A 102,184-nucleotide genomic window follows, 5' to 3' on the forward strand; every position below is an offset into this window, starting at 1 on the left:
GCAGCCGCGCCCCCCCGCCCCGCAGACCGTGCGCACGGACTTCCTGGGGACGGGCCCCCGCCAATGAACCCGCGGGGGGGGGGCCCCGGCCGGGGCCGCCACCCGGACCCCGTGCTCCGCGTACGCACCGAGCGCGTGCGCTACACCGAGCGGGCACCCCGCGCCGGGCGCGGGGCCCGGTCCGTCCGGGCGCCCTGCGCCTGGTGCGGCAGCCGGGCGACGGCGTCGGCGCCGAGCGGCCGGTCCGTGAAGAAGCGGGTCACGAGCGCGGCGACCTCCTCGGACCGCTCCAGGACGACCCAGTGGTCGGAATCCGGGACGGTGAGGAAGCGGCTCCCCTCGATCGTCGCGGCGAACTCGCGCTGCCGCTCGGGCGTGGTCACCGTGTCGTGCTCCCCGGCGAACACCAGCGCCGGCACACCGGACAGCCCGCCGGAGAAGTCCGGGCGGTCCCCCAGTGCGCGCCGCAGCGACTCGGCGGCGTGCGGCGAGTGGGCGAGCGCGTGCAGGAAGGAGCGCCGCACATAGCGCCGGGCGAGCTCCCTGCGGTGCACGTGCCGTTCCGGGTCGAGGCACATCAGCCCGTCGGCCGCCAGCGCGGCGAAGCCCTCCGCGTCGCCCTCCGCGAGCGCCTGGGTCGCCCGGTGCCAGTAGGCCCGGCGGTCCTCGTCGATCCGGGTGGGTACGCCCCCGAGGACGAGCCGGGCGATGCGCCCCGGGTCGTGCTGCGCGCAGCCGAAGGCGACGGACGAGCCGTAGGAGAAGCCGAAGAGGTTGATCCGGGAGGCCCCGAGGTCGTCGATGATCCCGGTGACCGCCGCGCGCAGGACCGGCGCGCCGGGACCGGGCGGCAGGGGGTCAGCCGACCCCATGCCGGGGAGGTCGGCGGTGACCACGTCGGCCACCGGGCCGAGGTGTTCGTCCATCTGCGGCCAGCCGAACATGCCCTGCAGCGCGCCGCCGATGACCAGCACCGGTTCGGTGGCGGGTGCGCCGCCGGCGGCGGGGTCGCGGGGCAGCAGACGGTAGGAGTACCGCAGTCCGTCCACCGCCAGCGAGCGGATGATCTCCTCGGGCACGGTGCTCCTCGCTTCCGGTCAGGCTCTGGTGAGGACGAGGGCGGCGTTGTGCCCGCCGAAGCCGAGCGACGTCTTGACGGCGCAGTCGAAGGAGGCGCGCCGGGCCTCCTTGCTCACCACGTCGACGGGGATCGCCGGGTCGGGGGCGTCCAGGTTGCCGGTGGGCGGGACCGTCTGGTGCTGGAGCGCGAGGACGGTCAGCGCCGTCTCGATGCCGCCGGCGGCGCCCAGGGTGTGTCCGGTCATGGCCTTCGTCGAGGTGACGAGGGGGTGCGCTCCGAGGACGCGGCGCAGCATGGTCGCCTCGATGAGGTCGTTGGCGACGGTGGAGGTCCCGTGGGCGTTGACGTGGCCGATGTCGGAGGCGTCGATGCCCGCGTCGGCCAGGGCCGTGCGCAGCGCGCGCTCGATCCCGAGCCCGTCCGGATCGGGGGCGACGGCGGAGTGGGCGTCGCTGGACGCCCCGTAGCCGGCGATCCGGGCGCGGACCGCGGCGCCCCGGGCCCGGGCGTGCTCGGGGCGTTCCATGACGAGCAGGCCGGCGCCCTCGCCGACCACGAAGCCGTCGCGGTGCGTGTCGAAGGGGCGGCAGGCGGCCTGCGGATCGTCGCGGCGGGTGGAGACGGCACGCATCTGGCAGGCGCTGGCGATCAGCAGCCGGGAGCGGACCGATTCGGCGCCACCCGCGACGACGACGTCGCAGGCTCCGGTGCGGAGCATCTGGTGGGCCGTGCCGATGGCCACGGTGCCCGACGAACAGGCCGTGGACACCGCCTGGCTCGGGCCGTGCACGCCCAGGTCCATGGCGACGCTGCTGGCGGCGCCGTTGACGACGCTGAGCGGGGCGAGCTTCGGCGAGACGCGGCGCGCCCCGCGCTCGGTGAGGGTGGTGTGCTGCTCGTCGTAGAAGGGCAGGCCGCCGTGGGCGGATCCGATGACGACGCCGACCCGTCCGCTGTCCCAGACCGAGGGGTCGAGTCCGGCGTCGGCGACCGCCTCCCGGGCGGCGATAACGGCGAGTTGGGAGAAGCGGTCCATCAGGCGCTGCGCGGCGACCCCCAGGGCGGCCCTGGTGTCCAGCCCGTCGACGGTGTACATGAAGTCGCAGGGCAGTCCGTCGAGTTCGGGAAGGTGCGGGACCGAGGGGGCGACCGCCGTGTCGCACACCCCCCGCCAGGCCGCGTCGGCCCCGACCCCGGCGGCGGTGACCAGGCCGACACCGGTGACCGCGGCGCTGAACGGCTCGACGCCCGGCCGGGCCGGCCTGCGGGCGAACGGCCCCGGGCCGGTCACGCGCCGGCCTTGCCGTGGACGGCCGCGACCAGGTGGGCGACGGTGTCGCGGGAGGACAGGACGACGTCCTCCAGGTCGACGTCCATCCGGTCCTCGATGAGGAGCCGGAGCTCCTCCAGGGCGAGCGAGTCCAGCCGCAGCTGTCGGAGCGGCACCTCGGGCCGGATGGCCGCCGGGTCGGTTCCGAACCTGGTGACGAGCAAGGCGCTGATCTCTTCCGAGGTGCTCATGGGGACGCTCCTCCGCTCTCGGTACGCGGTGACGCCGACCGCGTGGGGGGTGAGATGGCCATCGGGGACGCCGGCTGAGTCGGGAGGGACCCTTTATACGCCTTCCGCACCGCCGCTCCCGACCTCGTTCCCCCGTGAGGAGGGGGGACGGCCAGGTGTGCGATTCCGCCACGCCGCCGCACCCGGCGGCCCGATGGGCACGGGCGTACGGGCATACGGACAGGAGTGCCCGGCGGGGGTACGGGGACGGCCGCGGCGACCGGGCGGGGCGGCACGGCAGGCCGCCAACAGGGCTCCCCGCGCGCAGCCTTGACCCGCGGCGGGCGCCGCCCGCATCCACCGTCCTGCTGCACCACGAGCCGACGCGGTGCACCGCGGCCGTCGGCGTGCTGCACCGCGAGCGCCCGCGGCCGCGGCCGGCCGTCACCCGCCATCGGGGTGACCACCCGTCCGGCGGGATGCCCGGCACCTCCAACTCCATTGGAGTGAGCGGAAATTGGACACGTGCGGGCATCATTGTCACGCCCCGGGCGGCTGGATAGCCTGTGCGGGCTCAGCGGCCCCCGGTCCATCCCCACCGGGTCGGACGGGCCCTTCCTCCCCCACAGACCTGGAGCAGGTATGCCCCGACGTCCCGCCGGCCGCACCCGAGGCCGCGCCGCCGTTCTGGCCTCTCTGACCGTCACCGCCCTCGTCGTCCCCGGCCGTCCGGCCGGCGCCGCCCCCGCCGAGGCGGACTCCATGAACCGGGCCTTCGACCGGGCCGCCGAGGAGTACGGCGTACCGCGCGACCTGCTCGCCGCCGTCGGCTACGGCGAGACCCGTCTGAACGGCCACGCCGGGCTCCCCAGCCAGGACAACGGCTACGGCGTGATGCACCTCGTCAGCAACCCCGTCAACCACTCCCTCGAAAAGGCCTCGGCGCTGACGGGCGAGTCGGCGGCGGAGCTGCGCAAGGACACCGGCACCAACATCCTGGGCGGCGCCGCCGTGCTGCGGGACCACGCCGACGCGCTGGGCCTGGACACGGCCGACCGGACGGACATCGACGCCTGGTACCCGGTCGTCGCCCGCTACAGCGGGGCGCAGAGCCCGGTCGCCGCGCTCTACGCGGACACCGTCTACACCTTCCTCGCCCAGGGGCTGCGCGCCACCGTGGCGGGGGGTGAGCAGGTCACGGTCACCTCCCGGCCGGTCTCCCCCGAGAAGGGCGACTTCGCCAAGGCGGACATCACCGCCCAGAGCCCGGACTACCCTCCGGCCCTCTGGGTGGCCGCCGCCTCCGGCAACTTCGCGACGGGCCGGACGGCGACGGTGGACAAGGTGGTCGTCCACGTCACCCAGGGCTCGTACGCCGGGACCATCAGCTGGTTCCAGAACGCCACCTCCAAGGTCAGCTCCCACTACGTGGTCCGCTCCTCGGACGGCCAGGTCACCCAGATGGTGCGCGACAAGGACACCGCGTACCACGCCAAGAGCGCCAACGCCTCGTCACTCGGCATCGAGCACGAGGGCTTCATCGACGACCCGGCCTGGTTCACCGACACGATGTACCGCTCGTCGGCGGCGCTGACGGCGTACCTGTGCGACCGCTACGGCATCCCGAAGGACCGGTCGCACGTCATCGGGCACAGCGAGGCTCCCGGCAACGACCACACCGACCCGGGCGCCAACTGGAACTGGACCTACTACATGCAGCTCGTCGGCGGCTCCGCCGGCCAGGCCGACGGGCTGAGCTTCACGTCGTACACGGTGCAGAAGCAGGGCTCGACGGGCTCCCAGGTGAAGGCGCTCCAGACGCTGCTGAACCGGCAGGGTTACGCGGCCGGCGCCGAGGACGGCGTCTTCGGGGCCGCGACGGAGAGCGCGGTGCGCGCCTTCCAGACCGCGCGCGGTCTCGGCGCGGACGGCGTGGTCGGCCCGAAGACCTGGACGGCGGTGCTGTCCGCGGGCACCACACCGACGCTGGCCGGCGGTGCGTCGGGCGACGCGGTGAAGCGGCTCCAGCGGTCGCTGACCGCGGCGCTGGGCAGAACGGTGTCCGCGGACGGGACGTTCGGTACGGGCACCGGCCAGGCCGTCCGCGACTACCAGAGCACGCGGAACCTGACGGTCGACGGCACCGTGGGCGCCGGCACCTGGGCCGCGCTGCAGTCCGGGCGCTGACCGCGCCGCACTCCGCGTCCAGCTGCCCGGCCCGGTCCCCCTCCGCCCCGGGGACCGGGCCGGGCGGGTAAGAGGCGGGCGGGTACGGGACGGGCAGGCACAGGGCGGGCCGCTGCGGAAGCGTCGCGGCACGCCCGGCGCGAGCGGCCGGGCGGGCGGCCCGCCGGGGTCAGGCGGCCGGGACCAGCGCGGGGCCGCGCTCGTGGTGGATCGGGGTGTGCGCGCCCTTCAGGGGCAGGCCGCTGCCGCCACGGCGTTCCGCGACGATCTCGGCCGCGATGGAGAGCGCGGTCTCTTCCGGGGTACGGGCGCCGAGGTCCAGCCCGATCGGCGAGTGCAGCGCGGCCAGTTGGCGTTCGGTGACCCCGGCCTCGCGCAGTCGCTCGTTGCGCTCCAGATGGGTCCGGCGCGATCCCATCGCACCGACGTAGGCGACGGGCAGCCGCAGGGCGGTCTCCAGGAGCGGGACGTCGAACTTGGCGTCGTGCGTGAGGACGCAGAGCACCGTCCGCGCGTCCACCTCGGTGGCGGCGAGATAGCGGTGCGGCCAGTCGACGACGATCTCGTCGGCGTCGGGGAAACGGGCCGCCGTGGCGAAGACGGGGCGCGCGTCGCAGACGGTGACGCGGTAGCCGAGGAAGCGGCCCGCCCGGACCAGGGCGGCGGCGAAGTCGATGGCCCCGAAGACGATCATCCGGGGCGGTGGGACGCTCGACTCGACGAGCAGCGTCACGGGGCTGCCGCAGCGTGATCCCCCGGCCCCGACGACGACCTCGCCGGTGCGGCCCGCGTCGAGCACGGCCCGGGCCTCGGCGACGGCCGTGCGGTCCAGCTCCGGGTGTCCGCCGAGTCCGCCCTCGTACGTACCGTCCGGGTGGACGAGCAGGGGACGGCCCAGCAGTGCGGCGGGCCCTTCGGTGACACGGGCGACGGCCGCCGCGCGGCCCTCGGCGGCCGCGGCGACCGCGGCGGCGAACACCGGGCGCGCGGGGTCGTCCGCGCGCACCGGGGTCACCAGGATCTCGATGACGCCGCCGCAGGTCAGGCCGACCGCGAAGGCGTCGTCGTCGCTGTAGCCGAAGCGCTCCCGGACGGTCCTGCCGTCCTCGAGCGCCTGCCGGCACAGCTCGTACACCGCGCCCTCCACACACCCCCCGGAGACCGACCCGACGGCCGTGCCGTCGCTGTCCACGGCGAGGGCGGCACCCGGCTGCCGGGGCGCGCTGCCGCCGACGGCCACCACGGTGGCCACGGCGAACGAGCGTCCCTGCCCGACCCACCGGTGGAGGTCCTCGGCGATGTCCAGCATGGCGTGTCTCCTTCTGACGGGGGTGCGGAGCGCGGCGGGCGTCAGCTGACGCCCAGCCAGCTCTCGATGGGGTGGAGGGCGAAGTAGACGGCGAAGACCAGCGTCAGGACCCACATGAAGACGCCGACCTCGCGGGCCCTGCCCTGGGCGGCCTTGATGGCCGTGTACGAGATGACGCCCGCGGCGACACCGGTGGTGATGGTGTAGGTGAACGGCATCAGCACGACGGTGAGGAAGACCGGGACGGCGACCGAGCGGTCCGCCCAGTCCACGTGCCGGGCGTTCTGCATCATCATGGCGCCGATGACGACCAGCGCGGCCGAGGCCACCTCCGCCGGCACGATCGCCGTGAGCGGGGTGAAGAAGAGGCAGGCGGCGAAGAAGAGCCCGGTGACGACGGAGGCGAGCCCGGTGCGGGCGCCCTCGCCGACGCCGGTCGCCGACTCGACGAACACGGTCTGTCCGGAGCCGCCGGCGACCCCGCCGATCGCGCCGCCCGCGCCGTCGATGAACAGCGCCTTCGACAGGCCCGGCATCCGGCCCTTGTCGTCCGCGAGTCCCGCCTCGGTGCCGACGCCGATGATGGTGGCCATCGCGTCGAAGAAGCCCGCCAGCACGAGGGTGAAGACGATCAGGCCGACCGTCATCACGCCGACGTCCCCCCAGCCGCCGAACTCGACGTTCCCGAAGAGCGAGAAGTCGGGGGGCGAGACCGCGCCGCCGCTCAGCTCGGGCGGGCCGCTGCTCCACGCCTTCGGGTCGATGTCGGCGACGGCGTTCACGACGACCGCGACCAGGGTGCCGACGACGATGCCGATCAGGATGGCGCCGGGGACGTCGCGCGCCTGCAGCATGAAGATGAGCAGGAGCGTCACGGCGAAGACGAGCACCGGCCAGCCGGCGAGTTCGCCGGTGGGGCCGAGGGAGAGCGGGGTGGCCTCCCCCTGGTGGACGAAGCCGGCCTTGAAGAGGCCGATGAGGGCGATGAAGAGGCCGATCCCGATGGTGATGCCGTGTTTGAGCGCGAGCGGGATGGCATTCATGATCATTTCGCGCAGGCCGGTGACGACGAGCAGGCAGATCACCACCCCGTAGATCACGCACATGCCCATGGCCTGCGGCCAGGTCATGGCGGGCGCGACCTGGGAGGCGAGCACGCCGGAGACGCTCAGTCCGGCGGCGAGGGCCAGCGGCACCCTGCCGACGAAGCCCATCAGCAGGGTCGTGGCGGCCGCCGCGAGGGCGGTGGCGGTGATCAGCCCGGACCGGCCGAGCAGCCGGCCGTCGACGTCCTCGCCACCGAGGATGAGCGGGTTGAGCAGGAGGATGTACGCCATGGCCATGAAGGTCGTGACGCCGCCGCGCACTTCGCGTGCGACGGTCGACCCGCGGGCCGATATGTGGAAGTAGCGGTCGAGCCAGGAGCGTCCGGCGGGGACGCGCGGGCCGGGGCCCGGGTCCTCCGTGTTCGTCCTGGGTTCTGCGGACTGCTGGGTCATGGTGCCTGACTCCCAAGGTTCACAGGGGCACCCGCGTGGAGCTGTTGGTGAATGCGGGATTTGGGATGACTGCGAGGCGCACGACCCGGGGGACGGCCCGAGGCGAACTCTTCGTACGGATGGTGCGGGTGAAGCGCGTGATTCCGGTGATGCGGACGGTGCGGTGGAGCGGGGCCGCTCGGGACGGTGCGCGGCGCGTGGACACGGGACGTCCACGGCGGACACGCACCGCCCGGAGGCCGGGTCAGGTGCCGGTGATGTGCTCGGGGCGCACCGGTGTCCTGTCGAGCTGGAGGCCCGTCGCGTTCCGGATCGCCGCGAGGACGGCCGGGGTGGACGACAGGGTCGGGGCCTCGCCGATGCCGCGCAGCCCGTACGGCGCGTGGTCGTCGGCGAGTTCGAGCACGTCGACCGGGATGGTCGGGGTGTCGAGGATGGTGGGGATCAGGTAGTCGGTGAAGGACGGGTTGCGCACCTTCGCCGTCTTCGGGTCGACGATGATCTCCTCCATGACGGCGACCCCCAGCCCCTGGGTGGTGCCGCCCTGGATCTGGCCGACGACCGACAGCGGGTTCAGCGCCTTGCCGACGTCCTGGGCGCAGGCGAGCTCGATGACCTTGACCAGGCCGAGCTCGGTGTCGACCTCCACGACCGCGCGGTGCGCGGCGAAGGAGTACTGGACGTGGCCGTTGCCCTGTCCGGTGCGCAGGTCGAAGGCCTCGGTGGGCCGGTGGCGCCACTCCAGCTCGACCTCGACCGCCTCGTCCTCCAGCACCTCGGCCAGCGGCGCGAGCACCTCTCCCCCGTCGGTGACGACCTTGCCGCCCTCCAGGAGGAGTTCGGCGGTGGCCCAGGCGGGGTGGTACGTGCCGAACTTGCGGCGGCCGATCTCCAGGACCTGTTCCCGGACCGCCTCGCAGGAGTTCTTCACGGCGCCCCCGGTGACGTACGTCTGCCGGGAGGCGGAGGTGGAGCCGGCCGAGCCGACCCGGGTGTCCGCCGGGTGGATGGTCACCTGGTTGACGCCCAGTTCGGTGCGGGCGATCTGGGCGTGCACGGTGACGCCGCCCTGTCCGACCTCCGCCATCGCGGTGTGCACGGTGGCGACCGGTTCGCCGTTGATGACCTCCATGCGCACCCGGGCGGTGGAGTAGTCGTCGAAGCCCTCGGAGAAGCCGACGTTCTTGAGACCGACGGCGTATCCGACGCCCCGCACGACGCCCTCGCCGTGGGTCGTGTTGGAGAGTCCGCCGGGCAGGGCCCGCACGTCGACGGAGGTGCCCTCCGTGCCGGCGGAGAGCCACTGCTGCTCGGGAGGCAGCGGCCTGGCCTTGACCCGGCGCAGCAGTTCGGCGACGGGTGCCGGCGAGTCGACGCGCTGTCCGGTGGGGAGCAGGGTGCCCTGCTCCATGGCGTTGAGCTGCCGGAGCTCCACCGGATCCATGTCCAGGGCGGCGGCGAGCTTGTCCATCTGCGCCTCGTAGGCGAAGCAGGCCTGGACCGCGCCGAAGCCGCGCATGGCCCCGCAGGGCGGGTTGTTGGAGTAGAGGGCGATCGCCTCGATGTCGACGTCCTCGACGGCGTACGGTCCGACCGCCAGTGAGGAGGCGTTGCCGACGACGGCCGGGGAGGCGGAGGCGTAGGCGCCGCCGTCCAGCACGATCCGGCACTTCATGTGGGTGAGTTTGCCGTCCCGGGTGGCCCCGTGCTCGTAGTGGAGTTTCGCCGGGTGCCGGTGGACGTGGCCGAAGAAGGACTCGAAGCGGTTGTAGACCATCTTGACGGGCTTGCCGGTGCGCAGCGCCAGGAGGCAGGCGTGGATCTGCATCGACAGGTCCTCGCGTCCGCCGAAGGCGCCGCCGACGCCGGAGAGCGTCATGCGGATCTTGTCCTCGGGGAGGCCGAGGACCGGCGCGATCTGGCGGAGGTCGGAGTGCAGCCACTGGGTGGCGACGTACAGCTCCACGCCCCCGTCCTCGGACGGCACGGCGAGGCCGGACTCGGGGCCGAGGAAGGCCTGGTCCTGCATGCCGAAGACGTAGTCGCCGGTGACGATCACGTCGGCCCGTGCGGCGGCCGCGTCGGCGTCGCCCCGGACGACGGGCTGGCGGTGGACGATGTTGGGGTGCGGGACGTGTCCGATGTGGTGGTCGGTGCGGCCCTCGTGGACGAGCACCGCGTCGGGGGCGGTCGCGGACGCCTCGTCCGTGACGACCGGCAGTTCGGCGTAGTCGATCCGGATCTTCGCGGCGGCGCGGCGCGCGGTCTCGGGGTGGTCGGCCGCGACGAGCGCGACCGGTTCGCCGTGGTGGCGGACCTTGCCGTGGGCGAGTACGGGGGTGTCCTGGATCTCCAGCCCGTAGTTCTTCATCGCGGCGGGCAGGTCGTCGTAGGTCAGGACGGCGTACACACCGGGGGTGGCGAGGGCCTCGCCGAGGTCGATCGACCGGATCTCGGCGTGCGCGACGGTGGAGCGGAGCGTGTGGCCCCACAGCATGTCCTCGTGCCACATGTCCGAGGAGTAGGCGAACTCGCCGGTGACCTTGAGGGTGCCGTCGGGGCGCAGGGTGGACTCCCCGACGCCGCCCCGGGTCTCGGAGCCCTGGGTGATCCTGGTGGGGGTGCCGGCCGGTACGGACGCGGCTCGTGGGTGCAGCGTCATGGCTATCGGACCGTCTCTTCCTGACGGGCGGCCGCGAGGCGGACCGCGTCGAGGATCTTCTCGTAACCGGTGCAGCGGCAGAGGTTGCCGGAGAGCGCCTCGCGGATGTCCTGGTCGGACGGCGAGGGGTGCGTCTCCAGCAGCTCGTCGGCGGCGACCAGCAGACCGGGGGTGCAGAAGCCGCACTGCACGGCTCCCGCGTCGATGAACGCCTGCTGGACCGGGGAGAGGTCGGCGGCGCCGTCGGGCCTGGCCTGCCAGCGGCGGGCGGCGTCGACCGAGGTGCCGCAGGAGTCCGCGGCGCAGCCGGTGCCGGGGTGGGCGTCGTCGCGGTGCCGGGCGTAGTCCGCCAGCCCCTCGACGGTGACGATCTCGCGCCCCTCCGCCTGGCCGGCGGCGACGAGACAGGAGCAGACCGGCACGCCGTCGAGGCGGACCGTGCAGGACCCGCATTCGCCCTGCTCGCAGGCGTTCTTGGAGCCGGGGAGGCCCATCCGCTCGCGCAGCACGTACAGCAGGGACTCGCCCTCCCAGACGTCGTCGGCTTCCTGCTTCCGGCCGTTGACCGTGAAATTCACCCGCATGATCAAGCAGCTCCTTCGAGGGTGCGTCCCGCTCCGCGGTACTGCTCCCAGGTCCAGCCCAGCGTGCGGCGGGCCATGATGCCGACGGCGTGCCGGCGGTAGGCGGCGGTGCCCCGTACGTCGTCGATGGGGTTGCAGGCCCCGGCGGCGAGCTGGGCGAACCGCGTGGCGACGGAGGGGGTGATGATCTTCCCGCTCTCCCAGAACCCACCCTCCTCCAGCGCGGCGTTCAGGAAGTCCTCGGCCTCCTTCGCCCGGACCGGGGTCGGGGCGGCGGAACCGATCCCGGTGCGCACGGTGCGGGTCTCGGGGTGGAGCGCGAGGCCGAAGGCGCAGACGGCGATGACCATCGCGTTGCGGGTGCCCACCTTGGAGTACTGCTGGGGGCCGTCGGCCTTCTTGACGTGCACGGCCCGGATCAGCTCGTCGGGGGCGAGGGCGTTGCGCTTGACGCCCGTGTAGAAGGCGTCGATCGGGATCATCCGCGTCCCCCGTACGGACGCGGCCTCGACCTCGGCGCCCGCGGCGAGCAGCGCCGGGTGGGCGTCGCCTGCGGGTGAGGCGGTGCCCAGGTTGCCGCCGACGCCGCCGCGGTTGCGGATCTGCGGCGAGGCGACGGTGTGCGAGGCGAGGGCGAGCCCGGGCAGCTCGGTCCGCAGGTGCTCCATGACGGCGCTGTAGGGCACGGAGGCCCCGAGGCGTACGGTGTCCGGGCCCGTCTGCCACTCGGACAGCTCAGCGATGCGGTTCAGGTCCATGAGGTGTCCGGGCCGCCGGTGGTCGAAGTTGATCTCGACCATCACATCGGTGCCACCCGCGATGGGCACAGCCGTCGGGTGCTCGGCCTTGGCGGCGAGCGCCTCCTCCCAGCTGGCGGGGCGAAGGAAGTCCATGAGTGGCTCTCTTCTTCTCGATCGGGTCGTACGGCCGGGGCTGGGGACGGCCGGCCCGCCGGCCTTCGACAGGGGTCGTCCCTGTGTTGTTGACGTGGTGTGTGGCCCAGTACACAAGGCTTGCTCCACTCGGTGCAGTCACCGAAACCATGAAGGAACTGGCTGGTCCCCGTACGCGTCTTGTAGATTCGAACGAATGGCGGGTCCCGGTAACCTCACCGCAACTCACAGGTGACCTCCGCCGTCCCCCCGCACCCACGAACAGATCGGCGGCAATCGACGATGCGGCTGCGCGCACTGCTGGACACGGAGGCGCTGGGCCTGAGGCTGCTCGGCGGCGAGGACGAACTGGACCGTCCGGTCCGCGGCGTCATGACGACCGACCTGCGCGATCCCAGCCGCTACCTCTCCGGCGGCGAACTGGTCCTCACCGGGCTGGTCTGGCGCCGGGACGCGTCGGACTCGGAGCCGTTCGTCCGGCTGCTGACGAGCGCAGGGGTGGCGGGGCTGGCCGTGGGCGAGGCGGAGCTCGGGGCGGTCCCCGGCGATCTGGTCGAGGCGTGCCTGCGGAACCGGCTGCCGCTCTTCGCGGTCGACGAGACCGTGGCGTTCGCGACGATCACCGAGCACGTGGTGCGGCAGGTCTCCGGCGAGCGGGCGGGGGACCTCGCGGCGGTCGTCGACCGCCACCGCCGGCTGATGACCTCGGGTCCGGCGGGCGGCGGCCCCGAGGTGGTCCTGGATCTGCTCACCTCCGACCTGGACCTGCGGGCCTGGGTGCTGTCCCCCACGGGGCGGCAGATCGCCGGGGCCGGCGAGGCCCTGGCGCCGCGGGTGGGCGCGCTGCTGGCGGCCGGGCACCTCGCGGCGAGCCGCACCGGCCGTCCGGGGCCGCACCGGGCGGAGGTGGACGGCACGGCCTATTCGCTGTTCCCGATCCGGAACACCGGACGGGGAGCGCCTCCGGTGTCCTCCCGCGACCTGCGCGAGTCGGTGCTCTCGGACTGGCTGCTGGCGGTGGCGGCGGACTCCGGGGACTGGCCGGCCCCCCGGCTGGACCTGCTCCAGGGCGTCACCCAGCTGATCGCGGTGGAGCGGGACCGCCGCGACGCCGCGCGCGCGGTACGCCGCAGACTCGCCCAGGAGATCCTGGAACTGGTCCAGACGGGCGCCGCCCCCACCGAGATCGCCGCCAGGCTCCGGGTGGCCACGCCGGTCCTGCTGCCGGGCGCGGGCACGGCTCCGCACTGGCAGGTCGTGGTGGCCAGGGTCGAGTGGGCGGGGGACGACGCACAACGGCCGGCGGACCGGGCCGCCCGGTCACTGCTGGAGGAGATCCTCGTCGACCCGGCGGTCACGGGTCCCGACTCCGCGGACCGGATCGCCGTGGCGTGCACGGGCGAGGAGGCCGTCGCCCTGGTCCCGCTGACCGTGCCCGCCCCTCCGGGACCCGGGGACGAGGACGACGAGGACGACGACGCCGCCGCGGCGGAGTCCGGCGCCCCGGAGGAGCGGGACGCCGCCCTGCACGCCGACGCCCTGCTCGACGCCGTCCGGGCGCCGCTCTCCGCCGGCCTCGGTGAGGACGGCCGGCTGAGCCTGGGGGTCAGCGCGGCGGTGCACTCCCCCGAGGGGCTGCGCGGCGCACTGGAGGAGGCCCGGCACGCCCGCCGGGTCGCCGCGGCGCGGCCGGGCCCGGTCAGCGCGGCCGGCCACCACGAGCTCGCCTCGCACGTCCTGCTGCTGCCCTTCGTCCCGGACGACGTGCGCCGCGCCTTCACCGCCCGGCTGCTGGACCCGCTGCGCGACTACGACCGGCGGCACCGCGCGGAGCTGATCGAGACCCTGGAGGCCTTCCTGGACTGCGACGGCTCCTGGACCCGCTGCGCCGCCCGGCTGCATCTGCACGTCAACACACTGCGCTACCGCGTCGGACGGATCGAGCAGTTGACGGGACGTGACCTTGCGCGGCTGGAGGACAAGCTCGACTTCTTCCTCGCCCTGCGTATGAGCTGACGTCCGGGGCGCGCCGGGGCCCCTCCGGGCTCCGGATGATTGTGAAATCTTTCACCTGACATCGATCCCACCCCTTGGCCCGGCGTGCCAATCCGTGCTGAGATGCGCGCAGACCCTGGCCGACCGGCCCCGCCGGCAGGCCTCCACAGCTCGATGGCGCGCTCGGGGAGGGCAATGTGGCGCACACCGCCATGCCTGGTTCCGGAACGACAGCAGATGACGGTCCGCCGCTCCAGACCGCGGTATGGCGGCTGCGCTCACGGGCCTGCTGGACGGACGCGGCCGCGCTCCTCGGGCCGCGGGCGGCCACCGACCCGGCCGCAGCCCTCCAGCGGACTTCCCTGCTCACCGAGCGGTGCCTGTACACGGGCACCGGCTGGACGGACGCCGAGGACGCGCTGCGCACGGCGGAGGCGCTCGCCCAGGACGACTCCGAGCGCGGGGCCGCCGCCTGCGAGCGGGGCTACCTCGCCTACGCCTCCACGCTGCTGCGGGCGCGCGACCGGGCCGACGAGGCCAGCGTGGCGCTCAGCAGGGCCGCGGCGCTGCTCCCGCCGTCGGCACCTGGCCGCCCGCTGCTGGACTTCCGCCGGGGCCTGATCGCACAGAACATCGCCGACTCGCCCCAGTCGGCGCGGGCCGCCTACCGCAGGGCGCACGCCGGTGCCACGGCCCGGGGTGACGAGCTGCTGCTCTCCTTCACCTGGCGGCACCTCGCCTCGCTCGCCCTGCGCGAGGGGGAGCTGGCCGAGGCGCGGCACGGTTTCGCGGAGTCCCTGCGGATAAGGGAGGAGCTGGGCTATCTCGTGGGCACGGCGCCGGCGCTCATCTCGCTCGCGGACGCCGAACCGGAGCCCGAGGAGGCCGCCCGGCTGCGCGCGGAGGCCGGCCGGCTGTTCCGGCTGCTGGGCGGCGTACCGACCTGGCTCGCCCCGCGGCTGGACCCGCCGCCCGACCCGGAGACCGCCGGGGCGAACTGACGCACCCCCGCGCCGGCCGGGACGGGACGAGCCGAGGGCCGGGCCACCGGGCGCGGGCGGGCCGGGAGGGGCCAGGGTTCCGGCCGCCGGGCACCGTCGAGCCGGGGCGGGACGGGGCGGGCCGGGGTTCCGCCCGCCGGGCCGCGCGTACCGGCGGTTCAGGCCCGCCCCGTCCCGTCCTCAGACGTCCGTGCCGCGGAAGTGCCCGCGCACGAGCGACTGCGCCGCGCCGAGGTCCCGGGCGATGAGCGCGTCCAGCAGGGCCGTGTGCTCCGCGGCGTCCGCCTGCAGGCCGGCGGGGCCGTCGGCCAGCGGCCACTGGGAGCGCCGGTGGAGGTCGTCGGCGACCGACACGAGCTGCTGGTTGCCGGACAGCGCGAGCACGGCGCGGTGGAAGGCGCGGTCGCTCTCGGCGTACGCCGCCCGGTCGCCCACGGCGGCCGCCGCGACCGTGGCGTCGGCGTACGGGCGCAGCGCGCACCAGCGGGCCGCCGGGACGGTGCGGGCGAGCCGCAGCATGACGGGGACCTCGACCAGGGCGCGCACCTCCGCGAGCTCCGCCAGCTCCCGGGGGCCCCGCTCGCTGACCCGGAAGCCGCGGTTCGGCACGACCTCGACGGCGCCCTCGGCGGCCAGCTGCTGCATGGCCTCGCGCACCGGGGTGGCCGACACGCCGAAGCGGGCGCCGAGCGCCGGGGCGGAGTAGACCTCCCCGGGAGCGAGCTCCCCGTCGGCGAGCGCGGTGCGCAGCGCGTCCAGGATCTGGCCGCGCACCGAGTGCCGCTGGACCGCGCGGGGTGCGGGCGGCTCGCCGTGGGTGTGTTCGCCCCGCGCCTGTTCGGGCACGCGGACGTCGTACGGGGTGCCCGCGGACGCGTGCGGCCGCGCGTCGCCGCGCGCTCTGCCCTGTTCCACGGGTACCTCCTCGGGCCGGTGGGCCGACTCGCGGGTGCCGGGCCACCCGTGCACGATAGGCGGAGCGGGCGTCAGTTCAAACACCGGACACTTCGGGTAAGGTAAGGCTAACCTGCAAGAAGATCGTGATTCGGTGGTCCCTGAATGACCGTGCCCGCCCTGCTCGCCACCACCGCCCCGTGCCCGCTGACGGCGGCCTACGCACGTCTGGCCGAGGTCTTCCCCGGTCTGCGCGTGGAGGTGCTCACGGACGGCGCCGTCACGCCCTCGGGCGGCGGCTGGGTCGGCGCGGCCGAGCTGGCGGCGGGCGGCGCCGCCCTGGACGACTTCCTCGCCTGGGACGAGGCGCAGGTGCTGCGGGACCACGGCGTGCGGGCCCGCCCCGACGTGGTGGCGAGCTTCGGGCTCCACCGGTACGCCTGGCCCGCCTGCCTCCTGGTGACCCTGCCGTGGTTCACGCACCGCCGGGTGCCCCGGATCCCCGTCCCGGACGTGGGCTTCCACCGCGGCCTGGGCCATCTCACCCTGCGCGTCAGCGAGTTCGCCTGCCTGCCGGACGATCCGGCGGCCGGGGCGCCGGGCGCGCGGGTCGTCCCCGACGAGGCGGCTCTGCGGGCCGAGGTCCTCGACGCGGTGGCGGAGCACCTCGGCCCGGTGCTCGACGGCTTCCGCCCGCGCATGCGCCGCGGGAAGCGGGCCCTGTGGGGCATGGCGACCGACGAGATCGTCGAGGGCCTCTGGTACGTCGCCCACCTCCTCGGCGAGGAGGGCCGCGCGATGAGGGAGCTGGAGCAGCTGCTGCCCGGCACCACCAAGCCCTACGTGGGCACCGCCGGCTTCCGTGAACTGACCGGCCCCGGCGGCGAACCGCTCCCCACGCGCGACCGGGCGAGCTGCTGCCTCTTCTACACCCTGCGGCCCGACGACCCGTGCGTCACCTGCCCGCGCACCTGCGACGCCGACCGGGTGCGGCGGCTGACGCCCGCCACCTGAGCCGCGCCGCCTTCACACCACCCGGCCGGGCGACCTCGATTCGAACGCAACTCGGCCCGCACGCCCGGGCATTCGAAAAGATTCCGCCCAACGATGAGCCCTGTCACCACGATGGCGTTCACTTGTCCCGAAACCCCCCTGAGCGCGGCGGTTCTTCCGTCACGATGGCGCCCGAAACGCCCTACGTGACGCAAGGGACCGCGCATGAGACTGACCGACATATCGCTTGACTGGCTGCTTCCGGGAGCCGTACTGCTCGTGGGGGTCATGGCGGCGGTGACGGTGGTCGCGCGCGGCAAGCGCGCCGCTGGGAAGGCCGCGGCCGACGACAGCTGGGAACGCAGCGAGGAGCGCCGCCGGCGCAAGGAGGCGCTCTACGCCACCGCCTCGTACGTCCTGCTGTTCTGCTGTGCCGCCGTCGCCGCCGCCCTCTCCTTCCACGGGCTCGTCGGCTTCGGCCGGCAGAACCTCAGCCTCTCCGGGGGCTGGGAGTACCTCGTGCCCTTCGGCCTCGACGGGGCAGCGATGTTCTGTTCGGTGCTCGCCGTCCGCGAGGCCAGCCACGGTGACGCGGCCCTGGGCTCGCGACTGCTGGTGTGGACGTTCGCCGGTGCCGCCGCCTGGTTCAACTGGGTGCACGCACCGCGCGGCATGGACCACGCGGGCGCCCCGCACTTCTTCGCGGGCATGTCCCTCTCGGCGGCGGTGCTGTTCGACCGCGCGCTGAAGCAGACACGCCGTGCGGCGCTGCGCGAGCAGGGCCTCGTGCCCCGCCCGCTGCCGCAGATCCGGATCGTCCGGTGGCTGCGCGCCCCCCGGGAGACCTTCGGCGCCTGGTCGCTGATGCTCCTCGAGGGCGTACGCACCCTGGACGAGGCGGTGGACGAGGTGCGCGAGGACCGCCGGGAGAGGGAACAGGACCGGCACCGCAGGAGGGACCAGGCGAAGCTGGACCGGGCGCACATCAAGGCCCTGAACCGGCAGAACCGGGTCTGGGGGCGCGGCGGCCGCAACGGCCGTCCGGTGGACGTCCAGGCCATCGCCCCGGCACCGGGCGGCGGCCCACCGGCCGTCGCGGAGCCCGCCATAACGGAGCAGGGACAACTGCCGCTGCGCCCCCGACCGTCCCTGCAAGCCGCCAACGGCCAGAAATCCAGGAGTCATCCGGCACAGAAGACGAGCGGTGACCCCGCGACCGCCGACCTCACCGACGAGGACGACGCCCAGGCCCTGCCCCGGCTCGATTCGCTGGAGCAGAAACTGAAGGACCTGGAGCAGCAGTTCGGCTGAGCGTCAGGACCTCCCGGCGTTCAGCTCGAACCAGACGACCTTGCCCAGCGCCTGGGTCACGACTCCCCAGGAGTCCGCCAGGCTCTGGACGAGGAGCAGTCCCCTGCCGTGCGTACCGTCGTCGGCGTTCGGTACGTACGGCGCGGACTCCTGTCCGCTCATGAAGTCACGCACCTCGACCCGCAGTCGTGCGGCGGCAGTGGTCGCGGTGACCACCGCGCCGTTCCTCGTGTGGATCAGCGCGTTCGTCACCAGTTCGCTGAGCAGCAGCTCCGCCACCTCGGCCTCCTCCGGCCGGCGGCGGTGGCGGAGGAACTCCCGCAGCGCCGCGCGCGCTTCCCCGACGGCCGAGAGGTCGGCATGCCCGAGTCTGCGGTGCAGCCGCACCGGCGGGCTCTCCTGTCGTCTCGTCATGTCCCCCGTGTACACGCTGGATCGGCCTCCCCGACTCCGTTGCGCGACGTCGCGTCCCGACGCCTCCACGGGATGCATGCCCCCGCGGCGCGGCGGTCACGCGTCCCCGGGTGTCACGGCACGACGGGGCGCCCGGCACGGTGCGCCGGCCTGCCTTTCTCTCGTACTCACGGTTAACTTCCGAAAAATTCACACGTGTTGGCGTTGACGAAGGGGGATCTACGCGCGTCATCATGGTGGGTATGCGAATCCCCCCACGGATCACCACGCTCGGCGGCGCGGCCGCCCTCCTGTCCGTCCTCCTCGTCGGAGGGCCGGTCTCCGCATCGGCCGCGACGGCTCCCTCGACCGCCGCGGTCGGCAGCGTCTGCTACTCCGCGCTGCCCTCCCAGGCACACGACACGCTCGACCTCATCGAGGCGGGCGGTCCCTTCCCGTACGACCAGGACGGCACCGTCTTCCAGAACCGGGAAGCGCTGCTGCCGAGTCAGAGCACGGGCTACTACCACGAGTACACCGTCATCACGCCGGGCTCGTCGGACCGCGGCGCCCGGCGCATCGTGACGGGTGAGGACGTCGAGGAGGACTACTACACCGCCGACCACTACGCGTCCTTCGACCTCGTCGACCACGGCTGCTGATCCCTTCCCCCGGACCGGTCCGCGCCGTAGTCCCCCACCTGCGGCGCGGACCACCGGTCCGGTGTCCGGTCACCGGACCGGCACCGGGAGAACACTCGCTTGTACGCTCCACCCATGACCGTGACGTATGTGATCGACGGCTCCGGGATCACCGGCCTGGACGGCTTCTGGGCGGCGATGGGCGAGGCGGTGAACGGCCCCGGCGGCTATTTCGGGCGCAATCTCGACTCGTTCGCCGACTGTCTGCGGGGCGGCTTCGGCACCCCCGCGGACGGCTCGTTCGTCATCGAGTGGCGCGACCACGCCCGCTCCGCCCGCGCGCTGGGCCACGAGGAGACCGCCCGCCGGCTGGAGGGCCTGCTCACCCGGGCCCACCCCACCCACCGGGCGCACGTCGAGCGGGAGCTGGCCGAGGCCCGGGCGGGCCGGGGTCCGACCCTCTTCGACGTACTGGTCGGGATCATCCGGGAAGAGGCAGGTCCGGAGGCCCTCCGGCTGGCCTGAGACCGCGGTGCCCGGGTGTCAGTTCCCCGCATCCGCCGCCGCGAGGGCGGCCCGGGCCCCGTCCGGGTCCGTCCGCACGTGGTGCCGCCCGATGGGCAGCATCAGCGGCCTGCCGGAGACCGGGTCCTCGATGACACGGCTGTCCAGGCCGAACACCGCCGCGACCGTCTCCCGCGTCAGCACCTCCTGCGGGGTGCCGGCGGCGTGGATGCGCCCGTCCGCGAGGGCGACGAGGTGATCCGCGTACCGGGCCGCCAGGTTGAGGTCGTGCAGGACCATCACGACGGTCGTCCCGCGGGTGCGGTTCAGGTCGGTCAGCAGGTCGAGCACCTCGATCTGGTGACTGGCGTCGAGGAACGTGGTGGGCTCGTCCAGCAGCAGGAGGTCGGTCTGCTGCGCCAGCGCCATGGCGATCCAGACCCGTTGGCGCTGGCCGCCGGACAGCTCGTCCACCGCCCGGTCGGCGAGTTCCGCGGTCTGCGTCGCCTCCAGGGCGGAGGCCACGGCGGCGTCGTCCTGCTCGCTCCACCTGGTGAAGACGCCCTGGTGGGGATGGCGTCCGCGGCCCACGAGGTCCAGCACCGTGATGCCCTCGGGCGCGACGGGCGACTGCGGCAGCAGCCCCCGGGTGCGGGCGAGTTCCTTGGCGGGCGCCCGTCTCCCGGACCGCCGAGCCGGCCGCCGCGGTCCCCTCAGGGCCTCGGCACGTTCCGGAGGTTGGACCGGGCCATCTGCAGCATCCTGCCGACCCCGCCGTCCAGCACGATCCTGCTGGCCGAGAGGGCGAACCCGGTGACCATGTCGGCACTGATCCTCGGCGGGATGGAGAGCGCGTTCGGGTCGGTGACCACGTCCACGAGCGCGGGCCCCTTGTGCTTGAGGACGTCCTTGAGGGCGCCCTCAAGCTGCTTGGGCTTCTCCACCCGGACCCCGTAGGCACCCGCCGCCCGGGCGATCGACGCGAAGTCGGGGTTCTTGTTGGTCGTGCCGAACGACGGCAGACCGGCCACCAGCATCTCCAGCTCGACCATCCCGAGGGAGGAGTTGTTGAACAGCACGACCTTGACCGGCAAGTCGTACTGGACGAGCGTGAGGAAGTCGCCCATCAGCATGGTGAACCCGCCGTCGCCCGACATCGACACCACCTGGCGGTTCCGGTCGGTGAACTGGGCCCCGATGGCCTGCGGCAGCGCGTTGGCCATCGAACCGTGGCTGAACGAACCGATCACCCGGCGCCTGCCGTTGGGCGTCAGGTAGCGGGCGGCCCACACGTTGCACATGCCGGTGTCGACCGTGAACACCGCGTCGTCGTCGGCGAGGTCGTCCAGCACCGAGGCGACGTACTCCGGGTGGATCGGGACGTGCTTCTCGACCTTGCGGGTGTACGCCTTGACCACGCCCTCCAGCGCTCCGGCGTGCTTCTTCAGCATCCGGTCGAGGAACCTGCGGTCGGTCTTGGCCCGCACCCGCGGGATCAGGGCGCGCAGCGTCTCGCGCACGTCGCCCCAGACCGCGAGGTCGAGCGTGGACCGCCGGCCGAGGTGCTCGGGACGCACGTCGACCTGCACGATCTTCACGTCGTCCGGGAGGAACGCGTTGTACGGGAAGTCGGTGCCCAGCAGGATCAGCAGGTCGCACTCGTGGGTCGCCTCGTAGGCGGCGCCGTAGCCGAGCAGCCCGCTCATCCCCACGTCGTACGGGTTGTCGTACTGGATCCACTCCTTGCCGCGCAGCGCGTGGCCGACCGGGGACTTCACCCGCTCGGCGAACTGCATGACCTCGGCGTGCGCGCCGGCCGTTCCGCTCCCGCAGAACAGCGTCACCCGTTCGGCCGCGTCGATCATCGCGCAGAGCTTCTCGATCTCCTCGTCGCCGGGCTTCACGGAGGGGCGTGAGGTGACCAGGGCGTGCTCGACCGTCTTCGCCGGAGCTGGCTGCGAGGCGATGTCACCGGGCATCGAGACGACGCTGACGCCGCCGCGGCCGATCGCGTGCTGGATCGCCGTCTGGAGCAACCGCGGCATCTGCTGCGGGTTGGAGATCATCTCGTTGTAGTGGCTGCACTCCTGGAAGAGCAGCTCGGGGTGGGTCGCCTGGAAGTAGCCGAGGCCGATCTCGCTCGACGGGATGTGCGAGGCGAGGGCGAGCACCGGGGCCATGGAGCGGTGGGCGTCGTACAGGCCGTTGATCAGGTGGAGATTGCCCGGGCCGCAGGATCCGGCGCAGGCGGCCAGCGTGCCGGTGATCTGGGCCTCGGCCCCGGCCGCGAAGGCCGCGGTCTCCTCGTGCCGGACCTGGATCCACTCGATGGCGGGGTTCCGCCGGACGGCGTCGACGACGGGGTTGAGGCTGTCGCCGACGACGCCGTACAGCCGCTGGACCCCCGCCCGGACGAGGATGTCGACGAACTGCTGCGACACGTTCTGCTTCGCCATGGGACCGCGCCCTCTCTGCCTCCGGCTGTGGGTGCGTCCATCAACCCACGGTGCGCGCCGTCACGCCTCCCAGACTGCGGCGCCCGTGCGGTCGTCGGCGTACCCCTTCGTCCTGAGCTGGATGTCGGCCAGGTAGGCGGGCAGTCCGGGCGGGGCCCCGGCGGACCAGCGCCGCGCAAGCTCCCCGGCGAGCTCCGGCTCGGCCCGCATCGGTTCGGCCAGGCCGTTGCCGCAGAGCAGCAGGGTGTCCCCGGGCAGGGCCTCGGAGGCGTGGAAGCGGAAGGGCTCCGCGGGTGGCGGCGCGGCGCGGGAGGCGGGTGTGGTGATCTGCAGGTCCATCGTCAGCCGGTCCCCGTCCGGGCCCCGTTCCTCCGGCGCCCCGCCGGCCGCGGGCCGCACCGGGTCGAGGTCCTGCCAGGCCCCGTCGCGGAGCCGGAGGACGCCGCCGGGTCCGACGCCGAAGAAGACCCGGGTGCGGCACTCCGGGTCGGCGGACAGCAGCAGGCAGCCCAGGCCGGCGCCGTGGGCGGACGGTTCGAGGCCGAGTTCGGCGGCGCGGGCGCGCAGCTTGCCGTGGGTCCGGTCGGTGAGCCGGCGCAGCCCCGACCTGAGCTCGCCCGTGCGGCCCGCCCGTATGTCGTCCGAGAGCCGGGCGTGGCTGCGGGCGACCGCTGCGCCGATCAGGCGACAGGCCTCGGCCGCCGGACGGTCCCGCCCGGCGCCCCTCCCGCCCGCGCCCACCGCGACCAGGACCAGGGCCGCGTCCCCGGTGCCGAACCGTGCGGTGAGCAGGGCGTCGCGCCGGGGCTCCCCGCGGAAGCGCGCCGAATCCCCGCGCACGGACGCGGCCCGCAGGGTGTACGCCCCGTGGCGGGCGCCGTCCAGGACCGTGTCGGGGACGAGGGCGTCGAGCTCGTCGGCACGGCACTCCGGCAGCGCGGCCGGTTCGGCGTCGTAGGTGGGCGGCCGGTCCCCGACGTGGCCGACGACGGGCCGTTCCGGCGGCCCGGGCTCGGCGGCGGGCGGTCCGGACGGCGGCGCGGCGGCGGGCGGTCCGGGCGGACGCACGGCGAAGGTCCGCGGCCGCGGGGGGCCGGCGGGGGCCTCCCAGGGAGCGCGCCCCACCGCGACGGTGGGCGGGCGCAGGGACGGACCGGGCGCGGACTCCGTCTCCGGCGGACGCGGACCGGGCGCGGACTCCCCCGTCTCCGGCGGGCGCGCATCGGGAGCGGACTCCGCCGGCGGACGCGCATCGGGCGCGGGCTCCGTCTCCGGCGGACGCGCAGCGGGCAGCGGCACCGGCGTGGCCCGGCGGTCCGGCCGGTCCTGCTCCGGGGCGCCGGGAGCGGGCGGCGGGCCGCCCACCGCGCCGGAGGCCGAGGCGAACCGGGCCTCCAGACTGTCGCCGGCGCGGCCCGGTCCGGTGTCCGGCGCGGTGCCGTCGTACAGCCTCCGCCACCAGTCGTCCTCGTGGGCTTCGGGCGTCTCCCCCTGCTGACTCATCTCCCTATTGTCGACCGCGAGCGGCGCACGAAACCGGGTCGCAGGGAAATCCGGCGCGGAGCCGGCGGGGCTGAGCGACCCGCCGGACGTCCCCACCCCCCACGGGAAGGTCGCCCGGCGGGCCGGTCCCGGTGGTCCTCCCACCAGCCGCGGGGCGGTCGTCACCGCGGTGGCGTCAGAGTGCCAGAGAGACGGGGACGACGGTGCATGATGGGCCCGGCGGGTTTACGCCGTGGCTGTTTCCCGCCACGGCGCGTCCCGCCCGACGGGCGCGGGAACGCCTCGCACCGATCCGGGAGGGCCGAGGATGCTGTCAGCGATAGGTCTGGACGCACGGCAGGAGGCGGCCTACCGGGCGCTGGTCGCGACGGGCGCCGCGGAGCTCTCCGGCCTCGCGCGACGGCTCGCCCTGCCGGAGGCGGACACCGAACGCGCGCTGCGCGGCCTCGAACAGCAGGGCCTCGTGGCCCAGTCGTCGGCCCGGGCGGACCGCTGGGTCGCCGCCCCGCCGGGGGTCGCCCTGGGCGCGCTGCTGACCCAGCAGCGCCACGAGCTCGAACAGGCGGAGCTGGCCTCGGCCCTGCTCGCCGAGGACTACCGGGCCCGGGCGGCGGAGCCCGCGGTGCACGACCTGGTGGAGGTGGTGACGGGCGCGAGCGCGGTGGCCCACCGGTTCCACCAGCTCCAGTTGGGCGCCGCGACCGAGGTCTGCGCCCTGGTCACGGGGAAGCCGGTCGCCGTCACCGGCGTGGAGAACGAGTCCGAGGAACGGGCGGCCCGGCGCGGCGTGGCCTACCGGGTGGTCGTCGAACGCGACGTCCTCGCGCTGCCGGACGGGATCGTGGAGCTGTCGGCGGCGCTGGGCCGCGACGAGCAGTGCCGGGTGGTGGACCGGGTCCCGACCAAGCTCGTGATCGCGGACGGCGCGCTGGCCATGGTCCCGCTGAGCGGGGACGGGGCGGAGCCCGCCGCCCTGGTGGTCCACGCCAGCGGCTTGCTGGAGTCCCTGACGGGCCTCTTCGAGGCGGTGTGGCGGGACGCCATGCCGCTGCGGATCGGCGGCAGCACGGTCAGCGAGGAGAGCGTCTCCGGCGCGGACCCGACCGATCTGGAGATCCTCTCCCTGCTGCTCGCCGGACTGACGGACGCGAGCGTGGCCAAGCAGCTCGACCTGGGGCTGCGGACGGTGCAGCGGCGGGTGAAGGGACTCATGGAGCTCACCGGGGTCACCACCCGGCTCCAGCTCGGCTGGCACGCGTACGAACGCGGCTGGGTGGCCCGGGCACCGCGCTGAGCGCCCCTGGACCGGGGCGCGTGCCCCCGAGGGGCCCGCCGACGGGCGGGACCGGGCGGACTCCGGCACCCTGGTCGAATGACTGTGTGGCAGCTCGTTGCCGTCGGGGCGGTGATGCTGCTCGGCCTGGTCGGCGTCCTGGTGCCGGGCGTGCCCGGGCAGGCGATCGTCTGGGCGGCGGTGCTGTGGTGGGCGCTGGCGGATCCCGGCCCGGTCGCCTGGGGCGTGCTGATCGGCACGACGTGCCTGCTGCTGCTGAACCAGGCCCTGAAGGCGCTGCTGCCCGCACGCCGCCCCCGCGAGTCGGGGGCCCCGCGCAGGACGCTGACGGCCGGTGGGATCGCGGCGATCGCCGGCTTCTTCGTCGTCCCGGTGGTCGGCGGGTTCCTCGGGTACGCCGGCACCGTCTACGGCGCCGAGCGCCTGCGCCTCGGCAGCCGGGCCGCGGGCTGGACCTCGCTCAGGTCCGTGCTGCGGACGACGGGGTACTCCGTGCTCGTGGAGCTCTACTGCTGCCTCCTGGCGGTGGGGGCCTGGCTCGGTGCCGTCGTCCGGGGCTGAGGCCGACGGGGCGCCCGGACGGCTGTCCGGGCGCCCCGCGGCCGTCCACCGTCAGAACGCCCTGCCCCGCTTCAGCTCCATGGCGGCGCGGCCCTCCGCTCCCCTGCGCTTCCATTCCCGCAGGGTCTCGGTGCGCAGCCGGGCGTCCGTCTTCGCGGCGATGCGGTGGTTCTCCCGGAGCAGCTTGCGGTAGCTGTCGAGGCGCCGTGCGGGCAGCGCCCCGTCCTCGATCGCGCGCGTCACGGCGCATCCGGGCTCGGACGCGTGGGCGCAGTCGTGGAACCGGCACCGCGCCGCGAGCTCCTCGATCTCCGAGAAGACCTGTCCGACGCCGGCCTCCGCGTCCCAGAGGCCGATCCCCCGCAGTCCGGGGGTGTCGATCAGGACGCCACCTCCGGGCAGCACGAGGAGGTTGCGTGTCGTGGTGGTGTGCCGGCCCTTCTCGTCGACGTCGCGCGTCTGCTGCACCCGCATCACGTCCTCGCCCAGCAGGGCGTTGGCCAGGGTCGACTTGCCGGCTCCCGAGGTGCCGAGCAGCACGCTGGTGCCGCCCCCGACGATCGCGCCGAACACGTCGACGCCCTCCCCCGTGGCGGAGCTGACGGGGAGCACCTGGACCCCGGGGGCGATGCGCTCGACGTCCTCGACGAGGTGCGACAGCGTGGTCGCGTCCGGTACGAGGTCGGCCTTGGTGAGCAGCACGAGCGGATGCGCCTCGTGCCGCACGGCCCGGGGCGCCTCGCCGAGCAGGGCGGCACCGGCGGTGCTGGACATGGCCAGGGCCAGGAACCGTTCCAGCCGGCCGAGGTCCGGCTCGACGGCCAGCGGGACGCAGATGACGATGTGGTCGATGTTGGTCGCGAGGACCTGCCCCTCGGAGCGCTGCGAGGACGTGGAGCGCACGAAGGCGGTACGACGCGGCAGGAGCGTACGGACGAACCGCGGATCGCCGTCGGGGTCGACGGCGACCCAGTCCCCGGTGCAGACGATCCGCATCGGATCGCGGGGCACCACGAACGCGGTGTCCGCCCGCACGACGCCCGTGGAGGTGACCACGTCGCACAGGCCGCGGTCGACCCGCACCACACGCCCGGGCAGGAGTCCCTGCTCGGCGTACGGGGCGAAGGCGCCGGCCCATGCGTCGTCCCAGCCGTACGCGGCCAGCGGGTGCGACGGGGTGGAAGCCTGGAAATCGGAGAAAGACAAGGGAAACCCTTCACAAGGGCGGCCCCGGCGACGCGCGTTCAGGCGCGGGAAGAGGAGGTCAAGGTCAGCCGGCGGCCACAGGGGTGGGAACGATGTGCTTCGGGTCGTGGGCGGTGCCCACCTCGACGACAGTCATCAATGTCCTCACCTCCTGGTTCCTCGATCTGCGCACACCCTAGCGGCAGGGTGTCCGGGGCGGTCAACAGGTTTTCCCGGGGCCGGATGCGCGCCCGGCGGATTGCCATGGTCTGGAAGTGATACTCCACGATCAGGTGATACGTATGCACCCGTACCGGTCTCATGCCGTTAGGGTGCCGGACATGACCACACCCAACACCGCCATCGCACCTTTCACACCTGCCCAGTTGGGCACACAGAGCCTGATCGGCTGGAGTGGGGCCAATCCGGCGACCGGCCGCGAGACCGCCTTCCTGCTCACCTACTCGCTCGGCGACGGATCCGACGGGCCGGAGGCGGGCGAGCGGGCCATGCGCACGGCCCTGGAGCGCAGCGGGCTGCGGATCGGGGGCGAGACGCTGGACGCCTCGGACCTCCCGAACCTCCCGGTGAAGCTGCTCGTCCAGGCCGGCCAGGCCGTCCTGACGCTGCCTCACTTCAACGCCCAGTACCCCGTGCCGGCCGAGTGGCTGGCCGTGGCGCAGTCGGAGGGCCAGGTGCACGGGATGTTCGCCACGCGCCCCTGGCCCGCCGCGGTTCCCGGGCAGCCGGTGAGCGAGGAACTGCTGAGCTCCTTCGTGGGCGACTCCGAAGTCATCGGCTCCTCCGCCCACTGCCTCATGCCGGTGCGCTCGCTCGGCTGACCCCGCCCGTTCCCCGTACACACGGCGATGCCCACCACTCCACGGGGGTGGTGGGCATCGCCGTGCGGGCGGGCCGCACAGCCGAATGCGGGCGGTCCGTGGGCGTGATGCCCCGGGCCGCCCGCATTCAGTGGTGTCAGTTGTTGCCGACGCCGTTGCCCGAGAGAACCGGGATGTCGCTCAGGATGTGCGACAGCGGCTCGTCACCCTTGGCCTGGGTGGAGTTGTCGGCGCACTGCTGGTTCTGCGGGTTGGACAGGACGTTGATGTCCTGGACCGCGACCGGCACGACGCCGACCAGCGAGCCCACGTTGGCCTTCACCGGGAGGGCGATGCAGGGCTTGTTCAGGGAGCCCTGCACGAGGCTGAGCTGGGGGCTCTGGTCACCCTTGGTGGAGCTGTTGCCGTACTCCGCCTCGGCACCGTTGCCGTTGACGGTCGTGGTGCCGTGGTCGTCACCGATCGCCATCGCCGAGGGGGCCGCGGCGGCGGACAGACCGAGGAGGGACACAGCCACAGCGGCGCCGGCCATCATCTTCTTCATTGCGCTTCACCTTTCGGAGCGTCCCGTTGTGGAACGTACTGATCAACCGAAAACGGAGGATTAGGTTCCGCTGTACCACTCGAACGGGTCATCACCGGCTCCAGGTGGACGCGGCCCTACCTGCCGCCCTGCTCCGCGCGTGCCGCGGGCACGAAGACCTCGCGACCTCGCCGCCCGCGGGGGCCCGCGGCCGGCGACGGGGGGCCGTCGGCGGGGCCGTGTCCGGCCTCGCGCCGCGCCGCGTCGCGCCATTCGGCGAGCAGCCGGTCGTAGATGGGCGTGGAGCTCTCCGGCGACCGGTCACGGCCGCGCGCATGGTGACTGTCGTACGGGTCCATGCAGGGCACCTACCCGGCCGGGCGGGCCACGTCGGCCGGGACCGGGGCAACCGGCCCAATTACCGCACTATCGGGCTAATGAGCCGCCCACCGGGGCAGCCGGCCCGGGACACACGTGTGGGGCCGGTCCGTCCGGTGCCCCGACCGCAGAACGGTCGGCGTACGGAAGGACCGGCCCCACACGTGCTCACTGACTACGCACTACGACGAGGCGGGAAACGGTGCACCCTGACCGAACGGTCGCAGGGGAGCCGGAACGATGCGGGATCAGTTGTTGCCCGCGCCGTTGCCCGAGAGCACCGGGATGTCGTTCAGGATGTGCGACAGCGCCTCGTCACCCTTGGCCTGGGTGGAGTTCTCGGTGCACTGCTGGTTCTGCGGGGAGGACAGGACGTTGATGTCCTGGACCGAGACCGGGACGAGTCCGAGCAGCGAACCGACGTTGGCCTTCGCCGGCAGGGCGATGCAGGGCTTGTTGAACGAGCCCTGGATGAGACCGATCTGCGGGCTCATGTCGCCGTGGGTGCTGCTGTTGCCGTAGTACTGGTCGGCACCGTTGCCGTTGATCGACGTCGTGCCGGTGTCGTTGCCGACCGCCATGGCCGAGGGGGCGGCAGCGGCGGAAATGCCGGCGACGGAGGCGGCGACTGCCGCGGACGCCAGGATCTTCTTCATCATGAACGTGTGCCCTTCTGGATTTTCTGTTGCCCGCCTGTCCGGAGCATTCTGAACAACTCCGTCCGTACGGTTCCGGTTTCGCCACTTCACCCGAACGATCTACCGCACCGGAATGCCGACCCGCGCACGGGAGCCGTCCGGCGGAGCGTCCGGGAGGAGCGGCAGGCCGCGGATCAGCCGCCGAGCGGGAGCCCGCCCATGAGGGGTCCGGCCGCCTCGGCCACACCCGAGACCGCCTCGGCCGACCTGCCGACCGCGCCGTCCTCCGTGACCTGACCGGCGGTCTGCCCCACCGCGTCCACCACGGGGTTCACCACCTGGTCGGGGACCGCGGGGACGGCGGTGGTCAGTTCGTTCACCCCGCCGGTGAGGCTGATCCGGGGGGCGGTGGGGGTGGTCGCGGCGAAGGCGGGCGAGGCCGCCCCGAGGGCGGCCACGGAACCTGCGACGAGGGCGACGGTCTTCGCGTACTTCACGTTCTCAAATCCCTTCTCCGGCGGCTTCTGCCGCCTCTGCACGGGACAACGACCGACCGGTGCACGGGGAAACGACGGCCCGTGGCATTTCCCCCGGGCGCGGAAAAGGCCCTGGGGCGCCGCATGGCACCCCAGGGCCCTTCACACGACGGACCGCAGGCCCGTTCGGCGAGGAATCAGCCGTTGACGCAGGTGTTGCCGAACGCCGGGTTCAGCAGACCGATGACGTTGACGGTGTTGCCGCAGACGTTGACCGGGATGTGGACCGGAACCTGGACCACGTTGCCGGACAGGACGCCCGGGGAGTGGGCGGCGACGGCGCCGGCGCCCGCGTCGGCCATGGCCGGGGTGGCGGCACCCAGCGCCATGAGGGATCCGGCGGCGACGGCGGCGACCTTGGTGTACTTCACGTTCATACCTTTCTGCAGCGGAGTCCTGGACGGACACGTCTTTCGTGCCGCACGGGCGCCTCGGTGAGCGCACCCGTGACTCCGGATTCGTCATACGTAACGATGTGCGGGCGCATTCGAAACGCCATGGAAAGCGTTTCCGGAAAAACCGCCCGATTGACACGGGCCCGGGCCGCACGATGGAGGAGTGTCGGCGGCCCGGACCGGTCAGGGTGGCGCGGTCAGCTGTTGCCGGCGCCGTTGCCCGAGAGGACCGGGATGTCGCTCAGGATGTGCGACAGCGCCTCGTCACCCTTGGCCTGGGTGGAGTTGTCCGCGCACTGCTGGTTCTGCGGGGAGGACAGGACGTTGACGTCCTGGACCGCGACCGGCACGAGGATGCCGACGAGCGAACCGGCGTTGGCCTTCACCGGGAGGGCGACACAGGGCTTGTTGAGCGAGCCCTGCACGAGGCTGAGCTGCGGGCTCTGGTCACCCTTGGTGGCGCTGTTGCCGTACGCGGCGTCGGCACCGTTGCCGTTGACCGACGTCGTGCCGGTGTCGTCGCCGATCGCCATGGCGCTGGTCGCCGAGAGACCGAGGATGGAGGCGGCGACGGCGCCCGTCGCCAGAACCTTCTTGATCACGATGAACCCTTCTCGTACCGAGTGCCCCGCAGCGGAGCACCCTGATCAACTCATCGCGAGACGTTTGGTTGCCCCCGTCCGGCACCGTTCACCCGAATGCCGTAAATGCCCTGTCGAACGCACACCCGTACGTGACCCTTACGGGTGGTTACAGAATTTCCACCGATCTCCAAGTTTCCCCCGCAACCGTCGCGTCGTTAGGCAGTCGTCCGCGTCGATGGAATGACCGCCATCAGGGTCACCGCCCACGCGATTTTCCCGGAGAAGGGCATGTAATGCGACAGGTTCTGAACAAAAGCATGATCGTCATGGCGGCGGCGTCGGGCATCCTGACCGCCGCGGGCGGTTATGCGCACGCCGACGCCTCGGCCGACGGAGTCGCCGCGAACTCGCCCGGTGTCGGTTCGGGCAACGCCGTGCAGGTCCCGGTGCACGTCCCGGTGAACGTCTGCGGCAACACCGTCAATGTCGTCGCCCTGCTGAACCCGGCCTTCGGCAACGCCTGCGCGAACGTCAGCTCGCACGAGCAGCAGGACGACGACGCCTACGGCGACGGGCACGGCGACTCCCAGGGCCACAAGGGATCCGGATCCGGCGCGAGCGCCGACGGCAAGGCCGTCGGTTCCCCCGGTGTCCTCTCCGGCAACCTGGCCCAGGTCCCGGTGGACGTCCCGGTGAACGCGTGCGGCAACAGCGTCGATGTCGTCGGTCTGCTGAACCCGGTGTTCGGCAACGACTGCGTGAACGACAGCGGTCACGACCAGGGCCACCCCCCGGTGAAGCCGCCGGTGCCCCCGACCACGACCCCGCCGTCGGAGGAGCCGCCGACCGTCACCCCGCCGACCGAGGAGCCGCCGAAGGTCACGCCTCCGACCTCCGAGACCCCGGCTGAGGAGCCTCCGGCCGGCAACCCCGGCCCGAACACCCCTGACACGCAGCTGGCCCAGACCGGTGCCGCCGACATGGGCATCGCCGCCGGTGCGGCCGCGGGTCTGCTGCTGGGCGGCGCGGTGCTGATGCGCCGCACCCGCGCTTCGCGCAACCAGTAGTCCGCACGCGCAAGGGCCGTCCCGCAGCCTGGGTGCTGCGGGACGGCCCTTCCGTACGAGTGGGGTGCGGTGGCGGCCGCCGGCCGGTCAGGGGTAGAAGTGCGTCAGTGACTCGGCCACGCAGGCCGGCTTCCCGGACCCCTCCAGCTCGAAGGTGAAGGCCCGTGTCATCTGCACGCCACCCCGTGCGACCTCGCTCACCGCGGTGACGCGGGCGTGCAGGCGGACCCGGCCGCCGACGGGGACGGGTGCCGGGTGGCGCACCCGGTTCACCCCGTAGTTCAAGGCCCGCCCCACGCCGGTCACCTGGAGCAGTTCGCCGAACATCGGGATGCCCCAGCTCAGCACCATGAAGCCGTGGGCGATGGTCCGTCCGTACGGACCGGCCGCGGCGCGTGCGGCGTCGGTGTGGATCCACTGGTGGTCCCCCGAGACGTACGCGTAGGCGTCGATGAGCTCCTGGGTGACCTCCTTCCACTGCGAGCGTCCGAGGTCCCGCCCGCCGAGGGCGAGGATCTCCGGGATGCCGTGCGCGGTGAGCGGCATGGGCGGTGCTCCGTTCTGCGGTTACGGGCGGATCAGGCGGTGACCGGCGCGGTGCGCGGCGGGGCGGCCGGCTCGGCGGCCTGCTCGTCGTGGTCGGGACGCTTGAGCAGGAGGAGCATGCAGCCGAGGGTCAGGGCCACCTGGAAGACGGCGTAGGCGATGACGGCGGTGATGGAGCCGGTGCGGTTCAGCAGGAACTGGCCGATGATCGGGGTCGTGCCGCCGAGCAGGGTGCCGCAGAGCTGGTAGCAGAGCGAGATGCCGGTGTAGCGCAGATGGGCCGGGAAGCGGCTGGCGAGCATGCCGGCGAGGGCCGCGTAGTAGAGGCAGTGCGGGACGGTGGCGACGGCGACGCCGAGCATCGCGAGGCCGTATTTCTCGGTGCTGATGAGGACGAACATCACCGGCATCAGGATCAGTTCCGGGACCAGCATCACGACGACCGCGCGGGACCAGCTCTTCATCCGGGTGGCGAGGACGGCGCCGAAGGGCTGGACGAGGATCTGGGTGACGTTGGCGACCAGGATGATCGTCAGGAAGGAACTGCGGTCGAAGCCGAGCGAGGTGGTGGCCCAGGACAGGGCGAACGTCGACTTGAAGTAGGTCGCGGACAGCCCGATGGTGCAGGCGCCGATGCCGAGGACGATCAGCATGGGGTGGCTGCGCAGGACCTCGGTCAGCGGGAGCCTGGCGACTTCCTTCTTCTCGATGAGCTTGGCCATGGCCGGGGATTCGGCGACCTTCAGCCGGACCAGCAGGCCGACCATGACGAGTGCGGCGGAGGCGAGGAAGGGCACGCGCCAGCCCCAGGAGACGAAGGCCTCGTCGGGGAGCCGGCTGATGGCCAGGAAGCTCAGGGTGGACAGGGTGTTCCCGACCGGCGAGCCCTGCTGGGCGAAGGCGCCGTACAGGACGGACTTGCCCTTGGGCGCGTGCTCGGAGGCGATCAGGACGGAGCCGCCCCACTCACCGCCGAGGCCGATGCCCTGGATCATGCGGATGCAGACGAGCAGGATCGGGGCGGCGATGCCGATGGAGGCGTAGCCGGGCAGCAGTCCGATCGCGGTGGTCGAGACGCCCATCATCAGCAGCGTGATGACGAGTGTCTTCTTGCGGCCCAGCCGGTCGCCGTAGTGGCCGAAGACGATGCCGCCGAGGGGGCGGGCGAGGAAGCCGACCCAGAAGGTCGCGAAGGCGACCAGGGTGCCTACGGGGCCTTCGAGTTCGGGGAAGAACACCTTGTCGAAGACGAGCGCCGCCGCGGTCCCGTAGATGTAGAAGTCGAACCACTCGATGGTGGAGCCGATGAAGGCTCCGAATCCCGCGCGGTTGGCGGCCTTCGTTCGCTCGCGTGCGGATGCGGTGGTCGCACTCATGGGTGGCTCCCGTGAACTTCGTCGGTCAGGCGGATGCGGACGGATGGAGGCATGGCGGATCCGGCGTCGTCGGGGACGCCCTGGACCGCGTGGTGGCGGGTGGTGCCGGAAGGAGGGAACTGCCGGGGCGGGACGGGGTGGTGGCGGGGTGCGGGGGCCGGTCAGGCGGCGATGCGCTCGAAGACCGCGGCGAGGCCCTGGCCGCCGCCGATGCACATCGTCTCCAGCCCGTAGCGCGCCCGGCTGCGGTGCATCTCGCGGCTGAGGGTGGCGAGGATGCGGGCGCCGGTGGCGCCCACGGGGTGGCCGAGCGAGACCCCGGAGCCGTTGACGTTGATGCGCTGCTCGTGGTCCTTCTCGCCGAGGCCCAGCTCCCGGGTGCAGGCGAGCACCTGGGCGGCGAAGGCCTCGTTGATCTCGATCAGGTCGAGGTCGGCGAGGGTGAGTCCGGCCCGTCCGAGGGCGGCGTGGGTGGCCGGGACGGGGCCGATGCCCATCGTCGCGGCGGGGACACCCGCGCGGGCGAAGGAGACCAGGCGGACGAGCGGGGTGAGCCCGAGCCGTTCGGCGGTGGCGGCGCTGGTGACCAGGCAGGCGGCGGCTGCGTCGTTCTGTCCGCTCGCGTTGCCGGCGGTGACGGTGGCCTCCGGGTCGCTCCCGGCCATGAGGGGGCGCAGTGCGGCGAGTTGTTCGGCGGTGGTGTCGGGGCGGGGGTGCTCGTCGGCGGTGACGACCGTCTCGCCCTTGCGGCCGCGCACGGTGACGGGGACGGTCTCCGCGTCGTAGCGCCCCTCCCGCACCGCGCGGGCGGCGCGGGCCTGGGAGCGCAGGGCGAGGGCGTCCTGGTCGGCGCGGCTGACGGAGTAGGCGCGGCGGAGGTTCTCCGCGGTCTCGATCATGCCGCCGGGTACGGGGTGGTGGACGCCGCCCGCGGTGACCCGGCCCCGGGCCAGCGCGTCGTGGAGCTGGAGCCCGGGCCCCTTGATGCCCCAGCGTCCGTCGTGCGTGTAGTAGGGCGCGGCGCTCATGACGTCGACGCCGCCGGCGATGACGACCTCGCTGAAGCCGGCCCGGATCTGCATGGCCGCGTCCAGGACCGCCTGGAGGCCGGAGCCGCAGCGGCGGTCGGTCTGGAGGCCGGTGACGGTGTCGGGGAGGCCGGCGTCCAGTGCGGCGACCCGGCCGATGGCGGGGGCCTCGGCCGTGGGGTAGGCGTGTCCGAGGATCACCTCGTCGACCCGGTCGGGGTCGACTCCGGTGCGGGCGACCACCTCGGCGATGACGCGTGCGGCGAGCGCGGCCGGGGTCTGTCCGGCGAAGGCTCCGCCGAAACGGCCGATGGGGGTGCGCAGCGGCTCGCAGATGACGACATCGGTCCGGTCGGACACGGCGGAACACCTTTCGGCGGGTTCGGGTGTGTGGGGTGACCTTCGCACTGGACCACTGAGTCGGTCCAATATCGAGTTACCGCACGTTCAAGACGCCAGGCGTCTCAATCGTGCGTCAGGGCGTCGGCAGCGCCTCCTCGGCGACCGCGAGGACCGCGCGCAGCGCCGCGGAGGGGTTGTCGGTGCGCCAGGCCAGGGCGGCCTGGCGCCGGATGGGCGGCCCGGCGAGGGGGCGGTAGACCAGCCCGTTCTGCTGGATGTGGCGGACGGAGGAGACCGTGAGCGTGATGCCGACCCCCGCGGCGACGAGGGCCAGGATGGTGTACGAGTCGGGGGCCTCCTGCACCACCCGCGGGTTGAAGCCGGTGGCCTCGCAGGCCTGGACCATCACGTCGCGCACCGTGGAACCGGCGTTCGCGGGGAAGGAGACGAAGGGTTCGTCGGCGAGGACCCCGATCGGGATGCTCTCCAGCCGGGCGAGCGGGTGGTCGGAGGGCAGTGCGCACAGCAGCTCCTCCTCGCCGATCACCCGGCAGGCCACCCCGGGCTGGGTGACCGGCAGCCGCACGAACCCGAGGTCGAGGGAGCCGTCGGCGACCCGGGACAGGGCGACGTTCGCGTAGGTCTGGCCCTTCATGACGAGCTCGATCCCGGGGTGGGCGGCGCGTACGGCCCGGGTGAGCAGCGGCAGCGTCTCGTGGCTGGAGGCTCCCGCGAAGCCGATGGTGACCCGGCCGTACTCCCCACGGCCCGCGGCCCTGGCGGCCCGTACCGCCGTGTCGAGGTCGTCGAGCACGGTCCGTACGGGTCCGAGGAAGGACTCACCCGCGCTGGTGAGCCGCACCGAGCGGGTGTTGCGCTCGAAGAGCTGGACGCCGAGTTCCTTCTCCAGCTGCCGGATCTGCTGGCTGAGCGGGGGCTGGGCCATCTGCAGCCGCTTGGCGGCGCGGCCGAAGTGCAGTTCCTCGGCGACCGCGGTGAACGCGGTCAGATGGCGCAGTTCCATCGGGATTCCATTCATTAATCCAGGGTCTTGATCCGACCTTAATTTGGTATTGGACGGCAATCAATGGTCGCTGACACGGTGGGGGCGACCAACACGCACTCGCCGAGGAGCACCGTGGAGCGGACCGATACGGCCGACGGGCCCAGCAAGGTCATGTCGATGAGGGAGGCGGTCGCCGCCTTCGTGCACGACGGGGCGACCGTCTGCCTGGAGGGCTTCACCCACCTCGTCCCGACCGCGGCCGGGCACGAGATCATCCGTCAGGGGCGCAGGGACCTGACCGTCGTGCGGATGACGGCGGACATCGTGGTGGACCAGATGATCGCCGCGGGCTGTGTGGCGCGGCTGGTCTCCTCCTTCGTGGGCAACTCCTCCGCCGGTTCGCTCGGAGAGCTGCGGCGCCGGATCGAACGCGGCGATCCCGCTCCGCTGGCCTTCGAGGAGTACAGCCACTACGGGATGGTCTGCCGCTACCTCGCGGGGTCCCAGCGGCTGCCGTTCTACCCGTTGCGCAGTTACGGCGGCAGTGATCTGCCGGGCGTCAACAGCGCGCTGCGCAAGGTGACGTCCCCGTACCCGGGGCCGGACGGGGAGCCGGAGCAGATCTACGTCGTACCGCCCGTCAACCCGGACGTGACGATCGTCCACGCGCAGCGGGCCGACCGCCGGGGCAACACCCAGATCTGGGGACTGACCGGCATCCAGGCCGAGGCGGTGTACGCGGCGGACCGGGCGATCGTGGTCGTCGAGGAGGTCGTCGAGGACGAGGTGGTCCGCTCGGACCCCAACCGCACGCTGGTGCCCTCCCACGCCGTGGACGCGGTCGTCGTCTGCCCGCGCGGGGCGCATCCGTCCTTCGCCCAGGGCTACTACGACCGCGACAACGCCTTCTACCGGGCCTGGTCGCACATCAGCGGGGACCCGGAGCGGTTGCGGGCGTGGCTGGCGGAGTGGGTGTACGGGACGGCCGACCACGCCGAGTACGTCGACAAGCTGGGCGAGGAGTTCTGGGCGGGCCTCGCGGTCGGCGAGGCCCTGAGCGAACCGGTGAACTACGGGAGGCGACTGTGAGCGGGTCCCGGGACGAGGAACGGAACATGACCACCACCGCACCGGGGGCCGTCACCCCGTCCGAGCTGCTCTCGGTCGTCGCCGCCCGCGAACTCGCTTCCCGCCGCACGGTGTTCGCCGGGATCGGGCTGCCCACGCTCGCCACCGAGCTGGCCCGTCTGACGGTCGCCCCGCAGATCGAGGTGGTGTACGAGTCGGGGGTCTGCGGGGCGCACCCCTCGCACCTGCCGGAGACCATCGCCGACGCCGTGATCGTCTCGGGCGCGGAGGCCGTGCTGTCGATGCCGGCCCTGTTCGGCTGTGTGCTGCAGGGCGGCCACATCGACGTGGGCTTCCTCGGCGCCGCGCAGATCGACCGGTGGGGCAGCCTCAACACCTCGGTGATCGGGGACTACGGGAGTCCGGCGGTGCGGCTGCCCGGGTCGGGCGGCGCCGTCGAGGTGATGGCCAACTCCCGCGAGGTCTTCGTGGTGATGCGCCGTCACGATCCGCGCTCCTTCACCGGGACCCTGGACTTCTGCACCACGCCGGGCCCCGACCGCGCACGCGCCGAGGGCATCAGGCCGCTGGGCGCGGGGGTCACCCGGGTCATCACCGAACTGGGCATCCTGGCCCGCTCCGGCGTGGGCGAGGAGCTCCAACTGGTCGCCGTCCACCCCGGTGTGACGGTGGACCGGGTGCGGGAGGCCACCGGCTGGGACCTCCGGGTCGCCGACGACGTCGGGACCGTGCCCCCGCCGACCGGGGCGGAGCTGCGCCTGCTGCGCGAGGACGTCGACCCCGGACGGGTCTACCTCCGCTGAAGCCGGCCGCCCGTACCCGCCGGCCCCCACCGCGGCTACCGTCGCTGCCATCGACCCGCACCTGCCGAGAGGACGTCACCGCCATGCGTATCAGGATCGTCGGCGCCGGAGCCATGGGCCGGGGCATCGCCCAGTGGGCCGCGACCGCCGGGCACACCGTGGAACTCTGCGACGTCCGGCCCGAGGCGGTGGCGGCGGCGGTGGACTTCGTCCGGTCGATGCTGGAACGCGCGGTCGAGAAGGGCCGGATGTCCGCCGGGGACTCCGCCGCCGCCCTGGAGCGGCTGGTCCCGCTGGACGACCCGTGGGCGCCGGGTCCGGAGGTCGAACTGGTCGTCGAGGCCGTGCGCGAGGACCTGGACACCAAGGCCGAGGTCTTCGGGAGGCTGGAGCGGGTCCTGCCGGAGTCCGCGGTCTTCGCGACCAACACCTCCTCCCTGTCGGTGACCCGGATCGCCGCCTCGCTGCGGGACCCGGGCCGGCTCGCCGGGCTGCACTTCTTCAACCCCGTGCCGCTGATGAAGATCGTCGAGGTGGTCCCGGGCGCCGCCACCCGTCCAGGGATCCCGCCGTTGCTGACGGCGCTGGTCGAGGGCTGCGGCCACCGTGCGGTGACCGTGGCCGACACCCCCGGTTTCCTCGTCAACCACGCCGGACGGGGGCTGGTCACGGAAGCCCTGGCGCTGCTGGAGGAGTCGGTCGCGGATCCGGCCGGGATCGACCGGATCGCCCGTGACGTGCTGGGGCTGCGCATGGGTCCCTTCGAGCTGATGGACCTCACCGGGCTCGACGTCACGGCGGCGGTGATCGACACCGTCTGGCAGGGCTTCCGCCACGAGGACCGGCTCCGTCCGTCCTTCCTCACCCCGAACCGGGTCACGGCCGGGCTGCACGGACGCAAGACCGGCCGGGGCTGGTTCGGGTACGGCCCCGATGCGCCGTCGCCGGCCCCGGAAGCGCCGGTGACGGGTGACCCCGGCCGGCCGGTGTTCGTGGCGGGGACGGAGGGGGACGAGCTGCGGAGCGCGCTGGGCGTGGCCGGCGCGGTGATCGAGACCGGCACCGGCCCCTCGGCGGAGGCGCTGGTGCTCGTCCCCGTCTGGGGGACCACCGTGGCCGCGGCGGTGGCCGCGGCGGGGCTGCCCGCCGCACGCACCTTCGGGGTGGACCCGCTGCCTCCGGCCGGGCGCCGCCGGGTGCTCGCGGTGACGCCCGCCTCCGACCCGTCCGCCGCGCGGGACGCCCGCGCGGTGCTGGCCCGTCCGGCGGACGGCGGGGAGCCGTTCGCCGTGTCGGTGGTGCGGGACACCGCGGGTTCGGTGGCGCAGCGGCTGCTCGCCTCGGTGGTCTCCGTCGCGGCCTCGATCGCGGAGCGCTCCCTGGCGGCCCCGGCCGACATCGACCTCGCCGTGACCACCGGCCTGGGCTACCCGGTGGGGCCGCTGGCCTGGGGCGACCGGATCGGAGCCGCACGGATGCTGGACCTCCAGCGGTCCCTGCACGCCACGACCGGCGACCCGCGCCACCGTCCGGCCCGCTGGCTCACCGAGCGCGCCCAGCTGGGCCTGCCGCTGACGGAGCCGGGCACCGCGCCCGCCGACTGCGCGGGTCCGTGACCGGTCCGGGGGCACGACCGTTTCGTACACGACCCGGTCGCGCCCCCGGCCTACGGTCGTCCCATGACTCCTCGACTCGACGCGATCTCCGTCACCACCGCCGACCTTTCCGCCTCGCTGGCCTTCTACCGACGGCTGGGCCTCGACGTCCCCGCGGACGCCGGGGCGGCTCCCCATGTGGAGGTGGCGCTCCCCGGGGGGCTGCGCCTCATGTGGGACACCGAGGAGACCGTCCGCTCCTACGACCCGGACTGGACGGGGCCGGGGGGCGGTGAGCGCCTCGGGCTCGCCTTCCTCTGCGACGGCCCCGGGGAGGTCGACGCCGTGTACGCCGATCTGACGGGCGCCGGGTACACGGGGCACCTGGAGCCCTGGGACGCCGTCTGGGGCCAGCGTTACGCGGTGGTCCTGGACCCCGACGGCTGCGCGGTCTCGCTGTTCGCCGCGCAGGCTCCGTAGCCGGCGGCGGCCGGTACCGGACCGGGGGTCACGGGAGGGCCCTCAGGTGGTCGCCGAGGGTGATGCCCGCCAGGTCCCGCATCTCACGGGCCAGATGGGCCTGGTCCGTGCAGCCCGCGGTGTACGCGGCCTCGGCCCGGGGGACGCCCGCGCTCACCAGGGCCAGGGCGCGCTGGAGCCGCAGGATCCTGGCCAGGGTCTTGGGCCCGTACCCGAACGCGGCCAGCGAGCGGCGGTGCAGCTGGCGGGGGCCGAGTCCCACGGCGTGCGCGGTGGCGGTGACGGAGCTCCCCCGCCGCAGGCGCGCGGCGACGTCCGTCAGGAGCGGGTCGGGAGGCTCGCCGAGGGCCGCCCGGCGCAGGGCGACGGCCTCCAGCGCGGCGGCCGGGTCACCGGCCTCCGCGGTCCGCCCGGTCAGCTCACGGACCTCCGCGGCCGGCCAGAGCGCGTCGAGCGGAACCCGTGTGTCGCGGAGCTCGTGGGCCGGCACGCCGAGCAGCGCGGGTGCCGTACCGGGGGCGAAGCGGATGCCGGCGCAGCTGCCGGCCAGCGCCGCGGGCGGGGTGAAGGCGTGCGTGTCGGGGCCCGCCACGAGCAGCCGGCCGCCGGCCCACAGCAGATCCATGCAGCCGTCCGGCAGGACGGGCCGGCCGGGGTCACGCGGTCCGCTCCAGGTCCAGAGGACCGCTCCGGCGAGCCGCGACGCCCGCTCCTCGTACCGTGCGCCGGTGCCCACCGGACTACGGGGCGTCCTTGTCGCGGCTCCCGCCGTGCAGACGGGACTTCACGTCGTCGGGGGGCAGGAAGCGGGACCAGCGCTCGGGGAACTCCGAGGGCATGGAGACGTCCTCGTCCTCGTCGTCGGCGTACGCGTCCCAGTCCGCCGCCCGGGAGCGCGCCACCAGCTGTGCCGCCTGGGCCGCCCTGATCCGGTCGCTGGTGGCGCGGGCCGCGGAGGTCGCGAGCGAGGGCCAGACGCGGTCGATCGCGGCGTTCACCGCGGCGCCGACCAGGACGGCGAAGGCGGAGATGCCTATCCAGAGCAGGACGGCGATGGGCGCGGCCAGTGAGCCGTAGATGGTGGGCCCCTCCACCGTGCTGGTGAGGTAGATCCGCAGCAGGAAGCTGCCCAGCACCCACATCCCGAGCGCCACCAGCGCCCCGGGCACGTCCTCTATCCACGGCGAGCGGACGGGCACGGACACGTGGTAGAGCGTCGTCAGGAACGCGATGGACAGCAGTATCACCAGCGGCCAGTACATGACCGCGAGCATCTCCGTGCCCCAGGGGACGAACTCCACCACCCGGTCGGGGCCGACCACCAGCAGCGGCAGGACGACCGCGCCGAGCAGCAGCGCCACCACGTACAGCAGGAAGGCGAGCAGCCGCGTCTTGACGATGCCGCGGTGGCCGTCGAGGCCGTACATCACGGTGATGGTGTCGATGAAGACGTTCACCGCGCGGGACCCGGACCAGAGCGCGATCGCGAAGCCGAGGGAGATGACGTCGGGGCGGGCGCCCGTGGTGACGTCGGCTATAAGGGGTTTGGCGATGTCGTTGACGCCCCGCTCCGACAGCACCGTCTGCACCGCGCCCAGGATGTTGCGCTCGATGGAGGCGACCGTGGTGGTGGACGTCCAGTCGTCGACGTATCCGAGCAGGCCGATCAGGCCGAGCAGCAGAGGGGGCAGGGACAGCAGGGTGAAGAACGCCGCCTCGGCCGCGAGACCGAGGATGCGGTACTCGATGCACGAATTGACCGTGTCCTTGAGCAACTGCCACGCCATCTGCCGCTTCGAGACGTTGCGGTAGAGGACGCGGGCCCGGTGGAGCCGGCCCGGTGGCCGTTCGGGTGTTTCCTTTGCTGCCTGCACCTCCTTACCGTATCGGCATGGCAGCGAGCACCCACACAGTGACCAACCAGGTACCCCCGCTGGTCGGCTATGACGTCTTCGCCGGCGACCGGGCGCTGACGGAGGCGGTCGAGCGGCACCTCGCCCCGGACGTCCTCGACGAGGCCCGGGAGGAACTCGGCACGCTGGGCCGGTCCGCCGGCTCGGTCCAGGCCCAGGAGTGGGGTGCGCAGGCCAACGAGAACCCGCCGCGGCTGCGCACCCACGACCGGTACGGCCACCGCGTCGACGAGGTGGAGTTCCACCCGGCCTGGCACCGCCTGCTGGGGCACGCGGTCACGTCCGGGCTGACGGACGCCTGGGGCAGGCGGGGCGGCCACGTGCGGCGTGCGGCCGGGTTCCTGGTCTGGACGCAGGCCGAGGCGGGCCACGGATGCCCGCTGTCGATGACGCACGCGGCGGTCCCGGCGCTGCGCACCGACCCGGCGCTGGCCGCGGAGTGGGAGCCGCTGCTGACCTCGCACGTCTACGAGCAGGGGCTGCGGTCCGCGTCGCACAAGGCCGGTGCGCTCTTCGGGATGGGCATGACCGAGAAGCAGGGCGGCACCGACGTGCGGTCCAACACCACGCGCGCCGAGCCGCTGGCCGCCGACGGGGAGTACCTGCTCACCGGCCACAAGTGGTTCTGTTCGGCGCCGATGTCCGACGGCTTCCTGGTGCTGGCGCAGGCGCCGGGCGGGCTGAGCTGCTTCCTCGTCCCGCGGGTCCTCCCCGACGGTGCGCGCAACCCCTTCGCGATCCAGCGCCTGAAGGACAAGCTGGGCAACCGGTCCAACGCGTCCGGCGAGGTCGAGTTCGACGGGACCTGGGCCCGCCGGGTCGGCGAGGAGGGTCGCGGGGTGCGCACCATCATCGAGATGGTGGCGGCGACCCGGCTGGACTGCGTGGTCGGTTCGGCCGCGCTGATGCGCCAGGCGGTGGCGCAGGCGGTCCATCACAGCGCCCACCGCAGCGCGTTCGGCGGGCTGCTGATCGAGAAGCCGCTGATGCGCAACGTGCTGGCCGATCTGGCCCTGGAGTCGGAGGCCGCGACCACCCTCGCGCTGCGGCTGGCCGCGGCCTACGACGCGGACACCGAGGAGGAGCGCGCCTTCCTGCGGATCGCGGTGCCGGCCGCCAAGTACTGGGTGACGAAGCGGTGCTCCGCGGTGGTCGGCGAGGCCCTGGAGTGCCTCGGCGGCAACGGGTACGTCGAGGAGTCCGGGATGCCGAGGCTGCTGCGCGAGGCCCCGCTCAACTCGATCTGGGAGGGCTCGGGCAACGTACAGGCGCTCGACGTGCTGCGCGCGCTGCAACGGGAGCCGCGCGCGCTCGACGCGTTCCTGCGGGAGGTCGGGAAGGCGCGCGGCGCGGACCGCCGGCTGGACGCGGCGATCAAGGACCTGCTGACGGAACTGGCCGACCTGGAGGGCGCGGAGGCGCGCGCCCGGCGGCTGGTGGAGCGGATGGCCCTGGTGCTGCAAGGCTCGCTGCTGCTGCGCTGGGCGCCGCCCGAGGTCGCGGACGCGTTCTGCGCCTCGCGGCTGGGCGGGGACTGGGGCTCGGCCTTCGGGACGCTGCCGCACGGTCCGGACCTGGCCGTGATCGTGGAGCGGGCGCGGGCCGGGGAGGTCTGAGGGCCGGCCCGGCAGGCGGCAGGCGACGGAGGGTGGTGCTGCGCCGACACGGCACCACCCTCCACGCCTGTGCACCACCGCACGGCGGGTCGAGGACTCACCGCGCGGCGTTCCTCCACTCTTGTACGGTCCTCGCGCCCTCACCAGAGTTGCAAAGGGTTGCAAGCATTGCGTGGAGTGCGGGTCAACGGGCCTCCCGCACGGCAGTATGGGGCCGTCGGGCCGGGTTCCGCCGTGCGGAACGGGCCCGCTTCCGTCGGGGGGACCGGCATACCTGTTGGGGGGACCGACATGGAGTCACACACCGCCGCGCCCAGGGGGCGGGAGAACACCCCGCGCCCCGCGGTGACCGAGCGGCTCGTCCACCGGGCGAGGGAGGCCCGGATGGCGGGTGAGCGCTCACCGGTGGCACCGCGCGCGGAGATCGACGCGTCCTGGGACCGCGTGCTGCGCTGCGGGGTCGATCCCGAGCAGTTACCGGGGGACGGACTGCTGGAGTCGGACGAGATCGAGCACCGGCGCAGGAGCACGGCGCTGGGCGAGGTGATGCCCGTGCTGCGGGACGGGCTGGCCGCCATCGCGGACGCCGCGCAGCAGATCATGGTCGTGACCGACACGGAGGGGCGCGTCCTGTGGCGGCAGGGGCACCCGGGGGTGATGCGCCGTGCCAACGACATCTGTCTGGAGGAGGGTGCCGCCTGGACGGAGTCGGCGACGGGGACGAACGCCATCGGCACCGCACTCGCCACGCGCGCCCCCGTCCAGGTGCACTCCGCCGAGCACTTCATCCGCGTCCTGCACACCTGGACCTGCGCGGCGGCCCCGGTGCGCGACCCCCGGGACGGCCGGCTGATGGGCATCGTCGACGTCAGCGGCCCGGCCTCGACCTTCCACCCGGCGACGCTGGCCCTGGTCGGTTCGGTCGCCGCGCTCGCGGAGAGCGAGCTGCGCAGCCGGCATCTGGTGGCGATCGAGCGGCTGCGCTCGGTGGCCGCCCCGCTGCTGTGCCGGCTCGGCGGCCGGGCGCTGGTGGTGGACACCCACGGGTGGCTGGCCGCCGTCAGCGGTATGCCGCCCGTGGACCGGCTGCCCCTGCCGAAGTCGCTGGAGCCGGGCACGGTGTGGCTGGCCCCGCTGGGGATGTGCAGGGTGGAGCCGCTGCCCGGCGGCTGGCTGGTGCAGGTCGCGGAGGACACCCAGGAACGCCCGCCGCGCCGGGTGGTGCTCGACCTCGGCCGGGAGCAGGCGCTCGCGGTCCATGTGGCGGGCCCCGTCGGCAGCTGGTCCCGCCGGCTCTCGCCCCGCCACGCCGAGCTGCTGTACGCGCTGGCACTGCACCGTGAGGGGCGGACGGCGGCGGAGCTCGCCGAGGACGTCTTCGGCGACGGGAGCAGGACGGTGACGGTGCGGGCCGAGATATCGCGGATCCGCCGTCATCTGGCCGAGGTGCTGGCGCACCGCCCGTACCGGTTCCGCGAGGGGGTCGAGGTGGAGGTGGTGCACCCCGACGTACCGGCCGATCTGCTGCCCCGTTCGACGGCTCCGGTGGTGATCGGGGCGCGCATGCCCGCGGGGAGGCGCTGAGCGGCCCCGCTGCGGGCGGGGTGCGGCGGACGTGGTTCGCTGGCCGTCATGAGCGACTCGACGCACCCCGCCCCCGCCCTCGCCGACGTGACCGTCTGGTCCCTGGAGCAGACGTCGGCCGCCGAGCTGAGCCCCGCCGCCGCGCCCGCGGAGGGGGTGACGGTCACGCGTTCGCGGACGCCGCTGCCGGAGTTCAGCCGGTTCCTCTACACGGCGGTGGGCGGGGACGTCCGGTGGACCGACCGGCTGGGCCTGACGTACGCGCAGTGGCGGGAGATCCTGGAGCGCCCGGGGGCGGAGACCTGGGTGGCGTACGAGCACGGCACCCCCGCGGGTTTCATCGAGCTGGACGCCCAGGAGGACGGGGCCGTGGAGATCGCGTACTTCGGTCTGATCCCTGCCTTCCGCGGCCGGCGGATCGGCGGGCATCTGCTGTCGTACGGCACGGCCCGGGCATGGGACCTGGCCGAGCGGCACCCGGGGCGCACGCCCACCCGGCGGGTGTGGGTGCACACCTGCTCGAACGACGGGCCGCACGCGATGGACAACTACCGGCGGCGCGGTTTCCGGCTGTTCGACACCAAGGTCGAGCAGGAGCCCGAGGTGCCCGCACCCGGCCCCTGGCCCGGTGCGCACGCCTGAACACAGCCACCGTGTCGCTTTGTCGACCGAGCCGGAGTGATCAAGGCCACAGCGTCCCACATATCGGTACGATCGCGTCCACATAATGGATCGTGGTGGACTGGCCCGAGATCCGCGTGACACGCTTCCGTCATGTCCGGAACTGGAATTGCCTTGGTGAGTCGGCGGCACGTCGACCTCGGCCGCATGTCCAGCGCCATCTGTCCGGTCCGCTGAGACTCTCCAGCACCGCGCTCTCCTGACGTAGCTCCCCTCCCTGCGCACCGCCGCGCCTCACGCGGGTGTGCGGCCCGGAGCCGCCCTCCCGCAGTCCCGAAGGACGTATAGCCATGGCCGCCATCCCCGAGAAGCCCGCTGCCGCCACGCCCCGCCGCAAGGCCGGACGTCACCGTGGTGAGGGTCAGTGGGCCATGGGTCACTTCACCCCCCTGAACGGGAACGAGCAGTTCAAGAAGGACGACGACAGTCTCAACGTGCGGACGCGCATCGAGACGATCTACGCGAAGCGCGGGTTCGACTCCATCGACCCGAACGACCTGCGCGGCCGGATGCGCTGGTGGGGGCTCTACACCCAGCGCCGCCCCGGGATCGACGGCGGCAAGACCGCCGTGCTGGAGCCGGAGGAGCTGGACGACCGCTACTTCATGCTGCGGGTGCGCATCGACGGCGGACGGCTGACCACGGCCCAGCTGCGGGTCATCGGTGAGATCTCCGAGGAGTACGCCCGGGGCACCGCCGACATCACCGACCGGCAGAACGTCCAGCTGCACTGGATCCGCATCGAGGACGTCCCGGCCATCTGGGAGAGGCTGGAGGCCGTCGGGCTCTCGACGACCGAGGCCTGCGGCGACTGCCCCCGGGTGATCATCGGTTCCCCGGTGGCCGGTATCGCCGCCGACGAGATCATCGACGGCACGCCCGCGGTCGACGAGATCCACGAGCGCTACATCGGCAGCAAGGAGTTCTCCAACCTGCCGCGCAAGTTCAAGACCGCGATCTCCGGCTCGCCGGTCCAGGACGTGGTGCACGAGATCAACGACATCGCCTTCGTCGGCGTGGACCACCCCGAACACGGCCCCGGCTTCGACCTGTGGGTCGGCGGCGGGCTCTCCACCAACCCGCGGTTCGCCGAGCGCCTCGGCGCCTGGGTGCCGCTGGACGAGGTCCCCGACGTGTGGTCCGGTGTCATCGGGATCTTCCGCGACTACGGCTACCGCCGGCTGCGCACGCGTGCCCGCCTGAAGTTCCTGATGGCCGACTGGGGTCCGGAGAAGTTCCGCCGGATCCTGGAGGAGGAGTACCTCAAGCGCCCGCTGCTGGACGGGCCGCCGCCCGCCCAGCCGTCCGCCCGCTGGCGCGACCACATCGGGGTGCACGCCCAGCAGGACGGCCGCTTCTACGTCGGCTTCGCCCCGCGCGTCGGCCGGGTGGACGGCTCCACCCTGGCCAAGATCGCCGATCTGGCGGAGGCGCACGGCTCCGGCCGGGTGCGCACCACCGCCGAGCAGAAGATGATCGTCCTGGACGTCGAGCAGGACCGGGTCGCGTCGCTGACCGCCGGGCTGGAGGCCCTGGACTTCCAGGTGCACGCCTCGCCCTTCCGGCGCGGCACGATGGCGTGCACCGGCATCGAGTTCTGCAAGCTGGCGATCGTCGAGACGAAGGCGCGCGGCGCCGCGCTCATCGACGAACTGGAGCGCCGCATGCCGGACTTCGAGGAGCCGCTCTCCATCAACATCAACGGCTGCCCCAACGCCTGCGCCCGCATCCAGACCGCGGACATCGGCCTCAAGGGCCAGCTCATGCTGGACGCCGACGGCAACCAGGTCGAGGGCTACCAGGTGCACCTCGGCGGCGCGCTCGGGCTGGAGGCCGGCTTCGGCCGCAAGGTCCGCGGCCTGAAGGTCACCTCGGCCGAACTCCCCGACTATGTCGAGCGGGTGCTGGGCAACTTCCAGGAGGAGCGCGAGGACGGCGAGCGCTTCGCGACCTGGGCCGCCCGGGCGAGTGCGGAGTCGCTGTCATGAGCGGACGAGCGGCCCCGTTCTACTGCCCGTACTGCGGCGACGAGGACCTGCGTCCGCACGAGGCCGGCCACGGTGCCTGGGAATGCGCGTCCTGCAACCGGGCGTTCCAGCTGAAGTTCCTGGGCCTGCTGGCCCAGGGGCTCCGGCGTGACGATGCGGGAGGGGACGGGACATGACGGAGACCCTGCAAGCGGCCGAACTCACCGACGAGGCCCTGAAGGAGCTGGCCGAGCGGGCCGGACGCGAGCTGGAGGACGCCTCCGCCTCGGACGTCCTGGCGTGGGCGGCCGGCACCTTCGGCCGGCGCTTCTGCGTGACCTCCTCCATGGAGGACGCGGTCGTCGCCCACCTGGCCTCCCGGGTGCTGCCCGGTGTGGACGTCGTCTTCCTGGACACCGGCTACCACTTCGAGGAGACCATCGGCACCCGGGACGCGGTCGAGGCCGTGATGGACGTCAACCTCATCACGCTGACGCCGCGCCAGTCGGTGGCCGAACAGGACGCCGCGTACGGGCCGAGGCTGCACGACCGTGACCCCGACCTGTGCTGCGCCCTGCGCAAGGTGAAGCCGCTGGAGGAGGGGCTGACGGCGTACGCGGCCTGGGCGACCGGGCTCCGCCGCGACGAGTCGCCCACCCGGGCGGCCACCCCGGTCGTGGGCTGGGACGAGAAGCGCCGCAAGGTCAAGGTCTCCCCCATCGCCCGCTGGTCCCAGGACGACGTGGACGCCTACGTCGCCGAACACGGCGTGCTGACCAACCCGTTGCTGACGGACGGCTACGCCTCCGTCGGCTGCGCGCCCTGCACCAGGCGGGTGCTGGAGGGCGAGGACGCGCGGGCCGGCCGCTGGGCCGGGCGCGGCAAGACCGAATGCGGGCTGCACGGCTGATGACGACTGATCAGGAGATATCGATGAGCGTGACGGAGACGGGAGCGACCGTCTGGCTCACCGGTCTGCCGAGCGCGGGCAAGACGACCGTCGCGTACGAGCTGGCGGGCCGGCTGCGCGCCGACGGGCACCGGGTCGAGGTGCTCGACGGTGACGAGATCCGGGAGTTCCTCTCCGCGGGGCTCGGTTTCTCGCGCGAGGACCGGCACACCAACGTCCAGCGGATCGGCTTCGTCGCCGAACTGCTCGCCGCCAACGGCGTGAAGGTCCTCGTCCCGGTCATCGCCCCCTACGCCGACAGCCGCGACGCGGTGCGCAAGCGCCACCGGCAGGAGGGCACCGCGTATCTGGAGGTGCACGTCGCGACGCCGGTCGAGGTGTGCTCCGAGCGGGACGTGAAGGGCCTGTACGCCAAGCAGGCCGCGGGCGAGATCAGCGGTCTCACCGGGGTCGACGATCCCTACGAGGCCCCCGAGACACCGGATCTGCGCATAGAGTCCCACCGGCAGACCGTGCAGGAGTCCGCAGCGGCGCTTCGTGCGCTGCTCACCGAGAGGGGCCTGGCGTGAGCACCGTCGCCACCGTGCCGGGAGGCACCGTCAACCCGTACGCGCTGAGCCACCTGGACTCCCTGGAGTCGGAGGCGGTGCACATCTTCCGCGAGGTCGCGGGGGAGTTCGAGCGGCCGGTGATCCTCTTCTCCGGCGGCAAGGACTCGATCCTGATGCTGCACCTCGCGCTGAAGGCGTTCGCGCCGGCCCCCGTCCCCTTCACGCTGCTGCACGTGGACACCGGGCACAACTTCCCCGAGGTCCTCGACTACCGCGACCGCACGGTCGAGAAGCACGGGCTGCGCCTGCACGTGGCGTCGGTCCAGGAGTACATCGACGCGGGCAAGCTCCGTGAGCGCCCCGACGGCACCCGCAACCCGCTGCAGACGGTCCCCCTCACCGAGGCCATCCAGCAGCACCGCTTCGACGCCGTGTTCGGCGGCGGGCGGCGCGACGAGGAGAAGGCCCGGGCCAAGGAGCGGGTGTTCTCGCTCCGCGACGAGTTCTCCCAGTGGGACCCCCGGCGCCAGCGCCCCGAGCTGTGGCAGCTCTACAACGGCCGGCACGCCCCCGGCGAGCACGTCCGGGTCTTCCCCCTCTCCAACTGGACCGAGCTCGACGTCTGGCAGTACATCGAGCGCGAGGGCATCGAGCTCCCGGAGATCTACTTCGCCCACGAGCGCGAGGTCTTCAGCCGTTCCGGCATGTGGCTCACCGCGGGCGACTGGGGCGGCCCCAAGGAGCACGAGACGGTGGAGACCCGCCGGGTGCGCTACCGCACGGTCGGCGACATGTCCTGCACCGGCGCGGTCGACTCCGACGCCACCACCCTGGACGCCGTGATCACCGAGATCGCCGCCTCCCGCCTCACCGAGCGCGGCGCCACCCGCGCCGACGACAAGATGTCCGAGGCCGCGATGGAGGACCGCAAGCGCGAGGGCTACTTCTGAGGGCACCGGGTGCGGACGGGCCGGGGCCGCGTCCCCGGTTCAGCCCCACCCGCCGCCGCTCGGCACGGCTCCCCCGCCGCGCCTCCCCCGCGCCCTGCCCGCCCTGTGCCGCACGGCACCGGACCTCGCTCCCCGACCCGGCCTGATCCACACGAGAGGCCCGCCATGACCACCACCACCGAGCAGCTCTCGGCCACCACCCTGCTGCGGTTCGCCACCGCCGGATCCGTCGACGACGGGAAGTCCACCCTCGTCGGCCGGCTGCTGCACGACTCCAAGTCGGTCCTCACCGACCAGCTGGAGGCCGTCGCGCTGGCCTCCACCAACCGCGGCCAGGAGGCGCCCGACCTGGCGCTCCTCACCGACGGGCTGCGCGCCGAGCGTGAGCAGGGCATCACCATCGACGTGGCCTACCGCTACTTCGCCACGCCGCGGCGCCGGTTCATCCTCGCCGACACCCCCGGCCACGTGCAGTACACCCGGAACATGGTCACCGGCGCGTCCACCGCGGAGCTGGCCGTCGTCCTGGTCGACGCCCGCAACGGCGTGGTGGAGCAGACCCGCAGGCACGCCGCGGTCGCCGCCCTGCTGCGGGTCCCGCACGTCGTCCTCGCCGTCAACAAGATGGACCTCGTGGACTACGCGGAGCCCGTGTTCGCCTCGATCGCCGAGGAGTTCACCGCGTACGCCGCCTCGCTCGGCGTCCCGGAGATCACCGCGATCCCGATATCGGCGCTGGCCGGCGACAACGTCGTGGAGCCCTCCGCCCACATGGACTGGTACGGCGGCCCGACCGTCCTGGAGCACCTGGAGACGGTGCCGGTCAGCCACGACCTGACCGCGTGCCACGCGCGTTTCCCCGTGCAGTACGTGATCCGCCCGCAGACCGCGGAGAACCCGGACTACCGGGGCTACGCCGGTCAGATCGCCGCCGGGGTGTTCCGGGTCGGTGAGACCGTCTCGGTGCTGCCGTCCGGGCGGACCACGACGATCGAGGGGATCGACGCGCTCGGCGAGAGCGTGGAGCTCGCCTGGGCCCCGCAGTCGGTGACGCTCCGGCTGGCCGACGACATCGACGTGTCGCGCGGTGACCTGATCGCCCCGGCGGACGACGCCCCCGCCGTCACGCAGGACGTCGAGGCGACCGTCTGCCACGTGGCCGACCAGCCGCTCACCGTGGGCCAGCGGGTGCTGCTCAAGCACACCACCCGTACGGTCAAGGCGATCGTCAAGGACATCCCGTCGCGGCTCACGCTGGACGACCTCTCCCAGCACCCGGCCCCCGGCCGGCTGGTGGCCAACGACATCGGCCGGGTCGTGGTGCGCACCGCCGAGCCGCTGGCGCTCGACGGCTACGCCGACTCACGGCGCACCGGATCGTTCCTGCTGATCGATCCCGCCGACGGCACGACGCTGACGGCCGGGATGACGGGTGCCTCGTTCGCCGCCGCCCATGACGGCGGGACGGACGCGGACACCTCCGCCGAGGACGCGGAGTGGGACTTCTGATGACCGGCGACTTCTTCTCGACCTTCGCGAAGGAGGGCGGCCGCGTCGGCAGCGGCGCCCTGGGCAGTGGCCAGGGCGGGGTCGGGCGATGTGCGTGATGACGTACGCGCACTGCCTGCGCGCCCGCTCGCACCACCCGCACCGCCCGTGCGGACGAAGACCCGCCGACCGCCCGGCCGCGCCACCCGACTCCCGGGGGGCGTGAGCACCGGGCCGACGAGAGGAAAGCCTCCCGTGCCTGCCAGCCGTACCACCTTCCGCCGTGGCCTCGCCGCTGCCGCCGCCCTGCCGCTGCTCGCCCTGGCGGCCACCGCCTGCGGCTACGGCTCCCAGGCGGAGGGGGACGACGCCGCGAAGCCGAACGCCTCCGCCGGGGGGAAGAAGCTCTCGGCGGACACCGTGAAGATCGGCTACTTCCCGAACCTCACGCACGCCACCGCCCTGGTCGGTATCCAGGAAGGGCTCATCGCCAAGGAGCTGGGGGGCACCACGGTCACGCCCTCGACGTTCAACGCGGGGCCCTCCGAGATCGAGGCGCTGAACGCCGGTTCGATCGACATCGGCTTCATCGGCCCCTCGCCCTCGATCAACGGCTACAGCAAGTCCCAGGGCCAGAGCCTGCGCATCATCGGCGGTTCGGCCTCCGGCGGCGTGAAGCTCGTCGTCGACCCGAAGAAGATCAAGTCCGTGGACGACCTCAAGGGCAGGAGGATCGCCACCCCGCAGCTCGGGAACACCCAGGACGTGGCGTTCCTGCACTGGATCGCCGAGAAGGGCTGGAAGGTCGACGCGCAGAGCGGCAAGGGCGACGTCTCCGTGGTCCGCTCGGACAACAAGGTGACTCCGGACGCCTTCAAGGCCGGTTCCCTGGACGGCGCCTGGGTCCCTGAGCCGACCGCGTCGAAGCTGGTCGCCGAGGGCGGCAAGGTCCTGCTCGACGAGTCGACGCTGTGGCCGGACGACAAGTTCGTCATCACGAACATCATCGTGTCGCAGAAGTTCCTCTCCGCGCACCCGGACGTCGTCGACGCCGTGCTGCGGGGCACGGTGAAGACCAACAAGTGGATCAACGCCAACCCGGCCGAGGCGAAGGCCTCGGCCAACGCGGCGCTGGAGAAGCTGAGCGGCAAGGCGCTGCCCGCCGAGGTCCTGGACCCGGCGTGGGAGTCCATCCAGATCACCGACGACCCGCTGGCCGCCACGCTCCAGGCGCAGGCGGACCACGCGGTGGGGGCGGGCCTGCTGGAGAAGCCCGACCTCAAGGGCATCTACGACCTGAGGCCGCTGAACAGGATCCTCGCGGCCGAGGGGCAGCCCGAGGTCGCCGACGCCGGTCTCGGCGCCGAGTGACCACCCGACCGCACCAGCTTCCCTGAAGACTCCCAGGAGGTGACGACCATGGCGACCACCACCCTCACCAAGGCCGAGGACCGTGCAGCGGTCGAGCACGCCGCTCGTCTCCGGCACGTGTCCAAGTCCTTCGCCGGACCCGCGGGGCAGCAGCTCGTCCTGGACGACATCACGCTCGATGTCGCTCCGGGTGAGTTCGTCACCCTCCTGGGAGCCTCCGGCTGCGGCAAGTCCACACTGCTCAATCTGGTGGCCGGGCTCGACCGCCCGACCTCGGGGTCCATCGAGACCCCCGGCGGGCGGCCCGCCCTGATGTTCCAGGAGCACGCCCTCTTCCCGTGGCTCACCGCGGGCAAGAACATCGAACTGGCCCTGCGTCTGCGCGGTGTGCCGAAGCCGGACCGCCGCCCGGAGGCGGAGCGGCTGCTCGAACTCGTGCGCCTCGGCGGGGCGTACGGGAAGCGGGTGCACGAGCTCTCGGGCGGCATGCGCCAGCGGGTGGCGATGGCCCGTGCGCTCGCCCAGGACAGCCGGCTGCTGCTGATGGACGAGCCGTTCGCCGCGCTCGACGCCATCACCCGTGACGTGCTGCACGACGAACTGACCCGGATCTGGCACGAGACGAACGCCTCCGTCCTCTTCGTCACCCACAACGTGCGCGAGGCGGTGCGGCTCGCCCAGCGCGTCGTCCTGCTGTCCTCGCGTCCCGGCCGGATCGCCCGGGAGTGGACGGTCGGCATCGAGCAGCCGCGCCGCATCGAGGACACCGCCGTGGCGGAACTGTCCGTCGAGATCACCGAAGAACTGCGTGGGGAGATCCGCCGCCATGGCCAGCACTGAGACGAAGGCCGACGACCTGGCAGGGCTCGAAGCGGGCCTGGACGCCCTCGACGCCGTACAGGTGCGCCGGACCCCGGCCCGCGAGGTCCTGCTCGGCAAGGTCCTGCCGCCGGCCGTCGCGGTCGTGCTGGTGGTCCTCGTCTGGCAGGTGCTGGTCTGGGCGAAGGTCACCGACGACTACAAGCTGCCGCCGCCGGCCGCGGTCTGGAACAGCCTGACGGACATGTGGCTGCAGGGCACCCTGCTGGAGGTCGTCTGGACCAGTGTGTCGCGCGGCCTGTTCGGCTTCGTGCTGGCCGTCGCCATCGGCACCCCGCTGGGCCTGCTGGTCGCGCGGGTGAAGGTGGTGCGCGCGGCGATCGGCCCGATCCTGTCCGGTCTGCAGTCCCTGCCCTCGGTGGCCTGGGTGGCACCGGCCGTGATCTGGCTCGGGCTCAACGACTCGATGATGTACGCGGTGATCCTGCTCGGCGCGGTCCCCTCGATCGCCAACGGCCTGGTCTCCGGGGTCGACCAGGTGCCGCCGCTGTTCCTGCGCGCGGGCCGCACGATCGGCGCGACGGGCCTGCGCGGCACGGTCCACATCGTCCTGCCGGCGGCGCTGCCCGGTTATCTGGCGGGTCTCAAGCAGGGCTGGGCGTTCTCCTGGCGCTCCCTCATGGCCGCCGAGATCATCGCCTCGTCGCCCGATCTGGGCCTGGGGCTCGGCCAGTTGCTGGAGAACGGCCGGAACAACTTCGACATGCCGGGGATCTTCCTGGCCATCCTGCTCATCCTGTTCGTCGGCATCGCGATCGACCTGCTGATCTTCAGTCCGCTGGAGCGGCGGGTGCTGCGCAGCCGTGGCCTCCTGGTCAGGAGCTGATGCCCGTGGCCGCCCCGGTCCTCCTCGTCGTCGCCCACGGCAGCCGCGATCCGCGGCACGCGGCGACCGTGCACGCGCTCACCGCGCGCGTGCGGTCGCTGCGGCCCGGCCTGCGTGTGGAGACCGGCTTCCTGGACTTCAACGCTCCGACCGTGCCCCGGGTGCTGGAGCACCTGGCCGCGGACGGGGAGACCGGGGTCGTCGCACTGCCGCTGCTGCTGACCCGGGCCTTCCATGCCAAGTCGGACATCCCGGCGGTGCTCGGGGAGGCCCGGAGCCGGCTCCCCCGGCTGCGGATCCGGCAGGCGGACGTCCTCGGTCCGTCGCCGCTGCTGAACGAGGCGCTGGAGGGGCGGCTGCGGGAGGCCGGGATCGCCCCCGGGGACCGGGCGTCGACCGGGCTGGTCCTGGCCTCCGCGGGCTCCGGCGATCCGGAGGCGGTCACCGTGATCGACGGGGTCGCACAGCGGCTGCGGGACTCCGGCTGGGGAGCGGTGCGGCCCGCGTTCGCCTCGGCGGTCACGGCCGGCGGCCCGCCCCGCACCGCCGACGCGGTGCGCGCCCTGCGGGCCGGGGGCGCGCGGCGGGTGGCGGTGGCCCCGTACGTCATCGCACCCGGCCGCCTCCCGGACCGTATCGCCGCGGGCGCCGAGGAGGCCGGGGCCGAGGTGCTGGCCGGTGTGCTCGGTCCGTCCCCCGTGCTCGCCCGGCTGCTGCTGGACCGGTACGACGAGGCGTGTGCTCCCGTGTCCGGGGCGCTGAGCGCCTGACGGACGGGGTGGTCAGGACTCCGCGTCGACCAGGGCGGTGAGTTCGGCCACGGTCATCGACCCGGCGGCGCGCCGTTCCCGGGCGAGGGTGTTCACGGTGCGCCGCAGCACGTCGTTGACCGGGGTCGGTATGCCGTGCAGCCGGCCGAGCAGGGCGATCTCGCCGTTCAGGTAGTCGGCCTCGATGGTGCCGGTGCCCCGGGTGAGGCTCTGCCAGGACGAGCCGCCGGTCCGCCGGGAGCCGTCGTACGGGTCGAAGCGGATCTTCCCGTCCCGGGCGGTGGCCTGCTCCGCGCTCCCCACGGGATCCACCCCGGCTGCCGCGAGCACCGCACGTCCCTCCGTCCGGGCCCGGTCGAACAGGGCGAACGCCTCGGGGCCGTCGAGCACCCCGGTGGCCGCCTCGATCGCGTTGGCGAGGTTGGAGAGCAGCTTCGCGTACTTCCAGCGCATCACGTCGGGGACGACGGGCGCCTCCAGCCTGGCCCCGCTCCAGTCCGCGGCGATCGCCCGCACGGTGTCGTCGGTCCCGGACGGGTAGCGGCCGAGGTGCAGGATGCCGGTGAGCGGGGCGCCGGCGGCGACGACCCGGCCCGGCTCCAGGAAACCGGCGGGGAGGTAGACGCAGCAGCCGTAGACACGGTCGAAGCGGCGCAGGGCCAGGCGTTCGCCCTCGACGCCGTTCTGCGCGCAGACCACGGGCAGCCGCTCCCCCGCCGTTCCGCCGCCCGCCACCGGCCGGGCGCTCCACGCGTCGAGCGCCGCGACGGCGTCCTGTGTCTTCACGGCGAGCACCAGCACGTCGTCCGGCCGCAGGTCCAGTGCCGCCGGGCCGTCGACGACGGGGAGGCGGTGGATCCGGGTGCCGTCGGAGGTGGTGAGGGTCAGTCCGTTCTCGCGCAGGGCCGTGTACTGCGTGCCCCGGGCGACCAGGACCACGGAGTGGCCCGCCTCGGCGAGCCGCCCGCCCAGGGCGCCGCCCACGGCACCCGCTCCCACGATGATGTAGCGCATGCCCGTGAGCCTGGCACAGCGCCCGCCTCCACGGAACCGGGTACGGCAACGGGTACGGCAACGGGCCGCGCTCGGGAGAGCGCGGCCCGCCGACGGGTGGTGCGTGGGGTGTCCTAGAAGACGCTGACGCCGTAGGCGCTGAGCGCCTCGGTCACCGGCTGGAAGAACGTGGTGCCACCGGAGCTGCAGTTGCCGCTGCCGCCCGAGGTGAGGCCCAGCGCCGTGGAGCCGGAGAAGAGCGGGCCGCCGCTGTCACCGGGCTCGGCGCAGACGTTGGTCTGGATGAGGCCGGAGACGATGTCGCCGCCGCCGTAGTTCACCGTGGCGTTGAGGCCGGTGACGCTGCCGCTGTGCACGCCGGTGGTGGAACCGCTGCGCCTGACGGACTGGCCCACGCTGGGGTTACCGGCGGACGTGATGTCCTGGTAGCTGCCGTTGTAGAGGTAGACCCGGCCGTCGGCCGCCGCCGAGTTGGAGTGGCGGATCAGCCCGTAGTCGTTGCCCGGGAAGCTGGATCCGGCCCTCGTGCCGAGGGTGGTGCTCTGGCCGGAGTTGGTGTACCAGGTGCTGCCGATCTCGGTGCAGTGCCCGGCGGTCAGCGCGTAGTAGGTGCTGCCGCTGCGGACGTTGAAGCCGAGGGAGCAGCGCCCGCCGCCGGCGTAGATGGCCTCGCCGCCCGCGATGAGCTTGTTGAACGTGCCCTCGGTGTGCTTGATGTCGGCCTTCGCGCCCGAGTCGGTGACCGACTTCTTGATCGTGGCGATCTCGGAGGCGGTGACCGAGCTGTCGACGGTCACGACGACCTTGCCGGTGCTCGCGTCGGTGTACCAGGCGGTACCCGCGACGTCGGCGGCACGGACCGACGAACTGGCGTCGGCCAGTTCGGCCTTCGTCACGGTGGTGTCCGGTGCGGCCTGGGCGACCGCGGTGGGTGCTGCAAGCGCCACGGCGGTGACCAGGCCAGAGGTGGCGGCGATGAGGCGAGCGCGTCTGGAGAGGGAGCCGAGGGGAGCAAAGCGCTTGAAGGTCACAGGATCCTCCGTCTTTGGGGGGTGTCCGGTCCGCTGGGTGGGCGGACTGAGTCGCACGGCTGTCCTCGACCGGGGTTCTGGTCGTGGACCTGCCAACCGCACGCCGAGAATCCTTGACTCCGCTTGCGTCCCTGACAAGGCCGCCTTCCGGACCCGGACGGAGAGTGGCGGATAACGGACCATGAACGCCGTCGTGCCCGCGGGTGTCCTCCGAACGCCGGCGTCCGCTCATCGAACGGAGGGGGTCTGCGAATTGCAGCAAAGCGTGAAGCGGGCGGAGGACATCGGCACCTGTCTACGCGCATCGCGTTCACACACACTCCGGGCGCCCGGCAGAAGCGCGTACGAGAGTGCCGCCGGCCCGCACCGGGCACCCCCGCACCCCGCGCGTTCAGGCGCTTTACCAGCGTTTTGCCGAGGGCTCCAGTTGGCCGGAATTCGCCCTTCCGGCGAGAATCGGCCGGACCCCGGACACGGAGAAGACCGGAGCGGCACTCTTGCGACGCCGCTCCGGCGTGTGCTGCGGGAGGGTCCCGACGAGCCGGCGGGGCCCCGGGCTCAGACCTCGGAGAGGGATTCGGCGACGAACGGCGTGGCCTGGTGGAAGTAGAGCAGCCAGCCGTTTTCGGTCAGCCGCCACAGGGAGCTGCGGTGCGAAGACCGCCCCCGGGACTCCGTGTCGAAGGTGAGGTGCACCAGGTCGGCGGCGAGCTGTTCGCCCCTCATCCGGGACGCGGTGAGGGGTCCGGGGCGCGGCGCGCCGGGAGCCGTGAGCATGGCGATGATCGTGTCCCGCACCCAGAGCCGGCCGCTGGAACCGATCTCCCGGAAGTCGGGGTGCAGCAGCGTGTCGAGAAGGTCCGCGGAGGCCCGGACCGCGGGATCGAGGAGGCGGAGCTCCCCCTCGATGGCGGTGGCCACGGCCGGCGAGGGGTCAGTCACGCGTCATCTCCACGAGCTTGAGCACGGTGTTCCAGTTGCGGCTGGTGGCGACCAGGCCCCGGGTGACGGCGGGGCGTCCGAGCGCCACCGCCAGCTTGGAGCGCCCGAGCCCGTCGGGCGCGTACAGGTAGAGGGCGCGGTCCCCCAGCCGGAACTCCTCGGGAAGGAAGTCCTCGGCGTCGAGCGGGGCGAAGCGCGCGGCCTCGACGGCCCGGTCGAAGTAGGTGACGTGCAGCTGCCTGCCTTCGAGCGTGGCGGCGGGGAAGGGGCAGGCGTCGGCCACGGCCGCGAGATAGGCGGCCGAGCGGACGAGGCAGTCGACCGGGAAGCCGAACCGGTCCTCGATCGCCCGCTCCAGCTCCGCGGCCAGGGCGCCCTCGTCCTCCGAGGCGCTGCGGAAGGCGGCGTTGCCGCTCTGCAGGTGGGTGGCGACGCCCTCGTGGCCCAGCTCCCCGAGCAGCTCGCGGAGCTCCGCCATCGGGACCCGGCGGTGGCCGCTGACGTTGATCCCCCGCAGCAGCGCCGCGTACCTCGTGCTCATGCGCCCACTGTAGGCCCTGACTTCCGGGGCGCGCCGTACGCCCGCGGGGCGGGGCACGCGGTGTCCGGTGCGTGCGACCGCCCGGCGGAAGAGCGTCCATGCACGGGGCGCACCCGGACGGTTCCGACGACGCGGCGGGTGTCACGGGCCGGGCGCCGCGGGCGTCACGGGCCGGGCGTCATGGGCGCCGCGGGCGTCACGGGCCGCGCGTCATGGGCGCCGCGGGCGTCACGGGCCGCGCGTCATGGGCGCCGCGGGCGTCACGGGCCGGGCGAGATCATGGGGACGGGCCCGGGGGCGGGCCCGGACGGCAGGAGGCCGCCGCGCCCCGTGGGGGAGGGCGCGGCGGCCTGGTGCTCGCTCAGCCGGTGGGGCCGGTCACTCCACGATCTTCAGGAGCTTGTTCGCCGTGCCCTCGGTCGCGTCGGAGATCGCGTCCGGGGTGGCTCCCTCGGTGAGCGCCGTGGCGACCTGGTCGGGAGTGGCGTCGGGGTGTCCGCCGAGGTAGACGGCCGCGGCGCCGACGACGTGCGGGGTCGCCATGGACGTGCCCGAGATGGTGTTGGTGGCGTCGTCGCTGTCGTTCCAGGCCGACGTGATGTCCGAGCCGGGAGCGTAGAGGTCCACGACGGAGCCGTAGTTCGAGAACGAGGACTGCTCGTCGTCCACCGTGGACGAGGCGACGGTGATGGCCTCGGGGACACGGGACGGGGAGCCCTCGCCCGCGTCGCTCGACTCGTTGCCCGCGGCGACCCCGAAGGTGACACCGGAGGCGATGGCCTTCTCCACGGCGGCGTCGAGCGCCGGGTCGGCGCCCCCGCCCAGGCTCATGTTGGCGACCGACGGGCCGTCGTGGTTCTCGGTGACCCAGTCGATGCCCGCCACGACCTGCTCGGTGGTGCCGGAACCCGAGTCGTCCAGGACCCGTACGGCGACGATCTTCGCCTTCTTGGCGACACCGTGCGCGGCACCGGCGATGGTCCCGGCCACGTGGGTGCCGTGCCCGTTGCCGTCGTCCGCGTCGTCGTCGTTGTCCACGGCGTCGAAGCCCGAGGTGGCCCGGCCCTCGAAGTCCTCGTGGGTGACGCGGACCCCGGTGTCGATGACGTACGCGGTGACGTCACCGCCCGCGGCGTCCGGGTAGGTGTACGCGTCGTCACCGGCCGTCTCGGCCTGGTCGATCCGGTCCAGCCCCCAGGACGGCGGGTTGTCCTGCGTGGCGTCGATGTGGAACTTCTTGTTCTGGACGACCTTGGAGACGGCCGGGTCGGCGGCGAGCCGCCCGGCCTCGGTCTTCGAGAGCCCGCTGGCCGAGAAGCCGTTGATGGCCGACGAGTAGTTCCGCTGGAGCGTGCCGCCGTACTGCTTCGCCAGCGCGGCCTTGTCGGCCTTCTGGTCCAGCATCACGATGTAGCTGCCGGCGACGGCCGTCGCCGCGTCGGCGCCGTAGACGGTGCCCGTCGCGGGCGCCGTGGCGGCTCCGGCGAACGGGGTGGCGAGCAGGGTTACGCCGGCGGCCGCTGCCACGGCGGTGATCGAGGCGGTGAGCTTGAACGAACGGGTGCGCTTGTGAAGTGCCATGAAGAGGGGTCTCCTCGTCATTCTTTGTGGGGGGACGGGCCCTCGGCCGGAAGATCTCCGGGGGCTCGCTCGAAACACTGCTCGATTGACGCGCCCAGATCAAGAACTTCATGTAGCCGTCACGCACCCGGCAATCTTTCGACACAGAAAACCCGTGCAGTCCACCCCATGCAGGACAAAACGCCGATCGGCCTTTGCCCATGGGAACCCTCGCCTGTCGCCCGGACGGGTGAACATGCCCCGTTCCGGCCCTCCCGGCCTCGCACTCGGACGGTGCCGACGAGGGCGTCCGGCCGGCGTCAGCGCTGGTAGCGGGCCAGCACCCGGTTCCCGTCCTCGACCAGACGCTTCTTCAGCTCCCCGGTGCCGATGGCCCCGCTGTAGTACTCCTGGAGCGCCGGCGTGGCGACCTTGTCCTTCCACTCCGGGTAGCCCCGCACCGACTGGGCGGGAGCCGGGCGGAGCGCACGGGCGAGCGCGGTGCCCGTCGCCCAGCCGTTCTTCTCGGTGCGCAGGGCGGGGTCCGCCAGCGCCTCGGTGCCGGTCGGCAGCATCCAGTCGCCCTCTGCGAGTCGGACCATGTTCGCGGGGCGCAGCAGGAAGTCGATGAACCGCACGGCCTCCTCCCGGTGCGGGCTGTCCTCGGCGACGGACAGGGTCTGCGGGCTGACCCCCTGGGCGAGCCCGTCGTCGCCCGCCGGTGTGGGCAGCACCGTCCACCCGAAGCCCTCGGGAGCCTGCTCGACGACCTGCTGGCGGTAGGAGAAGCCCAGCGGGACCATGGCGTACCTGCCGCCGAAGAAGCCGGGCAGGGTGTCCGAACCCCCCATGCCGAGGGCCGGGCGGGCGGCGCTGCCGTCGGAGACCACCTGGTCCCGGACCGTGCCGGGCATGACGCCGTCGCCCTCGCCGAACCGGATCGCCACCTTGCCGTCGGCGCCGCGGTGGAAGAGCCGGCCGCCGGAGGAGAGGCCCAGGTTGAGAGTGACGGAGACCGGTTCCTTGAGCGGCCAGGCGATCCCGTGCGTCGCCTTGGTGGTGAGCTTCGCGGTCGCCTGCCGGAACTCGGACCAGCTCCAGGGCTTCCCGGGGGTCGGGATCCGGACACCCGAGGACGCGAGGAGCGCGGTGTTGGCGATCAGGACCCTGGGCTCCTGGAGGAAGGGGACCCCGTAGACCCCGCCGTCGAAGGTGGTGGACGCCCAGGACCGCCGGGGGATGTCGCGGGCCAGCCGGTCCGGCAGCAGGTCCCGCAGATCGGCGAGGTAGCCGCCGTACGCGAAGTCCGCGAGGTCGTCGGAGGCGTCGTGGATGATGTCGGGCGCCTCGCCGCCCTCGAAGGAGGTGAGCAGCTGGTCGTGGACGTTGTCCCAGCTGCCCTGGACGTAGTCCACCTGGATGTCCGGATGGGCGGCGTTCCACTCCCGTACGAGCCGCTTGTTGATGTCCACGGACTCCTTCTGCCAGGCGAGCGACTGGAAGCGGAGCCGGATCGTGCCGTCCGTGTCCGTGCCGCGGCCGCCCTCGCCCGAGCAGCCGGCCAGCAGGAGGGCGAGCGCGGTGGTCACCGCGGTGGCCAGGGCGGGCAGGCGCCGGCGGCGCATCAGCTCTTCACCGCCCCGGCCGTGAGGCCGCCGGTGAGGCGTCGCTGGATGACCGCGAAGAGGACGAGGGAGGGGAGGGTCGCGAGGAACGCGGCGGCGGCCAGCGGTCCGAGGTCGGCCACCCCCTCCGCGCCGAGGAAGTGGGTGAGCACGACGGGCAAGGTCTGTTTCTCCGGGGTCTTGAGCAGGACGAGCGCGAAGAAGAACTCGTTCCATGCGGTGATGAACGCGAAGAGTGCGGTGGCGACGATGCCCGGGGCGAGGAGCGGGGCGGTGACCGAGACGAGGATCCGCACCCGGCCCGCCCCGTCGACGGCGGCGGCCTCCTCCAGCTCGGGCGGCACCGCGCGGACGTAACCGGCGAGCATCCAGAGCGCGAAGGGCAGTGACCAGACGACGTACACCAGGATCAGCCCGCCGAGGGAGTTGATCAGGCGCAGGTTCTTGAGGACCAGGAACAGCGGGATGATCACCAGGACGAACGGGAAGGCCTGGCTGACGACGACCCATCCGGTGGCCGCCGCGGACAGCCGGCCCCGGTGGCGGGCCATCACATAGGCCATCGGCGTGGCGATGAGGACGGCGATCAGGGCGGCGCAGAGCGCGGCGGTCAGCGAGTTGGCCGCGGCCCGGAGCAGCGGCTGTTCGTCGAAGGCCTGCCGGAAGTTGTCCAGCGTCGGGTCGGCGGGGATCCAGGTGGGGTGCAGCGAGCCGAGCTCTCGGGCCGGTTTGAAGGCGGTGGACAGCAGCCAGAGGAGGGGGAACCCCAGGAAGGCGAGGTAGCACAGCAGCGCGGCGTACTGTCCGGCGCGCGCGGTCCTGCCGGGACGGAGGCTCACGCGTCCTCACCTCCCCGGAGCCGGCCGGCGAGGTACACGGCGAGGAGCACCGAGACGACGGCGACCATCACACATCCCATCGCGGCGGCGTAGCCGAACTGTCCGTAGCGGAAGGCCTCTTCGTAGGCGAAGAGCATGGGCAGCCGGGTGCGGCCGCCCGGTCCGCCGCTGGTCAGGACGTAGACCAGGGCGAAGGAGTTGAAGTTCCAGATCAGGTTGAGCGCGCTGATGGCGAGCGCCACCGGTCTGATGGCGGGCCAGGTGACGGTGCGGAAGCGGCGCCAGGCGCCGGCCCCGTCGAGGGCGGCCGCCTCGTGGAGCTCGTGCGGGGTGTTCTGCAAGCCGGCCAGCAGGGCGACGGTGGTCTGCGGCATGCCGGCCCAGACGCCGACGACGATCACGGCGGGCAGCGCGGTGGCGAGCCCGGTCAGCCAGTCCCTGCCGTCGCCCAGTCCCAGGTCGCGGAGGGTCTCGTTGAGGATGCCGGCGTCCGGGTGGTAGACGAGGCGCCACATGATGCCGACGACGACTTCCGGCATGGCCCAGGGGACGATCGCGAGCGCCCTGGCCAGCCAGCGCATCCGCAGGTCCGCGTGGAGCAGCAGTGCGAGGCCGAGGGCCAGCACGAACTGCGGGACGGTGACCCCGACCGCCCACAGCAGGCCGATCCGGAACGAGTCCCAGAACAGGGTGTCGTGCAGCAGGTCCTGGAAGTTGAGGGCGCCGACCCACCGGGTGGAGCGGGTACGGCCCGACTGGGCGTCGGTGAAGGCCAGCCCGATGCCGTAGAGCAGGGGGCCGACGCTGAGGATCAGGATCGGGATCAGCGCGGGCAGCACCAGGAACCAGGTGGCCCCGTCGCGCCGGCGGCCCCCGGCCGGTCCGCCCCGTCCCGGCCCGCCCGGTCCGTCCGGCGCGCCTGCGCGCCCGGACCGCGCCGTTGCGGTCGCCAGTGTCATGAATTCGACCCCTTTGCCTCTTCGGATCGGTTTCATCCCTGTATCGCGGCCCGCGCGGCCCCCGTCATCGTGCTGACGGGCCGCCCGTTCGTCAAGGTGGGCTGCGGGAATGAGAAAATCGGGCCATGGACGAGATGCGCGCACGCGAGGTACTCACCGCCGCCGGACTGCCCGGTGCGGCGGAGCTCCTGGCGCTGGGCGAGAACGCGGTGTTCGCCGTCGGCGACCTGGTGGCCAAGATCGGCCGGGACGCCACGCACCACCCGGAGCTGCGGGAACGCGCCGAGCGCGAGGTCGCCGTCGCCCGGTGGCTGGCCGCCTCGGGCGTCCCCGCGGTCCGGGCCGCGGAGCCCGGGACCCGCCTGGTGGAGGGACACCCGGTCACCCTGTGGCACCGGCTGCCGGACGCCGTCCGCCCGTCCGAACCGCGCGATCTGGCCCCGCTGCTCACCCGGGTGCACGCACTGCCGCCGCCCGAGGGCTTCACGCTCCCCCGCCGCGAGCTGCTGGGCGGCGTCGAGCGCTGGCTGCGGCTCGCGGGCGACGCGATCGACCCGGCCGACGCGGACTACCTGCGCGGCCGGCGCGACGGCTTCGCCAAGGCCGCGGCGGCCCTGGCACCGCACCTGCCGCCGGGGCCGGTCCACGGCGACGCGCTCCCCCGCAACGTCCATGTCGGTCCGGACGGCCCGGTGCTCGTCGACCTGGAGACCTTCTCCGCCGACCTGCGCGAGCACGACCTGGTCGTCCTCGCGCTCTCCCGCGACCGGTACGGCCTGCCCGCCGACGCCTACGACGCCTTCACCGAGGCCTACGGCTGGGACGTACGGACATGGGAGGGATGCGCGGTGCTGCGCGGTGCGCGGGAGACGGCGAGCTGCGCCTGGGTCTCCCAGCACGCACCGGCGAACCCCCGGGCGCTGACGGAATTCCGGCGGAGGGTGGCGTCACTGCGCGAGGACGACGCCGAGGTCCGCTGGTACCCCTTCTGACCGCCGCTCGGGGCAACCGGTCGCACCGGCGCCGCGCGAGGCCGCTGCGGACCGGCCCCGGCTCCGGGGCCGACGGGCCGGTGTCACCGGCTCCGGACCGACGGGCCGGAGGCGTGCGCCGCCTCCTCCTCCGCGGGCTCCCGCCGCCGCGGGACGAGCGGCCAGGCCGGTTCGACGACCGCGGCCGGGTCCGCGGTGCGCCGCAGGTAGGCCTGGAGGGAGAGCGACTGCTCGGCCGCCGCGCGCACCTGGAGGGTCTGCAGGTCGTCCAGCGCCATGGCGCCGACGGGCTGGTGCGCCTGCCCCATGCTCCGCACCACCCGGGCGGCGGCCAGGGCGTCCGCCCGTGCGTCGTGCGCGTCGTCGAGCCGCACCCCGTAGTGGGCGCACAGGGCGTGCAGGGCACGCTTCCCCTTGCGGTACCGGTCGACGTGCTTGTCGATCACCAGCGGGTCGATGACCGGCGAGGGCGTGCCGCCCAGCCGCTCGCTGACCGACTCGACGGCGTGCCGCCGGCACTCCCGGTCGAGCAGGGACAGGTCGTAGCGGGCGTTCATCACCACCAGCGGCGTCCCGGAGCGCAGCCCCTCGGTGACGGCACGGGTGATCTCCTCGACCGCGGTGGCGGCGGGCATCCCCTGCTCACGGGCCCGGCGGGTCGAGATGCCGTGGATCGCCGACGCCTGTTCCGGTATGGCGACGCCGGGATCGAGCAGCCAGGTGCGCTCCGCCGACACCGATCCGTCGGCCTCCAGCCGGACGACCGCCGCGGTCACGATGCGGTCGGTCTCGACGTCCGTCCCCGTGGTCTCCAGGTCGAACGCGAGCAGCGGCCCGCTGATCCAGCTCATCCCGTACCTTCCCTTCCGTGGTGCGTTCCCCCGAGTGACGACCACCTTCGCACGCGGCACTGACAGCGCCGGAGGGGACGTCAGGAGACGGGCCTGGAGTCGGTCCAGACCGACTCGAACTCCTCGCGGTAGGTCTCGAAGAGGCCGTGCTCGCTGTCCTGGCCCGCTCTGACCACGGCACGGCCCCCGCCGCGCAGCACCAGGACGGGCGCCTCCATGCCGCGGGCGCGGCGCAGGTACGGCTGGACGACCCCGACCGCGTCGGGCCCGTCCCCGTCGACCAGGTAGGCGGTGAAGCGCGGGGTCTCGTCGAAGACCTGGATCTGGAAGGCCCCCGGGTCGCGGAGCCTGGAGCGGACCCGGCGCATGTGGAGGATGTTCATCTCCACGGAACGGCTGAGTTCGCCCTTCTTGAGGCCCAGCTCGCGCTCCCTGCGCCTGACCGCGCTGGACGCCGGGTTGATGAACAGCAGCCGCACCCGGCAGCCCGACTCGGCGAGCCGGACCAGCCGGCGTCCGGAGAAGTTCTGCGTGAGGAGGTTGAGCCCTATGCCGATGGCGTCCAGCCGGCGCGCACCGCCGAACAGGTCCTCCGCGGGCAGCTGGCGTTGCAGCCGCACCCGGTCCGGATGGACGGAGACGACGTCGGCGTAGCGGTCGCCGACCAGCTCCTCCACGGCGTCCACGGGCAGCCGGTCGGCGGACGGGACGGCCGCGCCGCTGCCGAGGATCTCCAGCAGCCGGGCGGACGCCCGCTCGGCCTGGGCCAGGACGGCCTCGTTGAGCGCGCGGTTGCGGGAGACGACGTTGCGGGCCACCTCCAGCTCGTCGAGCGCCAGCTCGACCTCGCGGCGGTCATCGAAGTACGGCTCGAAGCAGGGCCAGTGCTGGACCATCAGCTCGCGCAGCTGCGGGAGCGTGAGGAAGCTCAGGACGTTGTCGTCGGCCGGGTCGAGCAGGTAGCCCTTGCGGCGCGACACCTCCCGGACGGCGACGGCGCGCTGCACCCACTCCTGTCCGGCGGGCCCGGCGGCGGCCACCACCCAGTCCTCGCCGTGCACCGGGTCGTAGATCGGCCGGATCACCGCGGAGACCACCGCGCGCAGCCGCTGCTCCACCAGATTCAGCCAGATGTACGCACGCCCGGCCCGCTGGGCGCGTGTGCGCACCTCGTTCCAGGCCTCCGCGCCCCAGTCCAGCTCGGCGCCGATCTCCATGGGCTGGGCGAGCGAGACGGCCCCCGGCGGGGCATCGGTCGGTTCCCCCTCGTGACCTGGGTCACCTGGGGGCAGCTCGAACCCTCCCGAGCTCACCCGCGTACCGCCTTCCACTCCCCCACCAACGATCAAGGAAGGGTACTCCGGGAGCGGGAGCCGGTGCAGCAGGATGCACAGGCTCCTTACTCAACTCCCCTATGTCGCAGGCTCGTTCCTTGCGGTGAGATCGGGTGGAGTGAGATGGTTCATAGTGATTGCGCACCCCCTGGCACGCCGCACGACGGGCACAGGAGCAGCCCGGCGGCCCGGACCCCCTGTCCGGGCGACACCGCGGTGTCCCAGGTTGACCGGCCCGGCGGGATCGCACGACGGCACCCGGCCGCACCGCTCGACGTACTAGGTCCAGGACCGTCTTTCGGGGAGTATCGGGGCGAAAACCCCCAGCACCCGGATCAGAAGTGGAAGAGTCCTATCTATGCAGGTCTGGCCGGGACACGCGTATCCGCTCGGCGCCACGTACGACGGCGCCGGAACCAACTTCGCGGTCTTCTCGGAGGCCGCCGACCGGATCGAGTTGTGCCTGCTGCACGACGACGGTTCGGAAACGGCGGTGGAGCTCCGGGAGACCGACGCCTTCGTCCGTCACGCCTATCTGCCCGGGGTGATGCCGGGGCAGCGCTACGGCTTCCGGGTTCACGGGCCCTACGAGCCCCGGTACGGGCAGCGCTGCAATTCGGCGAAACTGCTGCTCGACCCGTACGCCCGGGCGGTCTCGGGGCAGATCGAGTGGGGCGAGGCGGTGTACGGCTACCCGTTCGGCAGGCCGGACGAGCGCAACGACCTCGACTCGGCCCCGCACACGATGAGCTCGGTCGTGGTCAATCCGTACTTCGACTGGGGCGACGACCGCCGCCCGCGCACCGACTACCACCGCACGGTGATCTACGAGGCCCATGTGAAGGGCCTGACGATGCTCCACCCGGGCCTGCCCGAGGAGCTGCGAGGGACCTACGCCGGGCTCGCGCACCCCGCGGTGATCGCCCATCTGACGGAACTGGGGGTGACCGCGATCGAGCTGATGCCGGTGCACCAGTTCGTCCAGGACCACCGGCTCGCGGACGCCGGGCTGGCCAACTACTGGGGCTACAACACCATCGGCTTCTTCGCCCCGCACAACGCCTACGCCTCCTGGGGCGACCGCGGCGAGCAGGTGCTGGAGTTCAAGCAGGCGGTGAAGGCGCTCCACCAGGCGGGCATCGAGGTCATCCTCGACGTGGTCTACAACCACACCGCGGAGGGCAACCACCTCGGCCCGACGCTCTCGTTCCGCGGTCTGGACAACGCCTCGTACTACCGGCTGACCGAGGACCAGCAGTACTACATGGACACCACCGGCACGGGGAACTCCCTGCTGATGCGGTCACCGCACGTGCTCCAGCTGATCATGGACTCGCTGCGGTACTGGGTGACCGAGATGCATGTGGACGGGTTCCGCTTCGACCTGGCGGCGACCCTGGCGCGCCAGTTCCACGAGGTGGACCGGCTCTCCTCGTTCTTCGACCTGGTGCAGCAGGACCCGGTGGTCAGCCAGGTGAAGCTGATCGCCGAGCCCTGGGACGTCGGCGAGGGCGGCTACCAGGTGGGGAACTTCCCGCCGCTGTGGACCGAGTGGAACGGCAAGTACCGGGACACCGTGCGGGACCTGTGGCGGGGCGAGCCCCGGACCCTCGCGGAGTTCGCGGGGCGTCTCACCGGCTCCTCCGACCTCTACCAGGACGACGGCAGGCGCCCGCTGGCCTCGATCAACTTCGCCACCTGCCACGACGGCTTCACCCTGCACGACCTGGTCGCGTACAACGACAAGCACAACGACGCCAACGGCGAGGGCAACCGGGACGGCGAGAGCCACAACCGCTCCTGGAACTGCGGGGTGGAGGGCGAGACCGAGGACAAGGAGGTCCTGGAGCTGCGCAGCCGTCAGATGCGCAACTTCATCGCCACCCTGATGCTCTCCCAGGGCGTGCCGATGCTGAGCCACGGCGACGAGTTCGCGCGCACCCAGCGCGGGAACAACAACGGCTACTGCCAGGACAACGAGCTCTCCTGGGTCCACTGGCCGGACCCGGCCGCCGCCTCCCACGCGGAGGACGGCGACGAGGACGCCGCGGCCACGGACACCGGGCTGCTGGAGTTCACCCGGTCCATGGTCTGGCTGCGCCGCGACCACCCGGTCTTCCGGCGGCGGCGCTTCTTCCACGGCCGTCCGGTGGAGGGCACGCACGACGAGCTGTCCGACATCGCGTGGTTCACCCCGCGCGGGGACGAGATGACCCAGCGGGACTGGCAGGCCGCGCACGCCAAGGCCATGACGGTCTTCCTCAACGGCCACGCGATCTCCGAGCCGGGGCCCCGGGGCGAGCGGATCTCCGACGACTCCTTCCTGCTCCTGTTCAACGCCGGCGCCGAGACGCTGGAGTTCACCGTCCCGACGCATCACGGCCGGCAGTGGCAGGTCGTCGTGGACACGGCGATCCCGGACGGGGTGCCGCCCGGTGCGGGACCGAAGGTGTCCGCGGGTGAGCGGGTGACGCTGATCGGCCGCAGTCTGACGGTGCTCAAGCGTCCGGCGTAGGCCGTCGGGGTGACGGACACCGGCCCGGTGGGCGGGCGGGCCGGTGCCGGAGGGCCGGAAGGTGGGAGAGAGGCGCCCGGGTGGGTACGTACGAGTCCATGACGCCCACCGCCACGTACCGGCTCCAGCTCCAACCGGACTTCCCGTTCGCCGCCGCCGCCGAGGCCGTGCCGTACCTCGCCGGGCTCGGCGTCTCGCACCTGCACCTGTCCCCCGTGCTGGAGGCCGTGCCCGGCTCGGGGCACGGCTACGACGTCGTCGACCCCGGCACGGTGCGGTCCGAGCTCGGGGGTGAGGAGGGCCTGCGAGAGCTGGCCGGCACGGCACGCGCCCACGGTCTCGGCCTGATCCTCGACATCGTGCCGAACCACATGGCCGCGGCGCCCCGGTACAACACGGCGCTGTGGGAGGTGCTGCGGGAGGGGCCCGGGTCCCCCTTCGCCCGCTGGTTCGACATCGACTGGGCGGCGGGCGGCGGGAAGGTGCTGCTGCCGGTGCTGGCGGACCGGATCGGCGAGGTGTCGGACGCCTTCGAGCCGGGCACCCGGGACGACGGCTCCCCTGTGCTCCGCCACGGCGAGCTGGAGTTCCCGCTGCGCGAGGGCACCGCCCACCTCCCGCTGCCCGAGATGCTGGCCGCGCAGCACTACCGCCTCGCCTGGTGGCGGCTGGCCAGGACCGAGCTGAACTACCGCCGCTTCTTCACCGTCTCGGATCTGATCGGCGTCCGCGTGGAGCATCCCGAGGTGTTCGCCGCCACCCACGGCAAGGTCCTGGAGCTGGTCCGCGACGGGGTCGTCGACGGGCTGCGCATCGACCACCCGGACGGGCTGGCCGACCCGGCGGCGTATCTCGGGCGGCTCGGCGACGCCACCGGCGGGCGGTGGACGGTGGTGGAGAAGATCCTCACCGGTTCCGAGGCGCTGCCCGCCGGCTGGGCGGTCGCGGGGACGACCGGGTACGACGCGCTGCACCGGATCGACGGGCTGTTCACCGATCCGGCGGGTGCGGCGGATCTCCTGGGCCGCTACCGGGAATTCGCGGGGCCCGCGGGCGACCGCGGGGGCTACTGGACCGCGACCGTCCGGCGTGCGGCGTACCGCGTGGTCACCCATGAGCTGGCCGCCGAGACGGAGTGGCTGACCCGTCTCGCCGCCGAGGTCTGCGCGGCGGACCCCGCCCTGCGGGACCACGCGCCGTGGGCGCTCCGCACGGCGGTGCGCGAACTGCTGGTACGAGTGCCCGTGTACCGGCCGTACGTCACGGCGGGCGGTCCGCTCACGGAGGCCGCGGAGTCGGCGCTCCCGTCCGACGCGGTGCGGGACGCCAAGGCCGCGTTCACGGTCCCCCAGGAGGCGGATGCCGTCGACGTGGTGCGTGAGCTGGCCCTGGGCCGCCTCGGTGACGGTCCGGCGCAGGCGGCGTTCTGCGCCCGGTTCGCCCAGACGGCGTCGGCGCTGCACGCCAAATCGGTGGAGGACACGGCGTTCTACCGGTACGTCCCGCTGATCTCGGCGAACGAGGTGGGAGGCGACCCGGGGCGGCCGGCGGTCGGCCCGGAGGAGTTCCACGCCTTCTGCACCCGGGTCGCGCGGGACTGGCCGGCCACCGGCACGGTGCTGACCACTCATGACACCAAGCGCAGCGGGGACGTCCGGGCCCGCATCGCGGTGCTGTCCGAGTGCCCCGGGCGGTGGTCCTCACTGGTGGCGGAGCTGTCCGGGGCGGCACCGGTGGCGTCCCCCGACCCGCAACTGGCTTGGCAGGCCTGGCAGTCGGCGTACGGCTGCGCGGGGCTGCCCGCGGGCGAGACGGCGGGCCGGCTGGAGCCGGCGCTGCTGAAGGCCGTGCGGGAGGCCGGCCTGTTCACCAGCTGGACCGAGCCCGACCCGGCGTACGAGCGCGCGGTGACCGACTTCGTGGCGGCCGGTCCGGGCGCCGGCTCGGGTGCGGTGCGGTCGCTGCTGACCGGGTTCTCGGACGCGCTGGCCCCCTTCGTGCGGGCCAATGTGCTGGGTGCGGCGCTGGTGCACCTGACGATGCCGGGGGTGCCGGACCTCTACCAGGGCACGGAGCGGGAGTACATCGCGCTGGTCGATCCCGACAACCGGCGGCCGTTCGCCGGGGCGGCGGCCGGTGACGACGAGAAGGCCGCGCTGACCACCGCCGCGCTGCGGCTGCGCAGGGAGCGCCCGGAGCTCTTCGGGGAGTCGGGGACCTACGCCCCGCTGGCGGCAGACGGTCCGGCCGCCGCGCACTGTCTGGCGTTCGCCCGGTCCGGTGAGGTCGTCACGGTTGTGACCCGGCTGTCGCTGCGGCTCGACGAGGAGGGCGGCTGGCGCGACACGGAGCTGACGCTGCCCGGGGACGGTCCGTGGCGCGATCTGCTGGCGCCGGGACGGGAGTTCACGGGGCCCGTGGTCGCCGTGGCGGAGCTCTTCTCGGACCGGCCGGTGGCGCTGCTCGTCAGGGCTGCGGGCGCCGGGCGCTGACGGGGAACGGCCGGCGGTGGGGCCGCGCGCGGGTGTGCGGGCGTGCGGCGACGGCCTCAGGCCGGGGGCACCGGCGACGAGGCGGTGAGCAGGAAGGAGATCCGGCCGAAGCTCACCTGGTCGCCGTCGCGCACCACGACGGAGCCGACGACCCGCTGTCCGTTGACGCACGTGCCGTTCGTCGAGCCGAGGTCGCGCAGGATCCACCGGCTGCCGTGCGCGGTGAGCTCGGCGTGCATCCGGGACACCGTCTCGTGGCTCAGCCGGAGGCCGTTGCCCGGGTCGCGGCCGATGCGCAGCGGGTGCGGACCGGGCACGGGCAGCAGGAGTTTCGGCAGCCGCTCGGACTGCCACGCCCTGCGCAGCCGGGCCGGGAAGGCGGACACCCCGCCCACCGCGCGCAGCAGGCCGCGGGACCAGCGTCCGCCCGTGTCGAGGTCGGAGGTGAGCGCCTCCAGCTCCTCGGAGCGCCGGGCGGTGAGGGCGAGTTCCATGCGGCGGAGGAAGGTGTCGTGGGAGAGCTTCCCCTGTGCGGCGCCGTCTCTGAGCACACCGAGGGCGCGGTCGCGCTCGGCGTCCGAGAGCCGCGCGGGACACGTGGAGTGCTCGAAGGAGGACGTCACGGGACGATTGTCGGCCCGGGAGCCCCGGAGTGTCCAGACGATGCCCGTTTCCGCCCCCGCTGACCTGCGCGGCAGGGGATGAATGCCGCCCGCCGGAGGCCTGGTGGTTGCTATCCTCCGGCGCCGCCGCCGAACGGCGCGGCACCCCCGTCGAGGAGACTCCGTGACCCCTGCACCATCGGAACCGACCGTCCGTCCGCTCACCGGAGCGGACGAACTCGGTCTCTTCCGGCGCCTTTCCTACGTGCTCGACCACGAGCTCGCCGCCCAGGACGGTGTGGAGCGCATCCGGGCGGCGACGGACCTCGGCGACGTCCCCATGGCGACGTCGTTCGCGCGCCTGGGTCACGTCACCTTCGAGCGTGCCTTCGACATGGTGGGGGACCACTGAGAAAGCGGTGGACGCGAGGGGTCCTGGGGCCGTACCGTCGGCGCCCGGACACCCGCCCGGACAGGGAAGGAGGCGAGACCCGTGCGCGACCCCGGCACCACCCGCAGCACCACGATCACGCGCTCCCCGTCCGCCCGCAGGGCGGTGTCGGACTCGGTCTGACCGGGAGCGCTCGCCCCTCGTCACCGAGTCCCGGAGGACTTCCCATGACCGACCCGGTCATCCGTCCGCTCGTCCCGAGCGACACCCGTCTCTTTCACACGCTCCACGATCCCGGTCTCGTCGGCCGGTCCGCGTTCGGGCACCGCTGGGCCACCGTGGCCGACGGCGGTGAGTACCGCCCCGAGTGGACCTGGGTCGCCCTGCGCGACGGCGTCGTCGTCGCCCGGGCCGCCTGGTGGGGCGGTCCCGAGGACACCGAACCCGTCCTGCTCAACTACTTCGACTTCGCCGAGGGTGAGGACGCGGCGGGCACCGAACTGCTGCGCCGCGCCCCCTGGTCCGTCGAGTACGAACTGATCGTCCCTCCTGCCTGGCGTGCGGCCCCCGAGGTGCGGAAGGCCGCCTCGGCACGGATCGCGGCGGCCGAGGCCGCCGGGATGAAGCCGCTGGTCGAGCGCTACCGGTACGAGTGGACACCCGCGGACGGGCTGCCCGAGCGCCCCGGCCGGCTGGTGTTCCGCGAGGAACCCGACGACGCGGTGGTCCTGGACGTGCTGCGCCGCGTCCACTCCGTGACGCTGGACGCCCACGCGCGGCGCACCATCGCGGGCCCGGGCGGGCTGGAGCAGGCCGCCCGGGAGGAGCTGGACTTCTTCAACTGGTGCCCCTCGCCCCGCTCGTGGTGGCAGCTCGCCCACACCCCGGACGGCGCGCTCGCGGGCATCCAGGTGCCCGCCCGCAATCCGGGCGGCCCGTGCATCGGCTTCATCGGGGTCGTTCCCGAGGCGCGCGGACACGGCTACGGCTACGACCTGCTCGTCGAATGCACCCGCTTCCTCGCCGAGGAGGGCGCCACGGTCGTCGCCGGTGCGACGGACCGGGGCAACGTGCCGATGGCCGCCGCGTTCGCCCGGGCCGGCCACCGCATCACCCAGGAGCGCGTTCACCTGGTGTGAGGGCCGGATCCCCCGTGCGCTGGGCGCGGATCACGTCGCGGTACCAGGCGTACGACTCCTTCGGGGTCCTGCGCAGGGTCGCGTAGTCGATGTGGACCAGCCCGAACCGCTTGCTGGCGCCCTCGGTCCACTCGACGTTGTCGGTCAGCGACCAGGTGAAGTATCCGCGCACGTCGACGCCCGCGTCGATGGCGGTGTGCAGCGCCTCCAGGTGCCCCTCCAGGAAGGCGATGCGGCGGCCGTCGGCGACGGGTTCGTCGACGGCGCAGCCGTTCTCCGTGATGTAGACGGGCGGCAGCCGGTCGCCGAAGCGGTCCCGGAGCTGACCGAGCGTCTCGGCGAGTCCCTGCGGGACGACCGGCCAGCCGAAGTCGGTGGTGTCGTACCCCTCGATCTCCCTGATGCCGAAGGGCAGGCCCGCGGGCATGGAGTAGCCCGAGAGGGACCCGGGTGCGTCGGGCCGGGGCGCGCCGACGAGGGTCGGGTTGTAGTAGTTGACGCCGTACCAGTCGAGGGGGGCGGAGATGACCGCGAGGTCGTCCTCGACGGGTCCGGGCATCAGGGCGGCGAAGCCCTCGTCGGGGTAGCGGCCGGTGAGGACCGGGTCGGCGAACAGCCAGTTGGTGAGGGTGTCGTAGAGCTCCGCGCCCGCACGGTCCTCGTCCGTGTCCCCCGCCGTCCAGACGGGCGAGTGGGAGAGCGCGATCCCGATGTTGCCGGCGCCCGCGGCCCGCAGCGCCCGTACGGCCAGGCCGTGGGCGAGCAGCTGGTGGTGGGCGGCCGGCAGCGCGTCGAAGAGGAGGGTGCGGCCGGGGGCGTGCTCGCCGAGGGCGTAGCCGAGCATCGTCACCTCGGCCGGTTCGTTGATGGTGATCCACATGGGGACCCGGTCGGCGAGCCGCTCGGCGACCATGCCCGCGTACTCGGCGAACCGGTAGGCGGTGTCCCGGTTGAGCCAGCCGCCCGCCTCGTCCAGCGGGAGCGGGGTGTCCCAGTGGTAGAGGGTCGGGGCCGGGGTGATGCCGTGGGCACAGAGCTCGTCGACCAGCCGGTCGTAGAAGTCCAGTCCGGCGGGGTTGAGCGAGCCGCTGCCGCCGGGGACGACCCGCGGCCAGCTGACGGAGAAGCGGAAGGCGTCCGCGCCGAGTCCCGCGAGCAGGGCGACGTCCTCGCGGTAGCGTTCGTGGAAGCCGGTGCCGCGCGTGGTGTCGGTGCCGTCCTTGATGCGGCCGGGCTGGGCGGCGAAGGCGTCCCAGCCGGAGGGCCCCTTGCCGTCGGCGTCGAAGGCCCCCTCCGTCTGGAAGGCGGAGGCGGAAGCGCCCCACAGGAAGCCCGGTGGGAAGGTCGGCACGGTCATCTTCGGCCTCCAGCAGCCGTGGGAGGGACGCGGTGGTACTGCCCGGGCTCATCGTGAATGGGCGGAACCCGGTAGGGCAATGATCAGGACCAGACCCTGATCGCCGGTCGCGGGCCCGCTCCGGTGCCCGGGACCGCGCGTGCGAGTTCCGCCGATCCCGGTGCCTCCGGCGAGCCACCGGGTTCCTGGACGAGGAGTGCTGAATGCAGTTCGAGGTGTGGGCCCCCGGGGCCGGGTCGGCCGCGCTGTGCACGGCGGGCGGACGCCGGACGATGGAGCGCGACGCGCTGCGCCCGGGCTGGTGGACGGCGGAGGCGGAGGCCTCCGGCGGCGACCGCTACGGCTTCTCGCTCGACGGCGGTCCGGTCCTGCCGGATCCGCGCTCCCGGCGCCAGCCGGACGGCCCGGACGGCGAGAGCGCGGTCGTCGACCAGGACGCTTACGCCTGGCGGACCGTCTGGGCGGGGCGCGGGCTGCCGGGCGCGGTCCTGTACGAGCTGCACGTCGGCACGTTCACGGAGGCGGGCACCTTCGACGCCGCGGCCGGACGGCTCGGTCATCTCGTGGACCTCGGTGTCACCCATGTGTCGGTGATGCCCGTCTGTCCGTTCCCCGGAACCCACGGATGGGGGTACGAGGGGGTGTCGCTCTGGGCGGTGCACGAGCCCTACGGCGGTCCGGACGGATTGAAGCGCTTTGTCGACACGGCGCACGGGCTGGGGCTCGCCGTCGTCCTGGACGTGGTCCACAACCACCTGGGCCCCTCGGGCAACCACCTCCCCGCCTTCGGCCCGTACTTCACCGACACCCACCACACCCCCTGGGGTTCGGCCGTCAACCTCGACGCACCGGGCTCGGACGAGGTGCGCGCCTACCTGCTGGGCAGCGCACTCGCCTGGCTGCGGGACTACCGGCTGGACGGGCTGCGTCTGGACGCCGTCCACGCGCTGGCCGACGGCAGGGCGCTCACCTTCCTGGAGGAGCTGTCCGCCGCCGTCGACGCGCTCGCCGCGGAGCTCGGCCGGCCGCTCGGGCTGATCGCGGAGTCCGATCTCTGCGACCCCCGGACGACCACCCCGCGCTCGGAGGGCGGCATCGGGCTGCACGCCCAGTGGAACGACGACTTCCACCACGCCCTGCACACCGCGCTCACCGGCGAGTCCCAGGGCTACTACGCGGACTTCGCGACCGCCCCGCTGGCCGCCCTCGCCAAGACCATGACCAGGGCCTTCTTCCACGACGGGACGTACTCCAGCTTCCGGGGCCGGGGGCACGGACGGCCCGTGGACACCGCGCGGACGCCGGCCCACCGGTTCGTCGGCTACGCGCAGACCCACGACCAGATCGGCAACCGCGCCCTCGGCGACCGGCTCGCCGCCGGGCTCTCCCCGGGCCTCCAGGCGTGTGCGGCGGCGCTGGTGCTCACCGGGCCGTTCACCCCGATGCTGTTCATGGGCGAGGAGTGGGGGGCCCGCACCCCCTGGCAGTTCTTCACCGACCACACCGACGAGGATCTCGCCCGGGCCGTGCGCGAGGGCAGGAGACGGGAGTTCGCGGCGCACGGCTGGGCCGAGGAGGACATCCCCGACCCGCAGGACCCGGCCACCCGGGCCCGCTCCTGCCTGGACTGGAGCGAGCCGGAGCGGGAGCCGCACGCGCGGCTGCACGCCTGGTACCGCGAGCTGATCGCGCTGCGCCGCACCCTGCCGGACCTCTCCGACCCCGACCTGGCGTCGGTGCGGACGGCGTACGACGAGGCGGCCCGCTGGATCGTCTGCCGCCGGGGCGATCTTCGGATCGCCGTCAACCTCTCGGACGTGCCGGCCGCCGTCCCGCTGGGCGCCGGCCGGCACCGGGCCGGCGGGGGCAGGGTGCTGGCCGCCTGGGAGCCGGCCTCCGCCCCCGGCGCCGACGGAGTGCTGCACCTGCCCGCGGAGTCGTGCGTCGTGCTGGCCGACGACTGAACGGCGCCCCGGGGGCGGGCCGCCGTCCTACTCGACGAGCGCCATGCCGCGGTCGGTGGTGTTCAGCCGCCGGCCGCCGCTCTCCGTGACCGTGACGATGTCCTCGATGCGGACGCCGAAGCGGCCCGGGAGGTAGATGCCCGGCTCCACGGAGAAGCACATCCCGGGGACCAGCGGCCGCTCCTCGCCCTCGATCATGTACGGCGGTTCGTGGGTGGTGACGCCGATGCCGTGGCCCGTGCGGTGGATGAAGCGTTCGCCGTAGCCGAACTCGGTGATGACGGCGCGTGCCGCCCGGTCGACGTCCTGGCAGGCCGCTCCGGGCCGTACGGCACCGCAGCCGGCCTCCTGCGCCTCGCGCACGACGTCGTGGACCCGCTGCTCCTCGGCGGTGGGTTCGCCGACGTGGACCGTGCGGGAGGTGTCGGAGCCGTAGCCGTGCTTCAGCCCGCCGAAGTCCAGGACCACCATGTCGCCCCGCTCGATGGTGCGGTCGCCCGCCTCGTGGTGCGGGTTGGCGCCGTTGGGTCCGGAGCCCACCACGGTGAAGTCGACCTGGGAGTGCCCGTGCTCGATGAGGAGCGCGGCCAGGTCGGCGGCCACCTCGCTCTCCCGCCGGCCGGAGAAGCGGACCTTCAGGATCTGCTCGTACGTCGCGTCGGCCGCGGCCCCCGCGGCGGTGAGCCGCTCCAGCTCGGCCGCGTCCTTGACCGCGCGCAGCATCGGCAGGGCCTCGGTCAGCGAGGCGTACGACGTGTCGGGGAGCAGTTCGTGCAGGGCCAGCAGGTGCAGCGCCCAGGCGTTGTCGCTGATCCCGAACCGGCCTGCGGCGTCGAGCAGTCCGGCGGTCAGCGTGTAGGGGTTCGCGGCGTCGGTCCAGTCCCGCAGGGTCAGGGCGGGGGCACCGGCCGCACGTTCGGCGTCCGCCGCCTCCAGGGCCGGGACGACGAGGACGGGGTCCTGGCCCGCCCGCAGGACGAGCAGCGTCAGGCGTTCCGTGTCCGCGGTGGGCCGGTAGCCGGTGAGGTGGACCATGTCCGGGCCCGGTGCCACGAGGACACCGGCCAGGCCCGCGGCGTCCGCCGACTCCGCGGCGCGGGTCATCCTGGCCCGGTAGTCCTCGGCGGTGAAGGGCGGGGGGTGTTCGGTGCTGGGCATGGGTGGTACCTCCTGGCGGGGCGACGCGGCACACAGCATCCTGCCCGTCCGCCCGGACGGACGCGAGCGGTTCCGGGACGTGCCGCGTGCGGCTCAGCCGAGCCGGACGACGAGGTCGGCCCGGTCGCGGTGCCGTTCGACGAGCCGGGCGTTGCGTTCGTCGGAGCCCGCCGCCCGGCGCTCGGCGTGTGCGCGCGTCCGGCCGAACCGCACGTGCCGGTCCACCAGTCGGCGCATCCGCAGGGCGGGGTCGGCGTCCAGGAACCACACCTCGTCCAGCAGGGGGCGCACCGGCGCCCAGGGGCCCTCGTCCAGCAGCAGGTAGTTGCCCTCGGTCACGACGAGGGGGACGTCGGCGGGCACGCGCACGGAACCGGCCACCGGCTCCTCCAGGGCCCGGTCGAAGGCGGGCGCGTACACCGCGTCGGGGCCGTCGGGGCGGCGCAGCCGTCGCAGCAGGGCCGCGTACCCGGCGGCGTCGAAGGTGTCGGGGGCGCCCTTGCGGTCCGTCCGTCCGAGGCGCTCCAGCTCGGCCCCGGCCAGGTGGAAGCCGTCCATCGGGACCAGCACCGCGCTCGCTCCGAGCCCCTCGACGATCCGGGCCGCCAGGGTGGACTTCCCGGCGCCGGGCGCCCCCGCGATGCCGAGGATGCGGCGGGCGCCGGTGCCGGCGAGGCGGCGGGCGCGGTCCGTCAGCGCGGGGAGGTCGCTCGTGTCCATGCCGGGCATTGTCCCCGGCGGAGGACGGCACCCGTTAGTGTTACGTATAATGCACGCGGTTCCTCCCTGCTCCCGGATGTCCCGCACGTCACCGCTCCCGCACCGCCGAGGACGAGGTTCCCCATGTCCCACATCGCCCTGGTCACGCTGGTCGTCCGCGACTACGACGAGGCCCTCTCCTTCTACACCGGCGCCCTCGGGTTCGAACTGGTGGAGGACACGGACCGGGGCGGCGGCTCCCGCTGGGTCGTGGTCCGGCCGCGGGGCTCGGCCGGGACCGGTCTGCTCCTGGCGCGGGCCGGGGACGAGGCACAGCTCGGCAGCGTCGGCGCGCAGACGGGCGGCCGGGTCGGGTTCTTCCTGCACACCGAGGACTTCGCGGGCGACCACGCCCGGATGCGCGCCGCCGGGGTCCGCTTCCTGGAGGAGCCGCGGCACGAGACGTACGGTTCCGTGGCCGTCTTCGAGGACCTGTACGGCAACCGCTGGGACCTGCTCCAGCCGGCCTGAGGCACCCCCCGCCGGGGGCGCGCACCGCATGGTGCGTGAAGAGACCGTGCGCCGTGCGGGCCCCGCCTACGCCGGTCCCGCCGCCGTCCGGAGCGCCCGCAGGACCGGCGCGATCAGCGGGTGCCCCTCGGCGCCCCGGCGGACGGCGGCGAAGACCCGCCGGGTCGGGGCGGCGCCCTCGACCGGCCGGACGACGACACCGCCGAGGTCCGTCCCGCGCAGCGCCGAGCGGGGCACGAGTGCGACTCCGGCGCCCGCCCCGGCCAGCGCGACGACGGCGTGGAAGTCGTCCGACGAGTGCTCCAGCAGGGGCTCGAACCCCGCGTGCTCGCAGGCCAGGACCACCACGTCGTGGCACGGGTTGCCCGGGTACGGGCCGATCCACGGGTCCGCGGCGAGATCGGCGACGGCGACGTGGTCCTGGCCGGCCAGGCGGTGGCCGACCGGCAGCACCGCGTCGAAGGGCTCGGAGTACAGCGGCACCCGGGTCAGCCTGCGGTCGTCGGCACCGGGCGCGCCCCGGTACTCGACGGCGACCGCCACATCGACCTGGCGGTCCAGCACCATCGGCACGCTGGCGTCGCCCTCCGCGTCCTGGACCCGCACGCGGATCCCCGGCGCAGTCAGGGTGAGCTCGGCGATCGCGGGGGCGAGGACGAGGCCGATGCCCGTGGCGAACGCGGCGACGGTGACCGTCCCGGCCACCCCCGCGCCGTAGTCGGCGAGCTCCGCCTCGGCCCGCTCCAGCTGGGCGAGGACCGCGTTGGCGTGGGTCAGCAGGATCTCCCCCGCCGCGGTCATCCGGGCACCGCGCGCGCCCCGCTCGACCAGCCGGTGGCCGGTCTCCTGCTCCAGGGCGGCGAGCTGCTGGGAGACCGCCGACGGGGTCAGGTACAGCGCGGCGGCCGCGGCGGTCACCGTGCGGTGGTCGGCCACCGCACGGAGGATGCGCAGCCGCCGTGCATCGATCATGCGCACATTGTCCCAGCTCGCGCGGGTGCTACGCCTCCAGCGCGGCCCGCGCGTCGACGAAGGCGTCCACGGCGCGGTCGACGTCCTCGGTGGAGTGCGCGGCGGAGAGCTGGACGCGGATGCGGGCGGCCCCCTGCGGGACGACGGGGTAGGAGAACCCGATCACGTACACCCCGCGTTCGAGGAGCAGCTCGGCCATCCTGGCCGCCTCCGCCGCGTCCCCGATCATCACGGGGGCGATGGCGTGGTCGCCGGGCAGGATGTCGAAGCCCTCCTGGGTCATCCGCGAGCGGAAGAGCGCGGTGTTGGCGGCGAGCCGGTCGCGCAGCTCGCCCGCGGACTCCAGGAGGTCGATGACCTTGAGGGAGGCGGCGGCGATGACCGGGGCGAGCGAGTTGGAGAAGAGGTACGGGCGCGAGCGCTGGCGCAGCAGTGCGACGATCTCGGCACGGGCGGCGACGTAACCGCCGGAGGCGCCGCCCAGTGCCTTGCCGAGCGTGCCCGTGATGATGTCGACCCGGTCCATGACCCCGTGCAGCTCGGGGGTGCCCCGGCCGCCGGGGCCGACGAAGCCGACGGCGTGCGAGTCGTCGACCATGACCATGGCGTCGTAGCGGTCGGCGAGGTCGCAGATCTCGGCGAGCGGGGCGACGTAGCCGTCCATGGAGAAGACGCCGTCGGTGACGACGAGGCGGCGGCGCGCGCCGGAGGCCTCCTTGAGCTGCTTCTCCAGATCGGCCATGTCGCGGTTGGCGTAGCGGTGGCGCTTGGCCTTGGAGAGGCGGATGCCGTCGATGATGGAGGCGTGGTTGAGGGCGTCGGAGATCACCGCGTCCTCGGGGCCCAGCAGCGTCTCGAAGACTCCGCCGTTGGCGTCGAAGCAGGAGGAGTAGAGGATCGTGTCCTCCTGGCCGAGGAAGGCCGAGAGCCGCTGCTCCAGCTCCTTGTGCACCTCCTGGGTGCCGCAGATGAAGCGGACGGACGCGAGCCCGTAGCCCCAGCGGTCCAGCGCCTCGTGCGCGGCGGCGACGACCTCGGGGTGGTCGGCGAGACCCAGGTAGTTGTTGGCGCAGAAGTTGAGCACCTGGCCGCCGCCGCCCTCCCCGGCGGTCGCGGCCGACCCCATGGAGGTGACGGAGACGGTGGCGGACTGCGGGGTGCCGATGACCCGCTCGGGCTTCTGGAGCCCGGCGTCACGGATCTCGTCGAGGGTGGTGCGCAGATCGTCGCGTACGGAATCGAACATGAAGGGTGTCTCCCAGGTGGATACGGGTGCGTACGAGGAGCGTCAGGCGGTCCAGTCGAGGAGAACCTTGCCACCGAGGCCACTCGCGGCGTCATCGAACGCGGCTTCGAAGTCGCGGTAGCCGTACCGGCCGGTGATCACCGGGGCGAGGTCGAGTCCGCCCTCCAGGAGGACGGACATGGCGTACCAGGTCTCGTACATCTCGCGGCCGTAGATGCCCTTGATCGTCAGCATGGAGGTGACGATCCGGGACCAGTCGACGGGGAACTCGGCGGCCGGCAGGCCGAGCATGGCGATCCGGCCGCCGTGCGTCATGTTCGCGATCATGTCGCGCATGGCCTCGGGGCGCCCCGACATCTCCAGGCCGATGTCGAAGCCCTCGCGCAGGCCGAGCGTCCGCTGGCCGTCGGCGATGGTCCCGCCGGCGACGTTCAGGGCGAGGTCCACCCCGACCTTCCGGGCGAGGTCGAGCCGGGCCTCGCTGACATCGGTGATGACGACGTTGCGGGCACCCGCGTGGCGGGCCACGGCGGCGGCCATGATGCCGATCGGACCGGCGCCGGTGATCAGGACGTCCTCACCGACCAGGGGGAAGGACAGCGCGGTGTGCACGGCGTTGCCGAACGGGTCGAAGATCGCGGCGATGTCGAGGTCGACCCGGTCCCGGTGCACCCAGACGTTCGAGGCGGGCAGCGCCAGGTACTCGGCGAAGGCCCCGTCCCGGCCGACCCCGAGGCCGAGGGTGGAACGGCACAGGTGCCGGCGCCCGGCGAGGCAGTTGCGGCACTTCCCGCAGACCAGGTGGCCCTCGCCGCTGACCAGGTCGCCGACCTTGATGTCGACGACGTCGGCGCCGATCCCGGCGACCTCGCCGACGAACTCGTGGCCCAGGACGAGCGGGGTGCGGACGGCCTGCTGCGCCCAGCCGTCGTAGTCGCGGATGTGCAGGTCGGTGCCGCAGATCCCGGTGCGGAGGACCTTGATCAGCACGTCCCCGGGGCCGGTCTCCGGCTCGGGCACGTCCATCAGCCACAGTCCCGGCTCGGCCTTGTGCTTCACGAGTGCCTTCACGGCTGCGGCTCCCTGTACGTGGTGCGTGATGGACACCCCGGTCCCGGACGGGCCGGGGTGCGGCCCGGGGGCGTGGGGTGGGACGGCGGCGGACGGGACGGGGCGGACCCTCTGTCACCGCGCTCTCGGCCGTCACCGAGCAATGTGCCGCATCCGGCCGCTCCGGTCCATCGAGGATTTCTTAAGCGCGGCCGTAGATCAGCTTCAGGCCCGGCGGGACGGCCTTGCCCGGAACCGGCCCCGGGGCACCGCCCGCACCCCTCGGCGGTGTCCGTCCGCCCCGTGCAGGTCCGGGTGCGCGGGCCGGTCCGGCACCCCACGGCCCCGGGCCCGCTCAGGCCGGCCGGCCCGGCCGCGGCCAGGGCCGTCCGTCGAGGTGCTCGATGTCGCTGTTGAGGCGTTCGAGGTACGCGGCGAGGTCGGCGACCTCGGCGGGTGACCACGCGGCCATGACGCGCTCCAGGCCGCTGATGTTCTGCGCGCGCTCCGCGTCGAGTCCGGCCTCGCCCTCGGCGGTGATGCGGAACTTGCGGGCGATACCTCCGTCGGGATCCGGGATGCGCTCGACGAGGCCCGCCCGGAGCATGGCGGCGGTCTGCCGGTTCAGGGTGGAGGCGTCGAGGCCGAAGGCGTCGCTGAGCTGCCCGATGGACATCGGACCCTGCACCCGGATCCGGCTCAGCAGGGTGTACGCGCTGCGGTCGAGACGCCCGCCGCCCCGCCCGGACCGGGGTGCGCCGAGCTGGAGGTACCGGCCCAGCAGCATCGTCTCGAACTCGATCAGGTGGATCGCCTTGTCCATCGCCTGCGTCACGGTCCTTCGCTCACCCGCCTGCGCGGTGCCTCGGGGCTCTCCACGGCACGTATACCACCCGGCCGCCGCACCCGCCGCCCGGTGCGCCGCCCCCTCTCCCCGGGCCGTGGAGGTCCGCGGGCCGCCGGGCGCCGGTCGCCGTCCCCGCCCCCGCGGGGCACGGGCCCGCACGTCTGCGCCGGGTCGCGGGGACCGGGACGCCTGACCCCGGGTCACGGGGACCGGGACGCCCGGCCGCGGGACACGGAGCCGCGCGCCTGACCGCAGGTCACGGAGGTGCGGGTGCCCGGCCGTCGGCGGCCGGCCGGGGACGGGAGCACGTCCGGGGGGAGCCCCGTGACCGGCCGGCCCCGTCCGCTCCGCGGCTCCGGGGGCGGGAGCCGCCCCGGGAGTGCGGCCGGCCCGGGACGGCTCGATCAGGTGTGCGGCCCAACGGGGCGTCAGGGCTTGATAGCGTCGCCCGCACGACTACGGAAAGCTCCCCGCCGGGGTCGTCGCTCCGCCGGGCCGGGCCGCACCGACAGGGCGGCGAGCGGCGGTCGGTGCGTGGGTCGGGGACGCACGTGGCAGGGACGATGAGGGCCTACGCATGAGCCTCCCGCAGTTGCACTACACCTCCGTGGCGCCCGGGGACGAGGTGCCCGCCGGCCGGTTCACCGCGGTGGACCCCGCGATAGCCGGACCGGTGCGCGCGGAGGCCGCGCCGCTCCTGGCGTACGACGCCCCGGAGGGCGTCCCGGACCGGCTCGCCGACGCCCGGCTCCGCTCGCTGCCGGTGGCCTTCGGCTTCGCCGCGCTCTCCGACGGCAGTCATCTCCTGAGCCGTACGGTGGCCACGGGCGCGGGCGGCTTCCACGCCCACGCCGTGCATCTGCCGCCCGGCGTGCCGATCCCCGGCCGGGCGCTCCCCGTCGCCGCGTGGGGGGCCGCGGGGTGGCTCTCCGCGACGCCCGGCCGCATGCTCTCCGACCCGCTGACCTCGCTGGCGACCGCGTCCGGTCCCTCGCAGGGGCTCACCCGGGAGGGGCTCGGTGACTTCGCGGTGTCCCGCGGCCCGTGGATCGCCGCCGTGCTCGGCGATCTGCGCCGGGTGAGCGAGGACCCGTCCGCGCCGCCGGTGGTGCTCGTGGAGCGGCAGAGCGCGGACGTGGCCCGCTGGGTCGCGCTGGCCACCGCCGTCCTGCCGCGGGAGTACGCCGAGCGGCTGACCTTCACCACGTACACCCGGCGTCCCGGCCGCACCGCGCACCAGGTCGTCGGGGTCCTCCCGGAGGACGCGCCCGACGTCCGCGACCCGCGCTTCCGGGTGCACACCGCCTCGGGTCCGCGCCCCGTCGGGACCGTGGACGACGCCTGGGCGGCCACGGCGGCCCGGATCTGGCGCAGCCGGTCCCCCGAGCTGTTCCGGGAGGCGGCGGAGCTCCCCGGCGAACCGTTCGCCGCCGGGCCGCTGGCCGTCACGGCGCTCGGCGCCGGCATCGCGCTCGGGTCCGGGGAGCGGGCCGCGGCGGCGGACTGGGCGGCGGAACGGCCGTACGCGCTGGACGAGAAGCGCACCGTGCAGCTGGCCGACGCGCTGACCGCGCCCGCCGACGACCGTACGGCCGCGGAGTCCGCTGCGGCCCTGCGCCTGCTGACGGCGCTCGACGGCCGCTGCCCCGCCACCGTCACGGCTCCGCTGGCCGCGCTGCTGGTGACGGAGGCGGTGCGGGGCGAGGACGTGGATCTGGAGCCTCCGTCGCGTACGGCCTTCGAGGAGCCGGCCGGGGAGCGCGCGCTCGCCGCGCTCGTCGAGGAGCTCGGCGACGAACTGCTGGCGGAGCTGGCCGCCGGGGCGGCCCGGGGCGTCGCACGGACCGTGCAGCTGCTGCGGATCGCCCGGCTCCTCGGGCTCGACTGCACGGACCTGCTGCCCGCCGTGGTCGGCCGGCTGGCCCGCGCGCTGCTCGACGATCCGGAGGCGGGTGCCTGCCGCGCGCTGCCGGACCTGCTGGACGAGCAGTTCGACGTCCGTACGGCGCTGCTGGGCGAGCTGGACCGGATCGCCCCGGACCGGCCGTCGGACGCGGAGCTGCTGCTGGTCCGGGTGACGCTGCCGTTCACCGGGACGCAGACCCTGCCGCATCTGCGGATGTGCGCGGAGGCACCCGGCGCGCGGGCGCGGGGCACGGACCGGCTGACGGTCCTGCACACGGTGCTGCGCGCGGCGGGCATGTCGCCGTTCGCCGAGCCGCTGGTGCTGCGGACCGCCGTCGGGCTGGTGTGGGGCGCGGACACCCCGACGGCCGAGGAGGCGCGGGCGCTGCTGGGCGGAACCACGTCCGACGCGCACCGGGCGGCGGGCACCTGGTCGCACCTGGTCGAGGCCGCGCTGGCCGCGCCCGCGGGCGACGAGGACGCCACCGAGCTCGCCCACGACCTGCTGCGCGGCTTCCCGCAGGAGCTCACGGCACCGGTGCGGGCCCGTCTGATGCTGCTGGACTTCGCCCGCGAACTGCGCTCGGGTGCTCCGGAACCGGGCTGGGCGGACCGCGCCCGGACGCTGCGCACCCGCGCCGAACCGGCCGGCGCCCTCCCCCTGGAGCACGCGCTCACCGCCCTGGCCGACCGGTTGCTCGCTCCCGGGCGGCCCGGGGACGAGCTGTACGCCTTCGTGCACAGCGCGGACGAGGACCTGATGGCGGCGTACGGCCGGGCGGCCCGGGGCGACGCGGTCCTGGCGCTGCTGGGGGCGGACCCCGGGTACGTGGCGGACTGCTTCACGGTGTGGAGCGCCCACCCGCACGCGGGTGCGGACTGGACCCGGACCGGGAGCGCCCTGCTGGAGGAGGTGCTGCGGCCGGTTGTGCGCGGGCTGTCCGCGGAGGACCTGGCGGCGGTCGAGCGTGCCGTGGAGTCCGAGGGGAACAGCCGCACCCTCGACGCGTTCCGCGCCTGGAACCGGCCCTCGCGCTCCCTGGGCCGGCTCGGCAGACGCATAGCCGGGCGGGTGCGCAGGGGGTGACGAGGTCGTCGGGCACACGGCCCGGCGGGTACCGTGGGGCGTTCTGATCTCGTGTGCCTCCTGGCGGGCTGCGTGACATCCCAGGAGGAGACGGCATGACGACGAACCGCGGGCGCAAGGACGTGATCCGCGACCGGATGGCCGCGACCGGCGAGTCGTACAACGTCGCCGCGCGGAACCTGAAGGCGATGAAGGACATGGGCGCCACCCGCGAGGCGCTGCTGCTGCAGCGGTGGCAGCCTGCCGAGTCGCTGGACGTGCCGTGTCCGTGCGGCGGGACGTGCGAACCCGGCGAGACCTGCGACCACTGCCACGCCCGGCACCGGCACGTGAAGCGCTACCCGGGCAGCGTCACGGACGTGGAGGTCTGGGCCGACCGCTACGAGTGCCAGGGCTGCTCCTCCTCGTACACGCTGACCGTTCACCTGGCGGGGCGCCCCTGGGGCGTGGCCGAGACGGTGGTGCGGGGCGGTTCGGCCGAGGAGGTCGTGCGGGCGCGGGTGTTCCCCGGGGTGGCGCACCCGCTGCTGCGGGCCGGGACGGCCTCGGAGTCCGGGTCCGACGAGGACTAGGAGCTCCCTCCGGGGCGCACCGGGCGGAGCACGGATGAAGGCGGAACAGGTGGCGGACGCGGGCGACGGCGGTTCCGGGGCTCCGGCGCCGGGGACCACGGGGGTGCGGGGAACCACGGGGCAGGCCCCGCTCAGTGCGCGGGCGCGTGAGGCCGTCCTGCAGCGGATCGTCGACCGGCGCTACGCACAGGGCGCCCGGCTCGTCGAGCGTGAGGTCGCCGAGGAGCTCAGCATGTCCCGGGTGCCCGTGCGCGAGGCGCTGCGCGCCCTGGTCGCGGAAGGTCTGCTGGAGCTGCTCCCGCACAGCGGGGTCCGCGTCCGGCGCCTGGAGCACGCCGACGTCGAGCACCTGTACGAGGTCTGGGAGCCCCTGGCGGTGCAGGCGTCGCGGCTCGCGGCGCGCGCCGTGGCGGCGGGCGACACCCGGGGGCGGGCCGGTCTGCGGGCGGCGCTGCGACAGGCCGAGTCGGCCGCCGCGTCGGACGAGGGGACGCGCGAGGTCGCCGCCCACACGGCCTTCCACGAGGGTGTCGTCGCGATGTCCGGCAACCCGCTGCTGGTCCGCACCATGGAGCAGCTGAGCTGGCAGCTCCGGCTGCTCTTCGGCATGCGCGAGGAGCCCGCGCACATGCGGGCCCAGCACGCGGAGATGTACCGGCACATCTCCGCCGGCGACGCGGAGGCCGCTGCGGCGAGCACGCTGCTGCACGTGCGCGACAGCAGGGCGGTCGCCCTGCGCTCGCTGTTCGGCGACGCCTGAGGGGTGTCGCGGGCCCGGTGACAGCCGGGCGGGGACGCGCGGCCGGTGACGGGCGGGGGCGGGCCGCGGAGGTACCGGGCCGCGCGGCCCCGCGAACCCTGACCTCCGGCGGCTTCGGCGGTCAGGCGGTCAGGCGGTCAGGCGGTCAGGCGGTCAGGCGGTCAGGCGGTCAGGCGGTCAGGCGGTCAGTTCCGGTATACCAGGGTGGTTCGCGTACCCCTGGAAGCGAAGGAGGAGGCACTCCAGACCCCCACAATTACCCGCTTGTTCCACACGGACCTTGATCGCACCCTCATCCTTGGTATACAAACTGGGTCAGTCCTCGGCCCACTCCCCCAAGGAGCCCTCATGTGCGTCGAAGCCCTCCCCCCGCCGTCCGGCAGGCTGACCCGCCGCGGGGTCCTCGCCGGGGCGGCCGCCCTCGCCGGGACCGCTGCCGCGGCCGCTCCCGCCGCGGCCGCGGAGCGGGACGCCCCGTCAGCCACCGCGCGGAGCAGGTCCGGCGGCGCGGTGCGCGGCGGCAGCCTGGTCATCAGGGGCGGCACCCTGCTCGACCCGGCCACCGGCGAGGTCACCGAGAACGCCGTCGTCGTCATCCGGGACGGGACGGTGAGCGCGGCCGGCCGGCTCCGCGACGTGGCGGTGCCGGACGGCGCCGAGGTCCTGGACGCGCACGGGCGGTGGGTGCTGCCCGGGCTGGTCGACGCGCACATCCACCTGAGCACGGCCGCGGAGGCCCGGGACGCCGTCCGTCAGGGCGCGACCAGCGCACGCAGCGGCTCGACGTCGTTCTACCAGGACATCGCCGTCCGCGAACTCGCCCGGCACAGCCCGGCTCTCGCGCCCCGGCTGACCGCCGCGGGTGTGTTCGTCACCCCGGACCTCGGCGAGACGGTGCTGGCCGATCCGGACCTCACGCCGCTCGCCCGGCTGAAGGACGGCGTCCGGTCGGCCGAGGCGCTGCGCCGTGTGGTGGAGGTGAACGCCGCCCGGGGCGCGGACGTGATCAAGACGCGGGTCAACGAGCGCGCCGGGCTGCCCGAGCAGGACCCGCTCACCCAGGTGTACTCGCACGAGCAGCTCTCCGAGATCGTCACCGCGGCCCGGCGGCGCGGCAAGGGAGTGCTCTGCCACAGCTACGGCGAGCGAGGCTGCCACGACGCCGTCACCGCCGGAATCCGCTCCCTGGAACACGGCGTGTTCGTCGCGGAGCGCACCCTGGCCGAGATGCGTCGCCGGGGTACGTACTTCACGCCGACCCTGACCGCCATAGCCGGCCTGGCACAGTCCGCGGACCCGGTCCTCGCGGAGCGGGGGCGCACCTACCTCCCGGTGCTGAAGCGGGCGGTCCTCGCCGCACACGAACGCGGCGTCCCGCTCGCCGCGGGCACCGACTCCTCCGGCGGCACGGTGCGCCCGATCGGCCGGGAGGTGGAGCTGATGCGCGCGGCCGGGCTGCCCGCACTCGACGCGATCCGCACCGCCACGACGGGCGCGGCCCGCCTCCTCGGACTGGAGCGCACGGTGGGCCGCCTCGCGCGCGGATTCGCGGGTGACGCGATCCTCGTGGACGGGGACCCACTGGCCGACGTCACCGTCCTCACCCGGCCGATGCGGGTGGTCAGGGCCGGCACCGCGGTCTGACCCGAAGGCCCCGCACCCCCGCACCCCGTCACTCCCCCGCCCTCGCACTTCCCCCCTCACCGCGCCGCAGCAGGAGTTCCCATGCAGCCGTCATCGTCCGCTCCCGGCACCTTCTCCCGCCGCACGGTGCTGGCGGGCGCCGCCGCCCTCGCCGGCACCACGGCCACGGCGACCGCGGCCGTCGCCGCACCGGCCCCCCGGACCGAAGCCGTCCCCACCGCGGCGCCCGCGTCCGCGGCAGACGCGTCCGGATCCGGGCGGCCGCACGCCGGCGCCGTCGTCTTCCGAGACGTACGCCTCCTCGGCGCCGAGGAGGCCACCGACCTCGTGGTCGTGGACGGGCGGGTGGTGCACGGCCCGGCGCCGCGCGGCGCGAAGGTCGTCGAGGGCGGCGGCCGGATCGCGCTGCCGTCGCTCGTGGACGCGCACATCCACCCCGACAAGACGACCTGGGGCGGGTCCTGGGTGTCCCGTCGCCCGGCGAGCGGGATCGCGGACTACGTCGCCCAGGACGTGGACCTGTTCCACAGCCAGGACAGGTCCGTCGCGGAGCGCGCGTACGGCCTGATGGCGCACGCGGTGACCCGCGGCACCCGGGCGATGCGCGCGCACGCCGATGTGGCCCCGGCCTACGGCCTCGCGGGCGTGGAGGGTGTGGCCGAGGCCCGCGAGCGCCTCCGGCACGCCCTCGACGTCCAGGTCGTGGCCTTCCCGCAGCACGGTGTCGTCCGCACCCCGGGCACCGCCGAGCTGCTGGAGGAGGCCGCGCGCGGCGGCGCCGTCGACATGATCGGCGGCATCGACCCCGGCGGCTTCGACCAGGCGCAGGACGAGCAGCTGGACCTCGTCTTCGGTATCGCCGACCGCCACGGGACCGGGGTGGACATCCACCTGCACGACCGGGACGCCCAGGGGCTGGAGGCGCTGCGCGGGATCATCGACCGTACGCGCGCCCTGTCGCTCCGGGGCAAGGTCACCGTCAGCCACGTCTTCTGCCTGCCCGGCCTCTCCGACGCCGAACTCGGCTCGGTCGCCGCCGATCTGGCCGATCTGGACATCGCGCTCACCACGGTCGCCCCGTCCGAATCGCTGGTGCTGCCGATCGCGCGGCTGCGCGAGCACGGGGTGCGGGTGGGGCTCGGTTCCGACGGCGTACGCGACGCGTGGAGCCCGTTCGGCAACGCCGACATGCTGCACCGGGCGCATCTGCTCGGACGGGTCACGGACGTACGGCTCGACCGCGAGCTGGTGGACTGCCACGAGATCGCGGCCCGGGGCGGCGCGGACGTCATGGGCCTCGCGCACGCCGATCTCCGGCCGGGCTCCCCGGCCGACTTCGTCCTCGTGCGGGGCGAATGCCTGCCCCAGGTGGTCGTGGACCTGCCTCGACGCGACCTGGTCGTGCACGGAGGGGTCGTCGTCGCGCGGGACGGCGAGTTCATCGCCCGGGACGGCCGCCCGGGACGATAGCCCCGGGCCCCGCCACCCCCGGAGAGCCCACCACCTCCGCGCCGCCCTGGACGCCCACCACCGCACGGGTCCCGGCCCGTCGCCGCCGCATCGCCCCTGGTCCGCCCCGCATCGGTCCTGGTCCCTCACCGCGGCACGGGTCCGTGCCCACCGCCGCGCGGGCCCCGGCCCGCAGCACCGCATCCGGCCCCGGCCCTCCCCGTCACGGAGGGCCGGGGCCTTCGCCCGCGCCCGGGGTCCCCCGCACGGTGCGCCGGGCCCGCCGCGCCGCACGGACCGGAGTGGCCCGGGTCACAGGGAACGGCCGCCCGGCGGGCCGGGCCTGACCGATCGGTCAGCTACGGTGGACCCATGCCACGTCCGCCCTCCGCGATGCGGCGTCAGATCCTCGACGCCGCGCTGCGCCTCTTCGCCGAGCACGGCTTCAAGGGGACCTCGCTGCACGACATCGCCGTCGAGGCGCACTGCTCCAAGGCGTCCCTGCTCTACCACTTCGCCGGCAAGGACGCGATCCTCACCGAAGTGCTGACGCCGCCGGCGGAGAGCCTGTCCGCCCTGAGCGACGAACTGGCGGCCCTGGACGGCGATCAGGCCGTCGGCCCGGCTGTCACGGGCTACATCGGCCTCGCGATGCGCTTCCACCTGGAGGTGAAGATCATCTTCGCCGAGCTGCCGGACATGCTCAACCACCCGGTGCTCGCCGTCATCCCGCAGGCCGTCGACCAGCTCGCCGACGCGCTGGCGGGACGTTCCACCAAGCCGCGTGCACGTGTCACGGCGCAGATGGTGATCGGCGGCGTGGCGGTCACGGTCGCCTCCGACGTGGCGGTCGAACCCGACACGATGCGCACCGAACTGGTCCAGGGAGCACGGAGGACCCTCGGGCATCCGACCAGCTGACAGAAGTCGTCCCGACCGAAGAGAAAGACGTCTCCTTCGCATGGCAATCCTGCTGTACCGGCTCGGCCGGCTGTCCTTCCGGCGCCGGGGGCGTGTCCTCGCCCTCTGGCTGCTGCTGCTCGCTCTGCTCGGAGGCGGCGCCGCGGCCTTCATGGGGCCCACCACCAGCAAGTTCTCGATCCCCGGCACCGAGTCGCAGAAGGCCCTGGACTCGCTCGCCCGGGAGTTCCCGCAGGCCGGCGGGGCGACCGGGAGCATAGTCGTCGCGGCGCCCGAGGGCACGAAGCTCACTCCCCAGGCCGTGGCTCCGGTGACCGCGGAGGCCTCGAAGGTCCCGGGGGTCCTCGCGGCCGTCGACCCGTTCGCCTCCAAGGCCGTCTCGCAGGACGGCCGTTACGCGCTCGTCCAGGTGCAGTTCGCGTCGGGCGTCGACGGCATCACCGACAGCCAGCGTGAGGCGTTCTCGAAGGCCGGCGCGTCCGTCCCCGATCTGCGCGTCGAACACGGCGGCGAGATCATGCGGGGCGTTCCCGAGGTCGGATCGACCGAGGTCATCGGTGTCGCGGTCGCCGCGCTCGTCCTGGTCCTGACCTTCGGCTCCCTCGTGGCGGCCGGTATGACCCTGCTGAACGCCCTGGTGGGCGTGGCGGCCGGCATGGCCGGGCTGTTCGCCCTCAGCAGCACCGTGGAACTGACCAGCACCGCGCCCATCCTGGCGCTGATGCTGGGCCTGGCCGTCGGCATCGACTACGCCCTGTTCATCACCTCCCGCTACCGCCACTACCTCTCCACGGGCATGGACGGCGAGGAGGCGGCGGGCCGGGCGGCCGGGACCGCGGGTTCGGCCGTCGTCTTCGCGGGTGCCACCGTCGTCATCGCGCTGGCCGGACTCACCGTCGCGGGCGTCCCCTTCCTGACGGTGATGGGCCTGGCCGCCGCGGCCACGGTCGCGCTCGCCGTCCTCGTGTCGCTCACCCTGCTCCCGGCCGTCCTCGGTTTCGCGGGCATCCGCGTCCTCCCCCGGAAGGACCGGACGAAGGACCGTGCCGAGGGCCGGGCGAACGACCGGGCCGAGGGCGGGACCGAGGGGGACGGGGCCACCGCCCCGGCCGGTACCGGCTTCGCCTTCCGCTGGGGCCGGATCGTGGCGCGGCTGCGCATCCCGGTCCTGATCATCGGGGTGGCCGGTCTGGGTGCCCTCACGCTTCCGGTGCAGGACATGCGTCTCGCGCTGCCGGACGCGAGCACCGAGGCGGTCGGTTCGCCCAACCGTGAGGCGTACGACCTGACCACCGAGGGGTTCGGCGAGGGCTTCAACGGCCGGCTGGTCGCCGTCGTGTCCGGTGACACCCCGGAGGCGACCGGCGCGGCGGCGAAGGAGACCGCCACGCTGATCATGGGCACCGACGGGGTGCTGGCCGTGGCTCCGCCGCAGATGAACGAGAAGGGCACCACGGCCCTCCTCGCCGTGATCCCCGAGACCGGCCCCACCGACGCCACGACCGAGGACACCGTCCAGGCGATCCGCGACCGGGTGAAGGGCGTCGACGGCGCGGCCATCGCACTGACCGGGGCCACCGCGGTGGGCATCGACGTCTCCGAGAAGCTCGCCGGAGCGCTGCCGGTCTATCTCCTGCTGGTGGTCGGGCTCTCGTTCCTGCTGCTGATGCTGGTCTTCCGGTCGGTCCTGGTGCCGCTCAAGGCGGCCCTGGGCTTCCTGCTGACCATCGGCGCGACGTTCGGGATCACCGTCGCGATCTACCAGGAGGGCCACCTGGCGTCGCTGGTCGGCCTCGACACGCCGGGTCCGCTGGTGAGCTTCCTGCCGATCCTGCTGATCGGCATCCTCTTCGGCCTGGCCATGGACTACGAGGTATTCCTCGTCTCCCGCATGCGGGAGGACTTCGTGCACGGCGCCGACGCCCGGGAGTCCGTCATCAGCGGTGTCGGCCACAACGGACGGGTGGTGACGGCCGCCGCGGTGATCATGACCGCCGTCTTCGGCGGCTTCGTGTTCATGCCCGACCCGATCATCAAGTCCATCGGGTTCGCGCTGGCGATCGGTGTGCTCATCGACGCCTTCGTCGTGCGCATGGCGCTCGTACCGGCGGTCATGCACCTGCTGGGACGCGCCGCCTGGTGGCTGCCGCGCCCGGTCGACCGGATCCTGCCCGACCTCGACATCGAGGGCGAGCGGCTGCAACGGGAGATCCCGGTGCAGCGGGAGCCGGCGGAGCTCGTCAAGACCTGATCGGCGCGGTACCCGATCAGGGCGGTGCCCCGGTCCCTCGGTGAATCCGAGGGACCGGGGCACCGGTGCGTCCGACGTGCGCGGGCGGTCGGCTCAGCTCTCGTCCGGCGCCAGGGTCAGCGAGATGGAGTTGATGCAGTACCGCTGGTCCGTGGGCGTCGGGTAGCCCTCGCCCTCGAAGACGTGCCCCAGGTGCGAGCCGCAGCGGGCGCAGCGCACCTCGGTGCGGGCCATGCCGAGGGTGTTGTCCTGGAGCAGCTCGACCGCGTCGGTGTCCTTCGGGTCGTAGAAGGACGGCCAGCCGCAGTGCGACGCGAACTTGGTGTCGGAGCGGAACAGCTCCGCCCCGCAGGCACGGCAGGAGTAGACGCCCGCCGTGGTGGTGTCGGTGTACTCACCCACGAACGCGGGTTCGGTGCCGGCCCGGCGCAGCACCGCGTACTCGGCGGGCGTCAGCTCGGCCCGCCATTGCTCGTCCGGCTTCTCGACGTCGTACGACACGGTGGCTCCCTCAGCTCGACAGGTGGTCCAGGATCTGCGGGCCGAGGTCGGTGACGTCGCCCGCTCCCATGGTGAGAACCAGATCACCGGGCTTCGCCATTCCCGCGACGGCCGAGGGGACGTCGGCCTGCTCGTGCACGGCCGTGACGTCGGCGCCCGCGGCCTTCGCGGCGTCGATGATCAGTGCGCTCGTGACACCCGGGAGGGGGTCCTCCCTGGCCGGGTAGATGTCCAGGACCAGCGAGGCGTCGGCGAGGGCGAGGGCCTGGCCCATCTCCGTGCCGAGCTCCTGGGTGCGGGAGAAGAGGTGCGGCTGGAAGACCACCAGCAGGCGGGCCTCGCTCGCCGCGCCCCGCATGGCCTCCAGGTCGGCGGCCATCTCCGTGGGGTGGTGCGCGTACGAGTCGATGACCTGGACGCCGGCCGCCTCGCCCTTGAGCTGGAGGCGGCGCTTGACCCCGGTGTACTTGCCGAGGGCGGAGGCCAGGTTGTGCGCGGGGATGCCGAGGGCGACACCGGCGGCCAGGGCGGCGACCGCGTTGTGCGCGTAGTGGCGGCCGGGCACGGAGACCGTGAAGGTGAGGAACTTCCCGTTGAGGACGACCGTGACCTCGCTGGTCAGGCCGCGCGGGGTGACCTTGTGCACGCGGACGTCCGCGCCCTCGGACTCGCCGTAGGTGACGACGGTGAGCGAGGAACGTTCGCGGACCCGCCCGGCCAGCTCGACGGCGCCCGGCTGGTCGGCGGCGACGACGAGGGTGCCTCCGGGCACGATCCTGCCGACGAACGTCTCGAAGGACTCGTAGATCTCGTCCATCGACGCGTAGTTCGCGTGGTGGTCCAGCTCGACGTTGAGGACGATCGCGACCTCGGGGGCGTACTTCTGGAAGCTGCGGTCGCTCTCGTCAGCCTCGGCGACGAAGACGTCACCGCCGCCGTGCCTGGCGTTGGTCCCGGGGCCCTCCAGGTCGCCGCCGATGGCGTACGACGGGTCGAGAGACAGCTCGGACAGGGCGACGGCGAGCATCGACGTCGTGGTGGTCTTGCCGTGCGTCCCGGCGACCGCGAGGGAGCGGAGCCCGTCCATCAGGGAGGCCAGCGCGTCGGAGCGGTGCACGACGGGGACGCCCAGCTCGGCGGCGCGGACCAGCTCGGGGTTGTCGGCGCGGATGGCGCTGGAGACGACCACCGAGGTCGCGTCGTCGGCGAGGTGTCCGGCGGCGTGCCCGATGTGCACGGTCGCCCCCAGCGCGCGCAGGGCCTCGGCGGTGGCGGACTCCTTGGCGTCGCTGCCCGCCACCTTCGCCCCGCGCTGGGCCAGGATCTTCGCGATGCCCGACATTCCGGCGCCGCCGATGCCGATGAAGTGCGGCCGTTCCAGAGCGGCAGGAATACCGGGTGCCATACGTGTCTCTCCCGAGGTGTGACGTGGGTCGGTCGGCCCCAGCCTATTCGCTGTGCGCGAAGAGCTTGAGCACCGGTACGCCGACCTTGTGGCGGGCCCGGGACGCCCAGTCGCGGTGGAAGAACTCCTCGACGTAGTGCGGCGCCGTCAGCACGATGACCTCGTCGGCACCCGAGTCGTCGACCACGGTCTTCAGCTTGTCCAGGGGGTGGTCCTCGACCACCTGCCCGACGGCCTCCGAGCCCGCCTCGCGCAGCTCCCGCAGGGAGTACTCCAGGGCAACCTCGGCCGGCTCCCTGGCCTCGTCGCCCTCCGGCAGGTCCCCCTCACGGACGGCTTCCCGGAGCTCGCCGATCGCCACGTCGTCGATCGCCCGGAGCAGGACGTCGGCCTGGTCGCTGCGGGGCTGCATCAGGACGACGAACGAGATCCGCTCCTCGCCGTGGAGGGTGGTGACGAAGTCCACGTCCTCCCGGCTGAGGGGCTTCTCGATCATCAAAACGCTGGTGAACACGACAGGCGCCCTTCCGATTCTTCTCGTGGGCCGCGCGGACGGCCGCTGGTGCTGAAACCATCCTTCCCCGCAGTCGCACGGGGCCGGCAGGGATAAGTGTGCCCACCGGAAGCTAAGCGGAACAGCTAATTCCGCTAAATGTCAGATCTTCCCGTACCGGGTGAACAGGAATCCCTCCTCCTCCAGGAGGGAGACCAGGGAGAAACGTTCCGGCACGGAGACGGCGGGACCGCCCGCGATGCGCTGGGCGTCCCCCGCGGTCAGCATCGGCGAAAGGGTGAGGCAGAGCTCGTCCAGCACCCCCGCCGCCACGAACTGGCCGAGCAGCCGCGGTCCGCCCTCGGTGAGCAGCCGGCGCAGACCCCGCCGGTCGAGTTCCGCCACCGCGCGGGCCGGGTCGACGGCTGAGCCGTCCCCGGCGATCACCACCTCGGCCCCCGCCTCCCGGGCCGCCCGGATCCGGTCCGGCGGCGCCGCCGATCCGGTGACCACGAGCGTCGGCACGAGCGGCGAGACGAAGAGGGGCAGCGAGAAGTCCAGGTCCAGGCTCGCGCTGACGACCGCGACGGCCGGGGCGGGCCCCTGCCCCGCCGCCGCCCGCCGGGCGGCGAATGCCTCACGGGCCCTCGCGGGCCGGTAGCCCTCCGCGCGGGCGGTCTCGGCGCCGACGACGATCGCGTCGGCCAGTCCGCGCAGCGTGCCGAAGACACGCATGTCGGCCGCGCAGGAGATGCCCTGCGAGCGGCCGTCGTGCTGGGCGGCGCCGTCGAGGGTGGAGACCATGTTGGCCCGCAGCCGGCACCGCCCGTCGGCGGGGTAGGCGTAGGCGTCGGCCAGCTCGTCGAGCGTCCACTCGCGGTCGGCGGCGGCTGGGGCGTTCGGGTCCGGCACGGGGAGCAGGCGTCGCATGGTCCGCAGTCTGGCACGGCGCGGGGTGCCTCCCGGGAGAGGCCTTAAGGTGGAGAGCTGTGTCGTCCTCCACCGCCGTGCCGGGGCAGAGCCCCATAGCCGAAACGGCCCCGCAGTCCCTGTGCGCCCTCGAACCGCGCGTCCCCGCCGACCGTCTGGTCGCGGAGATGGTCCCGCCGCCGCGCTTCGACTCGGTGCGCTTCGATACGTACGTGCCCGACCCCGGCCGGCCGAGCCAGACCGAGGCGGTCGGCGTGCTCAGCTCCTTCGCGGCCGGGCTCGGCGGGGCGCACGCGGCGGGCGGCACCCGGCGCAGGTGGTTCGGCCGGAAGGCCGACGCGCCCGCCGGGCCGCGCGGTGTCTATCTGGACGGCGGGTACGGCGTCGGCAAGACGCACCTGCTGGCCTCGCTCTGGCACGCCACCCCGGCCGCGCCCCCGCTCAAGGCGTTCGGCACCTTCGTCGAGCTGACGAACCTGGTGGGCGCGCTGGGCTTCCAGCAGACCGTGCAGACCCTGAGCGGGCACCGGCTGCTCTGCATCGACGAGTTCGAGCTGGACGACCCGGGCGACACGGTCCTGGTGTCCTCCCTGCTCAGCAGGCTGGTCGAGGCCGGCGTCGCCCTGGCCGCCACCTCGAACACACTGCCCGGCAAGCTCGGGGAGGGACGCTTCGCGGCCGCCGACTTCCTCCGGGAGATCCAGGGGCTGTCCTCGCACTTCCGGCCGGTGCGGATCGACGGCGAGGACTACCGCCACCGCGGACTGCCCGAGGCGCCGCCGCCGTACTCCGACGACCAGGTCACCCGGGCCGCGTACGCGACCGCAGGAGCCTCGCTCGACGACTTCCCGTCGCTGCTCGACCATCTGGCCGAGGTCCACCCGAGCCGGTACGGCGCGCTGACCGACGGGATCACGGCGGTCTGCCTCACCGACGTGCGGCCGGTGCCCGACCAGTCCACGGCGCTGCGCCTGGTGGTGCTGGCGGACCGGCTGTACGACCGCGAGGTCCCGGTCCTCGCGTCCGGGCTCCCCTTCGACCGGCTGTTCAGCGACGAGATGCTGAACGGGGGGTACCGGAAGAAGTACTTCCGGGCCATCTCCCGGCTGACCGCACTGGCGCGTGACGCGAAGGGACTGGTGGCGCAGTAGGTTCGGGGGCGAAGGACGTACGGATGCCCGCGGGTGCCCGGCACGTCCGTCCGACCGCGCACACCGTTCGAAGGGATCCAGTATGGCTACCACGCGTCAGGCGCACACGGTCTGGGAGGGCAACCTCCTCGAGGGCAAGGGCGTTGTCACCCTCGACTCCTCCGGGATCGGGGAGTACCCCGTCTCCTGGCCGTCGCGCGCGGAGAAGGCGAACGGGAAGACCAGCCCCGAGGAGCTCATCGCGGCGGCGCACTCCAGCTGCTTCTCGATGGCGCTGTCCAACGGCCTGGCCACGGCGGGCACCCCGCCGACCCGGCTGGAGACCCGGGCCGAGGTCACCTTCCAGCCCGGCACCGGCATCACCGGCATCCACCTCACCGTGGAGGGCGAGGTCCCGGGGCTGGACGAGGAGGGCTTCGTGAAGGCCGCCGAGGACGCCAAGGCGAACTGCCCGGTCAGCCAGGCCCTCACGGGCACCACCATCACGCTGTCCGCGTCGCTGGCCTGACCGCACCCGTCCCCGGGACCTCGTCCGTCCCGGGGACACACGGGGCACCGTGGCCCGCATGGTTCCCGCGCGCCACCATGCGTGCTACACACGTGCGGGTCACTTCACCTGTCCGCCAACAGGGAGTTGCCTCATGTCATCCGCACCGCGACACCTCGCAACACGACGACAGGTCCTGGCCGGCAGCGCCGCGACCGCCGCCTCGGTCGCTTTCGCCGGGGCCTTCACCGAACTCTTCTCCGGCACCGCCGAAGCCCGGGGCCACAGCGGCTACGGCCCCCTCGTGCCGGATCCGGACGGCCTGCTCGACCTGCCGAAAGGTTTCCGCTACCGGGTGCTCTCCCGGGAGGGCGACCCGCTCCGCTCGGGCGAGGGCCGGGTCCCCAGCAACCACGACGGCATGGCCGCCTTCGCCGGCCGCGGCGGCCGGGTCCATCTGGTGCGCAACCACGAGAACCGCGTGACCGCCGACATCGCCGTCCCGACGATCGAGGGCCTGACCTACGACCCGGCGGCCAAGGGCGGCTGTACGGCCCTCGAACTCGACGGCCGCGGCGGTGTACGCGGCGAACGCGTCGCCATCGCCGGGACGGCCGTCAACTGCGCCGGCGGCCCCACCCCCTGGAACACCTGGCTGACCTGCGAGGAGACCGAGGACAAGGCCGGCACCAACGGCTACACGAAGGACCACGGCTTCGTGTTCGAGGTGGACGGCGCCGATCCGCGCCGCACCGGGGCCGTGCCCCTGACCGCGATGGGCCGCTTCCAGCACGAGGCGGTCGCGATCGATCCGCGGAACGGCATCGTGTACGAGACGGAGGACGCGTTCGACGAGCCGTTCGGGCTGTTCTACCGCTTCCTCCCGGAGAAGCCGCTCGGCGGGAGGGGGTCCCTGCGGGCCGGCGGCGCGCTGGAGGCGATGCGGGTGCCCGGCGTGCCCGACCTCTCCGTGGTCCAGGAGACGGGTGCGACGTTCGACCGGATCGAGTGGGTCCCGGTCCCGGACCCGCAGGCCGCGGGGACGCCGATCCGGCTGCAGGACTTCGGGGCGAAGGGCATCACGCACGCCCAGAAGCTGGAGGGCTGCTACTGGGGCGGTTCGTCGGTGTACTTCGTCTCCAGCTTCGCGCACAGCTCGGAGGGGTCGGCCGCCGACCACTTCGGCCAGGTGTGGCGGTACGAACCGCAGCGGCGCCGGCTCACGCTGGTGGTCGTCTTCGGCCCCGACACGGACATCCAGCTGCCGGGCGAGTCCCCCGACAACATCTGCCTCGCGGCCGGGGGCGGGCTGATGGTCTGCGAGGACGGCGGCGGGGCGCAGCACGTGCTCGGGGTGACGCGGCGCGGGGAGGTCTACCCGATGGCGCGCGGGAGGCAGAACACCGGGACGGAGGAGGAGCCGGAGTGGGGTGAGTTCGCGGGCGTCACGTTCTCGCCGGACGGCGGGACGATGTTCGTGAACTGCTACACCCCGGGGACGACGTTCGCGGTGACGGGCCCCTGGCGCTGACCGCGGCACGGGCAGACGGGTGATCCGGCCGTCCGGGTCCCGGACGGCCGGAGCGCCATGAATATCGTCTGATGATCCATCAGTTACCGTCCCCGGATGATCAGATCCGTTCGCAGGATGATCGTCCTGACGGTCATGAGTGGGGTGCTGGCCGGTTGCGGAGGCCCCGACGCCCCTCACGCCGGGCCGGTCGCGCGTCCGACGGCCTCCGGGAAGCCCGCGACGGCCGTTCCGTCGCCGTCGCGGGCCCCGGAGAGCGGTCCGCCGGTCCTGGCGCCGGGCCCCGGCGGCCTGACACCGGTCTTCGAACGGCGGGCCGCCGGCGCGCCGGGACGGGACCGGACGGGGCACGGCGACAAGGTCGTGGCCCTCACCTTCGACGCGGACATGACGGCGGACCAGGGGCGGCGCGCCGCCGGGGGCGAGCACTTCGACAACCCCGGGCTGATCGCGTCCCTGCGCCGGCTGGAGGTCCCGTCGACGGTCTTCATGACCGGCAGGTGGGCGCAGGAGTACCCGGACCAGGCCCGCTCGATCGGGAACGACCCCCTGTTCGAGATCGCCAACCACTCCTTCAGCCACCACGCCTTCTCCGCCCCGTGCTACGGGCTGCCGACGGTCGCCGAGGAGGACATGCGGGGCGAGGTGGAGCGGGCGTTCGCCGCGATCCGCGCGACCGGCGCGCACCAGGTCGTGCCGTACTTCCGCTTCCCGGGCGGCTGCTACGACGACGCGGCGCTGAGGGCTCTGGCGCCGACCGGGGTGACCGCGGTCCAGTGGGACGTGGTCAGCGGTGACGCGTTCGCCACCGACGCGGACGCGGTGGCCGCGCAGGTGCTGGAGGGGGTGGAGCCGGGGTCGCTGGTCGTCATGCACTGCACCCGCAGCGCGGCGCCGGTCACCGAGGAGGCCCTGCGGAGGATCGTGCCGGAGCTGCGCGGACGCGGATACCGCTTCGTCAAGGTCTCCGAGCTGATGCGCGGCTGAGCGGACCCGGGCCCGGCGTCAGCCGGAGCAGGCGGTGCGTTCCGCCTCCTGCCAGGCGCAGACCGGGCAGAGGGTGCTGCCCTTCGTGGACTCCGGGTACTCGGTCGGCTTCCGGCACCGCACGCACTCCGCGTACGGCGGTCCCTGGTCCACGGTCGCGGCGGCCGGCGGGGGCGTCTCGCGGTGTGCGTCGTCCATACCCGCGAGCGTACGCACCCGTGCGGTCCGGCGGGGCCGGACCGCACACGGGCGGGCCGGTGCCGCCCGCGGGCGGGCCGG

General features: G+C 73.4%; 93 protein-coding genes and 3 pseudogenes. 47 read left to right on the forward strand and 49 right to left on the reverse strand.

Going from position 1 to position 102,184, the window contains the following annotated elements:
* Positions 1-140: 140 nt before the first annotated feature.
* The 3 genes from ABZ172_RS19515 to ABZ172_RS19525 are packed head-to-tail and all read right to left on the reverse strand — an operon-like array spanning position 141 to position 2,602.
* Positions 141-1,079, reverse strand: a complete 939-nt coding sequence (locus ABZ172_RS19515; RefSeq protein WP_356884974.1) for an alpha/beta hydrolase — start codon at positions 1,077-1,079, stop codon at positions 141-143.
* A gap of 18 nt (positions 1,080-1,097) precedes the next feature.
* Positions 1,098-2,372 (reverse strand): beta-ketoacyl-[acyl-carrier-protein] synthase family protein, encoded by a 1,275-nt coding sequence (locus ABZ172_RS19520; RefSeq protein WP_356884975.1) that lies wholly within the window; start codon positions 2,370-2,372, stop codon positions 1,098-1,100.
* Positions 2,369-2,602 carry an acyl carrier protein gene (locus ABZ172_RS19525; RefSeq protein WP_356884976.1) on the reverse strand — a complete coding sequence of 78 codons (234 nt, stop codon included), beginning with the start codon at positions 2,600-2,602 and terminating at the stop codon, positions 2,369-2,371. The genes ABZ172_RS19520 and ABZ172_RS19525 overlap by 4 nt, the downstream gene beginning before the upstream one ends.
* 621 nt (positions 2,603-3,223) lie before the next feature.
* Between ABZ172_RS19525 and ABZ172_RS19530 the strand changes: the two genes are divergently transcribed.
* Positions 3,224-4,768, forward strand: a complete 1,545-nt coding sequence (locus ABZ172_RS19530; protein ID WP_356884977.1) for a peptidoglycan-binding protein — start codon at positions 3,224-3,226, stop codon at positions 4,766-4,768.
* 169 nt (positions 4,769-4,937) lie between these two features.
* On the opposite strand, the gene ABZ172_RS19535 is transcribed toward ABZ172_RS19530, so the two are convergent.
* The 5 genes from ABZ172_RS19535 to ABZ172_RS19555 form a co-directional block, all read right to left on the reverse strand.
* A complete protein-coding gene (locus ABZ172_RS19535; protein ID WP_356884978.1) occupies positions 4,938-6,077 on the reverse strand; it encodes an XdhC/CoxI family protein in 1,140 nt (379 codons plus the stop codon).
* A gap of 41 nt (positions 6,078-6,118) precedes the next feature.
* On the reverse strand, positions 6,119-7,576 hold the full coding sequence (locus ABZ172_RS19540; protein WP_356884979.1) for an NCS2 family permease: 1,458 nt from the start codon (positions 7,574-7,576) through the stop codon (positions 6,119-6,121).
* Between the two features lie 244 nt (positions 7,577-7,820).
* Entirely contained in the window at positions 7,821-10,238 is a 2,418-nt protein-coding gene (locus ABZ172_RS19545; RefSeq protein ID WP_356884980.1) for a molybdopterin cofactor-binding domain-containing protein, read from the reverse strand.
* 2 nt (positions 10,239-10,240) lie between these two features.
* Complete coding sequence (locus tag ABZ172_RS19550) at positions 10,241-10,822, reverse strand: (2Fe-2S)-binding protein (protein WP_356884981.1); 582 nt, start codon at positions 10,820-10,822, stop codon at positions 10,241-10,243.
* A gap of 2 nt (positions 10,823-10,824) precedes the next feature.
* Positions 10,825-11,715, reverse strand: a complete 891-nt coding sequence (locus ABZ172_RS19555; protein WP_356884982.1) for a xanthine dehydrogenase family protein subunit M — start codon at positions 11,713-11,715, stop codon at positions 10,825-10,827.
* Between the two features lie 282 nt (positions 11,716-11,997).
* On the opposite strand from ABZ172_RS19555, the gene ABZ172_RS19560 reads away from it, so the two are divergent.
* Entirely contained in the window at positions 11,998-13,731 is a 1,734-nt protein-coding gene (locus ABZ172_RS19560; RefSeq protein WP_356884983.1) for a PucR family transcriptional regulator ligand-binding domain-containing protein, read from the forward strand.
* Positions 13,732-13,922: 191 nt separating this feature from the next.
* Positions 13,923-14,711, forward strand: coding sequence for a hypothetical protein (locus tag ABZ172_RS19565; RefSeq protein WP_356884984.1), 789 nt, complete (start codon positions 13,923-13,925; stop codon positions 14,709-14,711).
* A 180-nt stretch (positions 14,712-14,891) separates the two neighbouring features.
* Here the strand turns inward: ABZ172_RS19565 and ABZ172_RS19570 are convergent, their stop codons facing one another.
* Positions 14,892-15,626, reverse strand: coding sequence for a GntR family transcriptional regulator (locus tag ABZ172_RS19570; RefSeq protein ID WP_356884985.1), 735 nt, complete (start codon positions 15,624-15,626; stop codon positions 14,892-14,894).
* A gap of 144 nt (positions 15,627-15,770) precedes the next feature.
* Between ABZ172_RS19570 and ABZ172_RS19575 the strand changes: the two genes are divergently transcribed.
* The gene (locus tag ABZ172_RS19575; protein WP_356884986.1) at positions 15,771-16,619 is read left to right on the forward strand and encodes a (2Fe-2S)-binding protein; all 849 of its coding nucleotides are present in this window, start codon (positions 15,771-15,773) and stop codon (positions 16,617-16,619) included.
* A 204-nt stretch (positions 16,620-16,823) separates the two neighbouring features.
* Positions 16,824-17,909 carry a DUF2637 domain-containing protein gene (locus ABZ172_RS19580; RefSeq protein ID WP_356884987.1) on the forward strand — a complete coding sequence of 362 codons (1,086 nt, stop codon included), beginning with the start codon at positions 16,824-16,826 and terminating at the stop codon, positions 17,907-17,909.
* Between the two features lie 3 nt (positions 17,910-17,912).
* Here the strand turns inward: ABZ172_RS19580 and ABZ172_RS19585 are convergent, their stop codons facing one another.
* Positions 17,913-18,323 (reverse strand): ATP-binding protein, encoded by a 411-nt coding sequence (locus tag ABZ172_RS19585; protein ID WP_356884988.1) that lies wholly within the window; start codon positions 18,321-18,323, stop codon positions 17,913-17,915.
* Between the two features lie 242 nt (positions 18,324-18,565).
* On the opposite strand from ABZ172_RS19585, the gene ABZ172_RS19590 reads away from it, so the two are divergent.
* Both ABZ172_RS19590 and ABZ172_RS19595 read left to right on the forward strand, forming a co-directional pair.
* Positions 18,566-18,964, forward strand: coding sequence for a ribonuclease (locus tag ABZ172_RS19590; protein WP_356884989.1), 399 nt, complete (start codon positions 18,566-18,568; stop codon positions 18,962-18,964).
* Between the two features lie 114 nt (positions 18,965-19,078).
* Positions 19,079-19,468 carry a barstar family protein gene (locus tag ABZ172_RS19595; protein WP_356884990.1) on the forward strand — a complete coding sequence of 130 codons (390 nt, stop codon included), beginning with the start codon at positions 19,079-19,081 and terminating at the stop codon, positions 19,466-19,468.
* 18 nt (positions 19,469-19,486) lie between these two features.
* On the opposite strand, the pseudogene ABZ172_RS19600 reads toward ABZ172_RS19595, so the two are convergent.
* The 3 genes and pseudogenes from ABZ172_RS19600 to ABZ172_RS19610 all read right to left on the reverse strand — a co-directional run.
* Positions 19,487-20,119: pseudogene (locus ABZ172_RS19600) on the reverse strand (ABC transporter ATP-binding protein); the annotation flags it as partial.
* A 41-nt stretch (positions 20,120-20,160) separates the two neighbouring features.
* Positions 20,161-21,903 carry a pyruvate dehydrogenase gene (locus tag ABZ172_RS19605; RefSeq protein ID WP_356884991.1) on the reverse strand — a complete coding sequence of 581 codons (1,743 nt, stop codon included), beginning with the start codon at positions 21,901-21,903 and terminating at the stop codon, positions 20,161-20,163.
* Between the two features lie 60 nt (positions 21,904-21,963).
* Positions 21,964-23,406 carry a protein phosphatase 2C domain-containing protein gene (locus ABZ172_RS19610; protein WP_356884992.1) on the reverse strand — a complete coding sequence of 481 codons (1,443 nt, stop codon included), beginning with the start codon at positions 23,404-23,406 and terminating at the stop codon, positions 21,964-21,966.
* A 307-nt stretch (positions 23,407-23,713) separates the two neighbouring features.
* Here ABZ172_RS19610 and ABZ172_RS19615 point away from each other — a divergent pair, with 307 nt between their 5' ends.
* Positions 23,714-24,700 (forward strand): helix-turn-helix domain-containing protein, encoded by a 987-nt coding sequence (locus ABZ172_RS19615; protein WP_356884993.1) that lies wholly within the window; start codon positions 23,714-23,716, stop codon positions 24,698-24,700.
* Positions 24,701-24,778: 78 nt separating this feature from the next.
* Positions 24,779-25,261, forward strand: coding sequence for a DUF456 domain-containing protein (locus ABZ172_RS19620; RefSeq protein WP_356884994.1), 483 nt, complete (start codon positions 24,779-24,781; stop codon positions 25,259-25,261).
* A 51-nt stretch (positions 25,262-25,312) separates the two neighbouring features.
* Here the strand turns inward: ABZ172_RS19620 and rsgA are convergent, their stop codons facing one another.
* Positions 25,313-26,467, reverse strand: a complete 1,155-nt coding sequence (rsgA, locus tag ABZ172_RS19625) for a ribosome small subunit-dependent GTPase A (RefSeq protein ID WP_356884995.1) — start codon at positions 26,465-26,467, stop codon at positions 25,313-25,315.
* A 320-nt stretch (positions 26,468-26,787) separates the two neighbouring features.
* On the opposite strand from rsgA, the gene ABZ172_RS19630 reads away from it, so the two are divergent.
* Positions 26,788-27,288, forward strand: a complete 501-nt coding sequence (locus tag ABZ172_RS19630; protein ID WP_356884996.1) for a DUF5949 family protein — start codon at positions 26,788-26,790, stop codon at positions 27,286-27,288.
* A gap of 136 nt (positions 27,289-27,424) precedes the next feature.
* On the opposite strand, the gene ABZ172_RS19635 is transcribed toward ABZ172_RS19630, so the two are convergent.
* From ABZ172_RS19635 to ABZ172_RS19660, 6 genes are all read right to left on the reverse strand, one after another.
* The gene (locus tag ABZ172_RS19635) at positions 27,425-27,832 is read right to left on the reverse strand and encodes a rodlin (protein ID WP_356884997.1); all 408 of its coding nucleotides are present in this window, start codon (positions 27,830-27,832) and stop codon (positions 27,425-27,427) included.
* Between the two features lie 116 nt (positions 27,833-27,948).
* Entirely contained in the window at positions 27,949-28,170 is a 222-nt protein-coding gene (locus tag ABZ172_RS19640) for a hypothetical protein (RefSeq protein WP_356884998.1), read from the reverse strand.
* 267 nt (positions 28,171-28,437) lie between these two features.
* Positions 28,438-28,848: a rodlin gene (locus ABZ172_RS19645; RefSeq protein WP_356884999.1), complete on the reverse strand. Its 411-nt coding sequence runs from the start codon at positions 28,846-28,848 to the stop codon at positions 28,438-28,440.
* Between the two features lie 173 nt (positions 28,849-29,021).
* Complete coding sequence (locus tag ABZ172_RS19650) at positions 29,022-29,324, reverse strand: hypothetical protein (protein ID WP_356885000.1); 303 nt, start codon at positions 29,322-29,324, stop codon at positions 29,022-29,024.
* A gap of 176 nt (positions 29,325-29,500) precedes the next feature.
* Entirely contained in the window at positions 29,501-29,692 is a 192-nt protein-coding gene (locus tag ABZ172_RS19655; protein ID WP_356885060.1) for a chaplin, read from the reverse strand.
* 263 nt (positions 29,693-29,955) lie between these two features.
* Positions 29,956-30,360, reverse strand: coding sequence for a rodlin (locus tag ABZ172_RS19660; protein WP_356885001.1), 405 nt, complete (start codon positions 30,358-30,360; stop codon positions 29,956-29,958).
* A gap of 275 nt (positions 30,361-30,635) precedes the next feature.
* Here ABZ172_RS19660 and ABZ172_RS19665 point away from each other — a divergent pair, with 275 nt between their 5' ends.
* The gene (locus ABZ172_RS19665; protein WP_356885002.1) at positions 30,636-31,409 is read left to right on the forward strand and encodes a chaplin; all 774 of its coding nucleotides are present in this window, start codon (positions 30,636-30,638) and stop codon (positions 31,407-31,409) included.
* 87 nt (positions 31,410-31,496) lie between these two features.
* On the opposite strand, the gene ABZ172_RS19670 is transcribed toward ABZ172_RS19665, so the two are convergent.
* From ABZ172_RS19670 to ABZ172_RS19685, 4 genes are all read right to left on the reverse strand, one after another.
* The gene (locus ABZ172_RS19670; RefSeq protein ID WP_356885003.1) at positions 31,497-31,955 is read right to left on the reverse strand and encodes a MaoC family dehydratase; all 459 of its coding nucleotides are present in this window, start codon (positions 31,953-31,955) and stop codon (positions 31,497-31,499) included.
* A gap of 32 nt (positions 31,956-31,987) precedes the next feature.
* On the reverse strand, positions 31,988-33,331 hold the full coding sequence (locus ABZ172_RS19675) for an MFS transporter (protein ID WP_356885004.1): 1,344 nt from the start codon (positions 33,329-33,331) through the stop codon (positions 31,988-31,990).
* A gap of 161 nt (positions 33,332-33,492) precedes the next feature.
* A complete protein-coding gene (locus tag ABZ172_RS19680) occupies positions 33,493-34,719 on the reverse strand; it encodes an acetyl-CoA C-acetyltransferase (protein WP_356885005.1) in 1,227 nt (408 codons plus the stop codon).
* A 115-nt stretch (positions 34,720-34,834) separates the two neighbouring features.
* The gene (locus tag ABZ172_RS19685) at positions 34,835-35,725 is read right to left on the reverse strand and encodes a LysR family transcriptional regulator (RefSeq protein ID WP_356885061.1); all 891 of its coding nucleotides are present in this window, start codon (positions 35,723-35,725) and stop codon (positions 34,835-34,837) included.
* Positions 35,726-35,878: 153 nt separating this feature from the next.
* Between ABZ172_RS19685 and ABZ172_RS19690 the strand changes: the two genes are divergently transcribed.
* From ABZ172_RS19690 to ABZ172_RS19705, 4 genes are all read left to right on the forward strand, one after another.
* Positions 35,879-36,796: a CoA-transferase gene (locus tag ABZ172_RS19690; protein WP_356885062.1), complete on the forward strand. Its 918-nt coding sequence runs from the start codon at positions 35,879-35,881 to the stop codon at positions 36,794-36,796.
* A 26-nt stretch (positions 36,797-36,822) separates the two neighbouring features.
* Positions 36,823-37,599 carry a CoA-transferase gene (locus ABZ172_RS19695; RefSeq protein WP_356885006.1) on the forward strand — a complete coding sequence of 259 codons (777 nt, stop codon included), beginning with the start codon at positions 36,823-36,825 and terminating at the stop codon, positions 37,597-37,599.
* Positions 37,600-37,682: 83 nt separating this feature from the next.
* Complete coding sequence (locus ABZ172_RS19700) at positions 37,683-39,215, forward strand: 3-hydroxyacyl-CoA dehydrogenase (protein WP_356885007.1); 1,533 nt, start codon at positions 37,683-37,685, stop codon at positions 39,213-39,215.
* A gap of 63 nt (positions 39,216-39,278) precedes the next feature.
* Complete coding sequence (locus tag ABZ172_RS19705; protein WP_356885008.1) at positions 39,279-39,674, forward strand: VOC family protein; 396 nt, start codon at positions 39,279-39,281, stop codon at positions 39,672-39,674.
* Here the strand turns inward: ABZ172_RS19705 and ABZ172_RS19710 are convergent.
* Positions 39,611-40,410, reverse strand: a pseudogene (locus tag ABZ172_RS19710) (DUF6597 domain-containing transcriptional factor). The gene ABZ172_RS19705 and the pseudogene ABZ172_RS19710 sit on opposite strands and share 64 nt — an antisense overlap.
* A gap of 4 nt (positions 40,411-40,414) precedes the next feature.
* Positions 40,415-41,548: a YihY/virulence factor BrkB family protein gene (locus ABZ172_RS19715; protein WP_356885009.1), complete on the reverse strand. Its 1,134-nt coding sequence runs from the start codon at positions 41,546-41,548 to the stop codon at positions 40,415-40,417.
* A 17-nt stretch (positions 41,549-41,565) separates the two neighbouring features.
* Between ABZ172_RS19715 and ABZ172_RS19720 the strand changes: the two genes are divergently transcribed.
* The 14 genes from ABZ172_RS19720 to ABZ172_RS19785 all read left to right on the forward strand — a co-directional run bounded on the left by ABZ172_RS19720 (position 41,566) and on the right by ABZ172_RS19785 (position 55,180).
* A complete protein-coding gene (locus ABZ172_RS19720) occupies positions 41,566-43,203 on the forward strand; it encodes an acyl-CoA dehydrogenase family protein (protein ID WP_356885010.1) in 1,638 nt (545 codons plus the stop codon).
* Positions 43,204-43,494: 291 nt separating this feature from the next.
* A complete protein-coding gene (locus ABZ172_RS19725) occupies positions 43,495-44,787 on the forward strand; it encodes a GAF domain-containing protein (RefSeq protein ID WP_356885011.1) in 1,293 nt (430 codons plus the stop codon).
* 48 nt (positions 44,788-44,835) lie between these two features.
* Positions 44,836-45,429, forward strand: coding sequence for a GNAT family N-acetyltransferase (locus tag ABZ172_RS19730; protein ID WP_356885012.1), 594 nt, complete (start codon positions 44,836-44,838; stop codon positions 45,427-45,429).
* Between the two features lie 132 nt (positions 45,430-45,561).
* On the forward strand, positions 45,562-45,645 hold the full coding sequence (locus tag ABZ172_RS19735; protein ID WP_349817346.1) for a putative leader peptide: 84 nt from the start codon (positions 45,562-45,564) through the stop codon (positions 45,643-45,645).
* 113 nt (positions 45,646-45,758) lie between these two features.
* A complete protein-coding gene (locus tag ABZ172_RS19740) occupies positions 45,759-47,456 on the forward strand; it encodes a nitrite/sulfite reductase (RefSeq protein WP_356885013.1) in 1,698 nt (565 codons plus the stop codon).
* Positions 47,453-47,632 (forward strand): hypothetical protein, encoded by a 180-nt coding sequence (locus tag ABZ172_RS19745; RefSeq protein WP_356885014.1) that lies wholly within the window; start codon positions 47,453-47,455, stop codon positions 47,630-47,632. Before ABZ172_RS19740 ends, ABZ172_RS19745 begins: the two co-directional genes overlap by 4 nt.
* Positions 47,629-48,345, forward strand: coding sequence for a phosphoadenylyl-sulfate reductase (locus tag ABZ172_RS19750; protein WP_356885015.1), 717 nt, complete (start codon positions 47,629-47,631; stop codon positions 48,343-48,345). Before ABZ172_RS19745 ends, ABZ172_RS19750 begins: the two co-directional genes overlap by 4 nt.
* Positions 48,345-48,914, forward strand: a complete 570-nt coding sequence (cysC, locus tag ABZ172_RS19755) for an adenylyl-sulfate kinase (RefSeq protein ID WP_356885016.1) — start codon at positions 48,345-48,347, stop codon at positions 48,912-48,914. The genes ABZ172_RS19750 and cysC overlap by 1 nt, the downstream gene beginning before the upstream one ends.
* Positions 48,911-49,846, forward strand: a complete 936-nt coding sequence (cysD, locus tag ABZ172_RS19760) for a sulfate adenylyltransferase subunit CysD (RefSeq protein ID WP_356885017.1) — start codon at positions 48,911-48,913, stop codon at positions 49,844-49,846. The genes cysC and cysD overlap by 4 nt, the downstream gene beginning before the upstream one ends.
* A 165-nt stretch (positions 49,847-50,011) precedes the next feature.
* On the forward strand, positions 50,012-51,355 hold the full coding sequence (locus tag ABZ172_RS19765; RefSeq protein WP_356885018.1) for a GTP-binding protein: 1,344 nt from the start codon (positions 50,012-50,014) through the stop codon (positions 51,353-51,355).
* A 234-nt stretch (positions 51,356-51,589) separates the two neighbouring features.
* The gene (locus tag ABZ172_RS19770; RefSeq protein WP_356885019.1) at positions 51,590-52,705 is read left to right on the forward strand and encodes an aliphatic sulfonate ABC transporter substrate-binding protein; all 1,116 of its coding nucleotides are present in this window, start codon (positions 51,590-51,592) and stop codon (positions 52,703-52,705) included.
* Positions 52,706-52,753: 48 nt separating this feature from the next.
* Entirely contained in the window at positions 52,754-53,545 is a 792-nt protein-coding gene (locus tag ABZ172_RS19775; RefSeq protein ID WP_356885020.1) for an ABC transporter ATP-binding protein, read from the forward strand.
* Positions 53,532-54,410, forward strand: coding sequence for an ABC transporter permease (locus ABZ172_RS19780; protein ID WP_356885021.1), 879 nt, complete (start codon positions 53,532-53,534; stop codon positions 54,408-54,410). Before ABZ172_RS19775 ends, ABZ172_RS19780 begins: the two co-directional genes overlap by 14 nt.
* A gap of 5 nt (positions 54,411-54,415) precedes the next feature.
* A complete protein-coding gene (locus ABZ172_RS19785) occupies positions 54,416-55,180 on the forward strand; it encodes a sirohydrochlorin chelatase (RefSeq protein ID WP_356885022.1) in 765 nt (254 codons plus the stop codon).
* Positions 55,181-55,192: 12 nt separating this feature from the next.
* Here the strand turns inward: ABZ172_RS19785 and ABZ172_RS19790 are convergent, their stop codons facing one another.
* The 8 genes from ABZ172_RS19790 to ABZ172_RS19825 form a co-directional block, all read right to left on the reverse strand.
* Positions 55,193-56,194 (reverse strand): 2-dehydropantoate 2-reductase N-terminal domain-containing protein, encoded by a 1,002-nt coding sequence (locus tag ABZ172_RS19790; protein ID WP_356885023.1) that lies wholly within the window; start codon positions 56,192-56,194, stop codon positions 55,193-55,195.
* Between the two features lie 113 nt (positions 56,195-56,307).
* Positions 56,308-57,225 (reverse strand): S1 family peptidase, encoded by a 918-nt coding sequence (locus ABZ172_RS19795; protein ID WP_356885024.1) that lies wholly within the window; start codon positions 57,223-57,225, stop codon positions 56,308-56,310.
* A gap of 558 nt (positions 57,226-57,783) precedes the next feature.
* The gene (locus tag ABZ172_RS19800) at positions 57,784-58,167 is read right to left on the reverse strand and encodes a nuclear transport factor 2 family protein (RefSeq protein ID WP_356885025.1); all 384 of its coding nucleotides are present in this window, start codon (positions 58,165-58,167) and stop codon (positions 57,784-57,786) included.
* A complete protein-coding gene (locus tag ABZ172_RS19805; RefSeq protein WP_356885026.1) occupies positions 58,160-58,708 on the reverse strand; it encodes a DUF1697 domain-containing protein in 549 nt (182 codons plus the stop codon). Before ABZ172_RS19805 ends, ABZ172_RS19800 begins: the two co-directional genes overlap by 8 nt.
* A 378-nt stretch (positions 58,709-59,086) precedes the next feature.
* The gene (locus ABZ172_RS19810; RefSeq protein ID WP_356885027.1) at positions 59,087-60,289 is read right to left on the reverse strand and encodes a S8 family serine peptidase; all 1,203 of its coding nucleotides are present in this window, start codon (positions 60,287-60,289) and stop codon (positions 59,087-59,089) included.
* A gap of 299 nt (positions 60,290-60,588) precedes the next feature.
* A complete protein-coding gene (locus ABZ172_RS19815) occupies positions 60,589-61,893 on the reverse strand; it encodes an extracellular solute-binding protein (RefSeq protein WP_356885028.1) in 1,305 nt (434 codons plus the stop codon).
* Positions 61,893-62,732, reverse strand: coding sequence for a carbohydrate ABC transporter permease (locus ABZ172_RS19820; protein WP_356885029.1), 840 nt, complete (start codon positions 62,730-62,732; stop codon positions 61,893-61,895). Before ABZ172_RS19820 ends, ABZ172_RS19815 begins: the two co-directional genes overlap by 1 nt.
* On the reverse strand, positions 62,729-63,691 hold the full coding sequence (locus ABZ172_RS19825; RefSeq protein ID WP_356885030.1) for a sugar ABC transporter permease: 963 nt from the start codon (positions 63,689-63,691) through the stop codon (positions 62,729-62,731). The genes ABZ172_RS19820 and ABZ172_RS19825 overlap by 4 nt, the downstream gene beginning before the upstream one ends.
* Positions 63,692-63,816: 125 nt before the next feature.
* Here ABZ172_RS19825 and ABZ172_RS19830 point away from each other — a divergent pair, with 125 nt between their 5' ends.
* Entirely contained in the window at positions 63,817-64,683 is an 867-nt protein-coding gene (locus ABZ172_RS19830; protein ID WP_356885031.1) for an aminoglycoside phosphotransferase family protein, read from the forward strand.
* An 83-nt stretch (positions 64,684-64,766) separates the two neighbouring features.
* Here the strand turns inward: ABZ172_RS19830 and ABZ172_RS19835 are convergent, their stop codons facing one another.
* Positions 64,767-65,534 (reverse strand): 3'-5' exonuclease, encoded by a 768-nt coding sequence (locus ABZ172_RS19835; RefSeq protein ID WP_356885032.1) that lies wholly within the window; start codon positions 65,532-65,534, stop codon positions 64,767-64,769.
* Between the two features lie 80 nt (positions 65,535-65,614).
* Positions 65,615-66,847: an SAV2148 family HEPN domain-containing protein gene (locus ABZ172_RS19840; protein ID WP_356885033.1), complete on the reverse strand. Its 1,233-nt coding sequence runs from the start codon at positions 66,845-66,847 to the stop codon at positions 65,615-65,617.
* A gap of 379 nt (positions 66,848-67,226) precedes the next feature.
* On the opposite strand from ABZ172_RS19840, the gene glgX reads away from it, so the two are divergent.
* The gene (glgX, locus tag ABZ172_RS19845; RefSeq protein WP_356885034.1) at positions 67,227-69,383 is read left to right on the forward strand and encodes a glycogen debranching protein GlgX; all 2,157 of its coding nucleotides are present in this window, start codon (positions 67,227-67,229) and stop codon (positions 69,381-69,383) included.
* Positions 69,384-69,481: 98 nt separating this feature from the next.
* Positions 69,482-71,875 carry a malto-oligosyltrehalose synthase gene (gene treY / locus ABZ172_RS19850; RefSeq protein WP_356885035.1) on the forward strand — a complete coding sequence of 798 codons (2,394 nt, stop codon included), beginning with the start codon at positions 69,482-69,484 and terminating at the stop codon, positions 71,873-71,875.
* 56 nt (positions 71,876-71,931) lie between these two features.
* On the opposite strand, the gene ABZ172_RS19855 is transcribed toward treY, so the two are convergent.
* The gene (locus tag ABZ172_RS19855; RefSeq protein ID WP_356885036.1) at positions 71,932-72,498 is read right to left on the reverse strand and encodes a DUF1707 and FHA domain-containing protein; all 567 of its coding nucleotides are present in this window, start codon (positions 72,496-72,498) and stop codon (positions 71,932-71,934) included.
* 259 nt (positions 72,499-72,757) lie between these two features.
* Here ABZ172_RS19855 and ABZ172_RS19860 point away from each other — a divergent pair.
* Positions 72,758-72,889: pseudogene (locus ABZ172_RS19860) on the forward strand (GNAT family N-acetyltransferase); the annotation flags it as partial.
* 206 nt (positions 72,890-73,095) lie between these two features.
* On the forward strand, positions 73,096-74,007 hold the full coding sequence (locus ABZ172_RS19865; RefSeq protein WP_356885037.1) for a GNAT family N-acetyltransferase: 912 nt from the start codon (positions 73,096-73,098) through the stop codon (positions 74,005-74,007).
* Here the strand turns inward: ABZ172_RS19865 and ABZ172_RS19870 are convergent.
* Entirely contained in the window at positions 73,979-75,364 is a 1,386-nt protein-coding gene (locus ABZ172_RS19870; RefSeq protein ID WP_356885038.1) for a GH1 family beta-glucosidase, read from the reverse strand. The two genes, ABZ172_RS19865 and ABZ172_RS19870, sit on opposite strands and share 29 nt — an antisense overlap.
* Positions 75,365-75,567: 203 nt before the next feature.
* Between ABZ172_RS19870 and treZ the strand changes: the two genes are divergently transcribed.
* The gene (gene treZ, locus ABZ172_RS19875) at positions 75,568-77,328 is read left to right on the forward strand and encodes a malto-oligosyltrehalose trehalohydrolase (protein WP_356885039.1); all 1,761 of its coding nucleotides are present in this window, start codon (positions 75,568-75,570) and stop codon (positions 77,326-77,328) included.
* 27 nt (positions 77,329-77,355) lie between these two features.
* Here the strand turns inward: treZ and ABZ172_RS19880 are convergent, their stop codons facing one another.
* On the reverse strand, positions 77,356-78,486 hold the full coding sequence (locus ABZ172_RS19880; protein ID WP_356885040.1) for an aminopeptidase P family protein: 1,131 nt from the start codon (positions 78,484-78,486) through the stop codon (positions 77,356-77,358).
* A 93-nt stretch (positions 78,487-78,579) separates the two neighbouring features.
* Entirely contained in the window at positions 78,580-79,206 is a 627-nt protein-coding gene (locus ABZ172_RS19885) for a nucleoside/nucleotide kinase family protein (RefSeq protein WP_356885041.1), read from the reverse strand.
* Between the two features lie 123 nt (positions 79,207-79,329).
* Here ABZ172_RS19885 and ABZ172_RS19890 point away from each other — a divergent pair, with 123 nt between their 5' ends.
* The gene (locus ABZ172_RS19890) at positions 79,330-79,716 is read left to right on the forward strand and encodes a VOC family protein (protein ID WP_356885042.1); all 387 of its coding nucleotides are present in this window, start codon (positions 79,330-79,332) and stop codon (positions 79,714-79,716) included.
* A gap of 66 nt (positions 79,717-79,782) precedes the next feature.
* On the opposite strand, the gene ABZ172_RS19895 is transcribed toward ABZ172_RS19890, so the two are convergent.
* The 4 genes from ABZ172_RS19895 to ABZ172_RS19910 all read right to left on the reverse strand — a co-directional run bounded on the left by ABZ172_RS19895 (position 79,783) and on the right by ABZ172_RS19910 (position 83,807).
* Positions 79,783-80,688 (reverse strand): LysR family transcriptional regulator, encoded by a 906-nt coding sequence (locus ABZ172_RS19895; protein WP_356885043.1) that lies wholly within the window; start codon positions 80,686-80,688, stop codon positions 79,783-79,785.
* Between the two features lie 28 nt (positions 80,689-80,716).
* A complete protein-coding gene (locus ABZ172_RS19900; RefSeq protein ID WP_356885044.1) occupies positions 80,717-81,934 on the reverse strand; it encodes a glycine C-acetyltransferase in 1,218 nt (405 codons plus the stop codon).
* Positions 81,935-81,976: 42 nt separating this feature from the next.
* Positions 81,977-83,005, reverse strand: coding sequence for an L-threonine 3-dehydrogenase (tdh, locus tag ABZ172_RS19905; protein WP_356885045.1), 1,029 nt, complete (start codon positions 83,003-83,005; stop codon positions 81,977-81,979).
* 334 nt (positions 83,006-83,339) lie between these two features.
* Complete coding sequence (locus tag ABZ172_RS19910) at positions 83,340-83,807, reverse strand: MarR family transcriptional regulator (RefSeq protein WP_356885063.1); 468 nt, start codon at positions 83,805-83,807, stop codon at positions 83,340-83,342.
* A 601-nt stretch (positions 83,808-84,408) separates the two neighbouring features.
* On the opposite strand from ABZ172_RS19910, the gene ABZ172_RS19915 reads away from it, so the two are divergent.
* From ABZ172_RS19915 to ABZ172_RS19945, 7 genes are all read left to right on the forward strand, one after another.
* Positions 84,409-86,823: a GTPase-associated protein 1-related protein gene (locus ABZ172_RS19915; protein WP_356885046.1), complete on the forward strand. Its 2,415-nt coding sequence runs from the start codon at positions 84,409-84,411 to the stop codon at positions 86,821-86,823.
* 95 nt (positions 86,824-86,918) lie between these two features.
* Positions 86,919-87,395, forward strand: coding sequence for a hypothetical protein (locus tag ABZ172_RS19920; RefSeq protein WP_356885047.1), 477 nt, complete (start codon positions 86,919-86,921; stop codon positions 87,393-87,395).
* A 34-nt stretch (positions 87,396-87,429) separates the two neighbouring features.
* Positions 87,430-88,155, forward strand: a complete 726-nt coding sequence (locus ABZ172_RS19925) for a GntR family transcriptional regulator (RefSeq protein ID WP_356885048.1) — start codon at positions 87,430-87,432, stop codon at positions 88,153-88,155.
* Positions 88,156-88,503: 348 nt separating this feature from the next.
* Positions 88,504-89,799, forward strand: a complete 1,296-nt coding sequence (locus ABZ172_RS19930) for an amidohydrolase family protein (protein WP_356885049.1) — start codon at positions 88,504-88,506, stop codon at positions 89,797-89,799.
* A gap of 81 nt (positions 89,800-89,880) precedes the next feature.
* Positions 89,881-91,269, forward strand: a complete 1,389-nt coding sequence (locus ABZ172_RS19935) for an amidohydrolase (protein WP_356885050.1) — start codon at positions 89,881-89,883, stop codon at positions 91,267-91,269.
* Positions 91,270-91,620: 351 nt separating this feature from the next.
* Positions 91,621-92,169 (forward strand): TetR/AcrR family transcriptional regulator, encoded by a 549-nt coding sequence (locus tag ABZ172_RS19940; protein WP_356885051.1) that lies wholly within the window; start codon positions 91,621-91,623, stop codon positions 92,167-92,169.
* Between the two features lie 40 nt (positions 92,170-92,209).
* Positions 92,210-94,420 carry an MMPL family transporter gene (locus ABZ172_RS19945; RefSeq protein ID WP_356885052.1) on the forward strand — a complete coding sequence of 737 codons (2,211 nt, stop codon included), beginning with the start codon at positions 92,210-92,212 and terminating at the stop codon, positions 94,418-94,420.
* Positions 94,421-94,513: 93 nt separating this feature from the next.
* On the opposite strand, the gene msrB is transcribed toward ABZ172_RS19945, so the two are convergent.
* The 4 genes from msrB to ABZ172_RS19965 form a co-directional block, all read right to left on the reverse strand.
* Entirely contained in the window at positions 94,514-94,921 is a 408-nt protein-coding gene (gene msrB, locus ABZ172_RS19950) for a peptide-methionine (R)-S-oxide reductase MsrB (RefSeq protein WP_356885053.1), read from the reverse strand.
* A gap of 10 nt (positions 94,922-94,931) precedes the next feature.
* Positions 94,932-96,326 (reverse strand): UDP-N-acetylmuramate--L-alanine ligase, encoded by a 1,395-nt coding sequence (murC, locus tag ABZ172_RS19955; RefSeq protein WP_356885054.1) that lies wholly within the window; start codon positions 96,324-96,326, stop codon positions 94,932-94,934.
* A gap of 43 nt (positions 96,327-96,369) precedes the next feature.
* Positions 96,370-96,822, reverse strand: coding sequence for an indole-3-glycerol phosphate synthase (locus tag ABZ172_RS19960; RefSeq protein WP_356885064.1), 453 nt, complete (start codon positions 96,820-96,822; stop codon positions 96,370-96,372).
* Between the two features lie 159 nt (positions 96,823-96,981).
* Positions 96,982-97,749, reverse strand: a complete 768-nt coding sequence (locus tag ABZ172_RS19965) for a pyrimidine reductase family protein (protein ID WP_356885055.1) — start codon at positions 97,747-97,749, stop codon at positions 96,982-96,984.
* A 59-nt stretch (positions 97,750-97,808) separates the two neighbouring features.
* On the opposite strand from ABZ172_RS19965, the gene zapE reads away from it, so the two are divergent.
* The 4 genes from zapE (at position 97,809) to ABZ172_RS19985 (ending at position 101,905) form a co-directional block, all read left to right on the forward strand.
* Positions 97,809-98,900: a cell division protein ZapE gene (zapE, locus tag ABZ172_RS19970; RefSeq protein ID WP_356885056.1), complete on the forward strand. Its 1,092-nt coding sequence runs from the start codon at positions 97,809-97,811 to the stop codon at positions 98,898-98,900.
* Positions 98,901-98,982: 82 nt separating this feature from the next.
* The gene (locus ABZ172_RS19975) at positions 98,983-99,408 is read left to right on the forward strand and encodes an OsmC family protein (RefSeq protein ID WP_356885057.1); all 426 of its coding nucleotides are present in this window, start codon (positions 98,983-98,985) and stop codon (positions 99,406-99,408) included.
* A gap of 133 nt (positions 99,409-99,541) precedes the next feature.
* Entirely contained in the window at positions 99,542-100,918 is a 1,377-nt protein-coding gene (locus ABZ172_RS19980; RefSeq protein ID WP_356885058.1) for an alkaline phosphatase PhoX, read from the forward strand.
* Positions 100,919-101,035: 117 nt separating this feature from the next.
* A complete protein-coding gene (locus ABZ172_RS19985; protein WP_356885065.1) occupies positions 101,036-101,905 on the forward strand; it encodes a polysaccharide deacetylase family protein in 870 nt (289 codons plus the stop codon).
* Between the two features lie 18 nt (positions 101,906-101,923).
* Here the strand turns inward: ABZ172_RS19985 and ABZ172_RS19990 are convergent, their stop codons facing one another.
* Entirely contained in the window at positions 101,924-102,103 is a 180-nt protein-coding gene (locus tag ABZ172_RS19990; RefSeq protein ID WP_356885059.1) for a hypothetical protein, read from the reverse strand.
* Positions 102,104-102,184 lie beyond the last annotated feature (81 nt).

This window comes from Streptomyces sp. NPDC006296 (assembly GCF_040613235.1).
Classification (GTDB): Bacteria; Actinomycetota; Actinomycetes; order Streptomycetales; family Streptomycetaceae; genus Streptomyces.

Coding starts and splice junctions, on each gene's coding strand:
- ABZ172_RS19525 (WP_356884976.1), bottom strand. CDS start 2,602: ATGAGCACCTCGGAAGAGATCAGCGCCTTGCTCGTCACCAGGTTCGGA.
- ABZ172_RS19530 (WP_356884977.1), top strand. CDS start 3,224: ATGCCCCGACGTCCCGCCGGCCGCACCCGAGGCCGCGCCGCCGTTCTG.
- ABZ172_RS19535 (WP_356884978.1), bottom strand. CDS start 6,077: ATGCTGGACATCGCCGAGGACCTCCACCGGTGGGTCGGGCAGGGACGC.
- ABZ172_RS19540 (WP_356884979.1), bottom strand. CDS start 7,576: ATGACCCAGCAGTCCGCAGAACCCAGGACGAACACGGAGGACCCGGGC.
- ABZ172_RS19545 (WP_356884980.1), bottom strand. CDS start 10,238: ATGACGCTGCACCCACGAGCCGCGTCCGTACCGGCCGGCACCCCCACC.
- ABZ172_RS19550 (WP_356884981.1), bottom strand. CDS start 10,822: ATGCGGGTGAATTTCACGGTCAACGGCCGGAAGCAGGAAGCCGACGAC.
- ABZ172_RS19555 (WP_356884982.1), bottom strand. CDS start 11,715: ATGGACTTCCTTCGCCCCGCCAGCTGGGAGGAGGCGCTCGCCGCCAAG.
- ABZ172_RS19560 (WP_356884983.1), top strand. CDS start 11,998: ATGCGGCTGCGCGCACTGCTGGACACGGAGGCGCTGGGCCTGAGGCTG.
- ABZ172_RS19565 (WP_356884984.1), top strand. CDS start 13,923: ATGCCTGGTTCCGGAACGACAGCAGATGACGGTCCGCCGCTCCAGACC.
- ABZ172_RS19575 (WP_356884986.1), top strand. CDS start 15,771: ATGACCGTGCCCGCCCTGCTCGCCACCACCGCCCCGTGCCCGCTGACG.
- ABZ172_RS19580 (WP_356884987.1), top strand. CDS start 16,824: ATGAGACTGACCGACATATCGCTTGACTGGCTGCTTCCGGGAGCCGTA.
- ABZ172_RS19585 (WP_356884988.1), bottom strand. CDS start 18,323: ATGACGAGACGACAGGAGAGCCCGCCGGTGCGGCTGCACCGCAGACTC.
- ABZ172_RS19590 (WP_356884989.1), top strand. CDS start 18,566: ATGCGAATCCCCCCACGGATCACCACGCTCGGCGGCGCGGCCGCCCTC.
- ABZ172_RS19595 (WP_356884990.1), top strand. CDS start 19,079: ATGACCGTGACGTATGTGATCGACGGCTCCGGGATCACCGGCCTGGAC.
- ABZ172_RS19605 (WP_356884991.1), bottom strand. CDS start 21,903: ATGGCGAAGCAGAACGTGTCGCAGCAGTTCGTCGACATCCTCGTCCGG.
- ABZ172_RS19610 (WP_356884992.1), bottom strand. CDS start 23,406: ATGAGTCAGCAGGGGGAGACGCCCGAAGCCCACGAGGACGACTGGTGG.
- ABZ172_RS19615 (WP_356884993.1), top strand. CDS start 23,714: ATGCTGTCAGCGATAGGTCTGGACGCACGGCAGGAGGCGGCCTACCGG.
- ABZ172_RS19620 (WP_356884994.1), top strand. CDS start 24,779: ATGACTGTGTGGCAGCTCGTTGCCGTCGGGGCGGTGATGCTGCTCGGC.
- ABZ172_RS19630 (WP_356884996.1), top strand. CDS start 26,788: ATGACCACACCCAACACCGCCATCGCACCTTTCACACCTGCCCAGTTG.
- ABZ172_RS19635 (WP_356884997.1), bottom strand. CDS start 27,832: ATGAAGAAGATGATGGCCGGCGCCGCTGTGGCTGTGTCCCTCCTCGGT.
- ABZ172_RS19640 (WP_356884998.1), bottom strand. CDS start 28,170: ATGGACCCGTACGACAGTCACCATGCGCGCGGCCGTGACCGGTCGCCG.
- ABZ172_RS19645 (WP_356884999.1), bottom strand. CDS start 28,848: ATGATGAAGAAGATCCTGGCGTCCGCGGCAGTCGCCGCCTCCGTCGCC.
- ABZ172_RS19655 (WP_356885060.1), bottom strand. CDS start 29,692: ATGGCGCTGGGTGCCGCCACCCCGGCCATGGCCGACGCGGGCGCCGGC.
- ABZ172_RS19665 (WP_356885002.1), top strand. CDS start 30,636: ATGCGACAGGTTCTGAACAAAAGCATGATCGTCATGGCGGCGGCGTCG.
- ABZ172_RS19670 (WP_356885003.1), bottom strand. CDS start 31,955: ATGCCGCTCACCGCGCACGGCATCCCGGAGATCCTCGCCCTCGGCGGG.
- ABZ172_RS19675 (WP_356885004.1), bottom strand. CDS start 33,331: ATGAGTGCGACCACCGCATCCGCACGCGAGCGAACGAAGGCCGCCAAC.
- ABZ172_RS19685 (WP_356885061.1), bottom strand. CDS start 35,725: ATGGAACTGCGCCATCTGACCGCGTTCACCGCGGTCGCCGAGGAACTG.
- ABZ172_RS19690 (WP_356885062.1), top strand. CDS start 35,879: ATGTCGATGAGGGAGGCGGTCGCCGCCTTCGTGCACGACGGGGCGACC.
- ABZ172_RS19695 (WP_356885006.1), top strand. CDS start 36,823: ATGACCACCACCGCACCGGGGGCCGTCACCCCGTCCGAGCTGCTCTCG.
- ABZ172_RS19700 (WP_356885007.1), top strand. CDS start 37,683: ATGCGTATCAGGATCGTCGGCGCCGGAGCCATGGGCCGGGGCATCGCC.
- ABZ172_RS19705 (WP_356885008.1), top strand. CDS start 39,279: ATGACTCCTCGACTCGACGCGATCTCCGTCACCACCGCCGACCTTTCC.
- ABZ172_RS19720 (WP_356885010.1), top strand. CDS start 41,566: ATGGCAGCGAGCACCCACACAGTGACCAACCAGGTACCCCCGCTGGTC.
- ABZ172_RS19725 (WP_356885011.1), top strand. CDS start 43,495: ATGGAGTCACACACCGCCGCGCCCAGGGGGCGGGAGAACACCCCGCGC.
- ABZ172_RS19730 (WP_356885012.1), top strand. CDS start 44,836: ATGAGCGACTCGACGCACCCCGCCCCCGCCCTCGCCGACGTGACCGTC.
- ABZ172_RS19735 (WP_349817346.1), top strand. CDS start 45,562: ATGTCCGGAACTGGAATTGCCTTGGTGAGTCGGCGGCACGTCGACCTC.
- ABZ172_RS19740 (WP_356885013.1), top strand. CDS start 45,759: ATGGCCGCCATCCCCGAGAAGCCCGCTGCCGCCACGCCCCGCCGCAAG.
- ABZ172_RS19745 (WP_356885014.1), top strand. CDS start 47,453: ATGAGCGGACGAGCGGCCCCGTTCTACTGCCCGTACTGCGGCGACGAG.
- ABZ172_RS19750 (WP_356885015.1), top strand. CDS start 47,629: ATGACGGAGACCCTGCAAGCGGCCGAACTCACCGACGAGGCCCTGAAG.
- cysC (WP_356885016.1), top strand. CDS start 48,345: ATGACGACTGATCAGGAGATATCGATGAGCGTGACGGAGACGGGAGCG.
- ABZ172_RS19765 (WP_356885018.1), top strand. CDS start 50,012: ATGACCACCACCACCGAGCAGCTCTCGGCCACCACCCTGCTGCGGTTC.
- ABZ172_RS19775 (WP_356885020.1), top strand. CDS start 52,754: ATGGCGACCACCACCCTCACCAAGGCCGAGGACCGTGCAGCGGTCGAG.
- ABZ172_RS19780 (WP_356885021.1), top strand. CDS start 53,532: ATGGCCAGCACTGAGACGAAGGCCGACGACCTGGCAGGGCTCGAAGCG.
- ABZ172_RS19790 (WP_356885023.1), bottom strand. CDS start 56,194: ATGCGCTACATCATCGTGGGAGCGGGTGCCGTGGGCGGCGCCCTGGGC.
- ABZ172_RS19805 (WP_356885026.1), bottom strand. CDS start 58,708: ATGAGCACGAGGTACGCGGCGCTGCTGCGGGGGATCAACGTCAGCGGC.
- ABZ172_RS19810 (WP_356885027.1), bottom strand. CDS start 60,289: ATGGCACTTCACAAGCGCACCCGTTCGTTCAAGCTCACCGCCTCGATC.
- ABZ172_RS19815 (WP_356885028.1), bottom strand. CDS start 61,893: ATGCGCCGCCGGCGCCTGCCCGCCCTGGCCACCGCGGTGACCACCGCG.
- ABZ172_RS19825 (WP_356885030.1), bottom strand. CDS start 63,691: ATGACACTGGCGACCGCAACGGCGCGGTCCGGGCGCGCAGGCGCGCCG.
- ABZ172_RS19830 (WP_356885031.1), top strand. CDS start 63,817: ATGGACGAGATGCGCGCACGCGAGGTACTCACCGCCGCCGGACTGCCC.
- ABZ172_RS19835 (WP_356885032.1), bottom strand. CDS start 65,534: ATGAGCTGGATCAGCGGGCCGCTGCTCGCGTTCGACCTGGAGACCACG.
- glgX (WP_356885034.1), top strand. CDS start 67,227: ATGCAGGTCTGGCCGGGACACGCGTATCCGCTCGGCGCCACGTACGAC.
- treY (WP_356885035.1), top strand. CDS start 69,482: ATGACGCCCACCGCCACGTACCGGCTCCAGCTCCAACCGGACTTCCCG.
- ABZ172_RS19865 (WP_356885037.1), top strand. CDS start 73,096: ATGACCGACCCGGTCATCCGTCCGCTCGTCCCGAGCGACACCCGTCTC.
- ABZ172_RS19870 (WP_356885038.1), bottom strand. CDS start 75,364: ATGACCGTGCCGACCTTCCCACCGGGCTTCCTGTGGGGCGCTTCCGCC.
- treZ (WP_356885039.1), top strand. CDS start 75,568: ATGCAGTTCGAGGTGTGGGCCCCCGGGGCCGGGTCGGCCGCGCTGTGC.
- ABZ172_RS19880 (WP_356885040.1), bottom strand. CDS start 78,486: ATGCCCAGCACCGAACACCCCCCGCCCTTCACCGCCGAGGACTACCGG.
- ABZ172_RS19885 (WP_356885041.1), bottom strand. CDS start 79,206: ATGGACACGAGCGACCTCCCCGCGCTGACGGACCGCGCCCGCCGCCTC.
- ABZ172_RS19890 (WP_356885042.1), top strand. CDS start 79,330: ATGTCCCACATCGCCCTGGTCACGCTGGTCGTCCGCGACTACGACGAG.
- ABZ172_RS19895 (WP_356885043.1), bottom strand. CDS start 80,688: ATGATCGATGCACGGCGGCTGCGCATCCTCCGTGCGGTGGCCGACCAC.
- ABZ172_RS19900 (WP_356885044.1), bottom strand. CDS start 81,934: ATGTTCGATTCCGTACGCGACGATCTGCGCACCACCCTCGACGAGATC.
- ABZ172_RS19910 (WP_356885063.1), bottom strand. CDS start 83,807: ATGGACAAGGCGATCCACCTGATCGAGTTCGAGACGATGCTGCTGGGC.
- ABZ172_RS19915 (WP_356885046.1), top strand. CDS start 84,409: ATGAGCCTCCCGCAGTTGCACTACACCTCCGTGGCGCCCGGGGACGAG.
- ABZ172_RS19920 (WP_356885047.1), top strand. CDS start 86,919: ATGACGACGAACCGCGGGCGCAAGGACGTGATCCGCGACCGGATGGCC.
- ABZ172_RS19925 (WP_356885048.1), top strand. CDS start 87,430: ATGAAGGCGGAACAGGTGGCGGACGCGGGCGACGGCGGTTCCGGGGCT.
- ABZ172_RS19930 (WP_356885049.1), top strand. CDS start 88,504: ATGTGCGTCGAAGCCCTCCCCCCGCCGTCCGGCAGGCTGACCCGCCGC.
- ABZ172_RS19935 (WP_356885050.1), top strand. CDS start 89,881: ATGCAGCCGTCATCGTCCGCTCCCGGCACCTTCTCCCGCCGCACGGTG.
- ABZ172_RS19940 (WP_356885051.1), top strand. CDS start 91,621: ATGCCACGTCCGCCCTCCGCGATGCGGCGTCAGATCCTCGACGCCGCG.
- ABZ172_RS19945 (WP_356885052.1), top strand. CDS start 92,210: ATGGCAATCCTGCTGTACCGGCTCGGCCGGCTGTCCTTCCGGCGCCGG.
- murC (WP_356885054.1), bottom strand. CDS start 96,326: ATGGCACCCGGTATTCCTGCCGCTCTGGAACGGCCGCACTTCATCGGC.
- ABZ172_RS19960 (WP_356885064.1), bottom strand. CDS start 96,822: ATGATCGAGAAGCCCCTCAGCCGGGAGGACGTGGACTTCGTCACCACC.
- ABZ172_RS19965 (WP_356885055.1), bottom strand. CDS start 97,749: ATGCGACGCCTGCTCCCCGTGCCGGACCCGAACGCCCCAGCCGCCGCC.
- ABZ172_RS19975 (WP_356885057.1), top strand. CDS start 98,983: ATGGCTACCACGCGTCAGGCGCACACGGTCTGGGAGGGCAACCTCCTC.
- ABZ172_RS19980 (WP_356885058.1), top strand. CDS start 99,542: ATGTCATCCGCACCGCGACACCTCGCAACACGACGACAGGTCCTGGCC.
- ABZ172_RS19985 (WP_356885065.1), top strand. CDS start 101,036: ATGATCGTCCTGACGGTCATGAGTGGGGTGCTGGCCGGTTGCGGAGGC.
- ABZ172_RS19990 (WP_356885059.1), bottom strand. CDS start 102,103: ATGGACGACGCACACCGCGAGACGCCCCCGCCGGCCGCCGCGACCGTG.